This window comes from uncultured Pseudosulfitobacter sp., assembly GCF_963976325.1.
Classification (GTDB): domain Bacteria; phylum Pseudomonadota; class Alphaproteobacteria; order Rhodobacterales; family Rhodobacteraceae; genus Pseudosulfitobacter.
In genome coordinates this window covers 1-102374 of record NZ_CAXBJW010000008.1, presented here as the reverse complement: position 1 = coordinate 102374, position 102374 = coordinate 1, and the positions used below count along the sequence as shown (strand labels likewise).

Annotated in this window: 94 protein-coding genes, 1 pseudogene and 1 riboswitch; of the genes and pseudogenes, 50 read left to right on the top strand and 45 right to left on the bottom strand. The window is 60.9% G+C overall.

From position 1 onward, the window contains the following. Window positions 1-352 precede the first annotated feature (352 nt). The 7 genes from AAC077_RS16365 to AAC077_RS16335 form a co-directional block, all read right to left on the bottom strand. Window positions 353-1492, bottom strand: a complete 1140-nt coding sequence (locus AAC077_RS16365) for a M20/M25/M40 family metallo-hydrolase (RefSeq protein ID WP_339771685.1) — start codon at window positions 1490-1492, stop codon at window positions 353-355. Between the two features lie 54 nt (window positions 1493-1546). Beyond that, window positions 1547-2713, bottom strand: coding sequence for a M20 aminoacylase family protein (locus AAC077_RS16360; RefSeq protein ID WP_339771683.1), 1167 nt, complete (start codon window positions 2711-2713; stop codon window positions 1547-1549). Further along, a complete protein-coding gene (locus AAC077_RS16355; RefSeq protein WP_339771680.1) occupies window positions 2710-4395 on the bottom strand; it encodes an ABC transporter ATP-binding protein in 1686 nt (561 codons plus the stop codon). The genes AAC077_RS16360 and AAC077_RS16355 overlap by 4 nt, the downstream gene beginning before the upstream one ends. Window position 4396: 1 nt before the next feature. After that, complete coding sequence (locus tag AAC077_RS16350) at window positions 4397-5284, bottom strand: ABC transporter permease (protein WP_339771677.1); 888 nt, start codon at window positions 5282-5284, stop codon at window positions 4397-4399. Window position 5285: 1 nt separating this feature from the next. Further along, entirely contained in the window at window positions 5286-6227 is a 942-nt protein-coding gene (locus tag AAC077_RS16345) for an ABC transporter permease (RefSeq protein ID WP_028957835.1), read from the bottom strand. Window positions 6228-6331: 104 nt separating this feature from the next. Continuing rightward, window positions 6332-7942 (bottom strand): ABC transporter substrate-binding protein, encoded by a 1611-nt coding sequence (locus AAC077_RS16340; protein WP_339771667.1) that lies wholly within the window; start codon window positions 7940-7942, stop codon window positions 6332-6334. 60 nt (window positions 7943-8002) lie between these two features. After that, window positions 8003-9526: a M81 family metallopeptidase gene (locus tag AAC077_RS16335; protein ID WP_339771664.1), complete on the bottom strand. Its 1524-nt coding sequence runs from the start codon at window positions 9524-9526 to the stop codon at window positions 8003-8005. Between the two features lie 130 nt (window positions 9527-9656). Here AAC077_RS16335 and AAC077_RS16330 point away from each other — a divergent pair, with 130 nt between their 5' ends. Then, window positions 9657-10466, top strand: coding sequence for an IclR family transcriptional regulator (locus AAC077_RS16330; protein ID WP_339771662.1), 810 nt, complete (start codon window positions 9657-9659; stop codon window positions 10464-10466). Window positions 10467-10557: 91 nt separating this feature from the next. On the opposite strand, the gene AAC077_RS16325 is transcribed toward AAC077_RS16330, so the two are convergent. Then, window positions 10558-10860: an SH3 domain-containing protein gene (locus AAC077_RS16325; protein WP_339771659.1), complete on the bottom strand. Its 303-nt coding sequence runs from the start codon at window positions 10858-10860 to the stop codon at window positions 10558-10560. Window positions 10861-11044: 184 nt separating this feature from the next. Between AAC077_RS16325 and AAC077_RS16320 the strand changes: the two genes are divergently transcribed. Beyond that, window positions 11045-13297, top strand: a complete 2253-nt coding sequence (locus AAC077_RS16320; RefSeq protein ID WP_339771656.1) for a molybdopterin-dependent oxidoreductase — start codon at window positions 11045-11047, stop codon at window positions 13295-13297. Between the two features lie 291 nt (window positions 13298-13588). Next, window positions 13589-14707 carry a Hint domain-containing protein gene (locus AAC077_RS16315; RefSeq protein WP_339771653.1) on the top strand — a complete coding sequence of 373 codons (1119 nt, stop codon included), beginning with the start codon at window positions 13589-13591 and terminating at the stop codon, window positions 14705-14707. Here AAC077_RS16315 and AAC077_RS16310 read toward each other — a convergent pair. Then, window positions 14688-14903 carry a heavy-metal-associated domain-containing protein gene (locus tag AAC077_RS16310; RefSeq protein ID WP_339771651.1) on the bottom strand — a complete coding sequence of 72 codons (216 nt, stop codon included), beginning with the start codon at window positions 14901-14903 and terminating at the stop codon, window positions 14688-14690. The genes AAC077_RS16315 and AAC077_RS16310 overlap by 20 nt on opposite strands. 184 nt (window positions 14904-15087) lie before the next feature. Here AAC077_RS16310 and AAC077_RS16305 point away from each other — a divergent pair, with 184 nt between their 5' ends. After that, window positions 15088-17604 carry a heavy metal translocating P-type ATPase gene (locus AAC077_RS16305; RefSeq protein ID WP_339771649.1) on the top strand — a complete coding sequence of 839 codons (2517 nt, stop codon included), beginning with the start codon at window positions 15088-15090 and terminating at the stop codon, window positions 17602-17604. A gap of 26 nt (window positions 17605-17630) precedes the next feature. Here AAC077_RS16305 and AAC077_RS16300 read toward each other — a convergent pair whose 3' ends face one another. Together AAC077_RS16300 and AAC077_RS16295 are read right to left on the bottom strand one after the other, a co-directional pair. Further along, a complete protein-coding gene (locus AAC077_RS16300; RefSeq protein WP_339771647.1) occupies window positions 17631-18659 on the bottom strand; it encodes a cation diffusion facilitator family transporter in 1029 nt (342 codons plus the stop codon). Between the two features lie 123 nt (window positions 18660-18782). Further along, window positions 18783-19430 carry a TetR/AcrR family transcriptional regulator gene (locus AAC077_RS16295; protein ID WP_339771644.1) on the bottom strand — a complete coding sequence of 216 codons (648 nt, stop codon included), beginning with the start codon at window positions 19428-19430 and terminating at the stop codon, window positions 18783-18785. A 60-nt stretch (window positions 19431-19490) separates the two neighbouring features. Between AAC077_RS16295 and AAC077_RS16290 the strand changes: the two genes are divergently transcribed. From AAC077_RS16290 to AAC077_RS16275, 4 genes are read left to right on the top strand one after another with little or no spacing between them, the layout of a single operon-like run. After that, entirely contained in the window at window positions 19491-20813 is a 1323-nt protein-coding gene (locus AAC077_RS16290; RefSeq protein WP_339771641.1) for an NAD(P)-binding domain-containing protein, read from the top strand. Beyond that, window positions 20803-21699 carry a bile acid:sodium symporter family protein gene (locus AAC077_RS16285; protein WP_339771639.1) on the top strand — a complete coding sequence of 299 codons (897 nt, stop codon included), beginning with the start codon at window positions 20803-20805 and terminating at the stop codon, window positions 21697-21699. The genes AAC077_RS16290 and AAC077_RS16285 overlap by 11 nt, the downstream gene beginning before the upstream one ends. Beyond that, window positions 21696-22625, top strand: coding sequence for an SDR family oxidoreductase (locus AAC077_RS16280; protein ID WP_339771637.1), 930 nt, complete (start codon window positions 21696-21698; stop codon window positions 22623-22625). Before AAC077_RS16285 ends, AAC077_RS16280 begins: the two co-directional genes overlap by 4 nt. Next, entirely contained in the window at window positions 22622-23380 is a 759-nt protein-coding gene (locus AAC077_RS16275) for an SDR family NAD(P)-dependent oxidoreductase (protein WP_339771634.1), read from the top strand. The genes AAC077_RS16280 and AAC077_RS16275 overlap by 4 nt, the downstream gene beginning before the upstream one ends. 37 nt (window positions 23381-23417) lie before the next feature. On the opposite strand, the gene AAC077_RS16270 is transcribed toward AAC077_RS16275, so the two are convergent. From AAC077_RS16270 to AAC077_RS16235, 8 genes are all read right to left on the bottom strand, one after another. Continuing rightward, a complete protein-coding gene (locus tag AAC077_RS16270) occupies window positions 23418-24149 on the bottom strand; it encodes an ABC transporter permease (protein WP_339771632.1) in 732 nt (243 codons plus the stop codon). Next, the gene (locus AAC077_RS16265) at window positions 24146-24814 is read right to left on the bottom strand and encodes an ABC transporter ATP-binding protein (RefSeq protein ID WP_339771630.1); all 669 of its coding nucleotides are present in this window, start codon (window positions 24812-24814) and stop codon (window positions 24146-24148) included. The genes AAC077_RS16270 and AAC077_RS16265 overlap by 4 nt, the downstream gene beginning before the upstream one ends. Window positions 24815-24867: 53 nt before the next feature. Continuing rightward, window positions 24868-25554, bottom strand: a complete 687-nt coding sequence (tenA, locus tag AAC077_RS16260) for a thiaminase II (RefSeq protein WP_339771627.1) — start codon at window positions 25552-25554, stop codon at window positions 24868-24870. Continuing rightward, on the bottom strand, window positions 25551-26489 hold the full coding sequence (locus AAC077_RS16255) for an ABC transporter substrate-binding protein (protein WP_339771624.1): 939 nt from the start codon (window positions 26487-26489) through the stop codon (window positions 25551-25553). The genes tenA and AAC077_RS16255 overlap by 4 nt, the downstream gene beginning before the upstream one ends. 13 nt (window positions 26490-26502) lie before the next feature. Next, window positions 26503-27306: a bifunctional hydroxymethylpyrimidine kinase/phosphomethylpyrimidine kinase gene (thiD, locus tag AAC077_RS16250; RefSeq protein ID WP_339771622.1), complete on the bottom strand. Its 804-nt coding sequence runs from the start codon at window positions 27304-27306 to the stop codon at window positions 26503-26505. Further along, window positions 27303-27944 (bottom strand): thiamine phosphate synthase, encoded by a 642-nt coding sequence (gene thiE / locus AAC077_RS16245; RefSeq protein WP_339771620.1) that lies wholly within the window; start codon window positions 27942-27944, stop codon window positions 27303-27305. Before thiE ends, thiD begins: the two co-directional genes overlap by 4 nt. Beyond that, a complete protein-coding gene (thiM, locus tag AAC077_RS16240) occupies window positions 27944-28717 on the bottom strand; it encodes a hydroxyethylthiazole kinase (protein ID WP_339771617.1) in 774 nt (257 codons plus the stop codon). Before thiM ends, thiE begins: the two co-directional genes overlap by 1 nt. Window positions 28718-28764: 47 nt before the next feature. Beyond that, window positions 28765-28853, bottom strand: a riboswitch (TPP riboswitch). A 109-nt stretch (window positions 28854-28962) separates the two neighbouring features. Further along, on the bottom strand, window positions 28963-30267 hold the full coding sequence (locus AAC077_RS16235; protein WP_339771615.1) for an MFS transporter: 1305 nt from the start codon (window positions 30265-30267) through the stop codon (window positions 28963-28965). 207 nt (window positions 30268-30474) lie between these two features. Here AAC077_RS16235 and cyoA point away from each other — a divergent pair, with 207 nt between their 5' ends. From cyoA to AAC077_RS16210, 5 genes are read left to right on the top strand one after another with little or no spacing between them, the layout of a single operon-like run. Further along, on the top strand, window positions 30475-31584 hold the full coding sequence (gene cyoA / locus AAC077_RS16230) for a ubiquinol oxidase subunit II (RefSeq protein WP_339771612.1): 1110 nt from the start codon (window positions 30475-30477) through the stop codon (window positions 31582-31584). Between the two features lie 2 nt (window positions 31585-31586). Continuing rightward, on the top strand, window positions 31587-33617 hold the full coding sequence (gene cyoB / locus AAC077_RS16225) for a cytochrome o ubiquinol oxidase subunit I (protein WP_339771610.1): 2031 nt from the start codon (window positions 31587-31589) through the stop codon (window positions 33615-33617). Between the two features lie 6 nt (window positions 33618-33623). Continuing rightward, complete coding sequence (gene cyoC, locus AAC077_RS16220) at window positions 33624-34265, top strand: cytochrome o ubiquinol oxidase subunit III (RefSeq protein WP_339771604.1); 642 nt, start codon at window positions 33624-33626, stop codon at window positions 34263-34265. Next, entirely contained in the window at window positions 34262-34627 is a 366-nt protein-coding gene (gene cyoD / locus AAC077_RS16215) for a cytochrome o ubiquinol oxidase subunit IV (protein WP_339771601.1), read from the top strand. The genes cyoC and cyoD overlap by 4 nt, the downstream gene beginning before the upstream one ends. Further along, on the top strand, window positions 34624-35316 hold the full coding sequence (locus AAC077_RS16210) for an SURF1 family protein (RefSeq protein ID WP_339771598.1): 693 nt from the start codon (window positions 34624-34626) through the stop codon (window positions 35314-35316). The genes cyoD and AAC077_RS16210 overlap by 4 nt, the downstream gene beginning before the upstream one ends. Before the next feature lie 75 nt (window positions 35317-35391). Here the strand turns inward: AAC077_RS16210 and AAC077_RS16205 are convergent, their stop codons facing one another. The 9 genes and pseudogenes from AAC077_RS16205 to AAC077_RS16165 form a co-directional block, all read right to left on the bottom strand. Next, complete coding sequence (locus AAC077_RS16205) at window positions 35392-36333, bottom strand: alpha/beta hydrolase (RefSeq protein ID WP_339771596.1); 942 nt, start codon at window positions 36331-36333, stop codon at window positions 35392-35394. Window positions 36334-36380: 47 nt separating this feature from the next. Beyond that, window positions 36381-36848 (bottom strand): RidA family protein, encoded by a 468-nt coding sequence (locus AAC077_RS16200; protein ID WP_339771594.1) that lies wholly within the window; start codon window positions 36846-36848, stop codon window positions 36381-36383. Then, entirely contained in the window at window positions 36845-37711 is an 867-nt protein-coding gene (locus AAC077_RS16195; RefSeq protein WP_339771592.1) for a PhzF family phenazine biosynthesis protein, read from the bottom strand. Before AAC077_RS16195 ends, AAC077_RS16200 begins: the two co-directional genes overlap by 4 nt. An 8-nt stretch (window positions 37712-37719) precedes the next feature. After that, window positions 37720-39606 carry a TRAP transporter fused permease subunit gene (locus AAC077_RS16190; protein ID WP_339771590.1) on the bottom strand — a complete coding sequence of 629 codons (1887 nt, stop codon included), beginning with the start codon at window positions 39604-39606 and terminating at the stop codon, window positions 37720-37722. Window positions 39607-39681: 75 nt separating this feature from the next. Beyond that, window positions 39682-40659: pseudogene (locus AAC077_RS16185) on the bottom strand (TAXI family TRAP transporter solute-binding subunit). A gap of 109 nt (window positions 40660-40768) precedes the next feature. After that, the gene (locus tag AAC077_RS16180) at window positions 40769-41578 is read right to left on the bottom strand and encodes a helix-turn-helix transcriptional regulator (RefSeq protein ID WP_339771588.1); all 810 of its coding nucleotides are present in this window, start codon (window positions 41576-41578) and stop codon (window positions 40769-40771) included. Window positions 41579-41688: 110 nt separating this feature from the next. Further along, complete coding sequence (locus AAC077_RS16175) at window positions 41689-41892, bottom strand: DUF6880 family protein (protein WP_339771586.1); 204 nt, start codon at window positions 41890-41892, stop codon at window positions 41689-41691. 60 nt (window positions 41893-41952) lie between these two features. Further along, the gene (locus AAC077_RS16170) at window positions 41953-42264 is read right to left on the bottom strand and encodes an ETC complex I subunit (protein ID WP_339771584.1); all 312 of its coding nucleotides are present in this window, start codon (window positions 42262-42264) and stop codon (window positions 41953-41955) included. Window positions 42265-42351: 87 nt separating this feature from the next. After that, the gene (locus AAC077_RS16165) at window positions 42352-44130 is read right to left on the bottom strand and encodes a serine protease (RefSeq protein ID WP_339771581.1); all 1779 of its coding nucleotides are present in this window, start codon (window positions 44128-44130) and stop codon (window positions 42352-42354) included. A 487-nt stretch (window positions 44131-44617) separates the two neighbouring features. Between AAC077_RS16165 and uvrB the strand changes: the two genes are divergently transcribed. Continuing rightward, complete coding sequence (gene uvrB, locus AAC077_RS16160) at window positions 44618-46819, top strand: excinuclease ABC subunit UvrB (RefSeq protein ID WP_339771696.1); 2202 nt, start codon at window positions 44618-44620, stop codon at window positions 46817-46819. 9 nt (window positions 46820-46828) lie between these two features. On the opposite strand, the gene AAC077_RS16155 is transcribed toward uvrB, so the two are convergent. Together AAC077_RS16155 and AAC077_RS16150 are read right to left on the bottom strand one after the other, a co-directional pair. Beyond that, the gene (locus AAC077_RS16155; protein ID WP_339771579.1) at window positions 46829-47380 is read right to left on the bottom strand and encodes a hemerythrin domain-containing protein; all 552 of its coding nucleotides are present in this window, start codon (window positions 47378-47380) and stop codon (window positions 46829-46831) included. Between the two features lie 123 nt (window positions 47381-47503). Continuing rightward, entirely contained in the window at window positions 47504-47797 is a 294-nt protein-coding gene (locus tag AAC077_RS16150) for a hypothetical protein (protein WP_339771694.1), read from the bottom strand. A gap of 175 nt (window positions 47798-47972) precedes the next feature. Between AAC077_RS16150 and AAC077_RS16145 the strand changes: the two genes are divergently transcribed. Both AAC077_RS16145 and AAC077_RS16140 read left to right on the top strand, forming a co-directional pair. Continuing rightward, window positions 47973-48158, top strand: a complete 186-nt coding sequence (locus AAC077_RS16145; RefSeq protein WP_339771578.1) for a PLD nuclease N-terminal domain-containing protein — start codon at window positions 47973-47975, stop codon at window positions 48156-48158. 171 nt (window positions 48159-48329) lie between these two features. Next, the gene (locus AAC077_RS16140) at window positions 48330-48959 is read left to right on the top strand and encodes a hypothetical protein (RefSeq protein ID WP_339771575.1); all 630 of its coding nucleotides are present in this window, start codon (window positions 48330-48332) and stop codon (window positions 48957-48959) included. A 59-nt stretch (window positions 48960-49018) separates the two neighbouring features. Here AAC077_RS16140 and AAC077_RS16135 read toward each other — a convergent pair whose 3' ends face one another. The 3 genes from AAC077_RS16135 to AAC077_RS16125 form a co-directional block, all read right to left on the bottom strand. Continuing rightward, window positions 49019-51304, bottom strand: coding sequence for a glycosyl hydrolase family 28-related protein (locus AAC077_RS16135; protein WP_339771573.1), 2286 nt, complete (start codon window positions 51302-51304; stop codon window positions 49019-49021). Between the two features lie 156 nt (window positions 51305-51460). Continuing rightward, window positions 51461-51874 (bottom strand): DUF4864 domain-containing protein, encoded by a 414-nt coding sequence (locus AAC077_RS16130; protein ID WP_339771570.1) that lies wholly within the window; start codon window positions 51872-51874, stop codon window positions 51461-51463. A 98-nt stretch (window positions 51875-51972) separates the two neighbouring features. Beyond that, window positions 51973-53556, bottom strand: coding sequence for a lysine--tRNA ligase (locus tag AAC077_RS16125; protein ID WP_339771567.1), 1584 nt, complete (start codon window positions 53554-53556; stop codon window positions 51973-51975). Between the two features lie 140 nt (window positions 53557-53696). Between AAC077_RS16125 and AAC077_RS16120 the strand changes: the two genes are divergently transcribed. Further along, entirely contained in the window at window positions 53697-54098 is a 402-nt protein-coding gene (locus AAC077_RS16120) for a tellurite resistance TerB family protein (protein ID WP_339771691.1), read from the top strand. Window positions 54099-54112: 14 nt separating this feature from the next. On the opposite strand, the gene dacB is transcribed toward AAC077_RS16120, so the two are convergent. After that, complete coding sequence (gene dacB / locus AAC077_RS16115; protein ID WP_339771565.1) at window positions 54113-55603, bottom strand: D-alanyl-D-alanine carboxypeptidase/D-alanyl-D-alanine-endopeptidase; 1491 nt, start codon at window positions 55601-55603, stop codon at window positions 54113-54115. Window positions 55604-55716: 113 nt separating this feature from the next. Here dacB and AAC077_RS16110 point away from each other — a divergent pair, with 113 nt between their 5' ends. Then, window positions 55717-56544 (top strand): DMT family transporter, encoded by an 828-nt coding sequence (locus tag AAC077_RS16110; protein WP_339771562.1) that lies wholly within the window; start codon window positions 55717-55719, stop codon window positions 56542-56544. On the opposite strand, the gene AAC077_RS16105 is transcribed toward AAC077_RS16110, so the two are convergent. Together AAC077_RS16105 and AAC077_RS16100 are read right to left on the bottom strand one after the other, a co-directional pair. Next, the gene (locus tag AAC077_RS16105; protein ID WP_339771560.1) at window positions 56533-57138 is read right to left on the bottom strand and encodes a nicotinate-nucleotide adenylyltransferase; all 606 of its coding nucleotides are present in this window, start codon (window positions 57136-57138) and stop codon (window positions 56533-56535) included. The genes AAC077_RS16110 and AAC077_RS16105 overlap by 12 nt on opposite strands. Window positions 57139-57165: 27 nt before the next feature. Continuing rightward, a complete protein-coding gene (locus AAC077_RS16100) occupies window positions 57166-57636 on the bottom strand; it encodes an MOSC domain-containing protein (protein ID WP_339771557.1) in 471 nt (156 codons plus the stop codon). A gap of 93 nt (window positions 57637-57729) precedes the next feature. Between AAC077_RS16100 and AAC077_RS16095 the strand changes: the two genes are divergently transcribed. The 5 genes from AAC077_RS16095 to AAC077_RS16075 all read left to right on the top strand — a co-directional run bounded on the left by AAC077_RS16095 (window position 57730) and on the right by AAC077_RS16075 (window position 63906). Then, window positions 57730-58554: a hypothetical protein gene (locus AAC077_RS16095; protein WP_339771554.1), complete on the top strand. Its 825-nt coding sequence runs from the start codon at window positions 57730-57732 to the stop codon at window positions 58552-58554. A gap of 94 nt (window positions 58555-58648) precedes the next feature. Continuing rightward, window positions 58649-60304 carry an energy-dependent translational throttle protein EttA gene (ettA, locus tag AAC077_RS16090; protein ID WP_339771552.1) on the top strand — a complete coding sequence of 552 codons (1656 nt, stop codon included), beginning with the start codon at window positions 58649-58651 and terminating at the stop codon, window positions 60302-60304. Between the two features lie 1162 nt (window positions 60305-61466). Beyond that, complete coding sequence (locus AAC077_RS16085) at window positions 61467-62027, top strand: L,D-transpeptidase (protein WP_339771549.1); 561 nt, start codon at window positions 61467-61469, stop codon at window positions 62025-62027. Between the two features lie 208 nt (window positions 62028-62235). Beyond that, window positions 62236-62937 carry an autoinducer binding domain-containing protein gene (locus AAC077_RS16080; protein WP_339771546.1) on the top strand — a complete coding sequence of 234 codons (702 nt, stop codon included), beginning with the start codon at window positions 62236-62238 and terminating at the stop codon, window positions 62935-62937. A 123-nt stretch (window positions 62938-63060) separates the two neighbouring features. Next, the gene (locus tag AAC077_RS16075) at window positions 63061-63906 is read left to right on the top strand and encodes an acyl-homoserine-lactone synthase (RefSeq protein WP_339771543.1); all 846 of its coding nucleotides are present in this window, start codon (window positions 63061-63063) and stop codon (window positions 63904-63906) included. Window positions 63907-64064: 158 nt separating this feature from the next. On the opposite strand, the gene AAC077_RS16070 is transcribed toward AAC077_RS16075, so the two are convergent. The 7 genes from AAC077_RS16070 to AAC077_RS16040 all read right to left on the bottom strand — a co-directional run bounded on the left by AAC077_RS16070 (window position 64065) and on the right by AAC077_RS16040 (window position 70850). Continuing rightward, window positions 64065-65000, bottom strand: coding sequence for an ABC transporter substrate-binding protein (locus tag AAC077_RS16070; protein WP_339771689.1), 936 nt, complete (start codon window positions 64998-65000; stop codon window positions 64065-64067). A gap of 85 nt (window positions 65001-65085) precedes the next feature. Further along, entirely contained in the window at window positions 65086-65886 is an 801-nt protein-coding gene (locus tag AAC077_RS16065; RefSeq protein WP_339771687.1) for an ABC transporter permease, read from the bottom strand. A 122-nt stretch (window positions 65887-66008) separates the two neighbouring features. Next, complete coding sequence (locus AAC077_RS16060; protein ID WP_339771540.1) at window positions 66009-66875, bottom strand: ABC transporter permease; 867 nt, start codon at window positions 66873-66875, stop codon at window positions 66009-66011. A gap of 24 nt (window positions 66876-66899) precedes the next feature. Beyond that, window positions 66900-67721, bottom strand: a complete 822-nt coding sequence (locus tag AAC077_RS16055; protein WP_339771537.1) for an ABC transporter ATP-binding protein — start codon at window positions 67719-67721, stop codon at window positions 66900-66902. 3 nt (window positions 67722-67724) lie between these two features. Further along, window positions 67725-69185, bottom strand: a complete 1461-nt coding sequence (gene hydA, locus AAC077_RS16050) for a dihydropyrimidinase (protein ID WP_037926648.1) — start codon at window positions 69183-69185, stop codon at window positions 67725-67727. A gap of 80 nt (window positions 69186-69265) precedes the next feature. After that, window positions 69266-69586 (bottom strand): hypothetical protein, encoded by a 321-nt coding sequence (locus tag AAC077_RS16045; protein WP_339771496.1) that lies wholly within the window; start codon window positions 69584-69586, stop codon window positions 69266-69268. A gap of 13 nt (window positions 69587-69599) precedes the next feature. Continuing rightward, window positions 69600-70850 carry a Zn-dependent hydrolase gene (locus AAC077_RS16040; protein ID WP_339771492.1) on the bottom strand — a complete coding sequence of 417 codons (1251 nt, stop codon included), beginning with the start codon at window positions 70848-70850 and terminating at the stop codon, window positions 69600-69602. Window positions 70851-71002: 152 nt separating this feature from the next. Between AAC077_RS16040 and AAC077_RS16035 the strand changes: the two genes are divergently transcribed. Next, on the top strand, window positions 71003-71638 hold the full coding sequence (locus AAC077_RS16035) for a TetR family transcriptional regulator C-terminal domain-containing protein (RefSeq protein ID WP_339771489.1): 636 nt from the start codon (window positions 71003-71005) through the stop codon (window positions 71636-71638). A gap of 325 nt (window positions 71639-71963) precedes the next feature. On the opposite strand, the gene preA is transcribed toward AAC077_RS16035, so the two are convergent. Both preA and AAC077_RS16025 read right to left on the bottom strand, forming a co-directional pair. Next, the gene (gene preA, locus AAC077_RS16030; RefSeq protein ID WP_339771487.1) at window positions 71964-73268 is read right to left on the bottom strand and encodes an NAD-dependent dihydropyrimidine dehydrogenase subunit PreA; all 1305 of its coding nucleotides are present in this window, start codon (window positions 73266-73268) and stop codon (window positions 71964-71966) included. Window positions 73269-73303: 35 nt separating this feature from the next. Beyond that, window positions 73304-74626, bottom strand: a complete 1323-nt coding sequence (locus AAC077_RS16025) for an NAD(P)-dependent oxidoreductase (RefSeq protein ID WP_339771484.1) — start codon at window positions 74624-74626, stop codon at window positions 73304-73306. A 257-nt stretch (window positions 74627-74883) separates the two neighbouring features. Here AAC077_RS16025 and AAC077_RS16020 point away from each other — a divergent pair, with 257 nt between their 5' ends. The 26 genes from AAC077_RS16020 to AAC077_RS15895 all read left to right on the top strand — a co-directional run. Continuing rightward, window positions 74884-77346 carry a DNA-directed RNA polymerase gene (locus AAC077_RS16020; RefSeq protein ID WP_339771482.1) on the top strand — a complete coding sequence of 821 codons (2463 nt, stop codon included), beginning with the start codon at window positions 74884-74886 and terminating at the stop codon, window positions 77344-77346. Window positions 77347-77460: 114 nt separating this feature from the next. Continuing rightward, window positions 77461-77892 (top strand): hypothetical protein, encoded by a 432-nt coding sequence (locus tag AAC077_RS16015; RefSeq protein WP_339771480.1) that lies wholly within the window; start codon window positions 77461-77463, stop codon window positions 77890-77892. A gap of 144 nt (window positions 77893-78036) precedes the next feature. Next, window positions 78037-78294 carry a hypothetical protein gene (locus AAC077_RS16010; protein WP_339771478.1) on the top strand — a complete coding sequence of 86 codons (258 nt, stop codon included), beginning with the start codon at window positions 78037-78039 and terminating at the stop codon, window positions 78292-78294. A gap of 177 nt (window positions 78295-78471) precedes the next feature. After that, window positions 78472-79155 (top strand): hypothetical protein, encoded by a 684-nt coding sequence (locus tag AAC077_RS16005; RefSeq protein ID WP_339771475.1) that lies wholly within the window; start codon window positions 78472-78474, stop codon window positions 79153-79155. Next, entirely contained in the window at window positions 79155-79571 is a 417-nt protein-coding gene (locus AAC077_RS16000; RefSeq protein WP_339771472.1) for a hypothetical protein, read from the top strand. Before AAC077_RS16005 ends, AAC077_RS16000 begins: the two co-directional genes overlap by 1 nt. Beyond that, window positions 79568-80263, top strand: coding sequence for a LysM peptidoglycan-binding domain-containing protein (locus AAC077_RS15995; RefSeq protein ID WP_339771469.1), 696 nt, complete (start codon window positions 79568-79570; stop codon window positions 80261-80263). Before AAC077_RS16000 ends, AAC077_RS15995 begins: the two co-directional genes overlap by 4 nt. Before the next feature lie 130 nt (window positions 80264-80393). Beyond that, complete coding sequence (locus AAC077_RS15990) at window positions 80394-80636, top strand: helix-turn-helix domain-containing protein (RefSeq protein ID WP_339771467.1); 243 nt, start codon at window positions 80394-80396, stop codon at window positions 80634-80636. Between the two features lie 68 nt (window positions 80637-80704). Continuing rightward, window positions 80705-81061 carry a hypothetical protein gene (locus AAC077_RS15985; protein WP_339771466.1) on the top strand — a complete coding sequence of 119 codons (357 nt, stop codon included), beginning with the start codon at window positions 80705-80707 and terminating at the stop codon, window positions 81059-81061. 2 nt (window positions 81062-81063) lie between these two features. Further along, the gene (locus AAC077_RS15980; protein WP_339771463.1) at window positions 81064-81321 is read left to right on the top strand and encodes a hypothetical protein; all 258 of its coding nucleotides are present in this window, start codon (window positions 81064-81066) and stop codon (window positions 81319-81321) included. Between the two features lie 176 nt (window positions 81322-81497). Then, window positions 81498-83030 carry a toprim domain-containing protein gene (locus AAC077_RS15975; RefSeq protein ID WP_339771461.1) on the top strand — a complete coding sequence of 511 codons (1533 nt, stop codon included), beginning with the start codon at window positions 81498-81500 and terminating at the stop codon, window positions 83028-83030. Between the two features lie 312 nt (window positions 83031-83342). Continuing rightward, on the top strand, window positions 83343-85574 hold the full coding sequence (locus AAC077_RS15970) for a DNA polymerase (RefSeq protein ID WP_339771459.1): 2232 nt from the start codon (window positions 83343-83345) through the stop codon (window positions 85572-85574). Next, the gene (locus tag AAC077_RS15965; RefSeq protein ID WP_339771456.1) at window positions 85561-85794 is read left to right on the top strand and encodes a hypothetical protein; all 234 of its coding nucleotides are present in this window, start codon (window positions 85561-85563) and stop codon (window positions 85792-85794) included. The genes AAC077_RS15970 and AAC077_RS15965 overlap by 14 nt, the downstream gene beginning before the upstream one ends. A 2-nt stretch (window positions 85795-85796) precedes the next feature. Further along, entirely contained in the window at window positions 85797-86009 is a 213-nt protein-coding gene (locus AAC077_RS15960) for a hypothetical protein (RefSeq protein ID WP_339771454.1), read from the top strand. Continuing rightward, window positions 86006-86839, top strand: coding sequence for a hypothetical protein (locus AAC077_RS15955; protein WP_339771451.1), 834 nt, complete (start codon window positions 86006-86008; stop codon window positions 86837-86839). Before AAC077_RS15960 ends, AAC077_RS15955 begins: the two co-directional genes overlap by 4 nt. Further along, window positions 86827-87453, top strand: coding sequence for a hypothetical protein (locus AAC077_RS15950; RefSeq protein ID WP_339771448.1), 627 nt, complete (start codon window positions 86827-86829; stop codon window positions 87451-87453). Before AAC077_RS15955 ends, AAC077_RS15950 begins: the two co-directional genes overlap by 13 nt. A gap of 22 nt (window positions 87454-87475) precedes the next feature. Beyond that, window positions 87476-87667: a hypothetical protein gene (locus AAC077_RS15945; RefSeq protein WP_339771446.1), complete on the top strand. Its 192-nt coding sequence runs from the start codon at window positions 87476-87478 to the stop codon at window positions 87665-87667. A gap of 56 nt (window positions 87668-87723) precedes the next feature. Continuing rightward, window positions 87724-87879 (top strand): hypothetical protein, encoded by a 156-nt coding sequence (locus AAC077_RS15940; RefSeq protein WP_339771443.1) that lies wholly within the window; start codon window positions 87724-87726, stop codon window positions 87877-87879. Window positions 87880-87882: 3 nt separating this feature from the next. Then, the gene (locus AAC077_RS15935; protein WP_339771440.1) at window positions 87883-89412 is read left to right on the top strand and encodes a portal protein; all 1530 of its coding nucleotides are present in this window, start codon (window positions 87883-87885) and stop codon (window positions 89410-89412) included. A gap of 111 nt (window positions 89413-89523) precedes the next feature. Then, entirely contained in the window at window positions 89524-90201 is a 678-nt protein-coding gene (locus AAC077_RS15930) for a hypothetical protein (protein ID WP_339771438.1), read from the top strand. Between the two features lie 89 nt (window positions 90202-90290). Continuing rightward, window positions 90291-91241, top strand: coding sequence for a phage capsid protein (locus tag AAC077_RS15925; RefSeq protein WP_339771434.1), 951 nt, complete (start codon window positions 90291-90293; stop codon window positions 91239-91241). 143 nt (window positions 91242-91384) lie between these two features. Continuing rightward, window positions 91385-91948 (top strand): hypothetical protein, encoded by a 564-nt coding sequence (locus tag AAC077_RS15920; RefSeq protein WP_339771432.1) that lies wholly within the window; start codon window positions 91385-91387, stop codon window positions 91946-91948. 7 nt (window positions 91949-91955) lie between these two features. Continuing rightward, entirely contained in the window at window positions 91956-94676 is a 2721-nt protein-coding gene (locus AAC077_RS15915) for a hypothetical protein (RefSeq protein ID WP_339771429.1), read from the top strand. Between the two features lie 471 nt (window positions 94677-95147). Continuing rightward, the gene (locus tag AAC077_RS15910; RefSeq protein ID WP_339771426.1) at window positions 95148-95696 is read left to right on the top strand and encodes a hypothetical protein; all 549 of its coding nucleotides are present in this window, start codon (window positions 95148-95150) and stop codon (window positions 95694-95696) included. Beyond that, entirely contained in the window at window positions 95677-97290 is a 1614-nt protein-coding gene (locus AAC077_RS15905) for a hypothetical protein (RefSeq protein WP_339771424.1), read from the top strand. The genes AAC077_RS15910 and AAC077_RS15905 overlap by 20 nt, the downstream gene beginning before the upstream one ends. Before the next feature lie 9 nt (window positions 97291-97299). After that, window positions 97300-100986: a hypothetical protein gene (locus tag AAC077_RS15900; RefSeq protein ID WP_339771421.1), complete on the top strand. Its 3687-nt coding sequence runs from the start codon at window positions 97300-97302 to the stop codon at window positions 100984-100986. A 73-nt stretch (window positions 100987-101059) separates the two neighbouring features. After that, a partial coding sequence (locus AAC077_RS15895; protein ID WP_339771418.1) for a phage tail fiber protein occupies window positions 101060-102374 on the top strand: 1315 nt, incomplete at its 3' end.

Genomic DNA, 102374 nt, shown 5'->3' with positions numbered 1-102374 from the left:
GTCTAACTCCCAATACCCGCAACCCCTTTTTTATACTTTATGACAGTTTTCTGAATTCTTCGCGGAAATCTCATAAAAACAACGGGTTACGACTGCATATTTCTTGCGCATTGACCGCTGGTTTCCGGCGTGGCGCAGGAAAATGGCGGTATCTGGCGGGGAATCCCCTGCAAAGCGCGAGTCACAGGGCCGAGTCACCGCTGACTCGGTGCGCTTTGGTGGTGATTTTGGGGAATCTGAGGGGAATCGGACGGCATCAACGGGGAATCGCACCGGATTACCGGTTCTGTCTGCCAGGTGACCGCACCGGAATGCGGTCGCCTGTGGTATTTAGAGAGCTGCGCGCGGGCGATCAGGCGCCCAAACGACAGTAAAGCGCCGCCGCCAGCTTGGCGCGCTCAATCAGGCTGTCGACTTCGATGTGTTCGGTCAGCGTGTGCAGTCCCTTGCCGCGCACCCCGATCGAATCCAGCGTGGGCAGCCCCAAGAAGCCGGTGAAGTTCCCGTCCGAGCCACCGCCCGCCGAAGCGCCCGACATTTCAAAGCCGATTTCGCCCGCGATCTCTTGTGCCAGCTTCAGCATCGCCATTGTGCCGGGCTGGTTTGGTTCCCATACAGGGCGGGTCACGCCACGCTTCACTTTCATGATCACGTCACCGCTGTCCGAATTCAGCGCCAGCATCTTGGCCACCCCTTCGTCCAGCAGCTCCTGCGTCTTGGCCATGCTCAGCACTTCGGCGTCACAAAAGGATGACACGCAGTTCACCCATTGGCCCGCATGGAACACCCCCAGCGAGAACGTGCAGTCGTCCGTGGTCATACCTTCGATCACCGCCACCGACTTTGCCATCTCGGCAATCGCTGATCTGCCTTCTCCCAGCGCCCAGCCCGCGTGACTGGGTTTGCCACGGGTTTGCAGGTTGAACCGCGCAATCGCATAGCGCCCGATCACCGCACCGCCATCAGGACGGGCGGGTTCGGGAACAAGGATATACTTGTGCCGCTTCGCCTCGGTTTCGATCAGCTCGCGGGTCGACGGTGTGCCGATCTCTTCGTCCGGCGTGAACAGGACCGTGACCGGCAGCGGTGTCTCGACCCCGGCGGCCAGCAGTTTGCGCAGGGCATCCAGAAACACATAGTTGCCGCCCTTCATGTCCATCAGGCCCGGGCCGTAACAAATGCCGCCCTCACGCTTGAACGGCAGTTGCTTGAGCGTGCCGATGGGGTGGACCGTGTCCATGTGGCCCAGCAGCAGAATACCACCCTGCCCGGCCTTGGGGTGGGGCATGGTGGCGCGCACGCTGTCGCCCAGGCCCATGCGCCCCGGAATGCGTTCCACCCGCGCACCCAGTGCGGCCAGATCGTGCTGCACCACATCCATCATGCGGTTGACGGCAGCCGCGTCAAAGGTGGGGCTTTCGGTTTCGATCCAGGGTTTCAGCCCGGCGATCATTTCGTCTGCGTCAAAGGGCAGATCAAGTGGATTGGTCATCGTGTCTCCTCCGGTCCGGTGACGCTGCACCGGCTGTTATATAGAATGGGGCCCTCAGGCCTTGGGCAGGCGGGTTTCGACGATCCGCGCATAGATCGACGCGCCGACGGGCAGGATGGCATCGTCCAGCACAAAGGCCGGATTGTGCAGCGGAATGCTGCCCGCGTGGCCGACACGGCAATAGGCGCCCGGCACCACTTTCAGCATGTCGGCAAAGTCTTCGGACCCTGTCGCCTGTTCGGTGCCTTCCGATGCCATGTCGGCCCCCACCACACCGGCCGCCGCAGCCACATAGGCGGTGGACAGGTCGGGGTCGTTCATCAGCACATCAAAAACATTGCGCAGGTCAACGTCGATCTTGACGCCGTACGCCAGCGCCATGCCTTCGCACAGCTCGCGCATACGGCTTTCGGCCATCTCGATCACGTCGTCGTGGAAATAGCGGATGGTGCCCGCGATGGTCGCGGCCCCAGGAACGACGTTATAGGCCGAGCCCGAGTTGAACTTGGTCACCGACAGCACCAGCGGCTTGGTCGGGGGCGTGTTCCGGCTGACCACAGATTGCAGTTGCTGGATCAGCGCGGTGCCGATCACGATCGGGTCTTTCGACTGGTGCGGCATGGCGGCGTGGCTGCCGGTGCCGGTGATGGTGATGTCGAAAAAGCTGGCTCCGGCCATCGCAGGGCCCGGCGTCACGCTGACCACCCCCGGCTCCGAATTCGGGTCGTTGTGCATCCCGTAGATCTCGTCGCAGGGGAATTTCTCGAACAACCCTTCTTCGATCATCAGGCGCGCGCCGCCCAGGCCCTCTTCGGCGGGTTGAAAGATCAGCACCACGGTGCCGTCGAAATCACGGGTCTCGGCCAGATAGCGGGCGGCGCCCAGCAGCATGGTGGTGTGCCCGTCGTGGCCGCACGCGTGCATCCGTCCCGGATTGGTCGAGCTATAGGCGACGCCGGACGCCTCTTCGATGGGCAGCGCATCCATATCGGCGCGCAGGCCGACGCGGCGGTTGCCGCCGCCCTGCCCCTTGATCAGACCGACAACACCGGTGCCGCCCAGCCCCTCGTGCACCTCGTCCACGCCATAGGCGCGCAGTTTTTCGGCCACGATGGCCGAGGTGCGGGTTTCCTCGAACCCCAGTTCGGGATGCGCGTGAAAGTCCTGACGCATTTCGGTCAGCTCAGCGGCGAAGGCTTCGATTTTGGGGATAACGCTCATGATATGGCTCCTTGTGGTGCGCGCGTCGTGTCCAGCGCGCGGAAATTGGCAAAGTCCCAATGGCGGCCCGGGGCCGCTTCGATCAGGTTGCGGGTGTAGTCGTGGCTGGGGTTGGCCAGCACGTCGCCCGCGGGCCCGTGTTCAACAACCTGCCCCTTTTGCATCACCAGAACGTCGTCGCAGATTTGCGCCGCGACGCGCAGGTCGTGGGTGATGAACAGCATGGCAATGCCAAAGCGGTCCTGAACGTCGTCCAGCAGGTCCAGCACTTGGGCCTGCACGCTGACATCCAGCGCCGACACCGCTTCGTCCGCGACCAGCAGGTCGGGCTTCATCGCCACGGCGCGCGCGATGGCAAGCCGTTGACGTTGACCGCCCGAGAACTGGTGCGGGTAGCGGTCCAGCGCGTCACGCGGCAGGTTCACCAGTTCCAGCAGTTCGGCCGCATGGGTCATCGCCTCGTCCTTCGAGGTGCCAAAGTTGATCGGACCTTCGCACAGGCTGCGCGCCACGGTCCAGCGCGGGTTCAGCGACCGGTAGGGGTCCTGGAACACGATCTGGAAGTGTTTGCGGTGGGGCTGCAACTGACGACGGCTGAGGTGGGCAATTTCCTTGCCCGCCACGGTGACCGCACCACCGGTCGGGTCGATCAACCGCATGACACAGCGCGCCACTGTGGATTTGCCCGAGCCGCTTTCGCCCACGATGCCCAGCGTCCGGCCCGGTGCGATGCTAAAGTTCACATCCTTCGCCGCTTTGACCCCTTTGGATTTGCGGAACACGCCGGTGCCGCCATAGGTCATCTCAAGCCCTTCAACCTTGATGACATCGCCCGCCCCGGCAGCGGCCCGTGCGGGGCGCGGGGCCAGGTTGGGCACGGCGGCCAGCAGCTTGCGGGTGTACTCCTCTTTCGGGTCGGTCAGCAGGTCGCGAATGGGTGCGCGTTCCACGATCCGCCCATTTTGCATCACGCTGACGGTATCGGCAATTTCGGCCACCACACCCATATCATGCGTGATGAACAGCACGGCGGTGCCGTGGCGTTCCTGCATTTCCGAGATCAGCTTGAGGATCTGCAACTGCGTGGTCACGTCCAGCGCCGTGGTCGGCTCGTCCGCGATCAGCAGGTCAGGGTCCAGGATCAGGGCCATGGCAATCATGATGCGCTGGCGCTGGCCGCCTGACAACTGGTGCGGAAAGGCCGAATAAATACGTTCCACGTCTGGCAGGTGCACCTGTTCCATCATGTCGATGGTGCGCTTCTTGGCCTCGGCGCGCGACAGATCGGTGTGCATGTTCAGCACCTCCTCGATCTGCTCGCCCACCCGCAGCACCGGATTCAGCGCGGTCATCGGTTCCTGAAATATCATGGCGATCCGCCGCGCCCGCAGCTCGCGCATCTGCGCGGGCTTGGCGTTGGTGATCTCAACCCCCTCCAGCTCGATCAGCCCGCCCTGTATCTCCAGCGCGTCCTTGGGCAGCAATCCCATCACCGCCAGCGAGGTCACCGATTTGCCCGAGCCGCTTTCCCCCACAAGGCAGTGGGTTTCGCCGGCGCGAATATCCAGATCAATGCCGTTCAGCACAGGATTGGCATCGGGCCGCCCTGTCAGGCCGACACTCAGCTTGCGCAGTTTCAGAACGCGTTTGGCGTCGGTGAAGTCTTTGGATTTGAATTCCATCTTATCCCTCCCGCTTTTTCATGCGCGGGTCCAGAAGATCGCGCGCGGTGTCGCCCAAAAGGTTGATCGCCAGAATGCACAGCGACAGCATCAGCCCCGGCCAGAAGATCAGCCCCGGCTTGATCTGAAAATAGCTGCGCCCCTCGGCCATGATGTTCCCCCAGGTCGGGATTTCGGTCGACACGCCCGCGCCCAGAAAACTCAGGATCGCCTCGATCAGGATCGCCGAGGCGCAGATATAGGTGCCTTGCACGATCAGCGGCGCAAAGGTGTTGGGCATCAGGTGCTGCATCAGGATTTTCGGCATCGACGAGCCCAGCGCGATCGCCGCCTCGACATAGGGCTCTTCACGCGCCGACAGCACGACCGACCGCACCAGCCGCACCACGCGCGGCACTTCGGGCACCGTGATCGCGACGATCACCGACCCCAGGCTGGGACCGTTCAACGCCACCAGCGCAATCGCCAGCAGGATCGCGGGAATGGCCATCAGGCTGTCCATGATCCGCATAATGATGCTGTCAGCGGTGCGGAAATAGCCCGCAACCAGGCCGATGATCAGCCCCACGGCCACACTGACCGCCGCCGCGCCGATCCCGATCAGCAGCGACACCCGTCCGCCGGTCATCACCCGGCTAAAGATGTCGCGGCCATAAGGATCGGTGCCCAGCAGAAATTCGGATGACGGCGGTTTCAGCCGCGCCATCGCGTTCATCGCCAGCGGATCATAAGGCACGTAAAGCGGTGCCAGCAGGGCCGCCAGCACGATAACCACAAGGATCACCGCGGCAAGGATCGGACCAATGCCGACGCGGGCCCCCGCGGGCAGGGAAAACAAGCCGGTCAGGACCTGAAAGGCACTGTGTCGGGATTGAGGAGTTTCGGCCATGTCAGTACCTGATCCTTGGGTCGAAGAATGAATAGGAAATATCAACCAGCAGGTTGACCATCACGTAGATGCCCGCCGTCAGCAGGATCATCGCCTGGATCACCGGATAGTCGCGCGCCAGAATGGCATCGACCGTCAGCCGCCCGATGCCGGGAATGTTGAACACGCTTTCGGTCACCACCACGCCCGAAATCAACAGCGCAAAGCCGGTGCCGATGATCGTCAGGATCGGCACGGCCGCATTGCGCAGCGCGTGACGGAACAGCACGACATTCTCGCGCACGCCTTTGGCGCGGGCGGTGCGGATATAGTCTTCGCCCAGCACTTCCAGCATCGACGCGCGGGTCATCCGCGCGATCAGCGCAATATAGATCGTGGCCAGCGTCAGCGACGGCAGGATCGCGCGGCTGAAGAAGGCACCAAACCCTTCCGAGGGGGCCTTGTACCCCTGCACTGGCACCCACCGCAGGTCGATCGCAAAGATCTGGATCAGGATATAGCCGATGACAAAGACCGGCACCGAAAAGCCCAGAACCGAAAAGGACATGACCAGAAAGTCGACCCAGGTGCGGTGACGCCACGCGGCAATTACGCCCATCGGCACGGCCAGCAGGACCGAAATCACGATGGTCATCAGCGCGATGTTGATGGTCGGCCCCAATCGGGCCCCGACCATTCCGGCAACCGACGTGTTCGACAACAGCGACGTGCCCAGATCGCCCCGCGCCAACTGTCCCATCCATGTCATGAATTGCGTCAACAGCGGGTCGTTCAGACCCAGGCTGTCGCGGATACGTTCCAGTTGCGCAGGTGTCGCCGCATCTCCGGCAAGGATCGCAGCCGGATCACCCGGCGTCAGGCGCAGCAGCAGGAACACGAAGATGGCGACAATCACCATCACCGGTATCGTGGCCAGCACACGCTTAAGAATATAGACGAACATGCAGGATGCTCCTTGGGGTTTGGCGGGTTGGTCGGGCGGGCCGCGTCAGGCGCGCAATATAATAAAGAAAGGGGCGCACGCTGCCGCGCGCCCCTCGGTACAGCTTATTCAGCTTCTTTGGTCACGTTCCAGAACACCGGCACCGGCGAGGGCAGCATGTTCTGGATGGTGTTGCGACGCGCCTGCGGGATCAGGTATTCGCCCATCATAAAGTAGTTGACGTTCGTCATGACGTGCTCCTGAATTTTCACCGCGATCTCTTTTTGCGCGTCGGCATCAGCGGCGGCGACAAAGGCGGCGCGCAGCTCTTCGATCTCGGGGTCTGTCGGCCAGCCGAACCATGCGTCATCCCCGCGACCGTTGACCATCACGTTGATCAGCGGGTCGGAAATCTCGGGCACCATCCAGTTGGTGAAGAACAGGTTCCAGCCACCTTCGCTGACCGGGTTCTGCTGGGCGCGCCGCTGCACGACCGACTGCCAGTCCATGGATTGCAGATCGACCTCGAACCCCGCTTCGCGCAGGGCTTGCGCTGCCACGACCGGCTGGTTGATCAGGCTGACCACATCGGTGGGCGCCATCAGCGTGATGGGGGTGCCATCATAACCGGCCTCTTCCAGCAGCGCCTTGGCCTTTTCGATGTTCGCGCCGCCTGTCAGGTCTTCGGACCCGGCTTCACTGCCCAAAGGTGTCGAGCAGCCAAAGATCGCACCACAGACGTTATAGTATTCGGGATCGCCCTGCATGGTCGCCAGCATCGACTCCTGGTCCAGTGCCGCCATCGCCGCCTGACGGATCAACTGGTTGTCGAACGGCGGCAGCAAAAAGTTGGGGCGACCAACCGCGACATAACCAAGCTGATCGCGCTTTTCGACAGTGACATCGGGGTTCGAGCTGAGGATCGGCAGCAGGTCGATCTGCACCTGTTCCAGATAGTCGATCTCGCCCGCCGACAGCGCGTTGATCGCGGTCAACGAGTCGGGCATGGTTGTCCACACGACCTTGTCGACATTGACGACTTTGCCGCCTGCCATCCACGATGCCGGCTCGTCGCGGGGCACGTAGTCGTCGAACTTCTCATAGGTCACCGAAACGCCGGGTTCATATTCATCCGCGTTAAAGACGAAGGGACCAGAGCCCACATATTCAGTAATGGTTTCATCCGGCGACGTGGCCGCAATGCGTGCGGGCATGATGAACGGCGGCACCGCCGACTGTTTCGAAATCACGTCCAACAGGGGTGCGAACGGTTCGGTCAGCGTCCAGACGACAGTTTTGTCGTCCGTCGCTTCCAGGCTGTCGGTCACGTCAAAAATCAACTGCCCGCCCGAGTCGCGCTTGCCCCAACGGGTCAGCGACGCGACAACGTCGGCACCGGTCACGGGCGCGCCGTCGTGGAACATCAGGCCGTCACGCAGGGTGAACGTATAGACCAGACCGTCGTCCGAGATCTCCCAGCTTGCCATCTGCGGCTGCGGGGCAAAATCTTCGTCCACGGCGGTCAGCACGTCATAGATCATGTAGGCGTGGTCGCGGGTGATGTGCGCGGTTGTGATAACCGGATCAAGAACACGCAACCCCGAGTGCATGACGGCTGTCAGCGTCTTTTCACCGTCCTGGGCCAGCAGCGCGCTGGGGGCCATCAGGGCCGTGCCCGTGGCCAAAGCCGCAGCAAGGCCGCGGGTGGTTTTCAAAGCAGATCTAAGTGTCAGCATTTTTGTTTCCCTTGTTGGTTTTCGTTGGTGGTTAAAAGCGCGGCAGACATGCTGCCGCGATCATGGCGTACCGGTTAGGGCACGCGCAGTCTGAAAAGCGGGGCCGTTCGGACACAGCCGCAGCCCCTCGCGCAGCCGCGTGAACGGCAGGTCGGCCGGGCTGAACGGCATCGGGCCTGGCGCGCAGGCCACGATGATCTCGCGGGCGATGGGCGCAAAGTCGGCGCGAAAGTGGGTCGAGCTTTTGACGACCACAATCGCCTGATCCTCGGCGGCGATCCCGACAAACCGGAACATCTCGCGGTCGGCCATCTGGGCGATGCGGCTGGTCACAACGACCGATACGCCGCCGATGCGCAGGCAGGCCGAGGGGCCAAGATCCAGATGCGTACCGCCGTAATAGGGGCCGGTCGCCTGCATCTTGCCATCCGACAGGAACACAACCTCGGCCTGAACTTCGACCGGTTTGATGTCGGGCAGCGCGGGGTGCCCGCCGATGCAGAAACGCGCCACCGCCCCCTGCCCAGCGGCATGGGCGTGCCGCGCGGTTTCGGGGTCAACGATCAACCCGATGGCCGCCCCTTGGGCGTCCGCGTCGATCAGCGCGCGCAGCATTCCCGTGGTGGCAGACACGCCGCCCGCACCGGGATTGTCCTGCGTGTCGGCAATCACCACCGGACCCCCGCCGGATTGCGCGACAGCCGCTTGCGCATAAGCCACGGCGGCGTCCGGTTGATAGGTGACATTGTCAAAATCAGATTCGACGGCTTCGTAAGACGCCGCAATCGCATCGGCAGCGCGGTCTGCGGCACCTTGGGTTTCGGCAAAGGCGATGGCGCAGGGGCCGCAGTCGGGAATGTCTGCCGCAGGAAAGCCCATGAACAACGACGCCGTCAGCGCGCCGTCGGCCTCGACCTTGGTCAGACCTTCGTACAGCGCACGCGCGGGCATCAAGTCGGTGCTTTGGAACGGGATCGGCACCAGATAGGACATCTGCCGGAACGCTTTGGCCGGGCGCAGCCCGTCGCGCATCAGCCGGTCCAGCAGCCGCGCCGCCGACGCGCCGGTGTCGGCCATGTCCACGTGCGGATAGGTGCGAAACCCCACCAGCACGTCGACCGCATCCACGAAGCCTTGCGAGATATTGCCATGCAGGTCCAGCGCCGCCGCAATCGGCACATCCGGCCCCACGACCGCGCGCACCCGCGCCAGAATTTCGCCCTCGCCGTCGTCGATGTGATCGGCCACCATCGCACCGTGCAGGTCCAGAAAAACACCGTCCAGCGGCCCCGCCGCGCGCATGCCGTCAACGATGTCGTCCAATATCTGCTCGAATGCCTGCTTGGTCACCGGTGCCGACGGGATCGCCCCCGCCCACAGCACCGGGACAACGTCCCAACCCTGCTCCGATGCCACCCGCAACGCGCCGGACATGCCCAGATTGACGCAGCGCAGGGCGTCGAACATCCCGACGCCTTTAACCAACGGCACATAGCCGCCGCCCGCTTGGAACGCGGTCAAATCCGCCGGATCGGGGGCGAATGTATTCGTTTCGTGCAGAAAGCCTGCCAAGGCTACTTTCATGAAATCCCCGCTCTCTTGCCAGCCAGTTCGTTAGGACGTCAGCTTAACAAGTGTATTGCATAGCGATACAGATGTATCGTATCTCAATCATAGGAATGATTCTTCGCTCACGTCAACATCGAGGTATTTGATGCCCAGCATTCTGCGTTCGGATTCGCCCAGGGCGACCAATTTTCAAGCAGAGGAAGACCGGCTTTTTGTACGGTCCGCCGCGCGGGCCATGCAGGTGCTTAGCGCGTTCCACCACGCCGACCGCCCTCTGAGCCTTGCGAGTATCGCCGAACGCGCGGGCATTGACCGGTCAGCGGCGCAGCGGCTGGTGCACACGCTGGTACAGTTGGGCTATGTCCGGCGCAGCGGTGACGACCGGGGCTATTTGCCGGGGCTCCGGCTGCTGGATCACACGCTGGACACCCTGCGCATGGACCCCGTGGTGCAAAAGGCGACGCCGGTGTTGCTGGAACTGCGCAAAACCGTGTCCGAGCGGGTCGACCTGAGCCTGTTCGACGAAACCCGCCTGATCTACGCCCTGCGGATGCAAAGCAAACGCGAAACCTTTTATGCAACTCTTGTCGGCCACAGCATCCCGACCTTTTGCACGGCGGGCGGCCGCGCTGTGTTGTCTGCCTTGTCCGACGACGCGGTGCGCGATGTGATCGCCCGCACACCGCTGCACGCCTATACGTCGAAAACCCAGACCGACCCCGAGCTGATACTGGACACGATCCGCACCGCGCGCCGCGAGGGCTACGCGATGGTCCAGGATGAATTCGTTCTGGGCGAAGTCGCCATCGGCGTGGTCATCACCGGACGCGACGGCAGCCCCTTGGGCGCAATCCACGTCGCGGCGTCGCTGTCGGAATGGACCCCCGACACATTCGCCCATCAGGCGGCCCCCGTGGCCATCGAAGCCGCACGCGCCATCGTCGGAAGCCTGTAGGCGCCGCGCGGGTTCACCGCTGGCGCAGGTATGCCCACACTAATTTTCGCGCAGATATGCCCACATTACTTTTCGCGCAGGTAAGCCCACATTACTTTTCGCGCAGGTACGCCCACGACACATGCCCCTTCACCGACCGCGCCCCCTTGAGCGACACCTCGCACCAGCGCGTGCCGCCGGTCTGCGTGCAGTTGTGCACCCGCAAGACCGTGCCGTTGGGCAGACCCAGTATCACCTTGTATCCAATACCGGGACCGGCCCGCATTTTCAGCATGTCGTCGTCGTCGACCCCCGTTACTTCGTAATATCCAAACGGCGCGGCAACTGCCGACCCTGCGGGGATTAACGTCGCCAGCATCGCTGACGCAACTGCAAGAAGGATGGCTTTGCGCATCTTTGTCTCCTGTATACTGCCTCGGCTTTCTTCGTAGACAGTCCGCCCTCCAAAAGGAACCACGAGATGCATCCATCGGCGGGATTGGCCCCCTCAAAATCGCCGACCACGCCATATGCATCTTTTATTTGCCTGCACCGAAGCCTAGCTTCGCCGCAAATCAGACTTGCAAAGGAACTGAACGATGGCCGACAGCTCAGGCACCCGCACCAAGGTCACGACAAGCCATTGGGGGGCCTTCGAGGTTGATGTGGAAAACGACCGCATCGTTGCAACGCGCCCCTTTGCCGCCGATCCCCACCCTTCGGCCATTCCCGACATCCTGCCCGCCGCGGTGCACCACCACACCCGCGTCGCCCGCCCGTCGATCCGGCGCGGCTGGCTGGAAAACCGCACCCCCACGGGCCGCGGCAGCGACGAATTTGTCGCCTTGCCCTGGGACGAGGCGCTGGACATCGCCGCCGCCGAACTGGACCGCGTGCGCAAGACCCATGGCAACACGGCCATCTATGGCGGCTCTTACGGCTGGGGCTCGGCCGGGCGCTTTCATCATGCGCAAAGCCAGGTGCACCGGTTTCTGAATACCGCCGGCGGCTATGTGGCGTCTTTCGGCAGCTATTCGACAGGCTGCGCGCAGGCCATCATGCCCCATGTCATTGGCGAGAACTTTCTGAAGTTTCTCTACGAACATCAGGACGGCTGGCAGACCATCCACGACAACACCGAAACACTGGTGATGTTCGGCGGCGTCAATCCGAAGAATGCCCAGGTCAGCATGGGCGGCATCACCGAACACGAAACCGCAGGCTGGTTCGACCGCTTTGCCGCCAAGGGCATGCGCTGCATCAACATCGGCCCACAGCGGGTGGATGCGCCACAGATGTGCGAATGGATGCCGCTGCGCCCCGGCTCGGACACCGCGTTGATGCTGGCGCTGGCCTATGTGCTGGAGGAGGAAGGGCTGACAGATCACGCATTTCTTGCGCGCTGCACCACCGGGTTTGACCGCTTTGCCCCCTATCTGATGGGCCAGACCGATGGCCAGCCCAAGACGCCCGAATGGGCCGCCCCCCTGTGCGGTGCCGAACCGGATGCGATCCGCGAACTGGCGCGGCGCATGGCCGCGACCCGCACGCTGATCACCGTCGCGTGGTCGCTGCAACGGGGCGAACATGGCGAACAGCCCTATTGGATGTCCGCAGTGCTGGCCGCGATGATCGGCCAGATCGGCCTGCCCGGTGGCGGCATCGGCTACGGCTATGGCGCGATTGGCGGCGTCGGCAAATCGCTGAAAGGGATGAGCGGCATGACCTTTTCCCAAGGTCAGAACCCCGTCAACACGGTCATCCCCGTCGCCCGCGTCGCCGATATGCTGCGCAATCCCGGGCAGATGTATGACTTTAACGGAACCCGCGCGCCCTACCCCGACATCCGGCTGGTCTATTGGGCGGGCGGCAATCCGTTCCATCACCATCAGGATCTGAACGCCCTGCACGACGCATGGCAACGCCCCGAAACGATCATCGTCAACGAACCCTGGTGGACCGCCACGGCCAAACGCGCCGACATCGTGTTTCCGGCGACCACCCCATACGAGCGCGAGGACATCGGGCGCACCAATATGGACGACTATCTGTTCCACATGCCACGTCTGATCCCGCCCGTGGGACAGGCCCGCGACGACTATGCGATCTTTGCCGGTCTGGCGGAACGGATGGGGCTGGGCGAGGATTTCACCGAAGGCAAGGACGCCGACGCCTGGATTGAAACCCTGTATCAGGAATACCGCGAGCGGGCAGCGGGGCAAGGCATCGAGGTACCCGACCTGAACGGGCTGCGGGCGCAGAACTGGGTGCATTTGCCAATCCAGCAAAGCGGCCCCAACCGGACCTTTCTTGCCCTGTTCCGCGAAGACCCCGACGGGGCGCCGCTGAAAACCCCATCGGGCAAGATCGAGATCTTTTCCCAGACCATCGACGGCTTTGGCTATGACGACTGCCCCGGGCATCCGGTGTGGCTGCCGCCGACCGAATGGCTGGGCACCGCAACAGCAGCCGCGCCGCTGCATCTGGTGTCGCCGCAACCGGGCGACAAGCTGCACAGCCAGTTGGAAAGCGCGTTAGCGGATGTGCCGGGCGCGCGGCCCGAAACGCTGGTGATCCACCCCGACGATGCCACCCGGCGCGGCGTGCAAACCGGCGATCTGGTGCGGGTGTTCAACGCACGCGGGGCGTGCCGCGCACGCGCATCGGTCAGCGACGCTATCCGTCAGGGCGTTGTCGCCCTGCCCACCGGCGCATGGTTCGGCGACCCCGGCGGCAACATGGACCCGCACGGCAACCCCAACACGCTGACCCGCGACCTTGGCACCTCGCGGCTGGGTCAGGGATGCAGTGCGCACACGGCGCTTGTGGATGTCGCCAAGCTGGACGCCTGACCGCCGCACATCAGACAGCCCGCGCGCGGGCTGTCACCGGCCCGCACGCCGGCTGCGCAAAGATTTTGATGCAGCGCAAAAGGTTTCTTAAACATTTTCCCCCACATTCCGGCGCACCACTTGGGAAATGCGTCACGTGCGAATGTCGGCTTTCACTCTAACGCGTCCACAGCGACGCTGCCGCGACCGAAACTGTGCCGTGCTTGCGACACAGGGCCTGCGCACAGGTCGGCGCCCCTTTATCTGCGTGCCTTTGCGCCCCGTCACATCACGACCGCGTGGGGGCGCCTGATGTCAGCGTTCGAAGTGTACCTGTATTCTCTGGACAGCGTGACCTCGTACACCGGTCCGGGGTCCTTGTTCCCCAACAGTTCGCTGGGAAATACAAGCGTTGCCGGCACCGTCACCTTTGGCGATCTGACCGGGGAGAAAATCATTGTCCACGACAACGATCCCGACTTCAATGACGGCGACACCGGCGTGCTGGGGATCGGCGGGCAAACATCGGAAAGCTCGGGCAGCCTGTTCAACCTGACAGGGTCCAGCGAAACCGAATACTCTTATACCCTAACCGATCCGGGCACGGGCGACACGATCAGGATCTATGCCTTCACCTCCTCGGACTTGCTGGGGCTCAGCAACAACGTCGTCGGTTTCGTCGCAGACGGAGTGATCGACCCGAATGTCACCTATTCCATTGCCTATGACCAAGGGACGCCAAGTGTACCCTATTCCTCGCTGGTCATCTGCTTTGCCGCAGGCACCTGCATCGCCACGGGCCCCGAAGCGGTGGCCCGGGTCGAGGACCTGAGGATCGGGGACAGGGTGCTGACCGCCGATCACGGGCTATGCCCGATCCGGTGGATTGGCGCCCGGCACCTGTCGCAAACCGCGCTGGCAGCGTCCCCCTCGGTCCGCCCGATCCGCATTCGCGCAGGCGCGCTTGGCAGGGAACTGCCTGAAACCGATCTGATTGTCTCGCCGCAGCACCGCGTTCTTGTCAGGTCCGGCATCGCGCAGACCCTGTTTGGCGCGCAGGAAGTCATGGTCGCGGCGAAGCACCTGACCACGATCAACGGCATCGCCCGCGTTGATGATCTGACACCGGTCAGCTATTTTCACCTGCTGCTGGACGCCCACGAGGTCATATTTGCCAACGGCGCCGAAACCGAAAGCCTGTTCGCTGGGCCACAAACCCTGAAAACACTGTCTGCCGCCGCACGCATTCAGATTGACGCCCTCGGCATGGATCTGACCGAACCGCCGCCGTCCTGCCGCCTGCAAATATCAGGCCATCAGGGCCGCGCACTTGCCCTGCGGCATCGCAAGACCAACACGCCGCTGGTGTCATGCGGGCGGATATACCGGGGCGTGACCGGTCAGGGCGACGTCAGACAACCGTCGGCGTAAATCCTGCCGCATCCAAGGCCGCGCGTGCGGTTTCGGCGTCGCCTGCGACCTGAACGATGTGCGTCGTCAGATCGACATCGACCGCAGCCTCCGGCAACGCTTGCGCCAGGGCACCGCGCACGGATTTTTCGCAATGTCCGCATGTCATGTCCGGCACGTGCAAACGGGCGGCGGTTCGGGGGATGGTGTCGCTCATGGAAAATGTCCTTTGTTCGGCCCGCGCGGGGGCGGCGCATCTGCGTTCTTCGATACAGATGGGGGTTCCACCTGCTGGAGTGTCAAGGACGCACAAATTAATTTCACCCCACCCCCTTTACCTTCCAGCAACTGTAAACCCTATGTAGGGGGCAATCATCCACCACCGGACGGAAAGCACAGCAATGGAAACGGCACATACCCTATCTCTGCGCGTCGACGACATGTCTTGCGCCTCGTGCGTCGGACGGGTCGAAAAGGCGCTGAATGCCCTGCCCGGCGTGCAGTTGGCCGAGGTGAACCTTGCCACCGAATCCGCCCGCGTGCGCCACGATGGCAGTGTCTCGGCCACGACCTTGACGGGCGCGCTGGACGCCGCCGGTTATCCCGCCCGCACGCTGGACACCACCATCGAGGTTTCGGAGATGAGCTGCGCGTCCTGCGTGGGCCGTGTGGAAAAGGCACTGATTGCGCTGCCGGGCGTCACGCAAGCACAGGTCAATCTGGCCACCGGGCGGGCCGATGTCCGTTATGTTGACGGCACCGTCACGCCGTCAGACATCGCCGCCACGGCGACACAGGCGGGGTATCCCGCAAAGGTCCATGCCGCCGGCCAAACCGATGACACCGTCACCCGCAAGGAAGAAGAGGCTGCCGGATTGCAACGTGCCGCCCTGCTGGCCGCGGCGCTGACGCTGCCGGTCTTCGTTCTGGAAATGGGCGGGCATATGATCCCTGCCTTTCACATGTGGATCCACAACACCATCGGCACGCAAACGTCGTGGATCATCCAGTTTGCGCTGACCACGCTGGTGCTGATCGGACCGGGCCGCATGTTCTACGCCAAGGGCATCCCTGCCCTGCTGCGCGCCGCGCCCGATATGAACAGCCTTGTCGCCGTGGGCACGCTGTCGGCCTACCTGTACTCGGTCATCGCCACATTCCTGCCAGCACTGCTGCCCGACGCCGTGCGCGCGGTCTATTTCGAAGCAGCCGCGGTCATCGTCGTGCTGATCCTGATCGGCCGCTGGCTCGAGGCGCGCGCCAAGGGGCGCACAGGCGCGGCCATCCAGAAGCTGTTGGGGCTGCAAGCGCACACCGCCAATGTCGAACAGGACGGCCAGATCGTCGAACGGCCCATCGACGACATCCGCACGGGCGACATTCTGGTCGTGCGCCCCGGCGAACGTGTGGCGGTGGACGGCACGGTTGTCGACGGCGACAGCCATGTCGATGAAAGCATGATCACCGGCGAACCTGTGCCTGTTCTAAAAAGCACCGGCGCCACGGTGACCGGCGGCACGGTCAACGGCGCGGGCGGCTTTCGTTTTCGCGCAACGCGGGTCGGCGGTGACACGACGCTGGCCCAGATCATCCGCATGGTCGAACAGGCCCAGGGCGCGCGGCTGCCCATTCAGGGTCTGGTAAACCGGATCACCCTGTGGTTCGTCCCCGCGATCATGGCCGTCGCCGCGCTGACCGTGCTGGCGTGGCTGTTGCTGGCCCCGTCGCCCGCGCTGACCTATGCGCTGGTTGCGGGCGTGTCGGTGCTGATCATCGCCTGCCCTTGCGCCATGGGTCTGGCCACCCCCACGTCGATCATGGTCGGCACCGGACGCGCGGCGGAACTGGGCGTGCTGTTTCGCAAGGGCGACGCGCTGCAAGAGCTGTGCGAGGTCACAGTGGTGGCACTGGACAAGACCGGCACCGTGACCGAAGGCCGCCCCGAACTGACCGATCTGGTGCTGGCCGAAGGGTTTGACCGTGGCCAGGTTCTGGCGCTGATCGCGGCGGTCGAAGGACGGTCGGAACATCCGATTGCCCAGGCGATTGTCCGTGCCGCACAGGCCGAAGGCGCGGCGCATCAGACTGTCGAAAGCTTCACCGCAATCGCCGGCTATGGCGTGCGCGCACAAGTGGACGGGCGCGACGTGCTGGTGGGCGCGGACCGTCTGATGGCGCGTGAAGGCGTCGACACCGGTGCACTGGCGCAGGTCGAAACCTCATTGGCCCGCGCCGGACGCTCGGCCCTGTTCGCCGCCATCGACGGGCGCATTGCCGCCGTCATCGGCGTGGCAGACCCCGTGAAACCCGCCAGCGCCGCCGCCATCGCTGCCTTGCGCGCCCAAGGGTTGCAGGTGGCCATGATCACCGGCGACAAACGCGAGACAGCCGAGGCAATTGCCAGCGAGCTGGGCATCGACCACGTCATCGCGGGCGTTCTGCCAGATAGCAAGGTCGCAGCCCTGAACACCCTGCGCGAAGGGGGCCGCAAGGTGGCCTTTGTCGGGGATGGTATCAACGACGCCCCCGCGCTGGCCCATGCGGATGTCGGCATTGCCATTGGCACCGGCACCGATGTGGCGATTGAATCGGCGCATGTGGTGTTGATGTCGGGGGATTTGCGCGGGGTGGTGAACGCCTTTGCCGTGTCGCGCGCGACCATGCGCAACATCCGGCAGAACCTGTTCTGGGCCTTTGGCTACAACACCGCGCTGATCCCCGTGGCGGCGGGTGTGCTGTACCCTGCATTCGGCATCTTGCTGTCGCCGGTGCTGGCGGCGGGGGCGATGGCGCTGTCGTCGGTCTTTGTCCTGAGCAACGCGTTGCGGTTGCGCGGGGTCAAGGCGCAGATGGACGAAAACGCCGCAGTGTCCCAACCCGATGCGGGTGCAAATGCGGTTCCGGCAGCGGCAGAGTAACGGGCCGCGCCCCGCGCATTGACAGGTCAGGCAGGTTTCGGGGCGTGGCTGTGGCCATGGTCGTGATCATGATCATGATCATCCATTTCCCCGGCATCCGGGTCCAGCGCGCAGGTCACATCGCCCTGGCCAAAGTCCACTTCGATGGTGGAATGGGCAATGCCGTAGTCCTGCGCCAACAATGCCTTGACCTCGGACAAGGCTTTCGCCGCATCGGTCCCATCAGCCAGCTGCACATCCATCGTCGCCACAGGCTGCCCCGAGGTGATCGACCACACATGCACATGGTCCACATTGACCAACCCCTGCACCTGCGCGACCAGCGTCTGCTTCAAATCCGACACCACGACGTTCCCCGGCGTGCCTTCCATCAGCACGTTCAGCGACGCCTTCAGCAGCGCCCAGGCCGACCGCAACACGATGGCCGCCAACAGCACCGACAGGATCGGGTCAATCGGGGTCCAGCCGGTGAAATAAATGGCAACGGCCGCAACGATTGCGGCGACAGACCCCAGCAGGTCGCCCATCACATGCACCATCGCGCCCCTGATGTTGACGTGTTCGGTGTCACCTTTCATCAGCATCCAGAAGACACCGCAATTCACCACCAGCCCCAGAACCGCAATCACCAGCATCGGCCCCGCCAGCACGGGCGCAGGCTCCAACAGACGTTGCACCGCCTCGTAGGCGATCCACAGCACCAGCAGGATCAGCGAAATCGCGTTGATGAAGCCCGCAAGGATCTCGAACCGCATGTAGCCAAAGGTGCGCTTGTCATCCCGCTTGCGACGGCCAAACCGGAAGCCGGCCCACGACAGGGCCAGCGCGGCGGCATCGGTGAACATATGCCCCGCATCCGCAATCAATGCCAATGACCCGGACAACAGCCCGCCGATCAGCTCGGCGAACATGAATCCGAAGGTCAGCAAAAAGCCGACCAGAACCACTTTTTCATTGCTGGCACTGACATCGGGGGCGTGGCTGTGCACCCCGTCGTGGTCGTGGCCTGCATGATCATGGTCGTGGCCGTGGTCGTGATCATGGTCGTGGGGCATATCAGGTGCTTTCATTCGGCTGGGCTGCGGTTCAGAACACGACGACACCCATCAGCCTAACAGCGCGAAATGACAGCCTCAAGGCGCCGGCCCCTGTTGTGATCACGGGGGCGTTGCCCGCTGTCAGCCTGCAAAGCCCGCGGCGCAAAAGCGGACAAGATGAGCAATCTGCTCCTCCTCGGACCCATCCCCCGCCCCCAGATCGCCAATCCGGTTCTTCGAGGTCAGCAACGCAAGCATGGCCGAGACGGAAAAGACGAAGCCAGCAGCCACCTGCTGTCTGGACACATCCGGCAACTGCAACAGGATTTCCGCGATGAATACAGCGGCGGTGGGGTCAAAGTACTGCGCAGACAGGTCGCGCCAGCGGTCATCGACCGACACAAAGGCCACCAGCCGTGCATAATCGCGCCAGCGCGGATCTTCCGCCGACAGCGTGAAAAAGGGGCGCATGAAGGCATCCAGAATGTCGTGCAGGGTCATGGCCTGCCCGCCCCGCGCCTGTTCCAGCGCCTCCAGACGGGTGCGCGCCAATGCCTCGGCCCGCCGCGCGACGGCCTGATGAAACAGGGCCTCTTTGCCACCGCCGTGATGGTGGATCGTGCCGATGGGTTCGCCCGCTTCGGCGGCAATGTCACGAATCGTGGCACCATCGAAACCGCGATGGGCAAACACCTGTTCCGCCGCATCCAGAACCCGCGCGCGCGTCGCCAGGGACCGCTTCGAGGGCGCTCTTTTCCGTTTCGCATCAGTGGCTTGATCAGGCTTCATAAATTTACCTTGCCTTATTTTGAACATCTGTTCAATCTAAAATGAATACGGGAGGAAGATATGACAGGCACAGGTGAACGGCTGGCCCTGATCGGGGCCGGCCCCATGGGTCTGGCAGCGGCCAAGCTGCTGTCCGAAAACGGCATCGCCTTTCAGGGGTTCGAACTGCATTCCGGCGTCGGCGGGCTGTGGGACATAGATGGGCCGCTGTCCACGATGTACGACTCCGCCCATCTGATCTCGTCCAGGAAAATGACCGAGTTCGCAGATTTTCCGATGCGCGACACCGCCGCCGAATACCCGTCGCACCGCGAGATGAAGCAGTATTTCAGCGCCTTTGCCGAAAAATTCGACCTGAACCGTCACTATCGCTTCGGCGCCAGGGTGCAGTCCTGCGTGCCACTGGGCGGTCCCGGCGGCGGCTGGCGCGTGACATGGCAGGACGCACAAGGCGAGCACGCCGAAGAATTTTCCGGCCTGTTGATCGCAAACGGCACGCTCAGCACCCCAAACCTGCCCGAGTTCAAGGGCGACTTCAGCGGCGAACTGATCCACTCCTCGCAATACCGCGCGGCCAGCCAGTTTGACAACAAACGGGTGCTTGTGATCGGTGCGGGCAATTCGGGCTGTGACATTGCCGTGGACGCGATCCATCACGGGGTCTCTTGCGATTTGTCGATGCGGCGGGGCTATTACTTTGTGCCGAAATACGTTTTTGGCAAACCCGCCGACACGCTGGGCGGCGCGATCAAATTGCCCATGGCGCTCAAGCGGATCGTGGATGGCACCATCCTGAAATGGTTCGTCGGTGATCCGCAGAAATACGGGTTCCCCAAGCCGGATTACAAACTGTACGAAAGCCATCCTGTGGTGAATTCGCTGGTGCTGTACCACGCAGGTCACGGCGATCTGACGGTGCGTCCCGACATCGACCGATTTGACGAACAAACCGTGCATTTCAAGGATGGCACCAGCGCCGACTACGACATGATCCTGGCGGCGACGGGCTACAGGCTGGACTATCCGTTTATCGACAATGCGCACCTGAACTGGCAGGGCGACGCGCCGCATCTGTACCTGAACTGTATGCACCCCGAACGCGACGATCTGTTCGTGCTGGGCATGGTCGAAGCATCGGGACTGGGCTGGCAGGGGCGGCACGAACAGGCGGAAATGGTCGTGCGCTATATCAAGGGGCTGCGGCAAGGGTCGCGCGCGGCCAGAACCTTGCAGGACACCAAGGCGCGCGGGTTCACGCGGGCCACCGGCAGCGTGCGCTACATCGACCTGCCCCGCATGGCCTATTACGTCGACAAGGCGACCTACCGCAAAGCAGTGACCGGCTGGATCGCAAAACTCGCAGGGGACCGCCATGATGGATGACGCGGTCGTCTCGTTCTCGGCCGGATCGTTGATGCTGCTCAACGGCATTCTGGCCGTGGTGATGTTTTCCATCGCCATTGATCTGAAACCATCCGATTTCCGGGCGTTCACCAAGGCCCCCAAACCCCTGATTGTCGGGCTGCTGTCGCAATTCGTGCTGTTGCCGGTCCTGACCTACCTGCTGGTGATCGTGGTGCAACCGCAGGCCTCGGTCGCGCTGGGGCTTATTCTGGTGGCGGCCTGTCCGGGCGGTAACATTTCAAATTTCATCACCCATCGGGCGGGCGGAAACACGGCGCTGTCGGTGTCGATGACCGCCTTTTCCACCGTGGGGGCAATCCTGCTGACCCCTTTCAATATCGCCTTTTGGGGCAGCCTGTACGCCCCCTCTGCCAGCCTGTTGCGCAGCACGCAGATTGATCCGGTGAACATTGCGATCACCGTGGGGCTGATGCTGATCCTGCCCCTGATCCTCGGCATCACCCTGAACAACAGACGCCCCGCCCTGACCGCCCGGCTGCGCGGCCCGCTGCAACTGACGTCGATGGCCATTTTCGTGGGCTTCGTGGCCATCGCCCTTGCCGCGAACTGGTCCACCTTTCTGGCCTTTGCCGGTGGCATCGCGGGGCTGGTGATGGTCCACAACGCGCTGGGTCTGGGCGCAGGCTATGCGCTGGCCACCCTTGCAGGGCTGACGCCATTTGACCGCAGGGCGGTGACGATTGAAACAGGCATCCAGAACTCGGGGCTGGGGCTGGTGCTGATCTTCGGCTTTTTCGGGGGCTTGGGCGGCATGGCGGTTGTTGCCGCCTTCTGGGGCATCTGGCACGCGATTTCGGGGCTGGTGCTGGCCCAGCTTATGTCGCGCACGCAGGCAGGCCGATGACCTGCATCCTGATCACTGGCGCCGCAGGCATGGTCGGGCGCGCCTTGGTCGGGGCCTTGGCGGGCCACGATGTCATCGCAACCGACCTTGACCGTGCCACGCTGCCACCGGATGTGACCTTCCGGCCCATGGATGTGACCGGCAGCGACCCCGGCACGGTGATCGCCGCCGAGCGGCCCGATGTGGTGGTGCATCTGGCGTCAATCGTGACCCCGCCACCCGGCATGACCCGCGCACAGGCCTTTGCCGTGGATGTCACCGGCACGCGCAATGTCGTGGCCGCCTGTGTGGCCCACGGGGTCAAGCGGCTGGTCGTCACCAGCTCCGGCGCGGCCTATGGCTATCACGCCGACAATCCGGTGCCCCTGACCGAGGACGCGCCGTGCCGTGGCAATCCCGAATTCGCCTATGCCGACCACAAACGTCAGGTCGAGGATATTCTGGCCGATGCCCGCCGCGACCATCCGGCGCTGGAACAGGTCGTTTTGCGCGTGGGCACCGTGCTGGGCGCCGGCACCGACAACCAGATCACCGCCCTGTTCCGGCGCAAAAGGTTGCTGGCAATCCGCAACAGCGACAGCCCGTTCGTGTTTATCTGGACCCGGGATCTGGCCCGCATCGTGGAACGTGCCGCAACCACCGGCCCTGCGGGGATTTATAACGTGGCGGGGGATGGCTGGTTGTCGGTCGATGAACTGGCACAGGCCCTTGGCAAACCGATCCTGCGGCTGCCCGCCTGGACGCTCAAGACGGCGCTGGCCATCGCGCATCCGCTGGGATTGTCGCAATACGGACCCGGCCAGGTCCGGTTCCTGCAATACCGGCCGGTTCTGGACAACACCCGCCTGAAACGCGTCTTTGGCTACACGCCCGAACTGACCTCGGCGCAGGTGTTCGATCTGTGGAAAACCAAGGCGGGCCTATGAAGACGGCTGTCATATCGGGTGGCAACGGCGGATTGGGGCGGGCGCTGGCGGCACAACTGGAACATCAGGGCTGGCACTGTGTCTTGATGGACATCGACATTGGCGGGCTGGAGCCTTCGCCCAGCCGCACCCCCGTGGCCGTTGACCTGACCGACGCCACCGCGCTGGCGCACACGGCAGAGCAGATCATCGCTGCGCGGCCTTCGATCGACATGGTGATCTACAACGCCGGCGTGTCGCAGATCGGCGCGTTCGCCCAAGCCGACCTGGCAAGCCACCGCCGCGTGTTCGACATCAACTATTTCGCGGCAGTGTCCATGGCGCAGGCATTCCTGACGCCGGTGCGCGACAGCAAGGGCACGCATCTTGCCATCTCGTCCGTCGCCGGATTTGCCCCCCTGCACGGGCGCACCGCCTATGCCGCGTCAAAACACGCGATGCAGGGGTTTTTCACATCGCTGCGCTCGGAAGAGGCCGCGCATGGCGTGCGTTGCCTGATCGCCGCCCCCAGCTTTGTGGCGACCAACATCGGCAACGCCGAACGCACCGATAACGGGATCGTGCGGCCCGGCTCGGCGGCGGACGGGATCGACTATATGTCACCGCAAACAGCCGCCACGGTGATCCTGAACGGGGTCCGCAAGGGGCAACAGTTCATCCCCGTTGGCCGTGTGGCCCGTCTGGCCGCATGGATCATGCGCCTGTCACCGGGTCTGTACCAGCGTCTGATGCGGCGCAACATGACCGGAAAGTGACGGCTGACGACGTGGGGCGCCCGGTCGGGCCACACCATCAGTCGGCGCTCAGGCGGTCCGATGCCTTGGTCACGGCCACATGCAAAAGCAACGTCATGATGGCAAGCGCAAACAGGCTGGCGAACATCAGGTCCGTCTTGGCGCGCCCGTTGGCCAGCAGCATCAGGTATCCCAGCCCCTTGGACGCACCGACCCATTCACCGATGACAGCACCGATAGGGGCATAGACAGCGGCCAGTTTCAGCCCGGTGCCCAAGGACGGCAGGGCATGGGGGATCTTGATCCGGCGCATCACCTGCCAGCGCGTGCCGCCCATGATACGGGCCATGTCCAGAACCCCCGCAGGCACCCGTGTCAGCCCGTCGTAGAACGCGGATGTGACCGGAAAATAGATGATCAGCACGGCCATCACGACCTTGGACGCGATCCCGTAACCGAACCAAAGTGTCAGCACCGGCGCCAGCGCAAACACCGGCACCGCTTGGGTAAAGACCAGAACAGGCATCACCAGACGGTGCAGACGCTGGGATGCCGCCAGCAGGATGGCCGTCAGCGCGCCCGCTATGGTGCCGATGATCAGGGCGATGACAACCTCGCTTGCGGTCACCCAGGCGTTTTCAGCGATCAGCATCCGGTTGGCCCAGGCCGCCTGCCCCACCCGCAAGGGCGACGGCAAGATGAACGGCGGCACAGCGGTGATCCACACAATCCCCTGCCACAGCAACAGCGCGAGGCCAGCCGCTGCCAAAGCATAGCGCAGGCGTATCATTCCGCGCCCCTGAGATACGCCAGCAGTGCGGCCTGACAGGCAACAGTGTCCGGCGCGTATTGATCGCGGACCGGCGGACATGATGGCAGCGCCCAAGGGGTCGCGGCCTCGGGGGACAGCACGATGATCTGATGCCCCAGCCGGACAGCCTCGGCCGGATCATGGGTCACCAACAGGATCGTCTTGTCCTTCAGCAACCGGGCGGCAAGGTCCTGCATATCGGCGCGCGTGCCGGCATCCAGCGCCGAAAACGGCTCGTCCAGCAGGACAACGGGCCGGTCTTCCATCAACGTGCGGGCCAGTGCCGTGCGCTGGCGCATCCCGCCGGACAGCGCCTGCGGCGTCTTGCCCGCATGGTCCGACAGCCCGACGCAGGCCAGCAGGTCGCGCGCCTTGTGCAGGTCAGGCGTTTGACCGCGCAGGCGCGCGCCCAGCACGGTGTTTTCCAGAACGCTCAGCCACGGCAACAGCATGTCCGATTGGGCCATTACACTGACACGCCCCGCCAGCGGCAGCCCGTCCGAAGTGGCAATCTGTCCCTCGAAATCACCCGCCCCCGCCGATCCGGCAATCAGGCGCAACAGCGTGGATTTGCCCACGCCCGACCGGCCCAGCAGACAGGTCCATTGGCCCGTAGGCAACGTCAGATCAATCGACGAAAACAAGCGTATGCCGTCGATATGGCAGGCCCCGCAAAGATGGATGGACGGTGCCCCTGTCACGCGCCGCGCAGCCCCATGTCCCAGAACGCGACCTCTAACCGGGTGGCCGTGGCAAAGCGGGCCTGCAACTGCGGCCATCGTGCCGAGGTGGCAAAATCCGGCCCCAACCGGCGCAGCACCGCGTCGTCGATCATCTGCCCGACCGAAGCCATCACATGCTGATAGTCCGCATCGGCATAGGTTTCGATCCAGTCCCGGTAGGGCGTGCGCGCGTCGGCTGCGCCCGCCAACCGCGTCCCGATCTCGCCGTAGCCGAAACAACAGGGGGCCAGTGCCGCCATCAGATCAAGGAAATCGCCTTGCAACCCTGCGTCCATCACATAGCGGGTGTAGGCGACGTTCTCGATCTCTTCGGTGGCGGCGAACAGCGTGGCTTCGTCAATGTCGGCTTTGGCGCAGATTTTGACGTGCAGGGACATCTCGTGATTGACCAGCGCGTCGACTGTGGCAGCGCAGGCACGCATTTCGGCAAGGGTCTCGGCCTTGACCACGCCCAGCGACCAGGCCCGCGCAAAATGTACAAGAAACAGGTAATCCTGTACAAGATAATGCAGGAACGCAGGGCGTGGCAGCGACCCGTCGCCCAGCCCCTGAACAAAGGGATGGTGGGTATAGGCGCGCCACTGATCCGCGCACCCGTCGCGCCACTGTGCAAAGGCGGCCCCGTAAGCTGCGCCGGTCATGGCGCGGTCACGTCGATGGCGATGGCATCGACCGCAAAGGGCGCGTCGATCAGGCCCGCGTCATGCAGGAACGTCTCGAACCGGGCATAGCGGCCCGCGTCCATCGCGGCCGGACGCAGGGCGAAACGGGGCAATGTGTCGGTCCACGCAGCGGAGTTCAGCGCGTCGTTCAGCTCGGGTGCGGTGGCGGCAAAGACTTCCCAACTCTCCACCGGATGGTTGATAATGTACTGGGTCGCCTTTTCGGTCGCGGCAAGGAAACGCCGGATCATATCCACATCCATCGTGTCCCTGTTGGCCACGTAGATCAGTTCGTCATAGGGCGGCAGGCCTTCTTCCTCGACGTAGAAACAGCGGCCCGGCACACCTTCGATGTCCATCTGGTTCAGCTCGAAATTGCGAAACGCGCCGATCACGGCATCGACCTGTCCCGACATCAGCGACGGGGACATGGACCAGTTGACGTTGATCAATTCGACGTCGTCCAGCGACAGGCCATGGGTTTTCAGGATCTGCCCCAACATCGCCTCTTCAATGCCGCCGACGGAATAGCCGACCTTGCGGCCCTTCAGGTCGGCGGGGGTGGCGATGGGGCCATCGTCCAGCACAAGCAGGCAGTTCAGCGGTGTGGCCACCAGCGTTCCGACCCGTTGCAGTGGCAAGCCTTCGTGGATTTGCAGGTGCAACTGCGGCTGATAGGAAATCGCAAGGTCGGCCTGCCCCGCCGCGACCATCTTGGGCGGGGCCGAGGGATCGGCGGGGGCGATCACCTGAACCTCAAGGTTTTGTTCGGCAAAGTAGCCCTTTTCCTGCGCGATGATGACAGGGCCGTGGTCGGGGTTCACAAACCAGTCCAACATCAGGGTAACCTGATCCTGCGCATAAAGCGGGGCGGTGATTAGCGACAGCAAGCCTGCAAGGATAACGGATTTCATGGGGGGATCTCTTTTATTTGGCGTAAAGCGTGGCGAAGTGGTGGGTGGGGCCGTGGCCCGTGCCCACGGACAGATCGCCCGCATGGGCGACGGCGGTCGAGACATAGGTCTTGGCAGCAAGCGTGGCGTCGGCAGGCCCAAGCCCCCTTGCCAGTTGCGCCGCAAGGGCCGAGGACAGGGTGCAGCCCGTGCCATGGGTGTTTGCCGTGCGGGTGCGGGGGGCGTCGAACCACACCACGTCTTGCGCTGTGACCAGACAATCGGGGCTGGAGGCACCGCTCAAATGACCGCCTTTTATCAACACGGCCTGCGGCCCCAGCGCGCACAGCGCCACGCCCTGCTTCACCATGTCGTCGCGCGTGGTGGCGGCTTCGACGCCCAGCAAATGCGCCGCCTCGGGCAGGTTCGGGGTCAGCACCGTGGCCAGCGGCAGCAACCTGTCCCGCAGGGCCGCAACCGCGTCGGGTTGCAACAGGGTCGCGCCACCCTTGGCGATCATCACCGGGTCCAGCACGACGGGAATGCCCGCCTGCCCGGCCAATGACTGCGCGATGGCGGCGGCCCCTTCGGCTGTGGCGATCATGCCGATCTTGATCGCATCGACGCGGATGTCGGCAAAAATCGCCTCGATCTGGCTGCGCACAAAGGCGGGCGGCACGATGTGGATGTCGCTGACCCCTTGGGTGTTCTGCGCGGTCAGGGCGGTCAGGACGGCCATCGCGTAGGCACCGTTCGCCGAAATCGCCTTGATGTCGGCCTGAATGCCCGCCCCGCCGGACGGATCGGACCCCGCGATGCTAAGAACATTGGGGATCATGGGGCACACTCGTTTTGCGCAAGAGCAAAGGCACGGGCGGCAGCGCAAGGATCGGCTTGTCCGCAAATGGCCGAGACAACGGCCATGCCGTCGGCCTTGGCCGCGTGCACTGCGCCGATGTGCGCGGATTTCAACCCGCCGATGGCGACTGTGGGCAAGGCAGAGGCGGCGACCATCTGCGCCAGCCCGTCAAAGCCGATGGGCTGTGCGTGGTCGGTTTTTGTGGGCGTTCCAAAGACCGGCCCCAGACCCAGATAGTCCACGACCGACGCATCGGCGGCCTGCACGGTTTGCACCGTCTCGCACGACAGGCCAAGGATCTTGTCCGGCCCCAGCCGTGCCCGCGCCGCTGCCGGTGCGATGTCGCCCTGACCGATGTGCGCGCCACAGGCCCCTGCGGCGACGGCAGCGGCGATGTCGTCGTTGATGACAAGCGGCACATCCCTGCCATGCAGGGCCTGTTTCAGCGCTATGGCCAGTTCAATGCGCTGTGCTGTGGTCGCGGTCTTGTCGCGCAGTTGCACCATGGTGACGCCCCCCGCCACGGCGCGCGTCACGGTTTCGACCACCCCCATCGCAGCGCACAGGTCGCGGTCGGTGACCAGATACAGGCGCAATTGGGCGCGGTGAAAGGCCATCACGCGATAACCTGCGCAAGATCCTGCGGACGGGTCGACCTCAGGGCATCCAGAAAATGCATCTGGAAACTGCCCGGACCGTTCGCAACCTTGGCGGCCGCATTGCCCGCCACCTTGAAATGCGCAAGGGCGCCCAAGGCGGCCTGAAACGCAGGACCAGAGGCGCAATAGGCGCCCATCAGTGCGGTTTGCGAACAGCCCAGCGCGGTGATTTTGGGCATCAGGGGCGAGCCGCCCGAAACCTGCGCGGTTTGCGTGCCGTCGGTGACATAATCGACCGGCCCGGTGACCGCCACCACGGCGCCCCACTGCGTCGCCAGCGCGTTTGCAGCCGATTGCGCGGCGTCCACACTGTCGCCGCTGTCGGCGCCTTTGCCGGCACCGGCCTCGCCCGCAAGCGCCAGTATTTCGGAGGCGTTGCCGCGGATGACCGTCGGACGCAGCGCCAGCAGGTCTTGCGCCGCAGCTTTGCGATAGTCCGAGATGAAATGCGCCACCGGATCAAGCACCCACGGGATATTGTGCGCGCCCGCAACGGTTGCGGCGGTGGTCATGCTGGCCAACCACGCGGACGACAGCGTGCCGATGTTGACCGTCAGCGCGCCACAGATGGGTGTGAATTCGGGGATTTCCTCGGGCGCATGGACCATCGCGGGCGATGCGCCCGCCGCCAGAACCACGTTTGCGGCGATGTTCATGGCGACGTAATTGGTGATGCAATGCACCAGCGGATTCTGGTCACGCAGGGCTGTCAGGATATCTTGGGGGGCCATGGTCTCTCCTTTTTCGCGCGGGCAAAAAGAGAGAGCAGGAACGCAATCCGCGAAACATACGACCTCCCTCCGCCAGCATTATCTGGTTCAGGTTCAAAGGGTACGTCTCAGCTTTTCAGCGCCCCTGGTGCGCTCAGGGATAGGCGGTTTGGACAGGGGCGTCAAATGCAATCCATGCGTGCGCCGCCAAGGCGGCGGCGCAGGTCAGGCGATGTGCCCCGCAGTCAGGCCGCGGTGCGCGATCCTTAGATCTTGTCGAACTGGCGGCGCAGGATGAACAGCGTGGCCAATGTCACCAGCACGCCGGACACCAGATACAACGCCGCAGCCCACAGCCCGAAGGTGCTGGCCAGAAACAGCCCCACCAGCGGGGCAAAGGCCGCGCCGAATATCCACGACAGGTTGGTGGACAGCGCCGAGCCGGAGTAGCGGCAATCGGGGGAAAACCGGTCCGGGACGATGGCGCTGGATTGACCATAAGACAGGCCGAAAATGATGAAGCCCGCAACGATATAGACCGCCGGATTGTCGTTCAGCGTGCCGATGCTAAGGCACAGCAGCAGCGTCAGCACGCTGGACCCCAGTATCACCGCGCGTTTGGAATAGCGGTCTGCCAGCACCCCGGACAACATCACGGTTCCGACCGCCAGCGCGCCGCCGACAAGCTGCCACAGGATGATCCGGTCGATGGCGTTGTCCGTGAACAGCAGCGTGTAGCTGATCGGGAAAACCGTCAGCATGTGCAGCAATGCATAGCTGGACAACGGCAGGAAAGCCGACAGCAGAATCGACCGCCATTCGGTCCGCAGCAGAAAGCCAAGCGGGGCGGATTTCATCATGGTTTCTTCATCCGAGCCGAAATTCGTGGTCAGCAGCCGAAGCCGTGCAAACAGCGACACGACGTTCACGGCCATCACCGCAAAGAACGCGAACCGCCAGCCGTATTGATAGAATTCCTCTTCGGTCAGGAAGCCGGTCAGCACGTAGAACATTGCGGCGGCGACGCAGAAGCCGATGGGCCCGCCCAGTTGCGGCACCATGCTGTAAAGACCGTCGCGGTCCTTGGGGGCGGCCGATTTAAGCTGAAGCGTCATGCCGTCCCATGATCCGCCCAGTCCCAGCCCCTGAATCACGCGCAACACGGCCAGCAGCGCGGGGGCGACCCAGCCGATGCGGTCGTATCCGGGCAGCAACCCGATGGCGACGGTCGAGGTGCCCAGCAGCATCAGGGCCACCGTGATTTTCCCCGGTTTGCCGATGCGCGGTTCCAGTTTGCGGCCAATCAGGCTGGCCACGGGACGGGCCAGAAACGCCAGCGAGAACACCGCGAACGATGCCAGCGTTGCGGGCACGGGTTCAAGGTAAGGGAAGAAAATCGCAGGAAAAACAAGGGCCGAGGCGATGGCAAAGACGAAGAAACCGAAATAGTCCGTCACCCGCGCCATCACCACAGTGGTGATGACGTCATCCAGTTGCACGGTCTGTCTCGTGTTCGAATCGACGTCGCTTGCCTTGCCCATTTTCGTGCCTGCCGCATTACCGATCGCCATGGTCCAACCCCTTCTTCGCTGTCGTTCTTAGGATAGCGGCCAAGATGGAAATCACCACAATTTCCGACAGGCGTGCTAAAATACCGCAGCCCGACCTGGGGCAGCCGTGCCAAAATACCGCAGCGATCGCGCTGTCTAAATCAGCCCCGAGTGTTATTTAGCTGCCACAGGGGAACACCCTCCGAAGAAACACACAAGAGGTCTTGGATGTCTTTCTTTCAACCCAGAACAAATCGCAGGATTGGTCGTTTCGGTTTGCTGGCGCTTGGTGCGCTGGCATTGTCGGGATGCAATCTGGTCGTCATGAACCCGGCCGGAGATGTCGCATCGCAGCAAGCCGACCTGATCATTTACGCAACCGTTCTGATGTTGATCGTGATTGTTCCGGTGCTGGCGCTGACGGTGTTTTTTGCGATCAAGTATCGCGCCGACAACGAAGACGCGGCCTATGATCCCGAATGGGACCACTCGGTCAGCCTTGAAATCGTCGTCTGGTCGGTGCCGCTGGCGATCATCATCTGCCTGGCCGGACTGACCTGGGTGGCGACGCACCGGCTTGATCCTTACCGCGACCTGCCCCGCATCACCGCCACCAAGGCCGTCGATGAAAACGTGACGCCGTTGCAGGTGCAGGTGGTGGCGATGGATTGGAAATGGCTGTTCATCTACCCCGAATACAACATCGCCACCGTGAACGAGATGGCGGTGGTCGTGGACCGCCCCGTTGAATTCAAGCTGACATCGACCACCGTGATGAACGCCTTTTACATCCCCGACATGGTGGGCATGATCTATGCGATGGCCGGGATGGAAACCGAGTTGAACGGGGTGATCAACCATGCCGGCACCTATGCGGGCTTTGCCTCGCATTACAACGGCGCCGGGTTCTCGCGGATGCGATTCGACGTCAAGGCGCTGGACGAGGCGGGTTTCGAGGACTGGACCAAAGAGGTGGCCGGTGCGGAACAGCCGTTGGACCGCGCGTCCTTTGTTGAACTGGAACAGCCCAGCATCGACGACGACGTGCATTACTACGGCTCGGTCCAAGAGGGCCTGTGGCCGCGCATCCTGAACATGTGCGTCGGTGACGACAAACTGTGCATGAACGACATGATGATGGTCGATGCGCTGGGTGGGGGCGGCATTGACGGGCTGTACAACCGCGAACTTTATCGTGGGCTTTGCTCGGCTGACAATCCCGAAGGCATGTTCGCGATCCTGCGCCCGGACCTGTCGGACCGCGCCGAAGAAATTACCACTGCCATGGACCTGCTGCCGCCCGAAACGCCGCAGATGTCCGTACCAACGGGGAACTGAACATGGCCACAGCAACCGAAACCACCGCACACACGTTTCCAGACATCGCCAATCCGGTGAACTGGTTCTGGGGCAAGCTGAACTGGGACATCTTCCCGTTCTATGACCCGCTTATTCTGGGCACTTTCATCGTCACCATGGCGCTGGGTGTCGGGGTTGTCGGCTGGCTGACCTACAAGCGGCTTTGGGGCTATTTGTGGACGGAATGGTTCACCTCGGTCGACCACAAGAAAATCGGTATCATGTATATGGTGCTGGCCACCGTCATGCTGATCCGTGGGTTTTCCGATGCGATCCTGATGCGGATTCATCAGGCGTTGGCGTCGGCTGGGCTTCTCGAATTCTTGCCGCCCTATCACTATGACCAAGTGTTCACCGCGCATGGCGTGATCATGATCTTTTTCGTGGCGATGCCGTTTATCACCGGTTTCATGAACTACGTTATGCCGCTGCAAATCGGCGCGCGCGACGTGGCCTTTCCGTTCCTGAACAACTTCAGCTTCTGGCTGACGTTTTCCGGTGTGGTTCTGGTGATGCTGTCGCTGTTCGTGGGTGAATTTGCGGCGACCGGCTGGCTGGCGTTTCCGCCGCTGTCGGGGCTTGAGTTCAGCCCCGGCGTCGGTGTCGACTATTACCTGTGGTCACTGAACATTGCAGGGATCGGCACGACGCTGTCGGGGATCAACCTGATCGTGACAATCGTAAAGATGCGCGCGCCCGGCATGACATTCATGAAAATGCCGATCTTTACCTGGTCCACTTTGGTGACCAACATCCTGATCGTCGCATCCTTTCCGGTTCTGACCGCCACCTTGGCGCTGCTGACCGCCGACCGCTATCTGGGCACCCATTTCTTTACCAATGACATGGGCGGCAACGCGATGATGTACATCAACCTGATCTGGATCTGGGGCCACCCAGAGGTGTACATCCTGATCCTGCCGATCTTTGGCATCTTCTCGGAAATCGTGCCGACGTTCTCGCGCAAGCGCCTGTTCGGCTATACGTCGATGGTCTACGCGCTGTGTGTGATCATGATCCTCAGCTATCTGGTCTGGCTGCACCACTTTTTCACCATGGGCGCGGGGGCGGACGTGAATTCGTTCTTCGGGATCACGACGATGATCATTTCGATCCCGACGGGGGCGAAGCTGTTTAACTGGCTGTTCACCATGTACAAGGGACGCATCAAGTTCGAGCTGCCGATGATGTGGGTCATTGCATTCATGATCACCTTTACCATCGGGGGCATGACCGGCGTGCTGCTGGCGGTGCCACCGGCGGATTATGTGCTGCACAACTCGTTGTTTCTGGTGGCGCACTTTCACAATGTGATTATCGGCGGTGTGGTCTTTGGCGTCTTTGCCGGGATCAACTACTGGTGGCCCAAGGCCTTTGGGTTCCACATGAACAAGTTCTGGGGACTGGTCAGCTTTTATGGCTGGGTCGGTGGATTCTGGTTCGCCTTCATGCCGCTGTATATCCTTGGCCTGATGGGCGTGACACGACGCCTGAGCCAGTTCGAGGACACCAGCTATGCGCTGCTGTTCGGCATTGCCGCGTTGGGCGTGGCGATGATTGCGGTGGGTGTGGTGGCGTTTATCATCCAGATCATTGTATCCATTCGCAACCGCGAGGCGCTGGCCTGTGACGGGGACCCGTGGAACGCACGGACACTGGAATGGTCCACGTCGTCGCCACCGCCCTACTACAACTTTTCGCATGTGCCGAACGTCTATGCGCTGGACGCCTGGGACCACATGAAGGCCCACAATGCCGAAGAGCCGCAAGAAGGTTACGTGCCGATCCATATGCCAAAACGCACGGCGACCGGCCTTGTCATCGCGGGCATGATGACGGTGATGGGCTTTGCCTTGATCTGGCACATCTGGTGGCTGGCGCTGGTCGGCTTCATCGGGTCGATCGCCTATGGCATCTACCATACCTTTGACTATGACCGTGATTTCTATTTGCAGCCGGACGAGGTCCGCGCGATTGCGAACGGGCGCAGGCCCGTGGTTCCGGCGGAGTAAACAGCCATGACAATAGCAACCCATCCCCCCGAGCCGTCCGAAGGGTTCGACTTTTACGACACCGATCCGGCCAGTCACGTCGATGGCCACCACGAGACCGGCACAATGCTGGGCTTTTGGATCTATCTGATGAGCGATAGCCTGATCTTTGGCATCCTCTTTGCGATCTATGCGGTCCTTGGGACAAACTATGCCGCAGGCCCCGCGCCTTCGGACCTGTTCGAGATTGAAAAGATCCTGTTGGCCACGGCCTTTCTGCTGTTGTCGTCGATCACCTACGGGTTTGCCGTGATCAACATGCAGCAGGGCAAGCAACGGGTCATGACCATCTGGCTGCTGGTCACCGGCGCCTTTGGCATCGGGTTTCTGACGATGGAGGTGCTTGAGTTCCACCATCTGTGGCATCTGGGGGCCGGACCGGGCGCAAGCGCGTTCCTGTCGTCGTTCTGGTTCCTGGTCGGCACCCACGGGCTGCACGTTTTGTCAGGTACGATCTGGCTGGCGGTGTTGCTGGTGCAGGTGCAAAAGCACGGGCTGAACCACGACAACAAACGCCGCATTCTGTGCCTGAGCCTGTTCTGGCACTTCCTTGACCTGATCTGGATCGGGGTGTTTTCCTTTGTCTATCTCACGGGGGTGTTGCTATGAGCGCCGAACAGCACGACACGCATGATGCACACGGGTCCTATCGGTCCTACCTGATCGGTTTTGGTCTTTCTGTTGTCCTGACGGCCATCCCGTTCTGGATTGTCCTGGGCGAAGTCGACATTCACCTTTGGCTGGCGCTGACGATCATCTTTGGTCTGGGCGCGGTGCAGATCATCGTGCATGTGGTCTATTTCCTGCACGTCACGGTGAAGGCCGAAGAAGGCTGGAAGGTCATGTCGCTGGTGTTCACCGGCATTCTGCTGTTGATCGTTCTGGTCGGGTCAATCTGGGTGATGACGCACCTGAACAACAATATGATGCCCGCACACGACCAGATCGAGCGCGTGCGCGCGCTGGAGTGAACGCCGCGCGACGCCCCGTCTGGGTTGATGCAACGATCCTGCTGCTGGCAGGCGTGATGTTTGTCAGCATGATCGCTTTGGGCAACTGGCAGATGCGGCGGCTGGCGTGGAAGCTGGACCTGATCGAAAGCGTGCAAACCCGCGCCTTTGGGGATCCGGTCCCTGCCCCGCAGGATGCGGCGCCCGAATATCTGCGGGTGTTCGCAACGGGTACTTTTGCGCATGACCAAAGCCTGCGGATCAAGGCGGTGACCGAGATTGGCCCCGGATACTGGATCATGACGCCGTTGGTGACGGATGGCATGATACTCTGGATCAATCGCGGCTTTGTGCCAAATACGCTTGAACAAGGCGCGTGGGAACGCCCCCAAGGGCAGCAACGCGTGACCGGTCTGGTGCGGCTGGACCAACCGGGGGGCACCCTTTTGGAGCGCAACCAGCCGGACACGGGGCGTTGGGTGTCTGCTGACCTGTCCGAGATGAGCCGCGCGGCAGGGCTGCGACAAGCGCAGACCGCGTATTTCATTGATTCCGAGGCCACAGGCGCAGACTGGCCACGCGGCGGTCTGACCCGCCTGACCTTCCGCAACACCCATCTGGTCTATGCTTTGACGTGGTATGCGATGGCTGCGCTGTTCTTTGTCGCCATGGGCTATGTCATTCGCGGACGTCTGACCGGATCGCACTAGTCCGCTGACATCGCGGCCCCCTTGCGGGTCCAGTCGCGTGCAATCCGTGTTCTATTTCAGACCCAACTTCCCAGACTACCGCGCGGTACTGAGCGTGGCGACGGCTGAACCCATGTCCTTGAGCCAATCGCACAACGCGTCGATCTCGCGCGCCGCAGCCTTGGAATACGCTCCTGCCCGAAGGTAGCCATGCGGTAGCCCCGTCCCATCTGTCAGGGTCACGGCGCCTCCGGAACGCATCAAGGCTCCGGCATAGGCAAGCCCGCTGTCCCGTACCGGATCGAATTCAGCAAGCGCGATATAGGCAGGGGGCAGCCCTGCGTGGCTCGATGCCAGCAAGGGCGCCGCGAAGGGGTTCGTCCTCTGAACCTGCGGGTCGGGGCAATAGGCCGAAATGCAGCTTCGCATTCGCGCCGCAGTAAGGAGTGGGCCGTTCGCCCAAGTGCGATAGGAAGGGCGGGTCACGTCGAAGTCGCAGATCGGATAGGCGAGGATCTGTCCGGCCAGCGAAAGACCCTCGTTGCGCGCGTAAAGCGTTAAGGATGCTGCGAGGTTGGCGCCCGCACTGTCGCCGCCCACAAACACCCGGCTCCGATCCACGTTAAGTTCTGACGCGTTTGACAGAATCCAGCGCAGCACGGATTGGCACTGCTGATGTGCCGTTGGAAAGCGGTGCTCCGGCGCGAGCGCATAGTCGACCGAGATCACAGACACACCGGCCCGCATCGCCAATGTCGCCGTTAGCTCCCAATGGGTCTCAGGGCTGCCGATCTCCCAGCCGCCGCCATGCATGAACAAAAGAGCGGGGCCGCAGCCATCGCCGCGTTTCTGAAACAGCCGCACTCGGACCGGGACCGGCGCACTGTCGATCCAGATCACGCGGTCGGCGTCGAGCCGCGGGTCGGATTCGGATCGCATCACCTGTGCTTGTTTTTCTGCCACCTCCCGCCGCATGCGCGGCGATGCGGTTGGCATGTCACCCGCGATACGCGAAAGCGCCCTGATATAGCGGACCATTCCACGGTCTAACTTGGAAGGGACGTCTTCCCCGGCAGATGGTGCGTTCATTTCAGAGCGAAGGTTACTTCGATCTCGACCCCACCCCCGGCAGGCAGACTGGAGACCCCGACCGCGGTGCGAATACAGCGGACCTGCGGACCGAAAATAGAGTCGAAGATTTCCGAAGCTGCGTCGAGCACTTGGGAATGCCGGGTGAAATCCGGTTTGGCGGCAATGACCCCCCGCAGTGCGGCAACACCTGCGACACGGTCCAAAGATCCGACAGCAGCCTGAGCTACGGCAAGTGCGCGAAGCGCGCAGACCCGCGCCGCCTCCTCGGCCTGGAGCGGATCGTCGTCAGGTCCGAACGGACCGGGTATGACCCCATCCGCCGTCCTGGACAGAAGCCCGGCTGTGTAAAGGCGGTCGCCATCCCGGCGCCAGACCGCATAACGCCCCATTGCTTCTGGTTCATCCGGCAAGATCAGCCCCTGCGCCTGAAGCCGTGCTGTGGCGCACTGCACGGTATTCATGCGGGAACCACGGTCAGGCTGTGATCCAGAATGCAGGAGCCGCTCAGTCGGCAGCCCTTCTCCTCCAATCTGACCTGGATACGTGAAGGGCAGCCCATTGCCTCGCCTTGCCGGACTGTGACCTCGGAACGAGGCCTTGCCAGATTATAGTGCAGGAGCCCGTATGAGAGAGCGGAGGCCGCGATTCCTGTCGCTGCGTCCTCGGCATAGCCGGACCCCCGCGGAAACTGCCGCGCATGGAATTCGCCCGCATTTCCTACCGCGAAAGGGTAGAGGCCGGTTGAGTCAATGGCCGAACAGACTGCTGCCATTCGGTCGAAATCCGGATGTATTTCATGCAGCCGGGCGACGGAGCGCACTGGCACCAAGGTCTTCACTCGGCTGGTGCTGGCATTCAGGATTTCGGCGGCGGCAAGATCTGTCTCTTCTAGGCCCAGCACCTTCAGAACCTCCGCGCTTTGCTCTCGCGTCAAGACGGCCGTAGAGCCCTGTGGCTGACTGATCGTGATATCCTTCGCTTCTGGAACCTCAGCCTCCACCAGACCACTGAGCGTTTCGATGGTGTACGACCCCGGGGCAAGGTATCCGCGTAGCCGCATCAGCCAGAGCGCGCCGACTGTCGCATGGCCGCACATTTCCATTTCGTGATTTGGAACGAAATACCGCATGCGAAAGTCAGCGTCCTGACGCGTCGTGGCCATGACAAATCCGCACTCGTGGCCGTATTTCACCGCGACGGCGCGCAGATCCTCGCCCGACATGCCGTCAACGCCAAGACCGATTGGGGCCGGGTTTCCTCCGTTCGGACCGTCCGGGAAAACACGCACCATCTGAAATTCGGCGTGCTCTAAGGGGAAGCTCATGCGGGAAGTCATACTGTCTGTTCCGTTCGTTTGGAGGCCCGCAACCGGGCGTAGTTCAACACAAGGAAGAGGGTCGCGATAACCGCCCCGACGAGTTGCAGCGTCAACGCGGGCCAGAGCAACAGGATTGCAGATAAACCCATGGTCAGCCGCTCAAGAAGACGCAGCGGCGCGAAGGCTATTCCGACAACACCGATTGCGAATACCGCGATGGCAACCGTTCCCACCAGGGTTGCCTGAATGGCCATCCCTACGCCCTGATCGAACAGCAGACCGTGGAAGACAAACATCACCGGCATCAGATAAAGCCCCTTTCCGAGCAGCATGGCTTTAAAGCCTGTCTTGGCCGGGTTCCCCCCGGAAATGCCCGCAGCAGCATAGGCGGCGAGGCAGACAGGCGGGGTCAGCACACTGTCTTGGCTGAGCCAGAAGATCGCCATATGCGCCGCAACTGGCGGGATGCCGAGGCTTGTCAGCGCTGCCGCGCCAAAGCTTGCAACGACGATGTAAGAGGCCGTAACCGGCAGCCCCATCCCGAGGAACAACGAAATAACAGCCAGAAGCACAAGGATCAGCAACGGCTGACCGTGTCCTAGTGCATTCAGGGACTGTGCCATTGCCACCACCAGCCCGGAAGTTTCAAGGCAGACGACGATCAGACCAGCGCAGATCAGCACGGTCGCGGTCGGCAGCAATGTCTGCATTGTGTCCCGCGCGATATCAAGCCAACGCGACGGCCCGAGCGGATTTGGCGTGAAAAAGCTGCAAAGGATCACGGCGCCGCAAGTCCACGCGGCTGAGTAAACCGGCGAGTATCCGATCGTCAGCAGGAAGATCAACAGAAGGATTGGCCCTAGAAAGGCCAGCCCCTGGGCCTTTCCGACGGGCTTTGGAAGATCCTCTTCCAGCACCGGTTTCAGCAGCCCGGCCTTTTTCAGTTCGAGGTGAATGTTGAAGGAGATAGAGAAGAAAAACAGCAGCGCCGGAATGATCGAGATCAGGACAAGTTCTGTGTAAGGCACGCCGATCCAGTCCGACATGATGAAAATGCCCGCGCCCATGATTGGTGGCGCAAGCTGTGAGCCGGTGGATGCCGCCGCCTCGACACCGCCCGCCAGTTCCCGGCTTAGCCCAGCCTTCTTCATCAACGGGATCGTGATGGTGCCGGTACCGGTAACATTGGCGATAGCGCTTCCGCTGACTGTGCCCATCGCAGCGCTCGACAACACCGCGACATGGGCCGAACCTCCGGGGATCCGTCGCATCAGGCGCATGGTGCCTGAAATGATGAAATCCGTCGCCCCCGCAAAGCGCATCAGCGAGCTTAGCAGGACAAACATGAAAATGATTGTGGCCGAGATCGTTACAGTGGGGCCCAGCAACGCACCGTCCTGCCAAAACACCCGGAAAGCCATGCGGTAGGCCGAAAGACCACCGAACCAGAACATCCCGTCGAACAACGGACCAAGCCAGAGCACGTAAGCGATGGCAATGACCGCAATCCCCGGGATGAGCCATCCGACGGCACGACGCGTGAGTTCCAGCACAAGCAGAACCGCCGCCAAAGCGATCACCTGATCGGTCACCGTCAGGTAATGGCGTTCAAACACAGCCGCTTCGTTGAGAATGAAATAGATACCGGTCACAAATCCCGCACAGGCCAGCGCAAGGTCTAGGGCATTTTGTACTCGGTTACGTTGCTTGTTGGCAAAAACCAAAGGAGCGGAGAACCCGAGCGCCATCACCGCCGAAAGGTGCCAGGCATTCAGGAATGTGTCGGCCACGGGCACGAACAGGATGCAGGTGACGTGCAGTGCGATCGCCGCAAGCGCGGCAAGGCTCCACAGCATCACGGCCGGCGATTTCCGCCGGGTCTTTTGGATGATGTCGGTCATGAGAGCGGTCCTTTGGGCCGGAACACATGGACCACCGTGGCGGCAGTCCATATGCGGTCCGGCGGGCAGATGGTGTTATGGGCGGAGCCGGTCGGGGATGGCTATCCCGCGTTCTTCATAGAACCGTATCGCTCCGGGGTGCAGCGGCACCGGCAGCCCATCCAGGGCCGTTTCGAGCTGAATCTCCTTGGCGACCGAGGACGATTGGTGCTACCGTTCGAGGTTCGCGAAGATCAGCCGGGTGATCTGGTAGACGGTTTCCTCGGACACATCGGCACTGACCGCCAGCAGGTTCGGTTCCTTGATTGTCTGGATCGGCTCCGTCTGCCCTTGGTAGGTTCCTGCGGGGATCGTGAACCGGGTAAACATGTCCCCGGCAATCGCATTGACCTTGGCCATTTGTTCATCGGTGATATTGAGATGCGTTACATCCTCGCCAGAGGTCACATAGGCTTGCGCAATCGACGGCGTTGGCACACCCGAACTGGCATACATCCCGTCCACGCGCCCGTTCTGAAAGGCTTCGGCGGCCACATCATATTTCATGTGCAGAACCGAGAAGGCTTCATCAGGGTTGATCCCGTTCGCGTTCAGCAGCAGCCGGCTCGCCCCTTCGGTCCCCGAGTTCCGAGGTCCGATGACGAACTGGCTTCCGAAGGCGCTCATGTCAGACATGTCGCCCGACTTGATCTTGCTCTTGCGCACGACGAACTGTTCGACGTTTTGCCAAAGCGAGGCGATCGAACGCAGTTTTTCAACCTTGGGCCGCCCTTCTCTGACCCCGGTTCCCATATAGCCATCGCGGCCATAGAGCCCCATAAGGATCGCCATTTGGGCCTCGCCTGTGTCGATCAGGTCGACGTTCTCTGCCGAGCCTCCGGTGGAAATGGGAGAGAGCCGCAGGCCCTCGTCAGCCAGCTCTTCGGTCACGATTGTCGAGATTTGCACACCGATAGGATAGTAGGACCCACCGGTTGCCCCTGTCGCAAGCGTCAGGTTCTGGGCTGCCCCAGGTCCGGCGAGCACAAGCGTGCTGACCACGGCACCCAACATTCTGAATGAATACATCATTTTTACCTCCTTGTTATGGCTCGACCTTAGGAGGTTTCCGGCGCGTGGGTTTTGCAGCACCGGCCAAATTGCTTTGCGGTTCGGTTCTTTCCTAGCGTTGCGCCGCACGAAATTGCGAAGGCGTCTGATCAAAGCGGTACTTGAAAGCGATCGAAAACTGGGAAGCATTCTCGATCCCGCACATCATGGCGACCTGAAGGATCGTCCAGTGCGTGTCCCGCAATAGCTCCCGCGCCCGGATCAGGCGCAGCTCGCGCAGTGCGCCGGCGATGGACCTTCCGGTCCTTTCGCGAAACAGCCGCGACAAATGCCTGCGAGACACGCCCAGCATCTCGGCCAACGCTTCGGGGCTGATGCCCGTTTCAAGGCTCTCCTGCATCACATCCAGCGCTGCGTCCACGATTTCAGAGCCGTGATCACGCGGATGTCCGACAGCCGCAGGCTCCTGTGCCTCGATTTGAAAGATACATTCCTGCGCAAACAACTGCCCGAAGGAATGCACCTCCCCCGACGAGAGCCTTCCGCCCTGGCTGCGGCGTCGGATGATCCGGCAAAGATCGACCACATCTTCGTTCATCCGCCAGATCCCGGCGCGGTGCGCATGGCGGGCACCCATTGTTTGGTGCAGATGCGCCAGCCACTCTGAATTTAGGTAGAAGGTTATATGCTCCTGCTTCGCCCGGTTCGCCTCGGTCCGGTGAGGAATACCGGCGTCCACAAAGTAAAAAAATTTCGGCTCAAGCGCCCGTTTCAAACCCTTCTCGGCATCTATGACTGTCATTGTGCTGGCAAGTGGGATCAACAGCATCGCATGGTCTTCATGCGCATGCTCCGGCATCGCATAGTCGCGCACGTCGGATCTGAAACAGGTAAGAGTATCTATATGCGCCAAATCGACCATAGTGCGTATTCCCTTGTTCCGTGAACACGATTTCAGCTTGAGCGTGGCACGGAACTGACAGCAAGGGAACAGAGTTCCACCGGTTTTTTTACAGAGCCGCGAGAGTGCCGTTATTTGCGGCGCACTCCGGCGGCAGGCTCGCGCACCCGACGCTGGCGCGCGGCATCACCTTTAACCGCTTCCAGCAGTAACTCGGCCAGAACCTGGCGGTCGAGAGTCATCAGGTTGGCTTTATTAAATGCCTTGCTGGCCATCGGCGGCACCGCATCAACATATGGAAAAGGCGCCCATTGGGCGCCCTGTGTATCGTTCAACTTAAGGCTTCGCGAAATCTTTGCCCCGATTCCGAGACAACTTTAACCCGATTTACACCCTCAGTGGGTCCACACACCACGCCGGTTGGTGGCAAAGTTGTCGCCGTAGCCGCCGGGGCGGATGTTGGCTTTGCGTTTGTTGGGGTCCTGAACCACCGCGTCGATACCGTTTTCGCGGGCGTAATCTTCGGCCTGTTCGCGGGTGTCAAAGCGCAGGCGGACCTGTGCCTGGGTGTCGTCAGACGACGTCCAGCCCATCAACGGGTCAACCGTGCGTGCGGTGGCGGGGACAAAATCCAGCACCCAGCCCTTGGTGCGCGCTGTGCCTGACGACATGGCGGTTTTGGCGGGTTGGTAGATTCGTGCGCGCATGGACAGGCTCCTGAAGTTACAGGGTGATATATCGGCAATTTCGCCCCGTGGGGCAAGATGCGTTTTGACGCGGGGGGCGCAGCCGCTTCAGTCGCATTCGATAAAGGTTGTGAAGGCCTTGGCGGTTTCGGCCAGCGTCACCGGCGACAGCGGCTGGGCCCCCGACCGTTCGGTGTGACGCACGCCGTTCATCCGCAGATAGCGTTTGGCGACACCGCCCCGAATGGCAAAGTTGACGTTCTGGGGGATGTCGCCGATGCGTTCGGCCAGCCGCTGCGCGTCCAGTTTCGACACCACGACGCCCACAACCTGCCCCTTGTCATCCACGACGGGTCCGCCCGAATTGCCGGGCTGCACGGGGGCGGTGATCTGCATAGTGATGGAATCGCCGCTCAGGCCCGTCACCGCAGAAACCGCGCCGCGCGTTACGTTCAGCCCGCCCAATAGACCGCTGAGCGGATAGCCCAGCACGGTCACGTCCGAATTCAGGCCCGCCGCTTCGGGGGCGAACGCCGCGTAGGGCAACGCCTTGGCCGCGTCGATCGACAGCAGCGCCAGGTCATAGGTGTCCGAGACATTGCGCAGGGTCGCGGGGCGCCCGTCAATGCGCAGGTCGGTGCAGCCGTCAACCACGTGGGCGTTGGTCAGCACCAGCCCGTCCGAGCGTACGACAATGCCGGTGCCCGAGCTGCTGGCGCTGCGTTTTGGTTCGGGGCGCGTGACGGGGGCAGGTGTCGTGTCGGGCTGGGCCGCTGCACGCGGGCGGTTGACGCTGTCGCCACCGCTGGCACTGGCCACAGGGGCCGAGGGCGCAGCAACAGGCGGGTTTTCCTGATCCTGCCGGTCGATGAAATCCAACGTCGCCTGAATGTTGCGATCCAGAAATCCGCCCTGCTGAAAGCGGATCGGGGTGGCCTGCCCCTCTTGCATCGACGCGGTGACGGCGCGCACCAGATGCACGTCGCGGTCATCGGCAGACAGCACCACGGTGGACCATTGCCCGCGCAAGTAATGCGAGCGGGCATAGAGGTGACGGCCATTCGCCTTTTGCACCGCCGTGATGGCGAAATCGTCCTTGCGCAGGGAATAGGGATCGGACCCGGCTGCGGCCTCGCCGTAGACGAAGTCGTGGATTTTCTGGGCGCGGTCCTGATCGCTGGTGGTAAACGAATAGCGCAGGCTGCTGGCGGTGTGTTCCCAGTTGTTAAAGTTGCTGTCCGAACCCGCCTCTTCCGACTGTGCGGTGGGGAACAGATAGCTCATGCCCAGCAGCGCGTTGTAGTACATCTGCCAGCCGCCGCGGTCTATTTCCTCGACCAGATCGAATGCCAACCCCGACAAGTGCCAGTTGGCCGGCGCCTGCCCGCTTTCCCGAAACGCATAGGCTTCCAGCGCCTGCTGGCTGCGCTTGCCCCAGTCGCCGTCCAGCAAGCCGTTGTAGTCGCCCTGAAAGGCCAACGCGAGCTGGATGAACCGCTTGTCCTGCGTGCCCATGCGCGACGGGTCCACGGCCTGCCAGATGATGTTGTCGCCGGTGGCTGCCGCATCGAACCGTGCCGCGACGCGGGTATAGCTTTTGCCGGCCGAACACAGCGCGTCATCGGGCAGACGACCCGACGCCTTGCCTTGGGCCAGCACCGTGTCGGCACGGTCCTTGCGCACCACTTGGGCGGTGATCGCATACCAGCCGTTTTGCGACAGGTAGACCGTTGTGTCGCGGTCGGACCAGCGGGCGCGCACATCGTCAGCGGCCTGTGCCAGCGTCGGGCGCGACGACAGCACGACAGTGCAATAGCCATCGGGCACTTGGGCCAAGGCGCTGGTGGCCAAAGTCAGGGCGGCAAGGGTCAGTGAAATCAGGCGCATAAGATTGATCCGTAAAATATGTCCAAAAGGTTAACCCATGACAGACCATCGCGCCAGACCTGAGGTCACCGCTATAGGGTGTATTCCGGCACCCCCACTCTCGCCAGACGGGTTGACGCACCAGACCAGCCGTGCGTTAACAATTTGGTAACCTTTTTATATACGGACCAAATTGATGAAATTTCTTACAGTTTTTGCATTCTGCACCGCTTCGGCGCTTTGCACTCCGGCCATGGCGCGGACGCAGGGTGAACAGGTGTCACGCCCCGATCAAACGATCATCGCGCACAGCGGCGGATGTCGCAAATCGTCTCCTCCGGGCAAATGCTGCCACGGCGGGTCGCAACCGGTGCATTGCCACTAAGCCGTCTCGGCCGGATCGCAGCCTGCCCTGCGCTCTGCTGACAGTTTCTGACAGTATCGCCCCCTGCCCCCCCTTGCGTCCGCGATGAAACGGACCAAGTTGGGGGATGAAAGCGAGACTGCCATGCCCTACGCCCACTCCGACTCTTCGCCGCCGGTGCTGTCGAACCCTGCGCCGGACGTAAAGAACCGCCCCAAGCTTGAGGGCGGCCAGCGGTTTCGCCTGCAAACCGAGTTTGAAGCGGCGGGCGACCAGCCGACGGCGATCAAGGAACTGACCGAGGGCGTTCTGTCAGGCGAGCACAATCAGGTGCTGTTGGGTGCCACCGGCACGGGCAAGACGTTCACCATGGCCCGCGTGATCGAAGAAACGCAGCGTCCCGCGATCATTCTGGCCCCGAACAAGACACTGGCGGCGCAGCTCTACGGCGAATTCAAGGGATTCTTTCCCGACAACGCCGTCGAATATTTCGTCAGCTATTACGACTATTATCAGCCCGAAGCCTACGTGGCGCGGTCCGACACGTTCATCGAGAAAGAAAGCCAGATCAACGAACAGATCGACCGCATGCGCCACTCGGCCACGCGGGCGCTGTTGGAGCGTGACGATGTGATTATCGTGGCCTCGGTGTCGTGCATCTACGGCATCGGCTCGGTCGAAACCTATGGCGCGATGACGCAGGATCTGAAGGTCGGGCAGATGTACGACCAGCGTCAGGTGATCGCCGATCTGGTGGCGCAGCAGTACAAACGCAACGATCAGGCGTTCTTTCGCGGGGCGTTCCGCGTGCGTGGCGATGCGCTGGAAATCTTTCCCGCCCACCTTGATGACCGCGCATGGCGGCTGTCGTTCTTTGGCGAGGAACTGGAAAGCATCACGGAATTCGACCCGCTGACCGGCGAAAAAACCGCTACGATGAATCAAATCCGCGTCTACGCCAACAGCCACTACGTGACGCCGAAACCGACGATGTCGCAGGCCATCATCGGCATCAAGAAAGAGCTGCGGATGCGGCTGGACCAGCTTGTCGGCGACGGCAAACTGCTGGAAGCGCAGCGGCTGGAACAGCGCACGAATTTCGATCTGGAAATGCTGGAAGCGACCGGTGTGTGCAACGGCATCGAAAACTATTCGCGTTATCTGACAGGCCGCGCCCCGGGCGAGCCGCCCCCCACCCTGTTCGAGTTCATCCCAGACAACGCCATCGTCTTTGCCGACGAAAGCCACGTCAGCGTGCCGCAGATCGGCGGCATGTACAAAGGCGACTATCGGCGCAAATTCACGCTGGCCGAACACGGGTTCCGGCTGCCGTCGTGCATGGACAACCGCCCGCTGAAGTTCGAGGAATGGGACGCCATGCGCCCGCAATCGGTCTTCGTCAGCGCCACCCCCGCCGCGTGGGAGATCGAGCAAACCGGCGGCGTGTTCACCGAACAGGTGATCCGCCCCACCGGCCTTGTCGATCCGATCATCGAAATCCGCCCCGTCGACATGCAGGTCGACGATCTGCTGGACGAGGTGCGCAAGGTCGCCGCCGCCGGCATGCGCACCCTGTGCACCACGCTGACCAAGCGCATGGCCGAAGACCTGACCGAATACATGCACGAACAGGGCATTCGCGTGCGTTATATGCACAGCGACATCGACACCATCGAACGCATTGAAATCCTGCGGGATTTGCGGCTGGGCGCCTTTGACGTGCTGATCGGGATCAACCTGCTGCGCGAGGGTCTGGACATTCCCGAATGCGGGCTGGTGGCCATTCTGGACGCCGACAAAGAGGGTTTCCTGCGGTCGGAAACGTCATTGGTGCAAACCATCGGGCGTGCCGCGCGCAACGCCGACGGGCGGGTCATCATGTACGCCGACCGCATCACCGGCAGCATGGAACGCGCGATGGGCGAAACCGAACGCCGCCGCAACAAGCAACTGGCCTACAACAAGGAACACGGGATCACCCCCGCGACGGTCAAAAAGAACGTCGAGGATATTCTGGCCGGTCTTTACAAGGGCGACACCGACCAAAGCCGCGTCACCGCCAAGATCGACAAATCGCTGGCAGGTGGCAACCTTCAGGCGGTCCTGGACGGGTTGCGCACCGACATGCGCAAGGCCGCCGAGAACCTGGAATTCGAAGAAGCCGCCCGTCTGCGCGACGAGGTCAAACGGCTGGAAGCGGTCGATCTGGTGGTGGCCGACGACCCGATGGCGCGGCAATACGCGGTGGAAAAGGCCGTCGGCGACGCACAAAAGGCATCGGGTCGCAGCACCGGCGGACGTGGCGGCATGCGCGGCGGGAAATCACGGTACGGGGGGAAGCGGTAGGGGCGTTCCCTACCCCTGAAACCCCGTTTCCAGCACCACCGGCACGACGATGTCTTCCTCGTCGGTCAGGTGCCGTTCCAGCAGCGTGCCGAACTTGGTCAGCGTATCGCGGAATGTGCCGATTTCTCCGCCTTGCAGCACTGCGTTGGCGCCATCGGCCATGCCGTGCAGCAGCCCGTCCATCGCCAGGTGATCGCTTTCCAGCAGGTCGAACGCCTTTTCGATACGCCCGTCCAGCTGGATCAGTTGCGGAAAATAATGGGCGTCTTCGATGTGGTGGTGCCCGTGCAATTCGTTCAACAACGACCCCGCATAGTGCGACAGACGCGGGGCGTAGTCCTGAAAGCCGATCTTGCGGTCCATCAGATGTTCGGCGTCGGCGTTCAGCAGCTCCATCAACTGCCGGAACATCATGTGCCGCTGCATCCAGAACTGGATCATCTGGTTGAAATTGTTGTGCGTTTCCCACGTGCCACGCGGATAGGCATCGGCCAGCACGCGCAGGCCTTCAGGCAGGCCGTCGCGCTGGTCCAGCGCCAGGGGATTTGCAGGTTTTATCATGGTCTTTGCCTATCACGGCGCGCAGTGCCGCTCAACGTGCGCAGGTGCACCAACGCCCTGCGCAGCTACGCAAAAGGCCCCTTGCATGACTGCAAGAGGCCCCGTCGCGCGATCACGCATCGCTTAGTTGGATGCGGCTTGTTCTTCTTCCGGCGGTGTCACCGAAATGCCGGGCACGGTGACGGTGGTTTCTTCCATCGACACGTCCACATCGGGCACTTTCACGGTGGTTTCTTCTTCGGTCACGTCAATCGAGCCGACCTCGGCATCGTATTTGGGCAGGTTGCCACCTTCAACGTTCAGTTCAACATCGGGCAGGCTTGCCTCTTCGGTCTGGTCCACGTCGATCATGTAGATGCCTGCGGCAATGGCTGCAACGGCGACGACGGCAATGGCGATTGTGGCTCCGGTTTTCATCATGGTCTCCTAGAATTTCTGTTCAAATTTCTGTGTTTGCACCGGATCAACACGCCCTGACCGCAATCGGTTCCCACAAATAGTTTTCGATCCCGACGGAACCTTTCTGCACAGCCTGCGGTTTAACGACAAGAAATCGAGACACGCACCGCACACGCATAAGAAGGAAAATATCATGGGTTATTCATTAGTCGGACTGCTGGTTCTGATCGCCGACATCTACGCGATCTACCAGGTTTTGACCTCGTCGGCATCAACAGGCGCCAAGCTGATCTGGACCATTGTCATCGTCCTGCTGCCGGTTCTGGGCTTTATCGCCTGGCTGATCGCAGGGCCGCGCGGTCGTTCGGTCAACGTCTAAATCAACGGCCTTGTGCCGGTAGAGCCGGGCAGCCTGAAAGGGCTGTCCGGCTTTTTGCATGAACACGCCCCAAAGATCGTAACCACTTGTTAACCAACCCTCCCACAGGCTGTCGCCTCAGCCAAAGGGGGATTTATGCGCCTGTCGGTCGCTATAATATGTGCATGTCTTGTGGCCACGCCTGCCGCAGCCGGTGCATGGTTGCGCGACAAGGGCAGCGGGTTCACCGCGACGAAATCCACGCTGACCGACCACTTGCTGATCAAGAACAGCTTTTATTTTGAATATGGTCTGACCGCAAAAACCACCGTCGGGCTGGATGTCGATACGACGGCAACCGCATTCGGGCAAATCGGCAGCGGTCAGATCTTTGTCCGCCGTCCCCTGTCCTTCGGCGGTGATCGGTCTGTCTGGGCCTATCAGGTCGGGGTCGGTGCCGACTTTAACGGCATTGCCGTCACACCCTTGGCGCGGCTGGGGCTCAGCTATGGGCGCGGGCTCAAGCTGGGGCGATACGACGGCTGGATGGGCGTCGATACAGCCTTGCAATGGAATTTCGGCACCGCACTGCGCACGGTCAAAGTGGACACCGTGGCTGGGCTGAATTTCAGCGACCGCAGCACCGCCTTTGTCCAGATGTTCTGGACCGGCACCAACGCAGGCGGCAGCAGCACCACGCTGTCAACGTCCTATGTCCACACCCCGAAACGCGGCAAATTCAGCTATCTGGTCGGGGTCGAGACCACCCCGAGTGATCCTACCGGATATGGGATCAAGCTGGGGTTCTGGCACAAGTTTTAGCCAGACTTGCACAAGGCCCGCACCCGAGGGAGGCGCGGACCTTGAAGCGGGTGACCGGTCTAATTGTCCATACGCACAATCAGGTTCACCGTCCCCTTCATCGGCTGATCCCATCCCAAATGAACCTGATCGCGGTTCGGACCTTCTTCGGGGTCGGTGTATGGAAAATCAAACTGGGTGACGTTGTTGTCATTGCGCAGCCGACCATGGGCGGTGACGGCAACCACTTGCGTGGCCCAACCTTCGAACGGCAGCTCTCCGTTGGTGTCAATCACCCATGTCTGCGCAGTGGTCGTCTCGCCGTGGCGGACCCGCAACGGGTTCGACACCGGCGTGTTGACCCCATGGAACGAATTGCCATGAAACTCGACATCCTTGAACCGCCCCCGATCCAGATCGGCAAAGGATGTATCGACCCGCTCTACCCGATCAATGTTACCGCTGATCGACCGGAATTTGTTGCCGGTGATCGACACACCCGCCAGAAAATGCCCCGATCCGTGCGGCTTGACCACGATATAGCTGAACCACGGTGCCACGCTGCCGGACAGGAACGTGTTGCCGGTGATCGACAGGGCGCTGAACGAAAATTCGCTGCTGAAATCCGGCGCCTGATCGTGTTCGTTGGTCCATTCGATAAAGCAGTTGTCGATGTAATTGCCCGAAATCACCCCCGAGCTGTGCGGCTTGGCCATGACGATCCCCGCACTGCGAATACCACCGTTGACCGTGTCGCCCTGAAAGAAATGGTTGCCGATGATGATCGACGACCCGCCGCCGATCACGGCCCAATGGCGGAACTTTGTGGCGCGGTTGTTGCGGATTTTCACGTCGTTGGCGTTGGTGTTGAACCCGATCGACACGCGGTCGGACACGTCCGCCCCGTCCTCGGACGACAGGAACTGACAGCGGTCGATGATCATGCCCTGACAGCCGCCCCCGTGCGAGGTAATCCCGCGATCCTTGGGCCGCGAGATGAAACAGTCCTGCACCGTGAACGTCAGACCGGATTCCGCCAGCAGGATGCCCGAGCACACGTTGTTACACTGGAATTCGATGCCATCCAGACCGAATTTGGCCAGGTTGGAAAAGCCGCTGAAATCCAGCAGGTATTTGAACCGCTTGAAGGTAAAGTTCTGCGTGCCGTCCGCATCAAACAGCGGCGCCGACAGGGTGATGCGCTGCTGTGCGACGTTCTTGGAACGCACGTAAACCTCGCGGCCCACGCCGTTGCCCTGAACCAGACTGCCGACCGGAATGTTGGCGACGTTCACCACGTTGTCCAGCCGCGTCGCGTTGCCGGGGTCATAGGTGCCCTGCGACGTGGTGGTTTCGGTCGCCCAAGCGGCGGTGCCCGATGCCTCGAACTGGCCGTTGCGGATGATCCGGCGGGTGGCATAGCTGGTCTTGCTGGGCACGATTGCGATCATGTCGATGGGCGCCGTCACCGCCACCTTGCGCCCGCCCATGTCCAGCGATTCATGGTCGGCATTGTTCAGCAGCGCCTGGAACGCCTTCTTGAACGCTTCCTCCTCGTCCTCGAATGCGTCGATATAGGCAGGCAGATGGAAATCGCGGCGCAGCAGCAAAACAGCCTCGGGCGGCATGGTGACCTTGCCTTCGAACTTCACATGCGTGTCAAAGGTGACATCGCCGTTCAGCCGGTAGGTGCCCGCAGGCACCAACACATACCGCCCGTTGGCGGCGGCATTGGCCGCATCAAAGGCCGCGCTGTCATCGGTGGTCCCATCGCCCACCGCGCCATAATCGCGCACATCCACCTGCGCCAGCATATCGCGCAGAAAGACCGATGTGACGTCCTCGATCACGATGTCATCAATGCGCACCACGCCGCCGTTCGGCCCCGTCAGGTCCAGCCCGAAGTGGCCATAGATCGCTTGCGTGCCCCAGACCAGATCAACGCCGTTGCGGTCGCCTGTGCCGATGATCGCGCTGACCTCGACCACCTCGCCATAGGTCGTCAGCGCCACGCTGTCGCCGGTCTGATCCACGCCGGCCACATTGCCACCGCCCGCCGCCGCGGCATAGCCCGCGATCCGCACCGAGGACAGGTTGCCGCTGACCGCCTTCACCCGCACCGTCACCCGCAGATAGCACCCGGGCAGCAGGGGCGTTTCCCCCATATAGCGCAGCTTGGTCGTGGATGCGTTCTTCTGCACCTCAAGGCAGCCGGCAAAATCCTGATCGGCAGGGACAAAGGCCGCGTTTGCAGCACTCGCATAGGTGTCCGACCCGGGTGTGCCGTCGCCGCTGGAATACATATCCAAACCGTTTGCGAACGGTGGCGGCATCAACAGCACGCCATCGGTAATTGCCTTGTTCATAAATATCACCCTTTCCCGCAGCGCGGCAAAAGGTCCGAATGTCCCCCTGCCTGCACCAGTGTTGACCTGACAGGGGCGATGCCACCCGTTCCGGCGGCAGGATGTATCAACACAGGGTTAACAGTGCCTCACAGCACCGTCACGGTGGGCCTTGGATCAGACAGCAACCGCGCTGCTGTCCAGCAGGGTCACACCGTTGATTTTCCAACCCTCTTCGGTTTGCAACATCCGGTAATCCAGCACATGCACACCGCCCTTCTGGTCGGTGATCATCACCTTTTGCCAAACCGTCCCGTCCTCGGTCCGCTGGTCCAGATAGTCGACCCGCGCAGGACGCCAGACCATCGGATAGCCTTGGGTGACCATCTGTCGGAAATTTTCGGGCGTGCGGAACATGCTTTGCAGCGACGGGCTGGCAAACCCGAACGCCTGAGTGAAATCATCGGCCTGAAAGGCTTCGATCTGTCGGCCGATGGTGTCGGTTATCGCAGCCTCTTGGGCCTGTGCTGACACAGGTGCGGACAGCGTCAATGTCAGGGCGATAAGGGCAGGCAGGATTAATCTAAACATGGCTTACCTCGTTATGAACACACAAGAGGTAAACTAGCCTAGAATCATCAAACGGCAAAATGCGGACAGGGTCGACCCCGCCCGCATCCTTGCAATGCTTAGTCTTTGACCAGATCGCCCGCCAAAGCCTGATCAATCAATGCGACAGTTTCATCGACGCCATACAGCGCAATGAACCCGCCAAAACGCGGCCCCTGGCTTGCCCCCAACAGAACCTCGTACAGCGCAGTGAACCACGCACGCAGCGGGTCGAACCGGTCACGGCCCACCGAATAAACAACGGATTGCAGCGCCTCGTCGTCCAATGCGCCATCATAGGCCTTCAACGCGTCCCGCAGCGCCTCCAGCGCCTCGCGCTCAAGGTCGGTGGGCAGGCGGAAGGTGCGCTTGGGCTTCACGAAATCGTTGAAATAGCGCACGGCAAAGCCCGCCGCCTGATCCATATCCGGGTTGCTTTGCGGCGTCGCATCGGGCGCGTACCGCTGGATAAAGCCCCAAAGCTGGTCCTTGTCCTCGGCTTGCGACACCGACGCAAGGTTCAGCAACATCGAGAACGGCACCAGCATTTTCGACTCGGGCACGTCCCCGCCGTGGATGTGCCACACCGGATTGTTCAGCCGCGCCTTGTCGTCCTGATCCACATAGGCCCGCAATTGCTGGTGGTATTCGTCCACCGCCTTGGGGATCACATCGAAATGCATCCGCTTGGCCGTCTTGGGCTTTTGGTACATGAAATAGGACAGGCTCTCGGCACTTGCATAGGTCAGCCATTCGTCGATGCTGACACCATTGCCGGAAGATTTGGAAATCTTCTGACCGTTCTCATCCAGAAACAGCTCGTAAGTGAAATGCTCGGGCGCTTTCCACCCCAGAATGCGGCAGATGCTGTCGTAGATCGGCGTGTTGGTGCTGTGATCCTTGCCGTACATCTCGAAATCCACCTCCAGCGCCGCCCAGCGCGCACCAAAGTCGGGTTTCCACTGCAACTTCACATTGCCCCCCGTCAGCGGCAGCGTCATTTCCGCACCGCTTTCGGGATCGTCAAAGGTGATCGTGCCCTCGGCCGCATCCACCTTTTTCATCGGCACATACAGAACACGGCCCGTTTCGGGGTGGATCGGCAGGAAAATCGAATAGGTCTGCTGGCGCTCTTCGCGCAGGCTTTTCAGCATCACAGCCATGATCTCGTCGTACTTCTCGGCGGCGCGCAGCAGCACCTCGTCGAACTTGCCCGAGGCATAGAATTCCGTGGCCGAGATGAACTCGTATTCAAACCCGAAGGTGTCCAGAAACCGGCGCAGCATCGCGTTGTTGTGGTGGCCAAAGCTTTCGAATTTCTCGAACGGGTCCGGCACCGATGTCAGCGGCTTTTGCAAATGCTCTTGCAGCGCGTCGGGGTTCGGCACATTGCCCGGCACCTTGCGCATCCCGTCCAGATCGTCCGAGAAACAGATCAACCGTGTCGGAATATCGCTGATTTCCTGAAATGCGCGGCGGATCATCGTGGTCCGCGCCACTTCGCCAAAGGTGCCGATATGCGGCAAACCACTGGGGCCGTAACCCGTTTCAAACAGCACAAATCCCTTTTCGGGCGGTGCCTTTTCATAGCGTTTGAGGATCCGGCGCGCTTCTTCGAAAGGCCACGCTTTGCTGGTCATGCCAGCTTCCGTCATTTTCGCCATGTCACATATCCTTAACATCGGTCGCGCATAACCGCGCAATCCGCCGCTACCTATTGTGCAAAGGGGTGCGCGTCAATATTCTGCACCTGCAACACGCAGACCAAAGGACGGTGCCCGTGCCCCAAGACACCCAACACGCGATGACAGAACAGGACGCGCTGATCGCCGTGATGATCGCCGTGTCCGCATCGGATTCGAAAATGGACACCGCCGAACTGATCAAGATCAACTCGGCCATCAACAATCTGCCCGTCTTTGCGGGCTATGACGTCGACCGTCTGTCGACCGTCAGTCAGGTCGTGTTGGACCTGTTCGACGAAGAGGACGGGCTGGACGCGCTCTTTGGTCTGGTGCGCGAGGCACTGCCCGAGCGTCTGTTCGAAACCGCCTATGCGCTGGCCTGCGATGTGGCGGCCTCGAACGGGCACCTCAGCGATGGCGAACTGCGCCTGCTGGAAGAAATCCGCTACGAGCTGAACCTTGACCGCCTGCACGCCGCCGCCATCGAACGGGGCGCACGGGCGCGTCACATGACGCTGTAACCTGCGCCGCTAATTTAGGCCCCGTACAACGCGCCCCAGCGTTCTATCAACTCTTGCTGCATGTTCTTGGCACGGCCGTTGTACCACCGCGCGCCTTCCGGCCTTTCGCGTTGCGCGCGCGTCAGCTTGGCGCGGCGGTCCTCGTCCGCGGCAAAGATCGAAAACGCCATGACCGTGCCATCATGCGCCGTCATATACCCCGCCAACCCCGAGACAAAGTTCAGCGTGCCGGTCTTGGCGTGTACCGTGATCGGGCCGGATTTCATCGGCCGTCCCTTGGCGTCGCGCAGCGGAATTTCCTTCAGCAACGGGCGCAGTTCATTGTCGCCATAGACCTTGACCAATGCCCCGACCATGCCGTCCGCAGTCACCCGACTGTCTTCGCTCAGGCCCGAATGATCCACCAGTTCGATGCCACGCGCACCCAGATCCGTGCGCACCCATTCGTTCATGGCGCTGGCGGAGTCTTTCAGCGTCTGCGGTGTGCCGCCGCGTTTGACCGTGGCCGCCAGCCCGACCATTTCAGCCGTCAGGTTGGTCGAATACTTTAGCATATCCTTCAACAGCACATGCAGCTCGTCACTGAACTGCCGCGCCACCACCTGCCCCGAGGGGCGCGCGATCGTGACCTTGGCTGCGGGCACGACGATGCCCTGCGACCGCAACATGGTCCGGAACACGTCGCCGGCATAAAGCGCGGGCTTGCGCACCGGCAACCACCGCGCGCCCTCAGCGCCCAGCGCGCCACGCGCCACGGTCCAGTCGTCACGCTCGCCGCTATCGACGTAAGTGTAAACAGGCGCCGCGCGATCTTCGACGCGCATCTGCGCCATTACCACGTCGGGGCGGTACTTGTCCGACCGCGCGTCCATCGTGACCGCGTAATCGGCCCCCGCGCGCTTCCATTCAAAATGCACACGGTTGTAATTCAGCGCGATGCCCGCAACCGCAGGACTATAGCCCAGATGCGCCGGCTGGTCGGGGTCAATGGTGCGCACCGTCGGATACCCACCGTCATAAATCACCAGCCCCCCGCGCACTTCGCGGATGCCCGCCGCCTTGACGTTGGCCGCCAGCGTGGCCAGCCCGTTGGTGTCCAGGCTGGGATCACACCCGCCCAACAGCACCAGATCGCCCGAAACCACCCCATCCGCGACCGTGCCGGTGGCCACCACCTGCGTCTCGAACCGGTGCTTGCTGCCCAACACCTTCAGCGCATACAGCGCCGTGATCGCCTTGGCCGTGCTGGCAGGCGGCGTGCCGGTTTGCGGGTTCATCCCCTCAAGCCGCAGGCCGGTCTTGGCGTCCGCCACCGAATAACACACCTGCCCGCCCAGATTGGCGTCGGCCACGATAACCTCGGGGCCTGCGACCGCCTTTTTGGCAATGCCCTCGCCGCGCAGACGCGGGCGCAACGACCCGTCAGGCGCGTCGGCAAAAGCCCCGGTGGCAAGGGTGGCCGCCGAGGCGGACAAAAAGAAACGTCTGGAAACAGGGTATGACATGCGGCGTAGAATAACCTTGCCGCAAAGCGATGGACAAGCCGCAATCAAACCGTTTTCAGTCACAGAAACGTGGTGCATTCCCTATGCCCGTTCTGCGTGTTAGCAGCCAGCCCATGCAACGCGCCGCCCTGATCATGTTTGTCGCCATGTCGTTGATCCCATTGGGAGACAGCGCAGGCAAACTGCTGACATCAACCTATGGCGCATCGCCCCTGTGGGTCGCTTCATCGCGCTTCTTTCTGGCCGCCGTGATGATCGCCCCCTTTGTCCCGCGCAGTGCCTATACGCTGCTGCGCAACTGGCGGATCTGGCTGCGGGCGTTGATTCTGGCGGCGGGCATCACCTGCATCCAGATGGCCCTGCGCACCGAGGACGTGGCGGACGTTTTCGCAGCCTTCTTCATCGGCCCGCTGATCAGCTTTGCCCTTGGCGCGCTGGTGCTGCGTGAACCGGTGACCGGATTGCGCGTGGCGCTGATTGCCTGCGGGTTTGCGGGTGTGCTGATCGTCGTCCGCCCCGGCTTTGGCGGCGGCGGGGGCCTGCTGTGGGCGGTGGCGGCAGGCACCTGTTACGGCGTGTTCCTGACAGCCACGCGCTGGCTGGCGGGCGTGGGCACACCGGTCGCCCTGGCCTTTACCCAGTTTGCCATTGCGGCGCTGGCGCTGCTGCCCTTCGGGCTGGCCAACCTGCCACCGGCAACGGCGACAGTTGCGGCGCTGACAGTGCTAAGCGCTGCGGGGTCGATGTTGGGAAACCTGCTTTTGCTTTACGCCAACCGCATCGCACCGGCCACGCAACTGGCCCCGCTGGTCTACTTCCAACTGATCGCCGCCGTGGGGCTTGGCTGGGCCATCTTCGGCGCGCTGCCCGATGCGCTGACATGGATCGGTCTGGCGCTGATCGTATGCGCCGGCGTTGTCTCGGCCCGCCTACGTCGCTGACCAGCCGCCCGCCGCGCGGATCGCGCTGGACGATTGCGCCACCATCGGCACGTTGACAAAACACCACGCAGGCGGCGCGGACCGCCTCAGCAGATGCGACTGCCGCCCCGCAATCCGGTAGGGCGCAAACAACCGCGCCGCCGGGCTCATCCGCGCCGAAATCCGGTCACCCGGACGGGCCAGCACCCCCACGGGCACATTTGCCATGATCCACTGCCAGTCCTGCCACAGATGCAACTGCGCCAGATTGTCCGCGCCCATCAACCAGACGAACCGCACCCCGCGAAACTGGGCCTGCAAGACCTTCAGCGTTTGCGCCGTATACCGCGTGCCCAGCCGCGCCTCGATGTCGGTCACGGTCACGCGCGGATGCTGCATGACCCGCCGCGCTTGCGCCATGCGCTTGTCCAGCGGCGCAGGCCCGTGCGTCTTCAGCGGATTGCCCGGACTGACCAGCCACCAGACACGGTCCAGATCAAACCGTTTCAGCGCCTCGCGGGTGATATGCACATGCCCGTCATGGGCCGGATCAAAGGATCCGCCCAACAGGCCAATGGTCTGGCCGGGTCTGGCAAAGGGGCGCGCGCTGTTCATCACCGCTTGTTGCCCGACTGCGCGGGGTCAATCAACCACACGCACCACGTCCCCGCGTGTCACAAGACCGGGCGTGACCACTTCGGCACACCACCCGCCATGCCCGCGCAACGCGTTGTACCCCCCATGGCCAAAGGTCTCCTCCATCCGGCTGCACGGCGCACAGATCACCGTCAGCCGCAGAACCGCCCCGCCCACGGCAATATCGCGCCCTTTAAGCGCACCCAGATTGATCCCCGAAATCACCAGATTGCGGCGCAAGGCGTCCGGCGTCACAGCCACGCGCCCCAGCAACCCCGCGATCACCGGCAAATGCTCGGCCTGTATCAGCGTGACGGCACGCTTGCCCGCCCGCGCGCGGTCACCGTCCAGCCCGGACAGCGCGACCTGCACCTGATGCACAGCCGTCACATCAGCCCGCCGCGCAGGGCGCGCACCAATCCAGTCCACACGCCCCGTCTGCGCATGACGCCCCAGCAATTCCGACATTACCTGCATCGCGGCCCTCTCCCCGGCTTCGCAAAAATCATTAACGCTTCGCGCAATAAGTGCATTACCCTAGGGCAACTTATTTAAGCCAAGGACATTTCAATGACCCCGATAGAATTCCTGCAATCCCTTCTCAAGATCAATCGCGCGGCCGCAATCCTGATCATGACCGGCCTTGGCGTGGTCGCGGCCGGTGCGGTGGCGGTCAGCTGGATGGGCGGCGGTCAAAACGTGATAACGCTGGCCACCTATGTGCTTGGCTTAGGCCTGATCGCGACGGTGCTGACCTTTGTGGTGTCAAACCCGCTGATGAAAACCGTGTTGGGCTGGATGTTCATCGTGGTGTTCGCGGTGATCCTGTTCTGTGCCTTTGACAGCGTGATGCAGATCACCGGGCGCACCCCCTCGCCCCCCTGCTGGCGCACCATTCTGGAAGAGCCGCCGCGCGTCTGCGAGGCCCGCTTCGAGAACGGCCAACAAGGCAACAGCTTTGCGGTGTCGTCAAACGCACCCGATCCGTCCCCAACCCCAACCGATCCGGTGGGCGAGGTCACCGGCGTGCCAGGAACACCCGTCGCAGAGGAACCCGTGATCGTCGGCGGCCCGGCCTCGGCCCCGCCCCTGATCCACCTGCAATTCACGCCCCCTGTCACCCGCGCAACATCGCGCGACATTGCCCGCGATCTGGCCGACAACGGCTGGGACGTGGCAGGCGGCGATCAGGGCGGCGAAGAAGTGGCGCGCGGCCCGTCCAAAACGCAGATCAGATACTACAGCGCCGACTACGCCGAAAACGCCCGCTGGCTGGCCCGCGATTTGTCGGCGCGGCTGGACGGTGCCGAGGTTCTGGTAAACGACTTTTCCCAAGCGGGGCTGATCGCACGGCCCAACCTGCTGGAAATCTGGCTGGCGCCCCCCGCGCCATAGGCCCGTTGCGTCGCGCACAATCAAACCTGTTTGCCAAGTCGCGCGCCGCAGCCTAAGACACCAGACAAATCCACGCATCGGCAAGGAGGGTCCCATGGCGGCCTATCAGTACGTTTATCACATGTCCGGGGTCTCCAAGACCTATCCCGGCGGCAAGAAGACATTCGAAAACATCCACCTGAACTTTCTGCCCGGCGTCAAGATCGGCGTTGTCGGCGTCAACGGCGCGGGTAAATCCACCCTGCTGAAGATCATGGCCGGCATGGACAAGGATTTCACCGGCGAAGCCTGGGCCGCCGAAGGCGCGCGCGTGGGTTATCTGCCGCAGGAACCCAAGCTGGACGAAAGCCTGAGCGTGCGTGAAAACGTCATGCTGGGTGTCGCCGGCAAAAAGGCAAAGCTGGACCGCTACAACGAACTGGCGATGAACTACTCGGACGAGACCGCCGACGAGATGGCCGCGCTTCAGGACCAGATTGACGCCGAAAACCTGTGGGATCTCGACAGCCAGATCGACGTGTCGATGGAGGCGCTGCGCTGCCCGCCGGACGACGCGAAAATCAGCGACCTGTCAGGCGGTGAAGCCCGCCGCGTGGCCCTGTGCAAACTGCTGCTGGAAGCGCCAGACATGCTGCTGTTGGACGAACCGACCAACCACCTGGACGCAGAAACCATCGCCTGGCTGCAACAGCACCTGATCAACTACAAGGGCACCATCCTGATCGTCACCCACGACCGGTATTTCCTGGACGACATCACAAGCTGGATTCTGGAACTGGACCGTGGCCGCGGCAACCCCTACGAGGGCAACTATTCCGCATGGCTGGAGCAGAAGGCCAAACGCCTGGAACAGGAAGCCCGCGAAGACAAATCCAAGCAAAAGACGCTGGAGCGCGAATTGCAGTGGATGCGGCAGGGCGCCAAGGCGCGTCAGGCCAAGTCCAAGGCGCGGATCAGCTCGTACAACGACCTGCTTGAAACTTCCGAGCGCGAAAAACTGGCCTATGCCCAGATCGTCATCCCCAACGGCCCGCGTCTGGGCAACAAGGTGATCGAAGTCAGCGGCCTGAAAAAGCACATGGGCGACAAGCAGTTGATCGACGGGCTGGACTTTTCCCTGCCCCCCGGCGGCATCGTCGGTGTGATCGGCCCCAACGGCGCGGGTAAATCCACCCTGTTCAAGATGCTGACAGGTCAGGAAAAACCCGACGAGGGCGTCATCGAGTTTGGCGACACGGTCGAGCTGTCCTATGTCGACCAGTCGCGCGACGACCTGAACGCCGACGACAACGTCTGGCAGGCGATCTCGGGCGGGGCCGAGCTGATCTCGCTGGGCAACGCCGAAGTGAACAGCCGCGCCTATTGCTCGTCGTTCAACTTCAAGGGCGGCGACCAGCAGAAAAAGGTCGGCCTGCTGTCGGGCGGTGAACGCAACCGCGTCCACATGGCGCGCCTGCTGAAAGAGGGCGGCAACGTGCTGCTGCTCGATGAGCCGACCAACGACCTTGACGTGGAAACCCTGCGCGCCCTCGAAGACGCGCTGGTGGATTTCGGCGGCTGCGCCGTGGTCATCTCGCACGACCGTTTCTTCCTTGACCGGATCTGCACGCACATCCTGGCCTTTGAAGGTGAAGCGCACGTGGAATGGTTCGAGGGCAACTTCGAAGACTACGAAGAAGACAAGAAACGCCGCCTGGGCGCCGACGCGCTGGAACCCAAGCGTCTGAAGCACAAGAAGTTTTCCCGTTGAGTTTTGCCTGCGGCAAAACTCAACGGGTGCGACCCTTATGTAGGGCCTTTTTTGTTTACGTTTGGGTCCTGGGAAGGCGCTTGGCTGTACTTGGTAAAGATCAATCGCAGCTTCAGAAGGAAAGTAATTGGTTTCCCACTCACAAAAATTTCCAATGACTTTACTACTGGGGCAAACGGCTAGCGCCTGTGGGTAACTTTCCGGAATGATGCAAAAGCAACTTCCCCTCCGTCGTTGTGTAGACCTGGGGATAAAACACAATATGTTGTGGGTAAGTCCACATGTGTTGCAAAATAGACTCTTGTGTGCCTCACATTTCTGAGTCAATTATCGGGAACACCACATTCGAGGCACCCTGTGACTTGAACGAAAAAGCCTCCGCAACTGCGGAGGTTTTTTTGTGGATAACTTCCACGTAGCAGCCAAACTCAGATATATGGGTGCCCACCGGATATTGGGGTTGCATCACCAACCCACACAATATCCATTGACATGCTGTTTCAACTGAGTCAGTTATAATCGGGAGGGCGGGTGCCTCGAATGTGGTGTTCTTGCATCCGTTCCTCGATCGTTAACCTTAACAGACGAAAGGTCTGATCGATGAATATATTCGCAAAGCAGAAAGCTCCAATTGGAACAACAGCCCGCACGGGCGAACGGTGCCCAGAAAGTGGTGTTTGGCAAGCAATGTCAACGCCAACGACGACGGCTCCAATCGCCAAAAGCAATGTGATGCCGCCGTACAACCGGCAAGCTGTCACGTGGAAGTTGATCCAACACGCATGAAATGAATGGGCGGGCCTCTGGTCCGCCCATTTCACTTTCACACAACGCGAGGCAAGACATGCCATACGTAAATTCGTCTGCGATATCTGCAATCGACTGGAGCGGCGGAACCTTATCAATTTGGTTCCACGACAGTGGTCGTTATGATTACCCCAACGTTCCGAAGGGTGTATATGATGCCTTTCTAAGTGCGCACTCGAAAGGGTCTTTCTATAATGACCACATACGGGATCGGTATTGAGACAATCCCCCGACCGAGGGTCGAATGCCGTCTTGCGATGGTTCCAGAGATGCCAGTCCCCCCGTGACCTCTTGAAATTTGTACCAAAACCGACAAAAGTGGTACAATTCTCTTTGTGGATTTCAGGAGCCTGCCATGCACCGCCGTACCTTCATTGCCTCTGCCCTTGCCGCCCCCGTCGCGGCCCAACTTGCGGCTCCGGCTGTGGCCCAGCAGGTCGTGTTCGACCCGACGCCGCAAATCGTCAACATCAAGAAAGAATTCCTGCCCGGTCAGTTGCTGATCCTGCCGCGCAGCTATTACCTGTATTGGGTCACCGAACCGCGCACCGCCATCCGCTATGGCGTGGGCGTGGGCCGCGCGGGGCTGGAGTTTACCGGCACCGCCACCATCGACGTCAAAAAAGAATGGCCCACCTGGCGCCCCACCGACGAGATGATCGAACGCAGCCCCGGCACCTACGGCAGGTTCAAGGACAACGACTATGTCCAGCCCGGCGGACCGTCGAACCCCTTGGGCGCGCGGGCGCTGTATTTGTTCCAGAACGGCAGAGACACCTATTTCCGCATCCACGGCACAACAGCGCCCGAAAGCATCGGCAAATCGGTCAGCAACGGCTGCATCCGCATGCTGAACGAACACGTCATTGACCTGTACGCACGGGTGCCCACCGGCACGGTTGTGACCGTTCTGTAAACCGGCAACAGCGCACCCCGGACAAAATGCGCAGTGCATGGCGTGCGTTGCCCCCAAAATGTCCCCGCCCCGAAAGGGCCGGAGCGGGCTTTTTGGTGCAACGCGCTTGTTTCCATGTTTTCAGTTGCGTTATTGCGCCCGCAGAGGGACACTTGTACCTAGGTGATTGCATGAAATGCAGCCGGTTTTGTCCCAGAAGGGGTGCTATTTGTCCGTCATTGATCTCAGCAACCTGCCGTTTCCAGGGAACAACCTAAGGTCATTTCTGGATTCCGTCTGCGAAACGCACGAGCTGGACTTTGCGGCCTATGCCGGAATGGACCCGATTGCGCAGACGGTGCATGGTTTTGTGAACTATCCCGACGAATGGCAAACCAGATACGTCCAAGAAGGGTTTCAGCACCGCGATCCCGCCTTGCTGCTGGCCAGTCGCAGCATTGCACCCGTCGACTGGCAACGGCTGCGCGGCGAGCGTACGTTTCGGGATATTTTCCGTGCCGCCAGTGATCACGGCATATCGGAACAAGGGCTGACCGTACCTGTGCGCGGCCCTTACGGCGATGTTGGCCTGTTCAGTGTGACCCGCAACTGTTCCGATCGGGAATGGGACCTGCTGAAGGCAAAGATCCTTGGCGAACTGCAAACGGCAGCGGTGCACCTGCATGACAACGTCATTCACTCGCACGCGCTGACCCGCAAACTGCATCATCCCAGCCTGTCCGCCCGCGAGGTCGAAATCCTGCAATGGATCGCTGCGGGCAAAAGCCAGCAAGACGTGGCAGACATTCTGACGATCTCGAACCGCACGGTCGAAGTGCACCTGCGGTCGGGCCGCTCGAAACTGGGCGCATTGACCACCCCCCAGGCCGTGGGTCGCGCGATTGGTCTGGGTCTGATACACCCTGAGTGACTGGCCGGAGTGACAGGGCCGAATAACTGGTCCGAGTGACCGCCACCCTACGGGATTTCCCGTATAGCCGCTATTTCCCAAAACCTTAATGGTATTCTCAGCGATCTAGTAGCGGAGAATAACATGATCATTGTAATCGACGGCCTTAACCGGCAGCGCTACAGCCGCCTTCTCGACGAAATGTTCGCCTTGCGCGCACGTGTGTTCGGTCAGCGACTGGCGTGGGAGGTAGATATTATTGACGGCAAGGAAATCGACCAGTTCGATGCCCTTGACCCTGCCTATGTTATTGGGCTGAACGACGACGGGCACGTTGTATCTTGTGTGCGTGCCTTGCAAACCACCGGGCCGCACATGCTGTCCGACGTGTTCCACGACATCCTGGACGGAGAGCCGCCCCTGCGCAGCGCGACCTTGTGGGAATCCACGCGATTCTGTGTCGACACCGACATTCTGGATCGGGGCAAGTCGCGCAATTCGGTCAGCTATGCCACCTGCGAATTGATGGCGGCATCGCTGGAATATGCCAAAAATTCGGGCATTTCCGACATTGTTACCGTGATTGATCCGGTGATGAACCGTGTTCTGAAACGTTCGGACTGCGCGCCTTATGGCTATGTCGGCTCGACCAAGCCGATGGGCAAGGTTTCTGCGATGGCCGCACTGCTGGACTGTTCGGACGAGCGTATCGGCAAGATCCGTGCCTTTGCCGGGATCGAAGGCGATATCTTCGTGTCGGACCAACGCGCGTTCGAACTGTCGGACGATCACACGCCAACCGTGCCCGCCGCAAAAACCGCGCGGCTGACCAACGCCGACCGGATGCGCAAGCTTCTGGAAGAATACTGCGACGACCAGATCGCCGAGGCCGCCACGGTCGAAGATCTGGATGCAGCCAAAGATCTGACCGACATGTTGGAAAGCGCAGGCATGATCGACACGCGAGGTTCGTCTGGCACTCACGGATGACGGATGAGAGGACCCTTTCCCCCCTCGGTTTCATGGGGTCCTCACAGCATCGCACCCCGTATTTGCACGGGTTGCAACGCATTTCCCGCTTCTGCCACCAGACGACAAAAGGGCCAGCGCATCGCGCTGGCCCTTTTCATTCGATCCCGTAAGGCTGCTTATTTCAGGGCTTCGTCGGTGATCTCGTGCGTCCAGGCGCCCTCGGGTGCCTTGGTGATCATGCCGCCTTCCATGGTGATCGCCGCACTGCGGTCAAACGCCGCCTCGTCCAGCGCGCCATTGCTGCCTTCGGTCAGCTTGGCAATCTCGCCCATCATCCGTTTCTGGTGCTTTTCGGTCTGCGCACCGGTCTGGTCGTTTTCCAGAACGATTTCGGCGGCCTCATCCGGGTTCGCTTCGGCGTATTTCCAGCCCTTCATCGACGCACGCACAAAACGCACCAGCTTTTCCGACATCTCGGGATCGGCGAGGTTTTCCTCGGTGGTGTACAAACCGTCCTCAAGCGTCGAGATGCCTTCGTCTTCGTATTTGAAGACAACCAGATCCTCGGGCGTCAGACCGGCATCAATCACCTGCCAGTATTCGTTGTAGGTCATGGTGGTGGCGCATTCGACCTGCTTTTGCAGCAGCGGGTCGACGTTAAAGTTGATCTTTTGAATGGTCACGCCACCGTCAGAGCCGTCTGTGGAATAGCCCAGCTTGCCCATCCAGCCCAGCAGCGGAATCTCGTTGCCGAAGAACCATGTGCCCAGCGTGTGACCGGGGAAGTCGGCGGGCGAGGTGATGCCATGCTCTTTCAGACAGGTCAGCATCAGGCCCGATTTGGCGAAGGGTTGCGCGATGTTCACGATCGGCGCGCCCTTTTCGCGCGCAGCCAGCGCGGAGGGCAGCCAGTCAACCATGACATCGGCACCGCCACCCAGCAGCACCTGCACGGGGGCAATGTCGGGGCCACCCGGCTTGATCGTCACGTTCAGGTCTTCTTCTTCGTAGAACCCCTTGTCCAGCGCCACGTAGTAGCCTGCGAACTGGGCCTGGGTGACCCATTTCAGTTGCAGCGTGACATCGTCCGCCGCCATCGCCCCGGTGCCCATCAGGCCCAGCGCAGCGGTTGTGACCGCGTAAGTAAACGTCTTCATTTTGATACTCCTTGTTGGTCTTCTTCTTGGTTTATTATTCTCATGTCCGGCCCCTCTGTGAAGGGTGCCAGAATGTCACGAGCCGTTCCAACAGCGCGATGCCGCCATAAAAGGCAGAACCGACGATGGCCGCTACGACAATCTCGGCCCAGACCAGATCCAGCGCCAGCTGCCCCACCGAGGTCGAGATACGAAAGCCCATGCCGTGAATGGGCGAGCCGAAAAATTCGGCCACAATCGCCCCGATCAGCGCCAGCGTCGATGCGATCTTCAGCCCGTTGAAAATGAACGGCATCGCCGCAGGCAGGCGCAGCTTCAGCAAGGTCTGCCAATAGGACGACGCATAAGTCCGCATCAGGTCGCGCTGCATACTGTCGGTCGATTGCAGCCCCTGCACCGTGTTCACCAGCATCGGAAAGAACACCATGACCACGACCACGGCCGCCTTGGACTGCCAGTCGAACCCGAACCACATCACCAGAATCGGCGCCATGCCCACAATCGGTAGCGCGGCGACAAAGTTGCCCACCGGCAGCAGCCCCTTTTGCAGGAACGGAAAGCGGTCGATGACCACGGCCAGCACGAACGCAGCCCCGCAGCCCATCAAAAAGCCCGACAGCGCGCCCTTGATCACGGTCTGCACAAAATCCACCCACAGGATGTCCCGCGACAGCCAGAACCGCGCGGCAATCTCGGATGGTGCCGGCAACAGCACGTCCGAGATTTCGAACAACCGCTCGCCGGTTTCCCACATCGCCAGCAGCGTGACGCCAAAGAGGATCGGTATGACATAGCCGCCCCAGCGCCATGCGCCGTGCCGCGCGATCAGCGCGTTCAGCATCCAGCCCGCAACCCAGATCGCCAGAACCGGCGCCAACCGCCAGTCCACCGCCGCCGCCAGCACAAAGACCAGCGCCAGCAGCGCCCAGCCCAGCCACGCGGGGCGTTTCTGCACAACCGCGCTCATGTCGCCATCCCCATCCGTTTCAGCACGATCCGCTGGATCAGCCCGATCAGCGACACCATGACAGCCGCCAGTGCCGCCGCCATGATCAGCGCGCTCCAGATCTGGATGGTCTGGCCGTAATAGCTGCCGGCCAGCAGACGCGCGCCCAGTCCGGCAATCGCGCCCGTCGGCAGTTCGCCCACGATGGCCCCCACCAAGGATGCCGCCATCGCCACCTTAAACGAGGTGAACAGATAGGGCATCGACGCGGGCAGGCGCAGCTTCCAGAACATCTGTGACGCGCTGGCGTGCCATGTGTGCATCTGGTCCAGTTGCATCACCTCGGGGCTGCGCAGCCCTTTGACCATGCCCACGGCAACGGGGAAAAACGACAGGTACATGCTGATCACCGCCTTGGGCAGCAGACCCGATATGCCCACCGCGTTCAGCACCACGATAATCATCGGCGCCAGCGCCAAGATCGGAATGGTCTGTGACGCGATAACCCAAGGCATCACGCTCATGTCCATCACCCGGTTGTAAACAATGCCAACCGCCAGCAGAATGCCCAGCGTGGTGCCCAGCGCAAACCCCAACAGCGTCGCGCTCAGCGTGATCCACGCATGATAGACCAGCGACCGTTTCGAGGTGATGTTCTTTTGAACCGTCGTTTCCCAGATCTCGACCGCCACCTGATGCGGCGCAGGCAGCTTGGGCTTGTCCTGGCTCCAGGTGTCGGCCACCAGATCGCTGAACGACAGCGTCACATCGGCGCGCGCCGCGCGGTCATAGGCCCATTGCGCGTTCATCGGCACGGCGGCTACATACCACAGCGCCAGAATAGCGGCGACAACCGTAAGAACGGGAAGGATCGAACGCGTCATAGGCTCAGCCCCGCTGTCACAGCCTTAAACATCGTTATGCCCCGCCCGCAAACCTTCCCGCACCCGATGCGCAACTTCCAGAAACTCCGGCGTCTCGCGGATGTCCAGGGGGCGCTCCTTGGGCAGCGGGCTGTCGATTACATCGGTGATCCGCCCCGGCCGCGGGCTCATCACCACGATCTTGGTGCTCAGGTACACCGCCTCGGGGATGGAATGGGTGACAAAGGCAATGGTCTTTTCCGTCCGCGCCCACAGCTTCAACAACTGTTCGTTCAGGTGGTCGCGCACGATCTCGTCCAGCGCGCCAAAGGGTTCGTCCATCAGCAGAATATCCGCGTCAAAGGCCAGCGCACGGGCAATCGACGCCCGCTGCTGCATCCCGCCCGACAGTTGCCAGGGGAACTTCTTCTCGAACCCGGCCAGCTCCACCAGCTCCAACACCCGCGCCACACGATCGCGCTGATCGGATTTGGAATAGCCCATGATCTCCAGCGGCAAACTGATATTGCCCCCGATGGTGCGCCACGGATACAGCCCCGCCGCCTGAAACACATAGCCATAGGCCCGCGCCGCCCGCGCTTCGGCCGCACTCACCCCATTGACGGTGATGCTGCCGCCCGTCGGCTGCTCCAGATCGGCCATGCACCGCAGGAACGTCGTCTTGCCACAGCCCGAGGGGCCGATAAAGCTGACGAAATCGCCCTTTTCAATATCCAACGACACGCCTTTCAGCGCGTGCACGGGGCCGTCGTTGGTCTGGAAGGTCAGGTCGAGATCCTTGGCCGAGATAACGGCCCCGCCATTTGCAGCAGGATTGCCCGCGTCTTTCAGGTTATTCACTTCCACAAATTAGATCCCCGCCGGAATGTTCATCGGATCACGCTTGATCATCTTCGGGCTGGTCAGCTCTTTCCACTTCGACAGCGCGACATTGGGCGCGGCAAAGGCAGGGCGCGGCACGAACTTGCCCCGTCCGGGCTGCGGCTGGCTGTTCTGCCCCCAGGCCCAGATCACCTCGCCACGGCTCAGGGTGTAACGGCTTTGCGCCGTCACCTCGAAGCCTTCGAACACGTTGTAATCCAGAATAGAATGATGGTTGGCCGGGCTGATCGTCTTGGTGATCTTCGGGTCCCACACCACAATGTCGGCATCCGCACCCTCAACAATCGCACCCTTCTGCGGGTAGATGTTCAAAATCTTCGCCACATTGGTCGAGGTCGCAGCGACAAATTCGTTCGGCGTCAGGCGGCCCGTTTCAACCCCTTCGGTCCACAGCACTGCCAGACGTTCCTCCAGCCCGTTCGACCCGTTGGGGATGATGCGGAAATCATTGCGCCCCGCCCGCTTCTGCTCGGTCGAAAACGCCGCGTGGTCGGTGGCCACCACCTGCAACGATCCCGCCTGCAAACCGGCCCACAGGCTGTCCTGATGCTGCTTGTTGCGGAACGGCGGCGACATCACGCGGCGCGCGGCGTGGTCCCAGTCCTTGTTGAAATACTCGCCCTCGTCCAGCGTCAGGAACTGGATCAACGGCTCGCCATACACCCGCATCCCCTTCTGCCGCGCCCGCCGGATCGCCTCGTGGGTCTGCTCGCAGGACACGTGCACGATGTACAGCGGCACGCCCGCCGTGTCGGCAATGGTGATCGCCCGGTTTGCGGCCTCGCCCTCCAGCTCGGGCGGGCGGGAATAGGCATGCCCCTCGGGGCCGGTGATTCCCTGATCGAAATACTTCTGCTGCAACTCGGCCACCAGATCGCCGTTCTCGGCATGCACCATCGGCAGCGCACCCAGTTCGGCACAGCGTTTGAACGACGCGAACATCTCGTCGTCTTCGATCATCAGCGCGCCCTTGTAGGCCATGAAGTGCTTGAACGAGTTCACGCCCATATCCACGGCGTCTTTCATCTCGTTGAACACGTTCTCGTTCCAGCCGGTGATCGCCATGTGATAGCCGATGTCCGAACAGATCTGCGGCGCAGACTTGCGGTGCCATTCGTTGATCGCGTTCTTGATGCTGCCATCCTCGCCCGGCAGGCAGAAATCGACGATCATCGTGGTCCCGCCCACGGCGGCGGCCCATGTGCCGGTCTCGAATGTCTCGGCGGCGGTGGTGCCCATGAACGGCATTTCCAGATGCGTGTGCGGGTCGATCCCGCCCGGGATCACATAGGCCCCTTCCGCATCAATATATTCGTCCCCGACCAGATCCTCGCCAATGCGCACGATCTTCTCGCCCTCGATCAGCACATCCGCTTTCCACGTCCGGTCCGCCGTGCAGACCATGCCGCCCTTGATCACCTTGCTCATCTCGTCTCTCCTGTCGTCTCGTTTGTATGGCCTGTTTCTTTTGGCCTTAAATATCCCGGGGTCCGGGGCAGCGCCCCGCGTCACACGCTGGCAAAGCACCCCATCGCCGGCCCGTGCACGCCAATGTCCAGCGGCCCGAAATCGCTTTCGACACACAGCGCGAAATACCCCGCACGCGGCATGTAGATCACGCGGTAATCGCCATCGGTGCGCGTCACGGTCCAGCAGGCTTGCGTCAGCCCGCCGGAAAAGTTCACCGTGGTCGCAAAGGGCCGCACCAGCGCCGCGCGAAAGGCCGCGAGATAGGCGCGGTCCTTGGCCGTATCCACCGGCGCTTCTGCCACCTCGGCCTGAATCAGCAGCCCGATCCGGTCCGCAATGCTCAGGTCAGGGTCGATCATGGCAAACCATTCCTCACCCGACAATCTCTGCCGTCTCCAGCACCGCGTGCAACAGCACGTCCGCACCCGCGGCGGCCCAGTCCTTGGTGATTTCCTCGGCCTCGTTGTGGCTTAGCCCGTCGACGCAAGGGCACATCACCATCGCAGTGGGCGCCACAAGGTTCACCCAGCAGGCATCGTGCCCCGCACCGGAAATCAGATCCATATGCGAATAGCCCAGCCGCTCGGCCGCAGTGCGCACCGCCGTCACACAGCCCTCGTCAAAGGCCACGGGATCGAACCCGCCGACCTTTTCAAACGCGACCTCCAGCCTCATGTCGTCGCAAATCTTCTGCGCCTCGACGCGCAGCTTCGCTTCCATGTCCTCGATCACCGACAGATCGGGCGACCGGAAATCGACCGTGAACACCACCTGACCGGGGATCACATTGCGCGAGTTGGGGAAGACGTCGATATGCCCCGCCGCACCCACCGCATGCGGCGCGTGACCCCATGCAATCTCGTCCACCTTTTCCAGAATTCGCGCCATCCCCAGACCCGCATTCTTGCGCATCGGCATCGGCGTCGATCCAGTGTGCGCATCCTTGCCCGTCACGGTCACTTGCGTCCACGACAGCCCCTGACCGTGGGTGACCACGCCAATGTCCTTGCCCTCGGCCTCCAGAATGGGCCCCTGTTCGATGTGCAGCTCGAAAAACGCATGCATCTTGCGCGCGCCCACTTCTTCATCCCCGCGCCAACCAATCCGCGCCAGCTCGTCGCCAAAGGTTTTGCCCTCGGCGTCGGTCTTGGCATAGGCCCAGTCCTGCGTGTGAATGCCCGCAAACACCCCCGACGACAGCATCGCGGGGGCAAAGCGTGTGCCCTCTTCGTTGGTGAAATTGGTGACCACGATGGGATGCTTGGTCTTCACGTCCAGATCGTTCAGCGTGCGCAGAATTTCCAAACCACCCAGCACGCCCAGAACGCCATCGTATTTGCCGCCCGTGGGCTGCGTGTCCAGGTGCGAGCCAACATAGACCGGCAGCGCATCAGGGTCGGTGCCCGCACGCTGCGCAAACATGTTGCCCATCTGGTCCAGCCCCATGGTACAGCCCGCGGCCTCGCACCACGACTGGAACAGCGCACGGCCTTCGGCGTCGGCGTCGGTCAGCGTCTGGCGGTTGTTGCCACCCGCCACGCCGGGGCCGATCTTGGCCATGTCCATCAGGCTGTCCCACAGCCGTTGTCCGTCAATCCGCAGATTTTCCCCAGGTGCTGCCATATCTCTCCCCTTCGCGCTCTGCGGCGCTTGTTTTTGACCATTTGGTAAATACACGATTGCGCTCTGCACCTTTTGAGTCAAGAACTGACTGAGACGCAGTGCGCATCCCTTGCGCATTTGCCTGAAATTGCAGCACGCGAAAGGCAGGGAATTTGGCCGATCAGACCCAGAAGAAACCCAGCCGCATCCAACAGCGCAACCGGCGCAAAATTCTGGACGCTGCCCTTGATGTATTCTCGGCCCACGGCTTTCGCGGTGCCACGCTGGACCAGATCGCCGAACAGGCGGGCCTAAGCAAGCCGAACATCCTGTATTACTTTGACGGAAAAGAAGAAATTCACGTCACGCTGCTTAGTCAGTTGATGGAAACATGGCTCGACCCGCTGATCGAACTGGACCCCCAAGGCGACCCGCTGACCGAAATACTGGCCTATGTGCAACGCAAGCTGGAAATGTCGCGCGACCTGCCCCGCGAAAGCCGCCTGTTCGCCAATGAAATCCTGCAAGGTGCGCCCCGCATGGACCCGCATTTGCGCGCCGACCTCAAACCGCTGTTCGATGCGCGCTGCGGTGTGATTCAGGCGTGGATGGAAGCGGGCAAACTGACGCAGGTCGACCCGCGCCACCTGATTTTCTCGATCTGGGCGACTACGCAGCACTATGCCGACTTTCAGGCCCAGATCGAGGTGCTGCTTGAGGGCGAAGAGCCGACCGACAGCGCGGCGCAGTTCTTGCAGACGATGTTTCGCAATCTGCTTACGCCGGGGCAGAACAGCACCTCGGCGTAAGTGTCGAAGAAGCCGCCGTTCGAAACAGAACGCAAAGCCGCGCATCATGCCGAAGACATGTCTACGACATGGCGGGCCGAGGTGCGGCAAACTCAACGGCAACCCCCAATCGCCAAAGCCCGGAATCAAGGTGCTTTAGCACCGCCGGGCAGCGCCCGACCGCCCCATGGGCGGGCGCTTTTTCACCGTCTTGCGCCTCTTCGGCCGCACGCCAAAGCATTGAGATAAAGTGGTGCTAACGGGTGTTGTGATGCCCACCCGCGGTCGGGCGCTGCCCTTTGTGGCAAGGTCAATCTCGCCTGACCTATAACAGCAACTGTATCGCTTACTCCGCCGCCGTCGCCGACGGGTTGTTCGGATGCGTTGTCCAGTTGGCATAGGCCGGATCAACCACCTTGCCCGTGCGCGGATCGGTGGCACCTGCGTCCATCGGCACCATGCTGATGCAATCCTCGACCGGGCAGACGTTGACGCACAGGTTGCAGGCCACGCATTCCTCGTCGATCACGGTGAATGTGCGATCCTCGGACATGGCAATCGCCTGATGCGAGGTGTCCTCGCAGGCGGCAAAGCAGCGGCCACAGGAAATACAGGCGTCCTGATCAATCTTGGCCTTGGCGACATAGTTCAGGTTCAACTGGTTCCAGTCGGTCACATTCGGCACCGCCTTGCGCACCAGCTGGTCAACCGAGGTCATGTCCTTGCTGTCCATGTATTCGGACAGGCCCGAAATCATTTCCTGCACAATCTTGAACCCATAGGTCATGACCGCCGTACACACCTGCACGTTGCCGGCACCCAGCGCCAGAAATTCGGCTGCATCGCGCCATGTGGTGACACCGCCGATGCCGCTGATCGGCAGGTCGGCTGTGGCGGGGTTGCGGGCAATTTCGGCGACCATGTTCAGCGCAATCGGCTTGACCGCAGGTCCGCAATAGCCGCCGTGCGTGCCCTTGCCGTCAATCATAGGTTCGGGGGCGAAACTGTCCAGGTTCACAGATGTGATCGAATTGATCGTGTTGATCAGCGACACCGCGTCGGCCCCGCCGCGCTTGGCCGCTTCGGCGGGGTACAGCACGTTGGTGATGTTCGGCGTCAGCTTCACGATCACTGGCATCCGCGTGTACATCTTGCACCAGCGGGTGACCATTTCGATGTATTCCGGAACCTGCCCTACGGCGCTGCCCATGCCGCGTTCGGCCATGCCATGCGGACAGCCAAAGTTCAGCTCGATCCCGTCGGCGCCGGTTTCCTCGACATGGGGCAGGATCGCCTTCCACGCTTCCTCCTCGCAGGGCACCATGATCGACGCGATCAGCGCGCGGTCGGGATAGTCGCGTTTGACCGCCTTCATCTCGCGCAGGTTCACCTCAAGCGGGCGGTCGGTGATCAGTTCGATGTTGTTCAGCCCCAGCAGGCGACGGTCCGCGCCCCAGATCGCGCCATAGCGCGGGCCGTTGACGTTGACGACAGGCGGGCCTTCCATGCCCAATGTTTTCCACACCACACCGCCCCACCCTGCATCAAAGGCGCGGCGGACGTTGTATTCCTTGTCCGTTGGCGGGGCCGAGGCCAGCCAGAAGGGGTTGGGGGATTTGATGCCGACGAAGTCGCTTTGCAGATTTGCCATTGTAAGTTCTCCTCATAGGGGGCCGCAGCCCGCCGTCAGCCCATCAAAGCCGCGTGAATGTCCATCGCCGCATCGCGGCCTTCGGCCACGGCCGTCACCGTTAGATCGTCCCCGCCCGAGGCACAGTCACCCCCGGCCCAGACGCCCTTGACGCTGGTGCGTCCTGCGCCGGTCACGGCGATCTTGCGCCCCTCAAGATCGGGCAGCCCGTCGCCTCGCAGGGTCTGGCCGATGGCCTTGAACACCTGATCGGCAGGCAGGCGCAGCATCTGGCCGGTGCCGTTCATATCGCCGTCGACATATTCAAATTCGATCTCGCGCACCGCACCGTTGCCATGCACGGCAACAGGCACCGCATGGTTGACGATCCGCACGCCCTTGCTGGCGGCCAGATCCTGCTCGAACGGGCTGGCGTTCATCCGGTCGCGGCCACGGCGATAGACCAGCGTGACGTTCAGCGCGCCCAGCAGCTTGGCCTGCACAGCGGCGTCAATCGCCGTCATGCCGCCCCCGATCACCACCACGTCGCGGCCAATGGGCAATGCGGTCAGATCGCTGGACTGGCGCAGTTCGGCGATGAAATCGACGGCATCCGTGACGCCGTCCTTGTCCTCGCCCTGCGCGCCCAGTGCGTTCACGCCGCCCAAGCCGATGCCCAGAAACACCGCGTCATGGTCGGCTTTCAGCCCGTCCAGCGTCAGGCCATCCCCCAGCGCCTTGCCCGTCTCGATGCGGATGCCGCCGATTTTCAGCAACCAGTCGACCTCGTCCTGGGCAAAGCCGTTCGGGGTCTTGTAGGCGGCGATGCCAAATTCGTTCAGCCCGCCCGCCTTGGGCCGCGCGTCATAAACCACAACGTCATGCCCCAGCATCGCCAGCCGGTGCGCACAGGACAGACCCGCAGGCCCGGCACCGACGACCGCCACGGTCTTGCCCGTGACCTCGGCGCGGGTGAAGGGGTGGATGCCCTGTTGTTGCAGGTGGTCGGTCGCGTAGCGTTGCAACTGACCGATCAGCACCGGCTTGCCCTCGGCCACTTCGCGCACACAGGACTGTTCGCACAGCTGTTCGGTCGGGCAGACACGGGCGCACATGCCGCCCATGATGTTCTGCCCCAGAATCGTCTTGGCCGCCGCATCCGGCGTGCCCGTGGCGATCTGGCGGATGAACAGCGGAATGTCGATGTCCGTGGGACAGGCGGTGATGCACGGTGCGTCGTGACAGAAATAGCAACGGTCGGCGGCCACCAGCGCCTCGTGACCGTCCAGCGGCGGGTGCAGGTCCGAGAACTGCGCCGCATAGGCGCCCGGTTCCAGCCTTCCGGCCCTGATCCCCGGTGCAAACACATCATCAACCATCTTCACGCTCCCGCAACTTTTTGCTGTCATCTTTGCAAAAACGCTCTCACGGAATAATTTTTTTATCAACTGGTAAATTTTATGCAACTCATCCCACATGTGTGAGGGTTCCACATAAGCCATAAAAATAAGGCAATCCAGCTTGGCTGGGAGGCCCGAAAAATAAACTCCCACATGTGATATAAAAAATACCGCTTTTGCACCAACGCGCGAACAAAGCGCGACTGCATTTGCACCATCCGAAATGGAGACTGAGAATGACCATCGACCTCTACCAAGAAGAGCTCCGCCTCGAAGCAATGGCCCGCGACATGGGTGTCAACCGCTTCAATGAAGACCTGTCCCGAAAGCGTGAGACCCAGCAAGAAAGCTCCACGTATTATGGCTCTGCGCTGATGAAGCGTTCAGTCGTTCCCATGATTGAGGCGCTGACCGAGTTCACCGAGGCCGCGAAAAAGGGCGTGGCTGGGCGGCGACACAACGCGGTCAAATTCCTTGCGCTGATCCCTCTGGAGGTTGCGGCCTACCTGACCAGTAAGTGCATCATCGACACTCTGTCCCGCCCGATGACCGCCGCCCGTCTGGCCTCCAAAATCGGCACTCAGATTGAGGATGAGGTCCGCTATGCCGACTTCCAGTCGGAAGCCCCCGCCCTTTTCCAGAAAGTGATGCGCCAGACACAAAACAGCCAAGATCGCCACAAACGCACAGTTTTGATGCACACCTACCAAAAACACGTCGCACATTGGGAAGGCTGGAAACCGAGCGACAAGCTGCAACTGGGGACGAAACTGCTGGAAGTGTTCATTGAGAGCACGGGCTTCGCGGAACTGGTGTTCGTGGTCCAGTCGAAGAACCGGACGGTCAACTACGTACAGCCAACCGAAGCCATCGTGAAGTGGATGGAGGGCACCCGTGAAAACGCCTCTCACCTGACCCCTGCCTACCTACCAATGGTGGTACGCCCTGACCCGTGGACCTCCCCCTTCAATGGCGGCTACCACTCACCCTCCCTGCGGCCTGTGGAGTTCGTCAAGACCCGCAACCGCGCCTATCTGGAGGAACTGTCCAGTATCCCGAACCAACTGAGTGGGGTCTATGAGGCTGTGAACGCCGTGCAAGATGTCCCGTGGCGGATTAACTCGAAGGTGATGGGCGTACTGACAGCCCTGTGGGAGCGTGGCGTGGCCGTTGCTGGTCTCCCTGCACGGGACGAGTACGTCATCGCTCCCTACCCCTTCCCCGATACCGCCAAGGAAGACATGACGGACGCCCAGCGCGAGGAGCTCATCGACTGGAAGCGGAAAGCATCCTTCCTCCATGCTGCAAACATGAAGCAACGGTCCCAACGTATACGTGCCGCCCGTACAGTTAACCTTGCCAACCAATTCTCCAAGTACGACGAAATCTTCTTCCCCCACACCCTCGACTTCCGTGGGCGTGTCTATGCGGTCCCCCTCTTCCTTAACCCGCAGGGTGCCGATGATGCGAAGGGACTGCTGGAGTTCGCGGAAGGTAAACCCATCGGGTCCGGTACAGGGCCAGGGTGGCTGGCGATCCAAGGGGCCAACGTCTTTGGTTACGACAAGGCCAGCCTCGAAGAGCGCATCGACTGGGTGGAGGAACATCAAGCGCGTATCCTTTCCAGCGCCGCCGATCCCCTAGCGGACATGTGGTGGACCGAAGCGGACAAGCCGTGGTGCTTCTTGGCGTTTTGCTTTGAATGGACCAGCTACATCCAGAATGGTGCGGACCACATCACCCACCTGCCCATCGCTATGGATGGATCATGCTCTGGTCTCCAGCACTTCAGCGCCGCCCTACGGGATGAGGTAGGGGGCAAGGCTGTGAACCTGACCCCCGCAGACAAACCTTCGGACGTGTACCAAGAGGTTGCCGACAGGGTTATTCTGAAACTGCGCCGTGATACTTCCACAAGTGGGACGAACGCAACCCTCGCCGCCCGTATTCTTGACTTCGGGGTGACCCGTGGGACGACCAAACGGGCGACCATGACGCTCCCCTATGGGTCCACACGTTTCTCTTGTCGCTCGTTCGTGATGGAGTGGATTGATGATCAGGCAGAGAAGCTGGAACGGAAGGGCCAACAGAACCCCCTGAAGGACCTACGCGATGACGCCGCAAGTCTCCTCGCAGGTTACGTCTGGGATGCCATTGGTGAGGTGGTGATTGCCGCCCGCTCTGCGATGGACTGGCTGAGGGAGACCGCCAAGGTCCTTTCAAGCGAAGGGATGCCCCTGCACTGGACCACACCGGACGGCCTGCCGATCATGCAAGAGTACCGCGATATGAAGGCCCGCCGGGTGAAGACCCGCTTCGGGGACAGGTTCGTCTACATGACCCTGCAAGAAGAACAGGACCAACTGGACAGCCGCCGCCAAGCCAACGGGGTCGCGCCAAACTGGGTCCACTCTATGGACGGAACGCACCTCCGCATGGCCGTCCTCTACGCCAAGGACAACGGCATCACCAACTTTGCCGTGATCCACGACAGCTTCGGCACACACGCCTGTGACACCGACCTCCTCGGTGCCTGCCTCCGCGAGAGCATGGTGGACCTCTACGAGGAAAATGTCCTTGAGAAGTTCAAGGGCGAAGTGTGTCTTTTTCTTCCCACTACTGGGAACATTCCAGATATGCCAGCTTTCGGTAAGCTGGACCTGAGCCGCATCAAGGAGAGCGATTATGTCTTCGCGTAACACCCCCAAAACACCAGTGACCAATGCCGCCTATCAGGTGGCCGTGGATGACCGAGGCGAGGCATGGGCTCGTCGCTTCCTTGTGAGAACGCAACCAACTGAGGAGAAAATCCAATGACCGTATATCGCCAAGGTTCCCCGATCCTGAACGAGGACGCAACCCAAGTCGTGGGCTACCTGCGGAGGAGCATTAAGGTGCAGGGGAAAATTCTCACCTTTCCACTGGAGGATGACCACCGCACCGCAATGTCCTTTTCATCCGAACCCTTGCCAGTTGCCTCCTGCGTCATGTACCTCGCCAGCCACTTCGACCGTGCAGGTATTCAAATCCTCCAACTCAGCGGCCCACCCCCTGGGGTCACCCTGAGGGATGCACTGCAACGGGCGCAGTACATGATCACTCCTGAGGCGTTCACCCCCGCTGAGAAGACTGCGCAGGCCATCGCAGTGGTCCTGAAAGATCGCGTGTCGCATGTCATCCACCCTCAAGAACGTCACTATCTGGAAGGGTTTTCCCGCGCCCATCACCCCGCCTCGTGGGAATAGGTTGCACCTATAGATGGACCTGTGAGGTTATCCTTTAAGGTTACCTCAGAGATTAATCCTTCACCTTAGACCTAACAAGAACCCTTCAGGTTAACCCCTGAGGGGTTTTTCCCGTTTCTGGGACCTTCCCACGGAGAATGATCAATGATCGACAACGACAAAATGAACAACGCCAACCCCATCCACGTAGGTCATGCTTCGATGGCGGTTATCGACGCCCTCCAAGACTTTCCGAAGGAAATCCAATCCCTCGGAATGGCGATGACCTTCATCCTTTTCTGCGAACGCTTCGGCCTGCGGCCCAATGAGGTCTTCCTGACAGCGCAGAACGTGATGAACGGCGTGGCCGGGAAGCGTCCCGAATTTGAGGCGGTGCAGAGCTACCTTGCAGGTGAACTGTAATGGACATTGCACACTGGCTTGAGGTGCTTTGGTCCTTCCTTGCCCAGCAAGAAGACCCTGACGCGGATTGCCTGCGCCTCCTCCTCTCCCTCCACAATTCCCACGACCTCCAACCGCCAGCCGATCTGATCGCGCTGATGATGGAACGGGGTCTCCTCCCAAAGAAAGTTTGACCGCATGGCGCGTGAAGAAAAGAACCTCGTGACAACCCCCCGCATGACCGTGGCGGGTTTCACCGCGATCCAGAAGCCCACACTGGACTTCAACAAGACCACACTGGAATACCAGATCAAGGTTGCCCTCGAAGCTGACGCCCGTGGTGCAGCCGCGTGGTTGAAGAAGATGGAAGCCCTCGTGGACGCCGAGTTCGATGCCGTCCTTGAAGAGAACCCGAAGCTGAAAAAGGTGCTGAAGAAAAAGGAAGTCGGCCAGGTCGAGTATGACGACGATGGCGAAGAAACAGGTCGCATCCTGTTCAGCTTCAAACAGAAGGCCGAGATTACCTACAAGGACCGCAAGACGGGTGAAGAAAAGGTCTTCAAGAAAACAGTCGGCCTCGTGGACAGCAAGGGCCAGCACATCAAGAAGCCCATCAAGGCTGGCCCCGGCTCCGAGGTCTACCTCTCGTTCGAGCCAAACGCCTACTACACCGCCAAGGACAAGGAAGTCGGCATGTCCTTCAACCGTCTGGCAGGTGTCCAGTTGATGAAGCTGGTCGAATATGAAGGCTCCGGCGAACAGTCGGCTGAGGACATGGGCTTCGCACAGCACGACGAGGAAGATGGCTTCGACGCTGGCGCTTTCACCGATGACCAAGATGATGGTGATGGCGGCGCTGATGAAGGCGAAGACGAGTTCTGATGGCCCGCCCCTCATCCGTCCGTGCCGCTGCCCTGAAAAACGGGTGGCGGTCGGGGTTGGAAGAGCGCAATGGAGCACTCCTCGACAAGTGGGGTGTTTTCTACGAGTTCGAGGGGGAGCGGATTGAGTACACCAAGCCCGCCCGCCTCTGCAAATACACCCCCGACTTCCCCCTGATCACCCAAGGGTCTGGCAAGAAAATATATGTCGAGACCAAGGGCCGTTTCATGGTCGAGGACCGCCAAAAGCACATCCTCATCCGTAAGCAAAGACCGGACCTCGACATCCGCTTTGTGTTCGACAACCCCAACGCCCGCATCTCGAAGACCTCGAAGACAACCTACGCCGCTTGGTGTGAGAAGAATGGTTTTCTCTATGCGCGGAAAACAATTCCCAGAGAATGGATAGACGAATGACCAAGGACTTCACCCCAGAGTGGATCATTGTGCATTGCTCCGCCACACCACCAGAGATGACCGAAGTGGACGCCGCGTGGATCGACCGCGTTCATCGCCGCAAGGGATGGCTTGGCGCGGGCTATCACGCCATCGTCACACGCCCCCATGAGGGTCAGCCCCCTGTCCTGCACGATCACGCTGGTGGTTACCCAATGCGCCCCATCGACCGCCCCGGAGCCCACGTTGGTGGCTGTGGTGCAGAGTGGAACCGGAAGACGCTGGGCATCTGCTACGCTGGTGGCGTGGACAGCTCCAACGTCCCTGAGGATAACCTCACAAGACAGCAAGCGGTTCTCCTGCTGGGTCGCATCCGTGAATGGCAGGCCGAATACGGTATCCCAGACGAGCGCGTCATCGGTCACCGCGACCTGATCCGCATGACCAACTCAGCACCCAAGGCGTGCCCCTGCCTGTCCACCCAAGCTCTGGTCAACGGGACCCGCTTCGGCGGCGACTTCAAGTTCACCCGCAAGATCAATGGCGGGGACATCCTGAGTATCCCAGAGACCCACAGGGTTCGCCGTGCGGAAAGCCTCTGGGGTATCTCCCAAGCCTATGGCGTCACAGTGGAGCAGCTCCGCGAATGGAATGGGATCAAGGACGATATGATCCGTATCGGGTCCGTCCTCTCCCTCCGCCCAGCGCAATAGGTTGCACCTATAGACGGAGACCATCTCTGTCCCTCCTCCTCCCTCGACATGACCCCCCTGCCCTTAACTGGGTCGGGGGTCTTTTTCGTTTCAGGCAGCAACGCCACCCAACACCCGGAAGGAAACGTAAATGACTTTCAAATCGCTGACCATTGCGATGAACCTCACCAGACTGGCCAAGACCATCGTGGCCTACATGGAGAAGAACGGTTCAATCTCCGCCCGCGCCGCAGCCGCAGACCTCGACATCACGAGCGCCTCGCTGACCCGCCGCCTCACCGACATCGAAGATGCAGGTATCCCGATCAAGCGGGAGCGCCGCGTCCATCCCGTCACAGGGAAACGGTACACCCGCTACTCGCTGGACGACTGACCCCCAACAACCCCAACCCCACCTTCCGGGTCACCCGGACAGCAATTCTTTTTTTGGAGCAAACTCACATGCGTATCCCCTTCATCTCCGCCTTCTTCCCTCGCACCGCCGCCGCAGTCATGGCCCAATTCACCGGGATGGTGACCGAGCTGGAAGCCATCGCCGTCGCCCATGACGCGAAAGCCATCAAGGCATCCGACAAAGCCGAAGCCGCCTACGACAAAGGCATGAATACCGCAGAGGACCTGCGCCGCACCGCCGAGCAAGCCATGATCCAAGCACTGGCCCTGGCCGATGAAGTGGAAGAAGCCGCTGCGGTCAAAGCCTCCGAGCTGGACGTGAAATGGGAAGCCTCTGTCCGTGCTGCCGATGAGGCCCGCGCTTCGGCCAACATGCTGCGCCGCACCTTCGGCATTGAGGACTGATCATGGCCCTGAAGCGTATGCGCGGTCAGGCTGACCGTCTGACGCTGCGGGTGGAGCGGGTCGCCAATGGATTGGTGGCCCACCTCAGCACAGAGGACCCCCGCACTGGCGTTGTCTCACCCCAGTATGTCGCCTCCACCCCTGAAGAGATGAAGGAGGTCCTGTCAGAACAACTTGAAGTTCTGGTGGATGAAATCCTTGGTATCTCCCCCACCAAGAGGGCAATCAATGCTCTTCTTGGGGATGACTGCTGCCTCTGATCATGGATGACAGCGAAAGCGTCCTGATCGCCAAGGAGCCGTGCCCCTCGTGCGGCTCCAGCGACAACCTCGCCCGCTACTCTGATGGCCACGCCTACTGCTTCGGGCAGGGGTGTGACCATTGGGAACCCCCAACAGATAGCGAACACACGTACACACATGAACGGAGGACCCGAATGTCTGATGACCTCATTGAGGGGGAGTTCAAATCCCTCAAGGCGCGGGGCATCATTGAGGAAACCTGCCGCCGATACGGTTACCAAGTCGGTCGCTATAATGGACAGACCGTCCAGATCGCCAACTACCGTGACAGCTCCGGTGCAGTGACGGGACAGAAGCTCCGGTTCCGCGACAAGGATGAGGGGATGCCGTGGCTTGGTTCCGGTAAGAAACCCCCGTTCTTTGGCCAGTGGGTAACCGTCAAGGGAACCCGAAGGGTTGTCGTGACAGAGGGTGAAATCGACGCCCTCACAGTATCCCAAGTCACAGGTAACAAGTGGCCCGTGGTCAGTGTCCCTCTGGGTGTTGACGACGCCCCAAAATGTTTCGCCCGAAACCTCGACTGGTTGAGCCAGTTTGACGAGGTGATCATCTGCTTTGACATGGACAAGCAGGGTCAAGCTGCCGCCGAGGAGTGTGCCCGTATCGTGCCCCCCGGTAAGGCTAAGATTGCCTCGCTGCCCTTGAAGGACGCCAATGAGATGCTCCTCGCAGGGCGCGGGCCAGAGCTGGTGGACGCCACCTTCGCCGCCCAACCCTACAGGCCGTCCGGTCTGGTGTCCTTCCGAGACCTCAAAGAGGATATGCGCAAGCCCATCGAATGGGGTCTTCCGTGGTTCTCCGAGAGCTTGACCAACCTGACATACGGACGCCGCTTCGGTGAGCTGTACTGTCTGGGAGCTGGTACGGGGATCGGTAAAACTGACTGGTTCACGCAACAGATCAACTTTGACGCCGTAGACCTGAACCAGAAGGTCTGCCTCTTCTTCCTCGAACAGCAACCCGGAGAGACAGGCAAGCGACTGGCAGGGAAGGTCGCAGGACGGCGCTTCCATATCCCCCGACTGGCCGACAAGCCGGATGTGGGTGAGCTCCCCGCAGGGTACACCCCTGAGTGGACCAATGAGGAGCTGGATGACGCCCTCGACAAGCTGGACGCGAATGAGAACATCACCTTCTTCGACAGCTTCGGTGCCAACCAATGGGACCTGATCCGAGACACCATCCGGTTCATGGTCCACGCCGAAGGTTGCCGCATCTTCTATCTCGACCACCTCACCGCCTTGGCCGCTGCTGAGGATGATGAACGCAAAGGGCTCGAACGCATCACCGCCGAGATGGGTGGATTGGTGAAGGAGCTCGACATCATGCTCATTATGATCAGCCACTTGGCGACACCCGAAGGGAAACCTCACGAGGAAGGTGGACGTGTGATGATCCGACACTTTAAAGGGTCCCGCGCCATCGGCTTCTGGTGCCATTACATGTTTGGCTTGGAACGCGACCAACAGCACGAGAACGTGGACATGCGGTCCATCTCGACCTTCCGGGTCCTGAAGGATCGGTACACGGGCAACGCGACCGGACAGGTGATCTACCTCGGATACGACAGGGACACTGGCCAGCTCTTTGAGACTGTCCTCCCAGATGAGAACCCCGGCGAGAGCATGGGCTTCAAATCACACGATGACGACGACATTCCGTTCTGATCGTCCCACACAAGGAATAATTCCACATGGAAAACTGCTTTAATGCCGCGAAGGTGGCTGACTTCGCAGTGCGGAACGGTGCGATGCCGTGGCCGCTCAATGACCACACCCTCGTACTCAGCCTGCCGACTGGTCAGATGCTCTCGTTCGACTGGTTCCCAGACCTCGCTCTCTTCTGTTTGATGGGGGTTATGGCATGACCACGGATGCAGATTATGAACTGATCGGTGACCTCGTGGGTGACCCTGAAGGTCCCGATTGGTGGCTGATCGCTCTTGTCACCCTATCGCTCATGCTCATCGTACTCCTCGCATGACATCGCCACCGCACGACACAACCCCTGATGGGGTGTACGCGCTTGCAACCCCCTATCAGACGGCCATCTTCGACATCGAAACCGATGGCCTGCTGGACCAACTCACCCGCATCCACTCCCTCTGCATCCTGATCAAGGAAACCGGACAGGTCATATCATGCACAGATGACCACCCCGACTACATGAGCGTTGAGTACGGGCTGGGGGTCCTTGCAAAGGCTGACGTGATCGTCGGCCACAACATCATAAAATTCGACATCCCCGCCATCCGAAAGGTCTACCCTGAGTGGACCTATGGCGGGCGTGTCTTCGATACCCTCGTGGCCTCCCAGCTCATCTGGTCAGACATGAAGGAGCGCGACTTCCGCCGCCGTGATGCCCTCAAGCGCAAGCATGGCGACAAGCGCATGAACGAAATGTGGCCGGGGTCCATCATCGGACGCCACGGCCTGGACGCTTGGGGTATCCGCCTCGGTGAATGGAAAGGCGACTACGCCAAGGAACGAGCTCAAGAGCTCAAAGACCACTTCATGGAAATACACATGGAGCACCGGGCTGAGGGCAAGCTCGTCAAGGACTGCCCCCCGAAGACACCCACCCGAGAACAGATCGCGGCCTATGTGTGGAACACATGGAACATCCCGATGCAGGATTACTGCGAACAGGACATCGTGGTCACGGACAAGCTCTATGACCTGATCATCTCGAAGAACTACTCGCAGGAAGCCCTCGACCTCGAACACGACTTTGTTCAGATCATCCGCCGCATGGAGCTGGAAGGCTACCACTTCAACGTGACCGAAGGGGAGAAGCTGGAGAGAACCCTTCAGGTCCGCTTGGCGGAAATCGCTCAGGAGCTCCAAGCTGCCTTCCCCCCGTGGGAGGTCCGCACCGCGTTCATCCCCAAGGTGAACAACGCCAAGCTGGGATATGTCGCCGGAGAGCTGACCTACAAGGTCAAGACTGTGGTGTTCAATCCGGGCTCCAGAGACCACATCGCTGATCGCCTGACCGACAAGTACGGTTGGGAGCCCAAGGAGATGACCGACACGGGCAAGCCCAAGGTGGACGAGGATGTCCTCTCCAAGCTGGATTATCCTGAGGCTTCCCTCCTCACCGAAGCCATGATGATTAGCAAGCGCCTTGGCCAGCTCTCTGAGGGCAACCAAGCGTGGCTGAAGCTGGTCACCGCCGAAGGTAAAATCCACCACGAGGTCTCGACCAACGGCGCGGTGACCGGGCGGTGTACCCACAAACGCCCCAACGTAGCCCAGACGCCCAGCGCCTCCGCCCCCTACGGTAAAGAGTGCCGTGAGCTATGGGGTCCCCCGAAGGGGATGAAGCAGGTGGGGGCTGACCTCTCAGGTCTGGAGCTCCGCTGCCTTGGACACTTCATGGGCATCTACGATGACGGTGCTTACATCCGGGTGATCCTCGAAGGGGACATTCACACCTTCAACGCAGCCGCGCTGTTTGGGTATGAGGAAGAGGTCTTCGCCAAGGGCCGCAAGGATCACGATACGCTCCTGATCGACGTGGCCAACGACCACGCTAACAGTGGACGATACCTGCGCAACCTGAACCCCGGCCAGCGGAAGAAGGTGACCCTTGCGGATTACTTCGACTTCCTGCGCAACAACGCCAAGACGTTCATCTACGGTTTCCTCTATGGAGCTGGCGCTGAGAAGATCGGCCAGATCGTGGAGCGTGGTGCCAAAGAGGGTAAAGCCCTCATGGAGGCGTTCCTCAGTCGCACGCCCGCCCTGAAGAAACTCCGCGAGAAGATCGCTCTGGTCACCTCGCCGTACATCTTCGTCAACAAAACCTACCTGTGCCCCAAGACCAATCAACCCAAGCGCAGATCGGTGAAGGAGAAGAACGAGAACTTCCGAGGTTACCTCAAGGGTCTCGACGGTCGCATCCTTCCAATCCGTTCACCCCACGCAGCCCTCAACACCCTCCTCCAGTCGGCTGGTGCCCTCATCTCCAAGAAGGCAACGGTCATCTTGTACGAGGACTTGGAAGCTCGTGGTTACCGCTTCGGTGTGGACTACGCGCTGATGGCGCACATCCACGATGAGGTCCAGCTCTGGGCACGTCCAGAGATTGCCGACGAGGTTGGCCAAGCATGTGTCACCGCCTTTGAGAAAGCGGGGGAACACTTCAAATTCCGATGCCCGATCACTGGCGAATATAAGATCGGAAACAACTGGTATGACACTCACTGATATGGCGGCTGCAATCGCGGCCATCATCAAGACCTGCTGGCTCTCACAGGTAACAACAAAGAGCGACACCGCCCGCGTGGAGGCTGACATCATCGCAGCCGCCGCCTCTGAAGGGCTCCTTACAACCCGTATCGGCATCGACCGCTATTCCCGCCTCTGGCTCCCAACGCCTGTGGGTCTGGAATACTTGGCTGATGTTGATGAAGACGTGGAGTTTTAACCATGATTTATGCAATGATCATCGCCGCCGTCGCGGCCTATTTTGGCCTGATCGTGGGCTGGTTGTCCGCAATCTACGATCCGCAGGACTTTAACGAAGCCTACTATGACTGGACAGACGGGGTGACGATCCTCTTCCTACCCTTCATCCAAGTCGCGCTGGGTTTCTTTGCCGCGTGCCAGTTGGTCCGCTACTGGTGCCGCCGGAAGCAATGAGCAAACGTATCGTCCTCATTGACGCGGATGTGTACGCTTACAAGGCCGCAGCCGCTATGGAAGTGGCAACCGATTGGGGTGGCGGCTACTGGACTTGGCACTGTGATGCCACAGAAGTCGAGAAGCGCGTCATGTCTATGGTCGAAGAGACTATGGACAACCTCAACGGTGACGAATACCGCCTCTGTCTCACCGACAACGACAAGAACTGGCGCTTGGATGTCCTGCCTACCTACAAGGGCAACCGAGCCGCCACCAAGAAACCTCTCGTCCTCCGCCACATCAAAGATTGGCTGATCGAAGAGCACGACGCCATCATCCGCCCGCGCCTCGAAGGCGACGACATCCTCGGTATTTTTGCCACATGGGATGCCATCAAGGGCGAGAAGATCATCGTGTCCCTCGACAAGGACATGAAGACAATCCCCGGTCTCTATTGCCGGGACGCGCTGACCAACAAGCCCGAGGTCATGGAAATCAGCGAAGAGGAAGCCGCCAAGTGGCACCTCAAACAGACCCTCTCAGGTGACACCACAGATGGCTACACGGGTTGCCCCGGCATCGGGGTGGATACCGCCGCAAAGATCATCGAAAGCGGCACCCTGAAGGTTCCCTATGAGCACACCCTGAAGCGCGGCCCCCGGAAGGGAGAAGTCGAGACACGCTTCAAGGATGACCAGACGGATGACCTCTGGGCCTGTGTGGTTTCCCACTACGAGGCCGCTGGGCTGACTGAAGAGGACGCCCTCGTTCAGGCACGCGTGGCCCGCATCCTTCATCGTGATGACTACGACATGAAGCAGAAGGAGCCGATCCTATGGACCCCTTAACCCAAGTAGGGGCGGGCAAGGTTGACGGCATCCTCTTCGCTCTCCAATGCCGCAAGCCAAAGCCGAAACCCCGACTGGTCGCCTTCACGGGCCTTGCCGGGTCCGGTAAATCCACCGCTGCGCAGGTCCTCATTGATGCGGGCTGGGTTCGGGTCAAGTTTGCCGACATCCTGAAATCCATGCTCCAGACCTACTACGAGATGTGCGGGCTGGGGCGGGATGAAATCTCTCGCCGGATCGAAGGTGACCTCAAGGAAGAGCCCGACAGTTACCTCCGAGGCTGTACCCCCCGGCACGCCATGCAGACCCTTGGTGGTGAATGGGGCCGCGACCTCCTGAACCCTGACCTCTGGGTGAACGCTTGGCAGAAGCGAGTGGAGCTCCAGCTCCGTGCGGGCCTCAGTGTAGTGGTGGATGACCTCCGCTACGCCAACGAGGAAACCGCCCTCCGTGCCCTTGGCGGCGAGGTCATCGTGATCAAGCGGGTAGCCCACAAGGGTGTCCCCCAACACCCCAGCGAAGGCTACGAACCGGACGCCGATGCGGTCATCCAGAATGATGGCAACATCCCCGAACTTCACCGCGAAATCTCCCGATACATCGCAGCCGATTAGGTTGCACCTATAGAGAGAGACTATGAGCACCTCAAACTTTCCCTCCGTTTCCCCCCGGATGGTGGAGGCTCTTGATGAGCAATTCCCCCTTCAGGAAATCCACGAGAACGACACCTTTGACGCTATCCGCTGGAGAGCCGCACAGCGATCCGTGGTTCTTTTCCTGAAACGCATGTCCGAGGAGCAAACGAACAATTTTGAATTGGAACGCTAATGTGTATGCCAGACACCCCCAAGCCACAGAAGGCACCTCCCCCCCCGAAAACGGGGATGGATGCCGCTGAGATTGCGGACGTGGACGCTGTAACCGCCGCTGAGGACGATGTAGTCGCCAAGGCTTCCGGCCTCGACAAGCTGCGGATTGCACTGACCACACCTGCCGCCAACCTTCAGCCCGGTGCTGCTGGCGTTCAGACAGGGTACTAAGGGATGGCAGAACGGAGCTTTACCGCTGCCTCCCGTTACAAGTCCCTTGAACAAGACCGCCAAGGTCCCCTTGAACGTGCCCGCAAAAACGCCCGCCTCACACTTCCATGGGTCATGCCCCCGGACGGTGCAGACGAACAAACAGAGCTCTATGATCCCTTCCAGAACGTAGGCTCACAGGGGGTCAATCATCTCAGCTCGAAGATGACCCTCGCAATCATGCCACCCAATGAGCCCTTCTTCCGCCATGACGCGGACGACTTCGCCGCAGCCGAACTGGCCGAGAGCAACCCAGAGCAAATCGTGGACGCTCAGGAAAAGCTGGCGAAGTACGACCGTGCCGCCATGCGCCGGATCGAAGCCTCAGGGGACCGCCCCAAGTTCGACCTCGTGTGTAAGCACCTGCTGATCGCAGGGAACGCCCTAGTGGACATCCGAGAGGAAAAGACACGGGTATTCGGTATGGACAGCTACGTGGTTGCCCGCGACCCCCGAGGAACCGTGGTCGAGCTGGTGATCATGGAAAAGGTCCACCCTGATGCACTTCCCGCTGAGGTCCGCAACCAGATTGAAGCAGGTGCCGAGAAGCAGGGTAAGACCAAGGCAAGTGGTGACAAGGAACTCCTCGACCTCTACACCCACGCCCAGCTCCAAGATGGCTTCTATGTAGGCTTCCAAGAGATTGACGGAGAGCTGATCGACGGTTCCGAGTTCAAGAAGAAACCGGACGACTTCGGGTTCATAGCCCTCCGCTTTGCTGTGGTGGACGGCCAACACTGGGGCCGCAGCTTTGTTGAAGGCATCGTGGGTGATCTGACATCCCTCGAAGTCCTGACACAGGCCATCACAGATGTGGCCAGCGCAGCCGCGAAGGTCATCTTCTTGGTCCGGTCGAACGGTATGACCCGTGTGACTGACCTATCGAAGGCCGAAAACTTCGACTTCATCACAGGCGATGCAAACGATGTGACTGTCCTCCGTCTGGACAAAGGCGCAGACCTCCGTATCGCCCGTGAATTGGCGGTATCAATTGAGGAACGCCTTTCCGAGCAATTCCTCCTCCGCAGCGCAGTGACCCGACAAGCCGAACGGGTGACCGCTGAGGAAATCCGCTATGTGGCTCTTGAGCTTGAGGATGCCCTCTCAGGTATCTACTCGCTCCTGACCTACGAACTCCAGCTCCCTTACGTCCGCTTGAAGATCAAGCAGATGAAGGGTCTCCCAACCCTGCCCGATGACGTTGTGAACCTGACCATCACTACAGGTCTCGACGCTCTGCGCCGGGGGCACGAGATGCAAAAGCTGCGAATGTGGGCCGAAGGTCTAACCGCCATCTATGGGCCGGAAGCGACCAAAGAGTTCATCCCAATGGAAATCTACGCCAAGCGTCTAGGTGACAGCCTAGGACTTGACCTCATGGGCCTCATCAACAGCCCTGAAGCGGTTCAGCAAGGCGCGGTTTCCAACAAAGTGACTGATGCCGCAATTGGCGCAGCACCCCAAATCATCCAAGGAGCAATGCAAAATGGCTAACACCACCACAACACCCGCACCCAAAGCACCCAAGGCTTCCGTGAACGACGCCCCCCAATACACCCCCGGCAAGACCAAGCTGGAAGGCGGCATGACACGGATCGACCGCTGATGGGCGAGGCGGTTACAGAAGAGGTCACCGAAGAGGCGACCACAGAGGTCACCACGGATCAGACTTCCGAGGTCACCACGGAAGAAACCACTTCCACGACCGAAGAGGTCACCACGGAAGAAACCACTGAGGTCACCGAAGAGGTCACCACGGAAGAGAACACGGAAGAGGAGACCACAGAGGTCCCCTCGCTCGACAAGTTCTCGGAAGAGTTCGAGCAAACCCAATCCCTGTCCGATGAAAGCTACGATGAGCTGGCCGAGATGGGCTATGACCGCGCTATGGTCGATGCCTACATTCGCGGCGCAACCCAAGTGGTCACCCCTGAGGTGGCCGACAAGCTGATCGAAGACTTCGGCGGTCAGGAAGCCTACGACGCGATGACTGCGTGGGCCTCCAAGAACCTGACAGTTGGTGAGCTGGAGACATTCAACGGTGCCCTGCAAACCAAACAATCGTCCGAGATGGCGATGACATGGCTGAAGGGCAAGATGGAAGCCGCCGAGGGGTATGACCCCAAGGTTAACCTGTCAGGTGCCCCCGCAGGTGCTCCGAAGGCTGATGTCTTCACGAGCAAAGAAGATGTCAAAGCCACCATCCGCGACAAACGCTGGGGCAAAGACAAGGCGTGGACCCGCCAGATGGAAGCCAAGATCGGTCGCTCCAAGCTGTTCTGATCTGATCACCTCCCACATCGAAATCTGACAAGGAACCCCCCGGATAACCGGAGGGGGTCCTCAAACACATCCAAAAGAGAGAGACATACATGTCCAACGCTACCCCCGACCGTCTTGGCCAGATCAACCTTGCTGGTGATACAGACGCAACCTTCCTGCAAGTTTTCTCCGGCGAAGTTATCACCGCCTATGACGAGACAAACGTGATGGACAACCTGCACTTCACCCGCGCCATTGAGCACGGCAAGTCGGCATCCTTCCCGATGACAGGCAAAATCGGCGCTGGCTATCACACACCCGGTGTGATGCTGCTGGGTTCGCAGAAGATGGCCAAGAACGAGATGATTATCTCGGTGGATGACCTGCTGGTCTCGGATGCCTTCATCGCCAACATTGATGAAGCAAAAGCGCACGTTGAATACCGCCAAGAATATTCGCGCCAGATCGGTGCTGCGCTGGCCCGCGCCAAAGACAAACGCTGCCTGCAAACCGCAATCCTTGCCGCCCGCGCTTCGGCTATCGTGACCGGGATGCCGGGTGGTTCGACCATCGTTGCGGCGACTGCAAAGACTGACGGTCTGGTTCTGGCCAACGCCATCTCGGAAGCGGCTGTTGCACTGGATGAGAAAGACGTTGGCGAAGATGGCCGCTCCATCATCCTGAAACCCGCACAGACACACCTGCTGGGCCGCACACCTGACGTGATCAGCCGTGATGTGAACGACAAGGGCTCCCTGTCCGTCGCAGGCTACGTGGGCGAGATTGATGGCGTTACCGTTGTGAAATCGAACAACGTCCCCCAGGGCGTGGTTGCTGCCGCTGCTGGCGAAAACAACACCTATGACGGTGACTTCTCCGGCGTGGTCGGCGTGGTCATGCGCCGTGGTGCCATCGGTACAGTGAAGCTGCTGGACCTGTCCATCCAGATGACAGGCAACGACTTCGCGGTCACCCACCAAGGTACGCTGATCGTCGGCAAATACCTGCAAGGTCACGGCATCCTGAACCCTGCGGAAGCAGTCGAAATCGTCATCGCCTAACAGCGACCGTCCACGGGACCTTCAGGGGTTCCATTAGGGGGCCAGTCTTCGGGCTGGTCCCCTTTTTTTTCTACGAGGGGACCTTTCACGAGCCCCCACAGGCTCCTGCAAGAACCTCAAACACAACCTTAAAGGAAACCCACATGGCCACTCTTACGCCTGCTACGGAACTTGAGGCGGTGAACTTCCTTCTGGAGGCCATCGAAGAGGAGACAGTTAACACGCTCGTTAACAACACCGACCCAGATGTCGCTGCTGCTATCCTCTACCTCAACACGTCCTCCCGTGCCCTTCAGATCGCGGGGTGGGAGTTCAATACGGAAAACTCCTACATCCTTTCGCCGGATGTCTCAGGCCGGATCGAAGTCCCCGCCAACGTCACCAAGCTGACCGTTCCGGGTAAGCGGTACACGGTTCGTAACCGCCGACTGTACGACAGGGATGAGCAAACCTACACCTTCACCGAGAGCGTGGAGGCGGAGGTAATTCAGCTTCTCTCCTTCCCTGACCTGCCAGAACCCGCCCGCCAATACGTGGTGCTGGACGCGGCCTTTAACTTCATGGCCAAAAGGGCACCGGACGAACTGATCGCAAAGCTGACCCGTGCGCAGGTGACCGACGCATGGAACAACTTTGTGGCCGATGACACCCGGTCGGGGAACTTCTCGTTCTCCCACAATGCCGCCATCCAGAACCGGGCGCGGTAGGTGATCTATGGCTAGAAAGAAACTCAGGCTTCAGGCCGATAATCTGGTTCAGGGGATCTCCCAACAGGTCCCCTCAAAGCAGACCCTCAATCACTGTGCTGATCGGCGGAACATTGTTCCATCCATCGTGCATGGGAATACCAAGCGCCCTTCCTTGCGGTTCGACGCACGCCTAAACCTCCCAGTCCGTGACGACATGGCGGAGCACTTCTACACGCGCGATGCTGATGAAAGCTATCTTCTGGTAAACACAGGCGATGACATCCGTGCTTTCGACAGGAAGACGTGGGAACAGGCCACAGTCAACGCGCCGGAAGGATATGACTACCTGTCCTCCCCCAACAGCCCAGCAGAGGACTTCTGCTTCCTCACCCTTGGGGACTACACCCTCGTCTGCAATAAGACAAAGGTGGTCAAGATGATGGAGGATAAGACCCCAGCCGCGCAGAACAAAGCACTCCTGTACGTCACGCAGGGGGACTATGCGACGACCTATAAGGTGTTCCTTGAAGGGACCCTCGTGGCCACCCTAACGACCTCTGAGGAAGAGGTTGAAGAGACAGCCACAGACTTCATCGTCCAGCAACTCCGTCAACAGATCGTAGAGTTCCTAGGTGGAACCATCACATCTACCCCCAGCTCGTCGGTAAAGAACACTGAAGGCTTCGACCTTGTTTGGTCTGGCCCCAGCGCCACGGCTGAGGAGGTTCTGGGCATCATCGACAACGGCGGAGAGGGCGGAGGCTACGAGGGCCGCGGCGGGACCAAGATCACAGTGGATGGAAACTTCCTCCTGACCTACACGGACCCTCAAACGGGGTCTCACCAGATTGCTGGTAAGGGTCCTTTGACTGTGGAATGGGACTCCACGGCCCCTCCTCTGACCGAATACGCTGGGAACATATCGGGGACAGGGACTTTCACCGCAACGTGGAGCTCCGTCATCATCCCCGAAACAGCGGATGCCTACACCATCACAGGTGACGGGTCGGTCATCACCATTGCGCGGACTGATGGGGAACCCTTCACACTGACCGCAACAGACAGCATCAACAATGACGCCATCAAGGTGGTCATGGGTGCCATCCAACGCTTTGAAGACCTACCCCCAAGGGCACCTGATGGGTACGCTGTTAAGGTGACCCAATCCAGCGGAGTGGATGAGGATGACTACTACGTCACCTTCCGAGCTGACGATCCGAGTAATACGGAAAGTGTGGGTGTCTGGGTGGAAACGCTAGGCGATGAAATCCACTATGCCTTGGATGCCTCCACGATGCCCCACTTCCTCATCCGTGAGGCCGATGGATCATTCACCTTCCGCCCCGGAGACTGGGATGAGAGGGAGGCAGGGGATGAGAAGTCTGTTCCTAATCCCTCCTTTGTAGGGCGGACAATCAACTGGATGTACTTCTTCCAGAACCGTATAGGTTTCCTGACAGGCTCCAGCAAAATCGAAGGGCGCACCAGCGACTATTTCAACTTCTGGAGAAAGTCGGCACGAACCCGACTGGACACTGATCCGGTGGACCTTGCTGCCACCACCTCCGAAGCCCTGAAGCTCCACTACGCCTACCCCTTTGATCAGAAGCTCGTCATCTTTGCGGATGATACCCAGCTCATCTGCACAGGGGGTGCGACGTATACCCCGGCTACCGCTGCTATGGAGGTGGCTTCGCAGTACGAGATGGACCCTCGGACAGCCCCCGTGGTTGTAGGGAAGTCCCTCTTCTTTACGGTGCGACAGGGGCGTTACTCCTCAGTGATGGAAATGCAGGGGGCGGAAGGAAACACGGACAAGCTCTATGCGGTGGAGGTGACAGAACATGTCCCTCACTACCTTCCCCAAGGCCGCTATAAGATGATCGCCAGTGCGAAGGCCAACATGCTCCTGATGATTGACCCCAGTGGTGACCAGATGTGGGTCTACAACTGGCTATGGGCTGATCGGGCGAGGGTTATCTCCTCGTGGCACCACTTCCGTTTCGCAGAAGGTGCTCCGGTGTGGACGGGCATGTTTTCAGCTAACCGCCTGCAACTCCTTACCGTGAAAGGGGATGACACACCCATCGCTGCATCCATCACCTTTGATGAGAATGGGCGATACCTCGAAAGTCTCGAAGACGCCCACTTGGACTTCCTATCCCAAGGCCAGCTCACCGATGACGCCGGGGATACAATCGTTGAGGTTCCTTTGTACTATACCGATCCGGTAGTTCTTGGGGTTCAGCAAAACGGAGCCATCCGAGAGGTCAGTGACTTGGTGACCGATTGGGTCCCCCTGCCCAGCCCCACAATGGGGAACTCCGCAACCCACTCTTTCCGGCTTCCCGGTGTGTGGGAGGAGGTGATCGTAGGTGAACTGATGGATGTCTACCACGTATTCTCAGAGCCCTTCCCCGTGAAGTATGGGCCCCGTGGGGAGATGATGGCCGATCTGCGTCATCGCATCCAGCTCACCAACCTGACCTTGAACATCACCGACACGGGACCCTTTGAGGTTACCGTCAAGAAACCCCACAGACCCGAAAGGACTGAGCGGTTCACGGGACTGAGCCTTGGTAATAAACCCTCGACTGTGGACGGAGCGCCTATCTCCTCAGGTTCCTTCAAGGTGAACCTCAGGGGGCAGTCTCAGGACATGGAGGTCACACTCCGATCACGGACGTGGATGCCCCTGTGTCTGACAGGTGCGGAATGGTCGGGCTCCCTAATCAGGAAGCTGTAGGATGAGAGAAGACAAATTGAAGGTGGTGGCATCCGAAGACCATCACCTAGTCCGTGTTCTGCAAAACCTGCGACGACAAGATCGGGTCGAACTCCTCGCCTCTGGAACGCTAGACCCTCTAGCGCAATTCCGGTGGGCACGCGAGAACGGCCAGTGCTGGGCGGTCCTTCTGCCCTCGGGTGCTGCCTGCGCGGTGGGGGGCATCATTCCTGTTGCGGGAAGTGATAACGCCGCTGTTTGGTTGATGGGCACTGATGAGCTCACCCAACATTGGCGGGAGTTCCTCCGCCGGAGCCGCGCCTACGTGGACGCACTCCATGAAATCCGGCCTGTACTCTTCAACAGGGTCCACGCTGATAATGAAATCCACCTCCGATGGTTGAGATGGGCAGGGTTCATCATCCTCCCCGAGCCGTGCTTTGTGGGCAACCACAGCGCGGTCTTCCACGAGTTCATAAGGATACGCAAAACATGACAATTCCAGCCGTGGCGCTGGGGGCGATGAAACTTGCGGTAGGCGTAACGAGCGCCGCCGCAGGGGTCGCCCAATCTATCAACGCCAACAAGCGACAAGGCGAGCTGTATGAACAAAACGGCCAAGCCGCGAAAGATGCCTACTTCCTTGAAACGCACCTCACGAACAAAAAGCTGATGGATGAGCGCAAGGCCACCTCACAGAAGAAGCAGGACAACTCCATCAAGCGAATGAAAGCCTCCGCAACTGCTCTGACCGCCGCCGCAACGGGTGGTGTTCAAGGTGGGAGCGTTAGCCAGGTTCTTGATGACTACAAGCGGAGCGAAGGCGTGGTATCGGATCGGCTAGACCAATCCCTTGAGAGCGCCGAAAGTCAGTCCGTCTACAACATGATGGGGTCACAGGCTAAAGCGCAAGCCCGCATAAACTCAATCCCCCTACCCGACAACTCGAACATCTATGCCTCGGTCATCCGTGGCGCGGGGAGTGTGATGGGTGAGTTCAGCGACTTCAAAGACCTCTACGATGGAGATTATGATGTCTGAGCGCAGAGATGTAGGCGACTTCCTGAGCGTCCACGCCCGCCCTGTCTTCCAAAGTTCCACGCAGGTTGTGGACACTTACGTCCAGCCTGCCCAGCAACCACGATCCAAAGGGGAGGCACTTGCCGTCGCCCTGACCCAACTGGACGACGCGATGTCCCCTGTCCTCAAGAAGGGCATCCGACAAGCCGCCACACGGGAACATGAGAAGGGTGAAGAACTCTTCCAGAAGAACCGCAAGGACTTCGCGGAGGCTGTACGCAGCGGGGAAATCCCAATGGGTGCCTCCCCGTTCGTCCGTAGAGGTTACCGCGAAAGTCAGCTCCATGTGCTGGGCGCGACATACAACGTGGAGCTCAAACGTGCGCTGGAGCACTCCAACCTCTCCGAAGTGGAGGACCCCGCCGAAGTTGAACAATTCATCCAAGCGTTCAACGAAAAGTTCCGCGAGGAAAATGGCCTCGAAAACATGCCACGGAAGGAGGTCAACCGCATCTTCACGCCAATGGCAGTGCAGTCGAACGACAGCTTCAGGAACCAACAGGCTGCTGAGAACATCCAGCTTGTTGAGGAGCGCAGGTTCCGGGCCTTTGAACAGGAACTTCACATGGCCGTCACGCAGGGTCGCTTCTCGGGACCTCCGGGCTCAGCCGCAGCCGATGCCAAGAACTTGGGGGAATGGCTCAACGCCCGCGCACAGGACATGGGGGAGGAGGGCATCGACTACAAGCTGATTGAGGGCTCCATCCTCAACGCTGTGGGAAGTGCTGCCGCCACCCGAGGCTCCGTGTCTATGGCAGGGGTCCTCAATAACATCGAAGTTGCTGGTATGGGCTCTCTGGGCCAGTCGGCAAAGGGCCGGAAGGTCCAATCGCAGGTCAGGTCCGCTGCATCCCGCATAGAGGCGAGGCGGAACTCCACCGCATCAAAAGCCGTGGCTGCGGAACGCAAGGCGGAGCTTAACGGTCTGATGACGGAAGCCCAACAAGCTGCGAAAGATGGCGACTTTGAACGGGCCGAGGAACTCTGGGTCAAGATCAACCAGATGGACCCCACGAAAGCACGATCCGTGGATGGTTTCCTTGATGGTGAGCGAACTGATGAGGACCGGACAACCAGCAAGGGTGCCTTTGCGGAAGCCGCTGCCGCCGTTGGTTCATCGGGGAGCGCCCAAGAAGCTGAGGCGATCATTGATGAGATGGTCATCTTCGGAAAGCTCGACCCCGCAGATGCCAACCAGCTCCGAGGGGTTGCCGAACGGAGGCACGCTCCTCAGGGAAGATCGGACCCTCTGGGTGCCATCGAAGGGGACAACTACCTCAACGGCCAACGGAGCCGCATCTCGGACAGCTTCCCTAAGACTGAGTTCGGGCAAACCAACCCGACCTACGCCGATGACGTGGCCCGTGCGCAGTCCGACTATGAAGATGAGATGATCATCTGGATGCAGAACAACCGCGATGAAGACGGAAACTACGACCGACTTGCCGCCCGCGCTGCTGCACAAGCTGCCCGAGAACGGGCTGTTAATTCCCACCTATCAGACCCCACGGGAACGGGGGTCACTGATCCCGACAAGCCCGATTGGGCTGATTAAGAGGAACGCATGGAACCAACAGAAAAAGATGTAGCCTATCTCAAGGCGCACCCAGACCTCGCTGGGAAGTTTGATGAACGGTTCGGGGAGGGTGCTGCGGCATCCCTCCTCACACCCACCGCACAAGTTGCCGTAGGTGAAGCTGTTGTGGAAGCCCCAGCGGTTACCCCAAACCCCGATGAGCCGAACATGGCCGCAGTCCTTGACGGGATGAACGCTGAACTCCCAGAAACGACCCTGAATAAAACCGAATGGGAAGACCCTATGGGTGTCGGTCCCCGTATCCTCGAAGGTGTCTTGGATGGGTTCGATGAGGCCAGCGGTCAGTTGGCTGCATCCTTCCACAGCGCAGACGTTGCCATGTCCCGTAAGCTGGACGAAATGGGTATCCCCTCCCGCTTGCAAATCCTGAATGACGAGGGGGAGCTGGATGTCCGTGTGGATACTCTGGCCGACAATCCCCCTGAAGAGTTCGTCCCAACGGACCTTGTAAGGGAACCTGTATCGTCCCTCGGAAGGTTCACCTCTTCGACCACTCAATTCGTCGCTGGGTTCGCTGCGGCAAAGTCCGTCACGGGTCTGACAGGCATCATAGGGGCCGTGGTGAATGGTGCCCTTTCCGATGGCTTGGCGTTTGATCCCGACGATCCCAACCTCAGCGCGTTTGCGGAGGAGAATGAGTACGCCGTCCCCCTACTGACTGAGGCACTGGCCACAGACCCCGACGATCCCGAATGGATGAACCGTATGCGCAATGCCACAGAAGGCGTTGTCATCGGGGGAGCCATCGACTTCACCTTGAAGGGTCTACGTGGCCTCGCCAAGGTGGTGAAGGGGAAGAAGATCGAAGGTCCTGAAGGGGAGGCTCTGGTCAAAGAGGGTCAGGAAATGGCCGAGGAAGCCTCTGAGGAAGCCCGCGAGGCTCTTGAGGAAGGCGTGACACTGGAGCCGAAGCCCGACGAGGGAGCTGCTAAGGTCACCCCCGAAGGGGAACCTACGGCAAACCCCGAAGCTCCCCCTGAGAAGCCGTCCCTTGTGAACGACGACGCGCTAAAGGCGGCTATTGCGGACAAGGACTTGGTGACGCCGGAACAGATCGCGGATAGCCTCTGGTTCAACGCCTCCAAGATGGAAGGCCCAGTCGAGGCCCAGGCCATGATTGAGGTGGCGGGGGATGCACTGGCCCGTAGCGGTGCCCTCGAAAAGATGGGACTGGACCAGCCCGAGACATTCAGCACCATCATCAAAGCGGCGAAGGAGGAACTCTCCAGCCTCACGGGTGGGAGCTTGGATGATCTAACCCGGCGGGTTGCCGCTGTGGGTGAAAGCGCAGTGGATCAGGCAAAGTTTCTGGTCGCTGGCAAGATGGCCCTCCAGTCGGTAGGCCGCGAAGTCTCCACGCTGGTGAAGCGGCTGGACGGTATGTACGCAGTCGGTAAGGTGGACCCCGAGGTGGAAGCGAAACTGCTGAACCTCATGGACACCCACGCAAACCTCCAAGGTCACCTGAAGCGGGTCCAGACTGCTTCGGCGCGGGCCGTATCTGCTGGCCGGATAAAGACGACTGATGGTATCGACAGCGCCGCCGTTGATGCCCTCACGCGCGTAGAGGCTGCGGGCGGAACCAAGGCGATGAAAGAGGCGGTGAAACGTCTGCGTCTTGCCGAAGGGGCCGCTCAGCAAGCAACACTCCTACGCAATATGCGTCTGGGTTCCCGCTGGAAGCGCGGATGGAACATGACGAACGAGGTCTTCATCAACAGCATCCTGTCTGGCTGGGGGACCCATGCGGTCAACATGACCTCGAACCTTGTCAATACGCTGGTTCTCCCCCTTGAACGGACCATCGGGGGTGCCCTTACCGCACAGCCGAAGGAAATCCGGGCAGGTTTGGAGCAATATGCCGCTATCCGATCCTCTGTCATGGACGGCATCCGCTTGAGTGCGCGGGTGATGAAGAATGAAATGCCTGTCTTGGATACCCAAGTCAAATTGGACTACCAGAAGGAAGGTATCAAGGCCATCTCACGGGAAACCGTGGGCGCATCCAGCAAGTTCGGAGGTGCGCTGGTGGATGGCATTGGCCAATTGGTGCGCCTGCCCGGTCGCTTCCTGATGGCTGAGGATGAGTTCTTCAAGCAGGTCATGTTCCGGTCGAGGCTTAAAGCGAAGTTGACTGTGGACGCTGCCTACATGTCGGACAAAGACCTCAAGAAGCTGGGGTACGACAGCAAGGGAGCGTTCATCGAAGGGGAAACCGAAGCGGCGACACTGGGCGTCCAGACCCTCACTGACCGTTGGGACGAACTTGTCTTGAAAGGCCGTGTGGCGGACGACGCTGCGACCAAGGAAGCGTTCATCAAGGACAACCTTGGAGCTGCTAACGAGGGAGGGAGTAAGTTTGCCAAGGACGCCCTTCGGGTTGCCCGCGAAGCCACCTTCACGACGCCGCTGGCCGAGGGCACTCTGTCCCACGGATGGCAGCAAATGGCCAATCGTCACCCCTACCTCCGCCAGATCACCCCGTTCATCCAAACCCCTGTGAACATTCTAGCCAAAGCCTTCGACCGTACTCCGGGCGTTAACCTGATGCGGGCCAAGTATCGGGAACGTCTGAGCTCCTCGGATGCTTCCGTCCGCGCTGAGGCGATGGGCGAGATGGCCACGGGTGTGGCTCTGTCCGCTGGTCTCTACATGCTGGCAATTGAAGGCCGGATCACAGGTGGTGGACCCGTGGATGGAAAGATGCGGGATGTATGGATGAAGGACAAGAACTGGCAGGCTTATTCCCTCAACGTGGGTTCCGCAGAGAAACCCGAGTGGATCGAACTGAAGCGCCTCGACCCCTTTGCGTTCACCTTCGGGGTCGCGGGGGACATCGCTGAGATGGTTCAAGCTGCCGAGGACGACCCATCCCTAGACCAAGCGGGCATGTTTGCGATGCTGGCAGCATCCGTGGGGAACAACCTCACATCAAAGACGTGGCTGCAAGGTGTCTCCGAGGTGGTGGAAGTCCTCAATTCGAAGGACCGCCCTTACGTTGTTCAACGGTGGCTGGAAGGCAAGGCTTCTGCTTTCGTTCCCTTCTCCGCTGCGGGCCGTACCTTCAACCAAGCTCAGGATGGGACGGCACGGGAAGCCCGAGGGTATCTCGACAAGATGAAAGCGAACATTCCCGGCATGTCTGGGGACCTCCCCACCCGCTACAACTGGGTGACTGGTGAGGCAGTGGAGAACCCCACCAAGCTGCTGGGATACATCAAGGCCAGCAAAGGGGATGGCGATGTCGTCACCAAAGAGATGCGCCGCCTTAACTATGGCTTCACTGGGCCTGATCGGAAGATTGGCGCTGTAACTCTCTCAGGAGAACAGTTTCAGGAGTGGAACAGGCTCATGGGGACCGTGAAAATCCACGGGAAGACCCTCCATGCGAAGTTGGAAGAAGCCATGAACCACCCGAAGTACGACCTCCCCCGCGAGACCGTACCGGATGGCCTTACAAGTCCCGCCGAAAGTCACCGCGTAGACATGCTGAGGGGGGTCATCACCTCCTACAAGCAGAAGGCAAGGGCCACACTCTTCGAGAGTAACCCTGAGCTCTACAAGGCGTGGAGGGAATACGAGGAATATGAGGGTCGAGCCCAGAGCGGCCAAGTGCAGCCGGGAGCCCGCGAGAACCTCCTCCTCAAGTTCTAGCAGCACCAAAAAAACAAGACACAGCAAGGGGGCCTTCGGGCCTCCTTTTCTATTATAGCGAAAGGAAGCTACTATGAAAGCTATCCGTGACATATCGGACGGCGTTCGGACAGCGTGGCCTATCACCTTCCCCTACCTCTCGAAGGACCATGTTGTGGTTCTCGTGGACGGGGAAGCGGTTGGATGGGAATGGGTGTCCGAAAATGAAATTGTACTGGATAGTCCCGCCCCAGAAGGTTCGACTGTCCTAAGGGGGAGAGCGACCCCCACAACCCCCTTGGTGGACTTCAGCACAGGCTCAGGGTTGACCGAAGAAGCACTCGACTTGGTTGCCCGTCAGGGTGTTTACCTTGCCGAGGAAGCAGCCGAAGAGGCGTTGAACAAGCTGGCGTTCATCCCTGAGGGTAACGTGTTTGATGCCGTAGCGAAGCGCCTCACAAATCTCGCAGAACCGGAGGAGGATAATGACGCCGCTACCCTCGCATGGGTTCGGAGCCGTCTAGGAATTGATGGTGCCCTTGAGGCTGAGGGTTGGGCAGACGAAGCTAAAGAACATGCACTTACGGTAGAGATGATCGCCACACAGTTTGGTAACGTTGAGGAAGCGGTGACTGCCGCCCGAGACGCGCGTGATGGGGCATTGGACGCGCGTGACCTAACTGATAGCCTGAGAAGCGAAACGGTGGGCCTAAAAAATGATACCGATGCTCTCAAAGCGGACACCCTCACCGCCAGAGACACGGCCATTAGTGCATCCCGTATTGACCAGTTCGTCGCTGATGCAACTGAGCGTGATGCGCTGACCGTGGCGTCCGGCCATCGGGTTTTTATGCGATCAGATCGTCACCTCTGGCAATACAACGGATCGACATGGGATGACGAAGGGCCTGACCCAACGGAGGTCAAGGTGGACAGGGCAGACGGCTTCAGCACTATCCACTCTTATACGAAGCTACAGCCTGCGGAATTTGACGCGGCTGGGTTTGGGCTGCGATTTTACGATCAATTCGGGAACATGCACACCACGGGCGATATTGTTGCAAATGGTCGCAGGCTGACTGGTCGACCAGTCGCCTCCAATGTGTCATGGGAATCTAGCGGGTCAGTAGGGTTCCAAGACAACACTGGTCTCCTGGCCTTAGGGATCAATAGCAAGGGTGAAATTGATGGTATTCCTTCGTCACGATTTGCGCGACAAGTTGCGGCCTATATCGCAACTTCAATAAACACCGATAGTATTGTCTCAAACGACACCCTGTTTGTTTTGGGCGACAGCATTGTAGCGCCGGGGTCTGGCTGGGTTTCTGAACTCGACGCTGCATTAGGCGGCACCCGTCCTGTTGTAAATCGCGGGATCGGCGGTCAGGACACCAAGAATATCGTTCAAC

Coding starts and splice junctions, on each gene's coding strand:
- preA (WP_339771487.1), bottom strand. CDS start 73,268: ATGGCAAATCTGCAAAGCGACTTCGTCGGCATCAAATCCCCCAACCCC.
- AAC077_RS16325 (WP_339771659.1), bottom strand. CDS start 10,860: ATGCGCAAAGCCATCCTTCTTGCAGTTGCGTCAGCGATGCTGGCGACG.
- AAC077_RS15935 (WP_339771440.1), top strand. CDS start 87,883: ATGGCAGAACGGAGCTTTACCGCTGCCTCCCGTTACAAGTCCCTTGAA.
- AAC077_RS16150 (WP_339771694.1), bottom strand. CDS start 47,797: ATGAAAACCGGAGCCACAATCGCCATTGCCGTCGTCGCCGTTGCAGCC.
- AAC077_RS16145 (WP_339771578.1), top strand. CDS start 47,973: ATGGGTTATTCATTAGTCGGACTGCTGGTTCTGATCGCCGACATCTAC.
- AAC077_RS16300 (WP_339771647.1), bottom strand. CDS start 18,659: ATGCCCCACGACCATGATCACGACCACGGCCACGACCATGATCATGCA.
- thiD (WP_339771622.1), bottom strand. CDS start 27,306: ATGATCCCCAATGTTCTTAGCATCGCGGGGTCCGATCCGTCCGGCGGG.
- AAC077_RS16200 (WP_339771594.1), bottom strand. CDS start 36,848: ATGAATACCGTGCAGTGCGCCACAGCACGGCTTCAGGCGCAGGGGCTG.
- AAC077_RS16290 (WP_339771641.1), top strand. CDS start 19,491: ATGACAGGCACAGGTGAACGGCTGGCCCTGATCGGGGCCGGCCCCATG.
- AAC077_RS16100 (WP_339771557.1), bottom strand. CDS start 57,636: ATGCAGGTAATGTCGGAATTGCTGGGGCGTCATGCGCAGACGGGGCGT.
- AAC077_RS15910 (WP_339771426.1), top strand. CDS start 95,148: ATGACAATTCCAGCCGTGGCGCTGGGGGCGATGAAACTTGCGGTAGGC.
- AAC077_RS15945 (WP_339771446.1), top strand. CDS start 87,476: ATGAGCACCTCAAACTTTCCCTCCGTTTCCCCCCGGATGGTGGAGGCT.
- AAC077_RS16025 (WP_339771484.1), bottom strand. CDS start 74,626: ATGGTTGATGATGTGTTTGCACCGGGGATCAGGGCCGGAAGGCTGGAA.
- AAC077_RS15990 (WP_339771467.1), top strand. CDS start 80,394: ATGACTTTCAAATCGCTGACCATTGCGATGAACCTCACCAGACTGGCC.
- cyoD (WP_339771601.1), top strand. CDS start 34,262: ATGAGCGCCGAACAGCACGACACGCATGATGCACACGGGTCCTATCGG.
- AAC077_RS16005 (WP_339771475.1), top strand. CDS start 78,472: ATGGCGCGTGAAGAAAAGAACCTCGTGACAACCCCCCGCATGACCGTG.
- cyoB (WP_339771610.1), top strand. CDS start 31,587: ATGGCCACAGCAACCGAAACCACCGCACACACGTTTCCAGACATCGCC.
- AAC077_RS16075 (WP_339771543.1), top strand. CDS start 63,061: ATGATCATTGTAATCGACGGCCTTAACCGGCAGCGCTACAGCCGCCTT.
- AAC077_RS16310 (WP_339771651.1), bottom strand. CDS start 14,903: ATGAGCGACACCATCCCCCGAACCGCCGCCCGTTTGCACGTGCCGGAC.
- dacB (WP_339771565.1), bottom strand. CDS start 55,603: ATGTCATACCCTGTTTCCAGACGTTTCTTTTTGTCCGCCTCGGCGGCC.
- cyoC (WP_339771604.1), top strand. CDS start 33,624: ATGACAATAGCAACCCATCCCCCCGAGCCGTCCGAAGGGTTCGACTTT.
- AAC077_RS16320 (WP_339771656.1), top strand. CDS start 11,045: ATGGCCGACAGCTCAGGCACCCGCACCAAGGTCACGACAAGCCATTGG.
- cyoA (WP_339771612.1), top strand. CDS start 30,475: ATGTCTTTCTTTCAACCCAGAACAAATCGCAGGATTGGTCGTTTCGGT.
- AAC077_RS16295 (WP_339771644.1), bottom strand. CDS start 19,430: ATGAAGCCTGATCAAGCCACTGATGCGAAACGGAAAAGAGCGCCCTCG.
- AAC077_RS15975 (WP_339771461.1), top strand. CDS start 81,498: ATGTCTGATGACCTCATTGAGGGGGAGTTCAAATCCCTCAAGGCGCGG.
- AAC077_RS16045 (WP_339771496.1), bottom strand. CDS start 69,586: ATGATCGACCCTGACCTGAGCATTGCGGACCGGATCGGGCTGCTGATT.
- AAC077_RS16195 (WP_339771592.1), bottom strand. CDS start 37,711: ATGAGCTTCCCCTTAGAGCACGCCGAATTTCAGATGGTGCGTGTTTTC.
- AAC077_RS16365 (WP_339771685.1), bottom strand. CDS start 1,492: ATGACCAATCCACTTGATCTGCCCTTTGACGCAGACGAAATGATCGCC.
- AAC077_RS16070 (WP_339771689.1), bottom strand. CDS start 65,000: ATGGGCACCGGGGCGATGGCGGCGGACGATGTCACGCTGCAACTGAAA.
- AAC077_RS16180 (WP_339771588.1), bottom strand. CDS start 41,578: ATGGTCGATTTGGCGCATATAGATACTCTTACCTGTTTCAGATCCGAC.
- AAC077_RS15900 (WP_339771421.1), top strand. CDS start 97,300: ATGGAACCAACAGAAAAAGATGTAGCCTATCTCAAGGCGCACCCAGAC.
- AAC077_RS16285 (WP_339771639.1), top strand. CDS start 20,803: ATGATGGATGACGCGGTCGTCTCGTTCTCGGCCGGATCGTTGATGCTG.
- AAC077_RS16095 (WP_339771554.1), top strand. CDS start 57,730: ATGACCCCGATAGAATTCCTGCAATCCCTTCTCAAGATCAATCGCGCG.
- AAC077_RS16135 (WP_339771573.1), bottom strand. CDS start 51,304: ATGAACAAGGCAATTACCGATGGCGTGCTGTTGATGCCGCCACCGTTC.
- AAC077_RS16085 (WP_339771549.1), top strand. CDS start 61,467: ATGCACCGCCGTACCTTCATTGCCTCTGCCCTTGCCGCCCCCGTCGCG.
- AAC077_RS16235 (WP_339771615.1), bottom strand. CDS start 30,267: ATGGCGATCGGTAATGCGGCAGGCACGAAAATGGGCAAGGCAAGCGAC.
- AAC077_RS15980 (WP_339771463.1), top strand. CDS start 81,064: ATGGCCCTGAAGCGTATGCGCGGTCAGGCTGACCGTCTGACGCTGCGG.
- AAC077_RS15905 (WP_339771424.1), top strand. CDS start 95,677: ATGGAGATTATGATGTCTGAGCGCAGAGATGTAGGCGACTTCCTGAGC.
- AAC077_RS15995 (WP_339771469.1), top strand. CDS start 79,568: ATGACCAAGGACTTCACCCCAGAGTGGATCATTGTGCATTGCTCCGCC.
- AAC077_RS15955 (WP_339771451.1), top strand. CDS start 86,006: ATGAGCAAACGTATCGTCCTCATTGACGCGGATGTGTACGCTTACAAG.
- AAC077_RS16315 (WP_339771653.1), top strand. CDS start 13,589: ATGTCAGCGTTCGAAGTGTACCTGTATTCTCTGGACAGCGTGACCTCG.
- thiE (WP_339771620.1), bottom strand. CDS start 27,944: ATGGCCTTTCACCGCGCCCAATTGCGCCTGTATCTGGTCACCGACCGC.
- AAC077_RS16275 (WP_339771634.1), top strand. CDS start 22,622: ATGAAGACGGCTGTCATATCGGGTGGCAACGGCGGATTGGGGCGGGCG.
- AAC077_RS16190 (WP_339771590.1), bottom strand. CDS start 39,606: ATGACCGACATCATCCAAAAGACCCGGCGGAAATCGCCGGCCGTGATG.
- AAC077_RS16010 (WP_339771478.1), top strand. CDS start 78,037: ATGATCGACAACGACAAAATGAACAACGCCAACCCCATCCACGTAGGT.
- AAC077_RS16105 (WP_339771560.1), bottom strand. CDS start 57,138: ATGAACAGCGCGCGCCCCTTTGCCAGACCCGGCCAGACCATTGGCCTG.
- AAC077_RS16130 (WP_339771570.1), bottom strand. CDS start 51,874: ATGTTTAGATTAATCCTGCCTGCCCTTATCGCCCTGACATTGACGCTG.
- AAC077_RS15915 (WP_339771429.1), top strand. CDS start 91,956: ATGGCTAGAAAGAAACTCAGGCTTCAGGCCGATAATCTGGTTCAGGGG.
- AAC077_RS16360 (WP_339771683.1), bottom strand. CDS start 2,713: ATGAGCGTTATCCCCAAAATCGAAGCCTTCGCCGCTGAGCTGACCGAA.
- AAC077_RS15960 (WP_339771454.1), top strand. CDS start 85,797: ATGATTTATGCAATGATCATCGCCGCCGTCGCGGCCTATTTTGGCCTG.
- AAC077_RS16205 (WP_339771596.1), bottom strand. CDS start 36,333: ATGGTCCGCTATATCAGGGCGCTTTCGCGTATCGCGGGTGACATGCCA.
- AAC077_RS15940 (WP_339771443.1), top strand. CDS start 87,724: ATGGATGCCGCTGAGATTGCGGACGTGGACGCTGTAACCGCCGCTGAG.
- AAC077_RS16355 (WP_339771680.1), bottom strand. CDS start 4,395: ATGGAATTCAAATCCAAAGACTTCACCGACGCCAAACGCGTTCTGAAA.
- AAC077_RS16020 (WP_339771482.1), top strand. CDS start 74,884: ATGACCATCGACCTCTACCAAGAAGAGCTCCGCCTCGAAGCAATGGCC.
- tenA (WP_339771627.1), bottom strand. CDS start 25,554: ATGACCGGCGCAGCTTACGGGGCCGCCTTTGCACAGTGGCGCGACGGG.
- AAC077_RS15985 (WP_339771466.1), top strand. CDS start 80,705: ATGCGTATCCCCTTCATCTCCGCCTTCTTCCCTCGCACCGCCGCCGCA.
- AAC077_RS16350 (WP_339771677.1), bottom strand. CDS start 5,284: ATGGCCGAAACTCCTCAATCCCGACACAGTGCCTTTCAGGTCCTGACC.
- AAC077_RS16120 (WP_339771691.1), top strand. CDS start 53,697: ATGACAGAACAGGACGCGCTGATCGCCGTGATGATCGCCGTGTCCGCA.
- AAC077_RS16125 (WP_339771567.1), bottom strand. CDS start 53,556: ATGGCGAAAATGACGGAAGCTGGCATGACCAGCAAAGCGTGGCCTTTC.
- AAC077_RS16335 (WP_339771664.1), bottom strand. CDS start 9,526: ATGAAAGTAGCCTTGGCAGGCTTTCTGCACGAAACGAATACATTCGCC.
- AAC077_RS16170 (WP_339771584.1), bottom strand. CDS start 42,264: ATGCGCGCACGAATCTACCAACCCGCCAAAACCGCCATGTCGTCAGGC.
- AAC077_RS16000 (WP_339771472.1), top strand. CDS start 79,155: ATGGCCCGCCCCTCATCCGTCCGTGCCGCTGCCCTGAAAAACGGGTGG.
- AAC077_RS15930 (WP_339771438.1), top strand. CDS start 89,524: ATGGGCGAGGCGGTTACAGAAGAGGTCACCGAAGAGGCGACCACAGAG.
- AAC077_RS16340 (WP_339771667.1), bottom strand. CDS start 7,942: ATGCTGACACTTAGATCTGCTTTGAAAACCACCCGCGGCCTTGCTGCG.
- AAC077_RS16065 (WP_339771687.1), bottom strand. CDS start 65,886: ATGCTGAACGCGCTGATCGCGCGGCACGGCGCATGGCGCTGGGGCGGC.
- thiM (WP_339771617.1), bottom strand. CDS start 28,717: ATGGCCCCCCAAGATATCCTGACAGCCCTGCGTGACCAGAATCCGCTG.
- AAC077_RS15970 (WP_339771459.1), top strand. CDS start 83,343: ATGACATCGCCACCGCACGACACAACCCCTGATGGGGTGTACGCGCTT.
- AAC077_RS16165 (WP_339771581.1), bottom strand. CDS start 44,130: ATGCGCCTGATTTCACTGACCCTTGCCGCCCTGACTTTGGCCACCAGC.
- AAC077_RS16305 (WP_339771649.1), top strand. CDS start 15,088: ATGGAAACGGCACATACCCTATCTCTGCGCGTCGACGACATGTCTTGC.
- AAC077_RS16345 (WP_028957835.1), bottom strand. CDS start 6,227: ATGTTCGTCTATATTCTTAAGCGTGTGCTGGCCACGATACCGGTGATG.
- AAC077_RS16155 (WP_339771579.1), bottom strand. CDS start 47,380: ATGATAAAACCTGCAAATCCCCTGGCGCTGGACCAGCGCGACGGCCTG.
- AAC077_RS16110 (WP_339771562.1), top strand. CDS start 55,717: ATGCAACGCGCCGCCCTGATCATGTTTGTCGCCATGTCGTTGATCCCA.
- AAC077_RS16015 (WP_339771480.1), top strand. CDS start 77,461: ATGACCGTATATCGCCAAGGTTCCCCGATCCTGAACGAGGACGCAACC.
- ettA (WP_339771552.1), top strand. CDS start 58,649: ATGGCGGCCTATCAGTACGTTTATCACATGTCCGGGGTCTCCAAGACC.
- AAC077_RS15920 (WP_339771432.1), top strand. CDS start 91,385: ATGGCCACTCTTACGCCTGCTACGGAACTTGAGGCGGTGAACTTCCTT.
- AAC077_RS15925 (WP_339771434.1), top strand. CDS start 90,291: ATGTCCAACGCTACCCCCGACCGTCTTGGCCAGATCAACCTTGCTGGT.
- uvrB (WP_339771696.1), top strand. CDS start 44,618: ATGCCCTACGCCCACTCCGACTCTTCGCCGCCGGTGCTGTCGAACCCT.
- AAC077_RS16280 (WP_339771637.1), top strand. CDS start 21,696: ATGACCTGCATCCTGATCACTGGCGCCGCAGGCATGGTCGGGCGCGCC.
- AAC077_RS16270 (WP_339771632.1), bottom strand. CDS start 24,149: ATGATACGCCTGCGCTATGCTTTGGCAGCGGCTGGCCTCGCGCTGTTG.
- AAC077_RS15965 (WP_339771456.1), top strand. CDS start 85,561: ATGACACTCACTGATATGGCGGCTGCAATCGCGGCCATCATCAAGACC.
- AAC077_RS16255 (WP_339771624.1), bottom strand. CDS start 26,489: ATGAAATCCGTTATCCTTGCAGGCTTGCTGTCGCTAATCACCGCCCCG.
- AAC077_RS16330 (WP_339771662.1), top strand. CDS start 9,657: ATGCCCAGCATTCTGCGTTCGGATTCGCCCAGGGCGACCAATTTTCAA.
- AAC077_RS16060 (WP_339771540.1), bottom strand. CDS start 66,875: ATGACGCGTTCGATCCTTCCCGTTCTTACGGTTGTCGCCGCTATTCTG.
- hydA (WP_037926648.1), bottom strand. CDS start 69,185: ATGAGCAAGGTGATCAAGGGCGGCATGGTCTGCACGGCGGACCGGACG.
- AAC077_RS16040 (WP_339771492.1), bottom strand. CDS start 70,850: ATGGCAGCACCTGGGGAAAATCTGCGGATTGACGGACAACGGCTGTGG.
- AAC077_RS15950 (WP_339771448.1), top strand. CDS start 86,827: ATGGACCCCTTAACCCAAGTAGGGGCGGGCAAGGTTGACGGCATCCTC.